The organism is Massilia sp. Se16.2.3 (assembly GCF_014171595.1).
Lineage (GTDB): Bacteria > Pseudomonadota > Gammaproteobacteria > Burkholderiales > Burkholderiaceae_D > Telluria.
The window spans coordinates 901,658-1,017,000 of record NZ_CP050451.1; the positions used below are offsets into that span (position 1 = coordinate 901,658).

At 64.6% G+C, this 115,343-nt stretch carries 96 protein-coding genes, 1 tRNA gene and 11 pseudogenes (2 of these 108 running past the window's edge); 62 read left to right on the top strand and 46 right to left on the bottom strand.

All coding sequences use genetic code 11. From position 1 onward, the window contains the following. From G4G31_RS04290 to G4G31_RS04320, 7 genes and pseudogenes are all read left to right on the top strand, one after another. A protein-coding gene (locus G4G31_RS04290; RefSeq protein ID WP_182990445.1) for a diiron oxygenase crosses the window boundary here: on the top strand, positions 1-747 show its 3' portion. It extends 225 nt beyond the left edge of the window; 747 of the gene's 972 nt are visible here — the last part of the coding sequence; its start codon lies off the left edge, out of view; the stop codon is at positions 745-747. Beyond that, positions 744-1,076 (top strand): SCP2 sterol-binding domain-containing protein, encoded by a 333-nt coding sequence (locus G4G31_RS04295; protein WP_182990446.1) that lies wholly within the window; start codon positions 744-746, stop codon positions 1,074-1,076. The genes G4G31_RS04290 and G4G31_RS04295 overlap by 4 nt, the downstream gene beginning before the upstream one ends. A gap of 25 nt (positions 1,077-1,101) precedes the next feature. Next, positions 1,102-1,539, top strand: coding sequence for a hypothetical protein (locus G4G31_RS04300; RefSeq protein ID WP_182990447.1), 438 nt, complete (start codon positions 1,102-1,104; stop codon positions 1,537-1,539). Further along, on the top strand, positions 1,536-2,249 hold the full coding sequence (locus G4G31_RS04305) for an ABC transporter ATP-binding protein (RefSeq protein WP_182990448.1): 714 nt from the start codon (positions 1,536-1,538) through the stop codon (positions 2,247-2,249). The genes G4G31_RS04300 and G4G31_RS04305 overlap by 4 nt, the downstream gene beginning before the upstream one ends. Beyond that, a pseudogene (locus tag G4G31_RS04310) lies at positions 2,246-3,647 on the top strand (ABC transporter permease). Before G4G31_RS04305 ends, G4G31_RS04310 begins: the two are co-directional and overlap by 4 nt. Positions 3,648-3,659: 12 nt before the next feature. Beyond that, positions 3,660-4,439: an outer membrane lipoprotein-sorting protein gene (locus G4G31_RS04315; protein ID WP_182990449.1), complete on the top strand. Its 780-nt coding sequence runs from the start codon at positions 3,660-3,662 to the stop codon at positions 4,437-4,439. 82 nt (positions 4,440-4,521) lie between these two features. Beyond that, on the top strand, positions 4,522-6,108 hold the full coding sequence (locus tag G4G31_RS04320; RefSeq protein ID WP_182990450.1) for a hypothetical protein: 1,587 nt from the start codon (positions 4,522-4,524) through the stop codon (positions 6,106-6,108). On the opposite strand, the gene G4G31_RS04325 is transcribed toward G4G31_RS04320, so the two are convergent. After that, positions 6,069-6,353, bottom strand: a complete 285-nt coding sequence (locus G4G31_RS04325; RefSeq protein WP_182990451.1) for a hypothetical protein — start codon at positions 6,351-6,353, stop codon at positions 6,069-6,071. The genes G4G31_RS04320 and G4G31_RS04325 overlap by 40 nt on opposite strands. Positions 6,354-6,441: 88 nt before the next feature. Here G4G31_RS04325 and G4G31_RS04330 point away from each other — a divergent pair. After that, positions 6,442-6,518 (top strand) — tRNA-Pro (locus tag G4G31_RS04330). A gap of 193 nt (positions 6,519-6,711) precedes the next feature. Here the strand turns inward: G4G31_RS04330 and G4G31_RS04335 are convergent. The 16 genes and pseudogenes from G4G31_RS04335 to G4G31_RS25180 form a co-directional block, all read right to left on the bottom strand. Further along, positions 6,712-7,632 carry a hydroxymethylglutaryl-CoA lyase gene (locus tag G4G31_RS04335; RefSeq protein ID WP_182990452.1) on the bottom strand — a complete coding sequence of 307 codons (921 nt, stop codon included), beginning with the start codon at positions 7,630-7,632 and terminating at the stop codon, positions 6,712-6,714. Between the two features lie 30 nt (positions 7,633-7,662). Further along, the gene (locus G4G31_RS04340; RefSeq protein WP_182990453.1) at positions 7,663-8,592 is read right to left on the bottom strand and encodes a glyoxylate/hydroxypyruvate reductase A; all 930 of its coding nucleotides are present in this window, start codon (positions 8,590-8,592) and stop codon (positions 7,663-7,665) included. After that, positions 8,592-10,632, bottom strand: a pseudogene (locus G4G31_RS04345) (biotin carboxylase N-terminal domain-containing protein). Before G4G31_RS04345 ends, G4G31_RS04340 begins: the two are co-directional and overlap by 1 nt. A gap of 87 nt (positions 10,633-10,719) precedes the next feature. Then, positions 10,720-11,753 (bottom strand): annotated as a pseudogene (bioB, locus tag G4G31_RS04350) (biotin synthase BioB). A 4-nt stretch (positions 11,754-11,757) separates the two neighbouring features. After that, positions 11,758-12,504: a dethiobiotin synthase gene (gene bioD, locus G4G31_RS04355; RefSeq protein WP_308622193.1), complete on the bottom strand. Its 747-nt coding sequence runs from the start codon at positions 12,502-12,504 to the stop codon at positions 11,758-11,760. Positions 12,505-12,592: 88 nt separating this feature from the next. After that, positions 12,593-13,771, bottom strand: a pseudogene (bioF, locus tag G4G31_RS04360) (8-amino-7-oxononanoate synthase). Positions 13,772-13,785: 14 nt separating this feature from the next. Next, positions 13,786-15,126 (bottom strand): adenosylmethionine--8-amino-7-oxononanoate transaminase, encoded by a 1,341-nt coding sequence (bioA, locus tag G4G31_RS04365; RefSeq protein WP_182990454.1) that lies wholly within the window; start codon positions 15,124-15,126, stop codon positions 13,786-13,788. A gap of 18 nt (positions 15,127-15,144) precedes the next feature. Continuing rightward, positions 15,145-15,930, bottom strand: a complete 786-nt coding sequence (locus G4G31_RS04370) for an enoyl-CoA hydratase/isomerase family protein (RefSeq protein WP_182991671.1) — start codon at positions 15,928-15,930, stop codon at positions 15,145-15,147. A gap of 19 nt (positions 15,931-15,949) precedes the next feature. Continuing rightward, positions 15,950-17,557 carry a carboxyl transferase domain-containing protein gene (locus tag G4G31_RS04375; RefSeq protein WP_182990455.1) on the bottom strand — a complete coding sequence of 536 codons (1,608 nt, stop codon included), beginning with the start codon at positions 17,555-17,557 and terminating at the stop codon, positions 15,950-15,952. Positions 17,558-17,599: 42 nt separating this feature from the next. Further along, entirely contained in the window at positions 17,600-18,061 is a 462-nt protein-coding gene (locus G4G31_RS04380) for a YchJ family protein (RefSeq protein WP_182990456.1), read from the bottom strand. Further along, entirely contained in the window at positions 17,950-20,256 is a 2,307-nt protein-coding gene (locus G4G31_RS04385; RefSeq protein WP_182990457.1) for an ATP-binding protein, read from the bottom strand. Before G4G31_RS04385 ends, G4G31_RS04380 begins: the two co-directional genes overlap by 112 nt. A 254-nt stretch (positions 20,257-20,510) precedes the next feature. Then, the gene (locus tag G4G31_RS04390; protein WP_182990458.1) at positions 20,511-21,566 is read right to left on the bottom strand and encodes an AI-2E family transporter; all 1,056 of its coding nucleotides are present in this window, start codon (positions 21,564-21,566) and stop codon (positions 20,511-20,513) included. Between the two features lie 95 nt (positions 21,567-21,661). Next, positions 21,662-22,540: an FAD-dependent oxidoreductase gene (locus G4G31_RS04395; protein ID WP_229425346.1), complete on the bottom strand. Its 879-nt coding sequence runs from the start codon at positions 22,538-22,540 to the stop codon at positions 21,662-21,664. A gap of 233 nt (positions 22,541-22,773) precedes the next feature. Continuing rightward, a pseudogene (locus G4G31_RS25170) lies at positions 22,774-22,932 on the bottom strand (FAD-dependent oxidoreductase); the annotation flags it as partial. 142 nt (positions 22,933-23,074) lie between these two features. Continuing rightward, a complete protein-coding gene (locus G4G31_RS25175) occupies positions 23,075-23,851 on the bottom strand; it encodes a serine hydrolase (protein WP_229425347.1) in 777 nt (258 codons plus the stop codon). After that, positions 23,779-24,354: a serine hydrolase gene (locus G4G31_RS25180; RefSeq protein WP_229425348.1), complete on the bottom strand. Its 576-nt coding sequence runs from the start codon at positions 24,352-24,354 to the stop codon at positions 23,779-23,781. The genes G4G31_RS25175 and G4G31_RS25180 overlap by 73 nt, the downstream gene beginning before the upstream one ends. A 234-nt stretch (positions 24,355-24,588) precedes the next feature. Between G4G31_RS25180 and G4G31_RS04405 the strand changes: the two are divergent. The 4 genes and pseudogenes from G4G31_RS04405 to G4G31_RS04420 all read left to right on the top strand — a co-directional run bounded on the left by G4G31_RS04405 (position 24,589) and on the right by G4G31_RS04420 (position 29,523). Next, a pseudogene (locus tag G4G31_RS04405) lies at positions 24,589-25,333 on the top strand (GntR family transcriptional regulator). Between the two features lie 121 nt (positions 25,334-25,454). Next, a pseudogene (locus G4G31_RS04410) lies at positions 25,455-26,335 on the top strand (N-acetylmuramic acid 6-phosphate etherase). 63 nt (positions 26,336-26,398) lie between these two features. Further along, positions 26,399-27,664 carry an MFS transporter gene (locus G4G31_RS04415; RefSeq protein ID WP_182990459.1) on the top strand — a complete coding sequence of 422 codons (1,266 nt, stop codon included), beginning with the start codon at positions 26,399-26,401 and terminating at the stop codon, positions 27,662-27,664. 248 nt (positions 27,665-27,912) lie between these two features. Beyond that, positions 27,913-29,523, top strand: a complete 1,611-nt coding sequence (locus G4G31_RS04420) for a glycoside hydrolase family 10 protein (RefSeq protein WP_229425349.1) — start codon at positions 27,913-27,915, stop codon at positions 29,521-29,523. Between the two features lie 16 nt (positions 29,524-29,539). On the opposite strand, the gene G4G31_RS28050 is transcribed toward G4G31_RS04420, so the two are convergent. Continuing rightward, the gene (locus G4G31_RS28050; protein ID WP_308622119.1) at positions 29,540-30,109 is read right to left on the bottom strand and encodes a hypothetical protein; all 570 of its coding nucleotides are present in this window, start codon (positions 30,107-30,109) and stop codon (positions 29,540-29,542) included. Here G4G31_RS28050 and G4G31_RS04430 point away from each other — a divergent pair. The 7 genes and pseudogenes from G4G31_RS04430 to G4G31_RS04455 all read left to right on the top strand — a co-directional run bounded on the left by G4G31_RS04430 (position 30,096) and on the right by G4G31_RS04455 (position 35,196). Further along, positions 30,096-30,728 carry a BadF/BadG/BcrA/BcrD ATPase family protein gene (locus G4G31_RS04430; RefSeq protein WP_308622121.1) on the top strand — a complete coding sequence of 211 codons (633 nt, stop codon included), beginning with the start codon at positions 30,096-30,098 and terminating at the stop codon, positions 30,726-30,728. The two genes, G4G31_RS28050 and G4G31_RS04430, sit on opposite strands and share 14 nt — an antisense overlap. A gap of 22 nt (positions 30,729-30,750) precedes the next feature. Beyond that, positions 30,751-31,521: pseudogene (locus tag G4G31_RS04435) on the top strand (N-acetylmuramoyl-L-alanine amidase); the annotation flags it as partial. 372 nt (positions 31,522-31,893) lie between these two features. Then, positions 31,894-32,235 (top strand): annotated as a pseudogene (locus tag G4G31_RS27420) (LysR family transcriptional regulator); the annotation flags it as partial. 61 nt (positions 32,236-32,296) lie between these two features. After that, positions 32,297-32,764 carry a LysR substrate-binding domain-containing protein gene (locus G4G31_RS27425; protein ID WP_267873653.1) on the top strand — a complete coding sequence of 156 codons (468 nt, stop codon included), beginning with the start codon at positions 32,297-32,299 and terminating at the stop codon, positions 32,762-32,764. After that, positions 32,761-33,402, top strand: coding sequence for a M15 family metallopeptidase (locus tag G4G31_RS04445; RefSeq protein WP_182990462.1), 642 nt, complete (start codon positions 32,761-32,763; stop codon positions 33,400-33,402). Before G4G31_RS27425 ends, G4G31_RS04445 begins: the two co-directional genes overlap by 4 nt. A gap of 684 nt (positions 33,403-34,086) precedes the next feature. Beyond that, a complete protein-coding gene (locus tag G4G31_RS04450; protein ID WP_210283924.1) occupies positions 34,087-34,380 on the top strand; it encodes a hypothetical protein in 294 nt (97 codons plus the stop codon). A gap of 288 nt (positions 34,381-34,668) precedes the next feature. Continuing rightward, positions 34,669-35,196 carry a PEP-CTERM sorting domain-containing protein gene (locus G4G31_RS04455; protein WP_182990464.1) on the top strand — a complete coding sequence of 176 codons (528 nt, stop codon included), beginning with the start codon at positions 34,669-34,671 and terminating at the stop codon, positions 35,194-35,196. Between the two features lie 147 nt (positions 35,197-35,343). On the opposite strand, the gene dacB is transcribed toward G4G31_RS04455, so the two are convergent. Beyond that, complete coding sequence (gene dacB / locus G4G31_RS04460; RefSeq protein WP_308622125.1) at positions 35,344-36,933, bottom strand: D-alanyl-D-alanine carboxypeptidase/D-alanyl-D-alanine-endopeptidase; 1,590 nt, start codon at positions 36,931-36,933, stop codon at positions 35,344-35,346. Continuing rightward, complete coding sequence (locus G4G31_RS04465) at positions 36,911-38,149, bottom strand: nucleoside recognition domain-containing protein (RefSeq protein ID WP_182990465.1); 1,239 nt, start codon at positions 38,147-38,149, stop codon at positions 36,911-36,913. Before G4G31_RS04465 ends, dacB begins: the two co-directional genes overlap by 23 nt. Positions 38,150-38,477: 328 nt before the next feature. Between G4G31_RS04465 and G4G31_RS04470 the strand changes: the two genes are divergently transcribed. From G4G31_RS04470 to G4G31_RS04480, 3 genes are all read left to right on the top strand, one after another. After that, positions 38,478-40,238, top strand: coding sequence for an ABC transporter substrate-binding protein (locus G4G31_RS04470; RefSeq protein ID WP_229425350.1), 1,761 nt, complete (start codon positions 38,478-38,480; stop codon positions 40,236-40,238). Positions 40,239-40,429: 191 nt separating this feature from the next. After that, entirely contained in the window at positions 40,430-43,201 is a 2,772-nt protein-coding gene (locus G4G31_RS04475) for a TonB-dependent receptor (protein ID WP_182990467.1), read from the top strand. 252 nt (positions 43,202-43,453) lie between these two features. Then, entirely contained in the window at positions 43,454-44,410 is a 957-nt protein-coding gene (locus G4G31_RS04480; protein WP_183107946.1) for an LD-carboxypeptidase, read from the top strand. 21 nt (positions 44,411-44,431) lie between these two features. Here the strand turns inward: G4G31_RS04480 and G4G31_RS04485 are convergent, their stop codons facing one another. From G4G31_RS04485 to G4G31_RS04525, 9 genes are all read right to left on the bottom strand, one after another. Further along, entirely contained in the window at positions 44,432-45,544 is a 1,113-nt protein-coding gene (locus G4G31_RS04485; protein WP_182990469.1) for an MORN repeat-containing protein, read from the bottom strand. A 1-nt stretch (position 45,545) separates the two neighbouring features. After that, positions 45,546-46,643: a hypothetical protein gene (locus G4G31_RS04490; RefSeq protein ID WP_182990470.1), complete on the bottom strand. Its 1,098-nt coding sequence runs from the start codon at positions 46,641-46,643 to the stop codon at positions 45,546-45,548. A gap of 87 nt (positions 46,644-46,730) precedes the next feature. After that, positions 46,731-47,060 carry a GNAT family N-acetyltransferase gene (locus G4G31_RS25185; protein WP_229425351.1) on the bottom strand — a complete coding sequence of 110 codons (330 nt, stop codon included), beginning with the start codon at positions 47,058-47,060 and terminating at the stop codon, positions 46,731-46,733. 325 nt (positions 47,061-47,385) lie between these two features. Next, complete coding sequence (locus tag G4G31_RS04500; RefSeq protein WP_182990471.1) at positions 47,386-48,513, bottom strand: acyl-CoA dehydrogenase family protein; 1,128 nt, start codon at positions 48,511-48,513, stop codon at positions 47,386-47,388. Positions 48,514-48,553: 40 nt separating this feature from the next. After that, on the bottom strand, positions 48,554-49,222 hold the full coding sequence (locus G4G31_RS04505; RefSeq protein ID WP_182990472.1) for an SDR family oxidoreductase: 669 nt from the start codon (positions 49,220-49,222) through the stop codon (positions 48,554-48,556). Positions 49,223-49,641: 419 nt separating this feature from the next. Then, complete coding sequence (locus G4G31_RS04510; protein ID WP_182990473.1) at positions 49,642-50,841, bottom strand: acetyl-CoA C-acyltransferase; 1,200 nt, start codon at positions 50,839-50,841, stop codon at positions 49,642-49,644. Beyond that, positions 50,838-52,673: a bifunctional isocitrate dehydrogenase kinase/phosphatase gene (aceK, locus tag G4G31_RS04515; protein ID WP_182990474.1), complete on the bottom strand. Its 1,836-nt coding sequence runs from the start codon at positions 52,671-52,673 to the stop codon at positions 50,838-50,840. The genes G4G31_RS04510 and aceK overlap by 4 nt, the downstream gene beginning before the upstream one ends. Before the next feature lie 173 nt (positions 52,674-52,846). Further along, positions 52,847-54,031 (bottom strand): isovaleryl-CoA dehydrogenase, encoded by a 1,185-nt coding sequence (locus tag G4G31_RS04520; RefSeq protein WP_182990475.1) that lies wholly within the window; start codon positions 54,029-54,031, stop codon positions 52,847-52,849. Between the two features lie 116 nt (positions 54,032-54,147). Then, positions 54,148-54,570, bottom strand: a complete 423-nt coding sequence (locus G4G31_RS04525) for a MerR family DNA-binding transcriptional regulator (RefSeq protein ID WP_182990476.1) — start codon at positions 54,568-54,570, stop codon at positions 54,148-54,150. 133 nt (positions 54,571-54,703) lie between these two features. Here G4G31_RS04525 and G4G31_RS04530 point away from each other — a divergent pair, with 133 nt between their 5' ends. The 3 genes from G4G31_RS04530 (at position 54,704) to G4G31_RS04540 (ending at position 56,761) form a co-directional block, all read left to right on the top strand. Beyond that, the gene (locus G4G31_RS04530) at positions 54,704-55,756 is read left to right on the top strand and encodes an MBL fold metallo-hydrolase (protein ID WP_182990477.1); all 1,053 of its coding nucleotides are present in this window, start codon (positions 54,704-54,706) and stop codon (positions 55,754-55,756) included. A 307-nt stretch (positions 55,757-56,063) separates the two neighbouring features. Further along, positions 56,064-56,477: a hypothetical protein gene (locus tag G4G31_RS04535; protein WP_182990478.1), complete on the top strand. Its 414-nt coding sequence runs from the start codon at positions 56,064-56,066 to the stop codon at positions 56,475-56,477. 107 nt (positions 56,478-56,584) lie between these two features. Beyond that, positions 56,585-56,761 (top strand): hypothetical protein, encoded by a 177-nt coding sequence (locus G4G31_RS04540; RefSeq protein ID WP_182991924.1) that lies wholly within the window; start codon positions 56,585-56,587, stop codon positions 56,759-56,761. Between the two features lie 161 nt (positions 56,762-56,922). Here G4G31_RS04540 and G4G31_RS04545 read toward each other — a convergent pair. Then, positions 56,923-57,539: pseudogene (locus G4G31_RS04545) on the bottom strand (UbiX family flavin prenyltransferase). Next, the gene (gene grxD, locus G4G31_RS04550; RefSeq protein WP_182990479.1) at positions 57,539-57,850 is read right to left on the bottom strand and encodes a Grx4 family monothiol glutaredoxin; all 312 of its coding nucleotides are present in this window, start codon (positions 57,848-57,850) and stop codon (positions 57,539-57,541) included. Before grxD ends, G4G31_RS04545 begins: the two are co-directional and overlap by 1 nt. 162 nt (positions 57,851-58,012) lie before the next feature. Here grxD and G4G31_RS04555 point away from each other — a divergent pair, with 162 nt between their 5' ends. Further along, a complete protein-coding gene (locus G4G31_RS04555) occupies positions 58,013-58,309 on the top strand; it encodes a hypothetical protein (protein ID WP_182990480.1) in 297 nt (98 codons plus the stop codon). Here the strand turns inward: G4G31_RS04555 and G4G31_RS04560 are convergent. Both G4G31_RS04560 and G4G31_RS04565 read right to left on the bottom strand, forming a co-directional pair. Then, on the bottom strand, positions 58,284-58,748 hold the full coding sequence (locus tag G4G31_RS04560) for a GNAT family N-acetyltransferase (protein WP_182990481.1): 465 nt from the start codon (positions 58,746-58,748) through the stop codon (positions 58,284-58,286). The two genes, G4G31_RS04555 and G4G31_RS04560, sit on opposite strands and share 26 nt — an antisense overlap. A 3-nt stretch (positions 58,749-58,751) precedes the next feature. Beyond that, on the bottom strand, positions 58,752-61,106 hold the full coding sequence (locus tag G4G31_RS04565; RefSeq protein WP_182990482.1) for a Tex family protein: 2,355 nt from the start codon (positions 61,104-61,106) through the stop codon (positions 58,752-58,754). 228 nt (positions 61,107-61,334) lie between these two features. Between G4G31_RS04565 and G4G31_RS04570 the strand changes: the two genes are divergently transcribed. The 32 genes and pseudogenes from G4G31_RS04570 (at position 61,335) to tatC (ending at position 91,751) form a co-directional block, all read left to right on the top strand. Continuing rightward, complete coding sequence (locus G4G31_RS04570) at positions 61,335-64,451, top strand: DEAD/DEAH box helicase (protein WP_182990483.1); 3,117 nt, start codon at positions 61,335-61,337, stop codon at positions 64,449-64,451. Between the two features lie 287 nt (positions 64,452-64,738). Then, complete coding sequence (locus G4G31_RS04575; RefSeq protein ID WP_229425352.1) at positions 64,739-65,542, top strand: histidine kinase dimerization/phospho-acceptor domain-containing protein; 804 nt, start codon at positions 64,739-64,741, stop codon at positions 65,540-65,542. Further along, positions 65,511-65,609, top strand: a pseudogene (locus G4G31_RS28850) (hypothetical protein); the annotation flags it as partial. The gene G4G31_RS04575 and the pseudogene G4G31_RS28850, both read left to right, overlap by 32 nt. Before the next feature lie 19 nt (positions 65,610-65,628). Beyond that, positions 65,629-65,943 (top strand): sensor histidine kinase KdpD, encoded by a 315-nt coding sequence (locus tag G4G31_RS25190; protein WP_229425353.1) that lies wholly within the window; start codon positions 65,629-65,631, stop codon positions 65,941-65,943. Beyond that, positions 65,940-66,620 (top strand): response regulator transcription factor, encoded by a 681-nt coding sequence (locus tag G4G31_RS04580; protein WP_182990484.1) that lies wholly within the window; start codon positions 65,940-65,942, stop codon positions 66,618-66,620. Before G4G31_RS25190 ends, G4G31_RS04580 begins: the two co-directional genes overlap by 4 nt. A gap of 244 nt (positions 66,621-66,864) precedes the next feature. Then, positions 66,865-67,569 carry a transposase gene (locus tag G4G31_RS04585; protein WP_182990485.1) on the top strand — a complete coding sequence of 235 codons (705 nt, stop codon included), beginning with the start codon at positions 66,865-66,867 and terminating at the stop codon, positions 67,567-67,569. Between the two features lie 303 nt (positions 67,570-67,872). Then, positions 67,873-72,594: a glutamate synthase-related protein gene (locus tag G4G31_RS04590; RefSeq protein WP_182991674.1), complete on the top strand. Its 4,722-nt coding sequence runs from the start codon at positions 67,873-67,875 to the stop codon at positions 72,592-72,594. Between the two features lie 117 nt (positions 72,595-72,711). After that, a complete protein-coding gene (locus G4G31_RS04595; RefSeq protein WP_182990486.1) occupies positions 72,712-74,175 on the top strand; it encodes a glutamate synthase subunit beta in 1,464 nt (487 codons plus the stop codon). Positions 74,176-74,454: 279 nt separating this feature from the next. Then, complete coding sequence (locus G4G31_RS04600; protein WP_182990487.1) at positions 74,455-75,258, top strand: ABC transporter ATP-binding protein; 804 nt, start codon at positions 74,455-74,457, stop codon at positions 75,256-75,258. After that, a complete protein-coding gene (gene mlaE, locus G4G31_RS04605; protein WP_182990488.1) occupies positions 75,255-76,037 on the top strand; it encodes a lipid asymmetry maintenance ABC transporter permease subunit MlaE in 783 nt (260 codons plus the stop codon). The genes G4G31_RS04600 and mlaE overlap by 4 nt, the downstream gene beginning before the upstream one ends. Before the next feature lie 47 nt (positions 76,038-76,084). Beyond that, positions 76,085-76,555: an outer membrane lipid asymmetry maintenance protein MlaD gene (gene mlaD, locus G4G31_RS04610; RefSeq protein ID WP_182990489.1), complete on the top strand. Its 471-nt coding sequence runs from the start codon at positions 76,085-76,087 to the stop codon at positions 76,553-76,555. Next, the gene (locus tag G4G31_RS04615) at positions 76,552-77,421 is read left to right on the top strand and encodes a VacJ family lipoprotein (RefSeq protein ID WP_182990490.1); all 870 of its coding nucleotides are present in this window, start codon (positions 76,552-76,554) and stop codon (positions 77,419-77,421) included. Before mlaD ends, G4G31_RS04615 begins: the two co-directional genes overlap by 4 nt. Before the next feature lie 75 nt (positions 77,422-77,496). After that, entirely contained in the window at positions 77,497-78,144 is a 648-nt protein-coding gene (locus G4G31_RS04620) for a phospholipid-binding protein MlaC (RefSeq protein ID WP_182990491.1), read from the top strand. Next, the gene (locus tag G4G31_RS04625) at positions 78,145-78,420 is read left to right on the top strand and encodes a lipid asymmetry maintenance protein MlaB (protein ID WP_182990492.1); all 276 of its coding nucleotides are present in this window, start codon (positions 78,145-78,147) and stop codon (positions 78,418-78,420) included. It abuts the gene before it with no gap. Between the two features lie 355 nt (positions 78,421-78,775). Continuing rightward, positions 78,776-79,708, top strand: a complete 933-nt coding sequence (locus tag G4G31_RS04630; RefSeq protein ID WP_182990493.1) for an ABC transporter ATP-binding protein — start codon at positions 78,776-78,778, stop codon at positions 79,706-79,708. A gap of 41 nt (positions 79,709-79,749) precedes the next feature. Then, positions 79,750-80,472: an ABC transporter permease gene (locus tag G4G31_RS04635; protein ID WP_229425689.1), complete on the top strand. Its 723-nt coding sequence runs from the start codon at positions 79,750-79,752 to the stop codon at positions 80,470-80,472. 45 nt (positions 80,473-80,517) lie between these two features. Next, positions 80,518-80,754 carry a BolA family protein gene (locus G4G31_RS04640; protein ID WP_182990495.1) on the top strand — a complete coding sequence of 79 codons (237 nt, stop codon included), beginning with the start codon at positions 80,518-80,520 and terminating at the stop codon, positions 80,752-80,754. Positions 80,755-80,756: 2 nt separating this feature from the next. After that, the gene (gene murA / locus G4G31_RS04645; protein WP_182990496.1) at positions 80,757-82,007 is read left to right on the top strand and encodes a UDP-N-acetylglucosamine 1-carboxyvinyltransferase; all 1,251 of its coding nucleotides are present in this window, start codon (positions 80,757-80,759) and stop codon (positions 82,005-82,007) included. Positions 82,008-82,014: 7 nt separating this feature from the next. Further along, positions 82,015-82,695, top strand: a complete 681-nt coding sequence (hisG, locus tag G4G31_RS04650; protein WP_182990497.1) for an ATP phosphoribosyltransferase — start codon at positions 82,015-82,017, stop codon at positions 82,693-82,695. Between the two features lie 3 nt (positions 82,696-82,698). Next, positions 82,699-84,030, top strand: a complete 1,332-nt coding sequence (gene hisD / locus G4G31_RS04655; RefSeq protein WP_182990498.1) for a histidinol dehydrogenase — start codon at positions 82,699-82,701, stop codon at positions 84,028-84,030. Beyond that, complete coding sequence (locus G4G31_RS04660; protein ID WP_182990499.1) at positions 84,027-84,923, top strand: site-specific DNA-methyltransferase; 897 nt, start codon at positions 84,027-84,029, stop codon at positions 84,921-84,923. The genes hisD and G4G31_RS04660 overlap by 4 nt, the downstream gene beginning before the upstream one ends. Further along, positions 84,920-86,020, top strand: coding sequence for a histidinol-phosphate transaminase (gene hisC / locus G4G31_RS04665; protein ID WP_182990500.1), 1,101 nt, complete (start codon positions 84,920-84,922; stop codon positions 86,018-86,020). The genes G4G31_RS04660 and hisC overlap by 4 nt, the downstream gene beginning before the upstream one ends. Before the next feature lie 18 nt (positions 86,021-86,038). Beyond that, the gene (gene hisB / locus G4G31_RS04670; protein ID WP_182990501.1) at positions 86,039-86,629 is read left to right on the top strand and encodes an imidazoleglycerol-phosphate dehydratase HisB; all 591 of its coding nucleotides are present in this window, start codon (positions 86,039-86,041) and stop codon (positions 86,627-86,629) included. A 16-nt stretch (positions 86,630-86,645) separates the two neighbouring features. Next, entirely contained in the window at positions 86,646-87,287 is a 642-nt protein-coding gene (gene hisH / locus G4G31_RS04675) for an imidazole glycerol phosphate synthase subunit HisH (RefSeq protein WP_182990502.1), read from the top strand. A gap of 40 nt (positions 87,288-87,327) precedes the next feature. Continuing rightward, positions 87,328-88,104 (top strand): 1-(5-phosphoribosyl)-5-[(5-phosphoribosylamino)methylideneamino]imidazole-4-carboxamide isomerase, encoded by a 777-nt coding sequence (gene hisA, locus G4G31_RS04680; RefSeq protein WP_182990503.1) that lies wholly within the window; start codon positions 87,328-87,330, stop codon positions 88,102-88,104. Positions 88,105-88,123: 19 nt separating this feature from the next. Beyond that, a complete protein-coding gene (gene hisF, locus G4G31_RS04685; protein ID WP_182990504.1) occupies positions 88,124-88,885 on the top strand; it encodes an imidazole glycerol phosphate synthase subunit HisF in 762 nt (253 codons plus the stop codon). A gap of 2 nt (positions 88,886-88,887) precedes the next feature. Beyond that, a complete protein-coding gene (gene hisI, locus G4G31_RS04690) occupies positions 88,888-89,322 on the top strand; it encodes a phosphoribosyl-AMP cyclohydrolase (RefSeq protein ID WP_182990505.1) in 435 nt (144 codons plus the stop codon). Continuing rightward, a complete protein-coding gene (locus G4G31_RS04695) occupies positions 89,319-89,660 on the top strand; it encodes a phosphoribosyl-ATP diphosphatase (RefSeq protein WP_182990506.1) in 342 nt (113 codons plus the stop codon). Before hisI ends, G4G31_RS04695 begins: the two co-directional genes overlap by 4 nt. 103 nt (positions 89,661-89,763) lie before the next feature. Beyond that, the gene (locus G4G31_RS04700) at positions 89,764-90,138 is read left to right on the top strand and encodes a histidine triad nucleotide-binding protein (RefSeq protein ID WP_182990507.1); all 375 of its coding nucleotides are present in this window, start codon (positions 89,764-89,766) and stop codon (positions 90,136-90,138) included. A 107-nt stretch (positions 90,139-90,245) separates the two neighbouring features. Continuing rightward, entirely contained in the window at positions 90,246-90,488 is a 243-nt protein-coding gene (gene tatA / locus G4G31_RS04705; RefSeq protein ID WP_182990508.1) for a Sec-independent protein translocase subunit TatA, read from the top strand. Between the two features lie 15 nt (positions 90,489-90,503). After that, complete coding sequence (gene tatB / locus G4G31_RS04710) at positions 90,504-90,995, top strand: Sec-independent protein translocase protein TatB (protein ID WP_182990509.1); 492 nt, start codon at positions 90,504-90,506, stop codon at positions 90,993-90,995. After that, positions 90,996-91,751 carry a twin-arginine translocase subunit TatC gene (tatC, locus tag G4G31_RS04715; RefSeq protein WP_182990510.1) on the top strand — a complete coding sequence of 252 codons (756 nt, stop codon included), beginning with the start codon at positions 90,996-90,998 and terminating at the stop codon, positions 91,749-91,751. Positions 91,752-91,822: 71 nt separating this feature from the next. On the opposite strand, the gene G4G31_RS04720 is transcribed toward tatC, so the two are convergent. Next, on the bottom strand, positions 91,823-92,083 hold the full coding sequence (locus G4G31_RS04720; RefSeq protein WP_229425354.1) for an antitoxin Xre/MbcA/ParS toxin-binding domain-containing protein: 261 nt from the start codon (positions 92,081-92,083) through the stop codon (positions 91,823-91,825). A gap of 220 nt (positions 92,084-92,303) precedes the next feature. On the opposite strand from G4G31_RS04720, the gene G4G31_RS04725 reads away from it, so the two are divergent. After that, entirely contained in the window at positions 92,304-94,628 is a 2,325-nt protein-coding gene (locus G4G31_RS04725; protein ID WP_229425355.1) for a TonB-dependent receptor, read from the top strand. Positions 94,629-94,749: 121 nt separating this feature from the next. Here the strand turns inward: G4G31_RS04725 and G4G31_RS04730 are convergent, their stop codons facing one another. From G4G31_RS04730 to G4G31_RS04780, 12 genes are all read right to left on the bottom strand, one after another. Further along, entirely contained in the window at positions 94,750-95,193 is a 444-nt protein-coding gene (locus G4G31_RS04730) for a DoxX family protein (RefSeq protein WP_182990511.1), read from the bottom strand. Between the two features lie 189 nt (positions 95,194-95,382). After that, complete coding sequence (locus G4G31_RS04735; protein ID WP_182990512.1) at positions 95,383-95,733, bottom strand: hypothetical protein; 351 nt, start codon at positions 95,731-95,733, stop codon at positions 95,383-95,385. 143 nt (positions 95,734-95,876) lie between these two features. Then, positions 95,877-96,143, bottom strand: a complete 267-nt coding sequence (locus tag G4G31_RS04740; RefSeq protein ID WP_182990513.1) for a hypothetical protein — start codon at positions 96,141-96,143, stop codon at positions 95,877-95,879. A gap of 121 nt (positions 96,144-96,264) precedes the next feature. Further along, on the bottom strand, positions 96,265-97,101 hold the full coding sequence (locus tag G4G31_RS04745; protein ID WP_182990514.1) for a hypothetical protein: 837 nt from the start codon (positions 97,099-97,101) through the stop codon (positions 96,265-96,267). A gap of 97 nt (positions 97,102-97,198) precedes the next feature. Further along, complete coding sequence (locus G4G31_RS04750) at positions 97,199-97,741, bottom strand: hypothetical protein (protein WP_182990515.1); 543 nt, start codon at positions 97,739-97,741, stop codon at positions 97,199-97,201. A 45-nt stretch (positions 97,742-97,786) separates the two neighbouring features. Beyond that, complete coding sequence (locus tag G4G31_RS04755; protein ID WP_182990516.1) at positions 97,787-98,671, bottom strand: DUF2167 domain-containing protein; 885 nt, start codon at positions 98,669-98,671, stop codon at positions 97,787-97,789. 237 nt (positions 98,672-98,908) lie between these two features. After that, a complete protein-coding gene (locus G4G31_RS04760) occupies positions 98,909-100,645 on the bottom strand; it encodes a PHB depolymerase family esterase (RefSeq protein WP_182990517.1) in 1,737 nt (578 codons plus the stop codon). A 561-nt stretch (positions 100,646-101,206) separates the two neighbouring features. Beyond that, on the bottom strand, positions 101,207-101,671 hold the full coding sequence (locus tag G4G31_RS04765) for a hypothetical protein (RefSeq protein ID WP_182990518.1): 465 nt from the start codon (positions 101,669-101,671) through the stop codon (positions 101,207-101,209). A 168-nt stretch (positions 101,672-101,839) separates the two neighbouring features. Beyond that, complete coding sequence (locus G4G31_RS04770; protein ID WP_182990519.1) at positions 101,840-103,810, bottom strand: DUF885 domain-containing protein; 1,971 nt, start codon at positions 103,808-103,810, stop codon at positions 101,840-101,842. Positions 103,811-104,189: 379 nt separating this feature from the next. Further along, complete coding sequence (locus G4G31_RS25195) at positions 104,190-106,502, bottom strand: DEAD/DEAH box helicase (RefSeq protein WP_229425356.1); 2,313 nt, start codon at positions 106,500-106,502, stop codon at positions 104,190-104,192. 1,144 nt (positions 106,503-107,646) lie between these two features. Further along, positions 107,647-108,321, bottom strand: coding sequence for a hypothetical protein (locus G4G31_RS25200; protein WP_229425357.1), 675 nt, complete (start codon positions 108,319-108,321; stop codon positions 107,647-107,649). Beyond that, positions 108,318-110,273: a S9 family peptidase gene (locus tag G4G31_RS04780; RefSeq protein ID WP_182990520.1), complete on the bottom strand. Its 1,956-nt coding sequence runs from the start codon at positions 110,271-110,273 to the stop codon at positions 108,318-108,320. Before G4G31_RS04780 ends, G4G31_RS25200 begins: the two co-directional genes overlap by 4 nt. A 250-nt stretch (positions 110,274-110,523) precedes the next feature. Between G4G31_RS04780 and hemE the strand changes: the two genes are divergently transcribed. The 3 genes from hemE to G4G31_RS04795 all read left to right on the top strand — a co-directional run. Further along, positions 110,524-111,609 carry a uroporphyrinogen decarboxylase gene (gene hemE, locus G4G31_RS04785; RefSeq protein ID WP_182990521.1) on the top strand — a complete coding sequence of 362 codons (1,086 nt, stop codon included), beginning with the start codon at positions 110,524-110,526 and terminating at the stop codon, positions 111,607-111,609. A gap of 565 nt (positions 111,610-112,174) precedes the next feature. After that, positions 112,175-114,184: a primosomal protein N' gene (locus tag G4G31_RS04790; RefSeq protein WP_182990522.1), complete on the top strand. Its 2,010-nt coding sequence runs from the start codon at positions 112,175-112,177 to the stop codon at positions 114,182-114,184. Positions 114,185-114,268: 84 nt separating this feature from the next. Beyond that, positions 114,269-115,343, top strand: the 5' portion of a protein-coding gene (locus G4G31_RS04795; RefSeq protein ID WP_182990523.1) for a dihydrolipoyl dehydrogenase. Its footprint extends 365 nt past the window's final position; the window shows 1,075 of its 1,440 coding nt (coding positions 1-1,075); it begins with the start codon at positions 114,269-114,271; its stop codon lies off the right edge, out of view.

Consider the following 115,343-nt stretch of genomic DNA (forward strand, 5'->3'; position numbering starts at 1 on the left):
ACGGTGTCGTGGTGGTCCGGCTTCATCGGCCTGGAAGGACTCGTCATCGAGTACTACATGCGCGTGGTGAACCGCGGGACGTTCGCGAAGCTGCCGCACATCGAAGAGTACATGAAGCACTTCATCAAGGAAGAGCTGATCCACACGCTGGTGTTCAAGAAGGCGATCGCCTACTTCGGCTCCGAAGTGTTCCCGATGCCCGAGTTCATGCGCAGCTTCTACGACGACAACGCCGGCACCGGGGAATACCCGCTGATGGCGGTGTACATGACGATGCTGATCGAATGGGTGGCCGACCTCTACCAGCAGCTCGACGTCGACGCCGACTACATCCACCCGCTTGCCAGCGCGGTCGTGCGCGAGCACTGGAAGGAAGAGGTACGCCACATCAAGTGGGGCCAGAACATGATCATCGGCCTGGCCGATACCGACCCCGAGTTCCAGCACGCGATCCGCGAATTCACGCCGATCTACATGCGCCAGCTGGTCGACCAGGGCGTCACCAATGTCGACTGCTTCAACCGCGTCGGCATGGCCCATCCGGCCTTCCAGGACCACGAGGCGCTGCTCGAGGCGGTGCTCTACAGCGAACACCGCAAGCGCCTGAACATCGAACTGTGCGTGCCGATGGTGCGCTACTTCGTCGCCGCCGGCATCTACGACGAGGCCTATCACGACCTGTGGGTGGAGCAGGGCTTCGGCACGGAACTCGACATCGTCCTCAACAAAAGGAGCCTCGCAGCATGAACAGCGCACGCCTGAACACCATCGACGAGGTCATCGCCTCCATGCCCCAGCGCTTCCAGCCGGAAGCGAGCCGCAAGCTGCAAGCCGATTTCCAGTGGCAGATCAGCGGCCCCGGCGGGCGCAACTTCTGCCTGCGCGTCAACGACGGCAGCCTGCAGGTCGTCGATGGCCTGGTGCCCGAACCGAGCGTCACCTTCTCGACCGACGACGTCACCTACCTGCGCCTGGTGAATGGCGACATCAAGGGCATGACCGCGATCCTGACCCGCAAGCTGACCATGCGCGGCAGTATCTACCTGGCCAGCAAGATGGACGTCATCTTCAAATAAGCCCCATTGCACGACAAGGAACACGATGCGTTTACGACATTTGCTGTACATGAGCGGCTCGGCGGCGCTGGTGCTGGTCGGCGCCGGCCATCTGGCCACCGCGCTGCTGGCGCCGGTCACCCCGGCCCAGCAGGCCATGATCGATTCGATGAAGGGTTTTGCCATCGCCATGCCGGGCACGGTGGCGAACCTGTACCAGTTCCACCAGGGCTTTTCGATCATGATGGGCGTGCTCCTGATGAGCTATGGCGCGGTCACGATGCTGTTCGTGAAGGCGGCCTCGATGGCGGCGGCGCTGCGCACCCCGGTGCTCGGCTTTAACATCCTGGTGGCGCTGGTGTCCCTGCTGTTGTCGATCCAGTTCTTCTTCGTGGTGCCGGTCGCGCTCACCGGCCTGGCCTGCGCCTGCTACGCGCTGGCCTGGCTGCTCGGCCTGGGTGCGCCCAAGGTGGTGCATCCATGAGCCACGCCGCCCATTGCGTCAGCCTCAGCGGCGTAAACAAGACCTATTACCTCGATACCGTGGGCGTGCCGGCGCTGCAGGACATCCACCTCGAGATCCGCCCCAACCGGTTTACCGTGCTGTCGGGCGCCTCGGGCAGCGGCAAGACCACCTTGCTGAACCTGATCGGCTGCATCGACCGTCCCGACAGCGGCGACATCGTCGTCGCCGGCGAGAGGGTAGCTGCGATGGACGACAACGCCCTGTCCGACTTCCGTGCGCGCCACATCGGCTTCGTGTTCCAGAACTTCAACCTGCTGCCGGTGCTGTCGGCCTATGAAAACGTCGAGTATCCGCTGCTGTTGACGGGCATGTCCGCAGCGCGCCGGCGCGAACGCGTGCGCAGCCTGCTCGACGCGGTCGGCCTGTCCGAACGCGGCAACAACCTGCCGGGCCAGCTCTCCGGCGGCCAGCGCCAGCGCGTCGCCATCGCACGGGCCCTGGCTGCCTCGCCCAAGCTGGTGCTGGCCGACGAGCCCACCGCTAACCTCGACAGCAACACCGGCGCCGCCATCATCGCCCTGATGCGCAGCATGCAGCGCGAGCACGCGGTGTCGTTCGTCTTTTCCTCCCACGATCCGCAGGTGCTGGCCGAAGCCGACGACGTCGTCACCATCCGCGACGGCCGCATCGCCGCGGTCGAACGGCTGGCCCTGAAAGGCGTCGCATGAAGACCCTGATCCTCGCCCTGCGCAACCTGATGCGCAACCGCCGCCGTTCTCTCACGACCTTGCTGGCCATGACCATCGGCGCCTGCGCCGTGCTGCTGTTCGGCGGCTACAGCACCAACATCAACTACGGCCTGCAGACGGATTACGTGCAGCGCAGCGGCCACCTGCAGATCCAGCACAAGGATTATTTTGTGTACGGCACCGGCAACCCGGCCGCCTATGGCATCGAGAACTACCAGCAGGTGATGGATGTGGTGCGGCGCGACCCGGTGCTCGCGCCCATGATCGAGGTGGTCACGCCGACCCTGCAGCTGGGCGGCATCGCAGGCAATTTCGCGGCGGGCGTGTCGCGCACCGTGCTGGGCGCCGGCGTGGTCGTCGACGACCAGAACCGCATGCGCGGGTGGAACGACTATGCGCTCGACTTCCGGCGCGAGCCGCTCGGCCTGACCGGTACCAGTCCTGAGGCGGCCGTCATCGGCACGGGCGTGGCGCGGGTACTGCAGCTGTGCGAGCCGCTGAAGGTCGGCCGCTGCGAGCAGACGGGCCAGACTCGTCCAGCCGCCGCGGCCGGGACGCCTTCCGACACCCCGTCCGACATCGCATCGCTGGCGGCACTGGAAGGGCCGGCGCCGAAGGCCGAGGGGCAGGCCCGCATCGAACTGCTGGCGGCGAACGCGCATGGTGCGCCCAACGTCGCCGCGCTGCAGGTGGTCAAAGCCGAAGACCAGGGCATCAAGGAACTCGACGACGTCCATGTCGCGCTGCACCTGGAGCAGGCCCAGCGCCTCGTGTACGGCAACGAGACCCCGCGTGCCACCGCCGTCATGGTGCAGCTCAAGCACACCAGCCAGATGCCGGCGGCCCAGGCACGCCTGCGCGAACTGCTGGAGACACACTTCAAGGGCCGCAATCTCGACATCCTGGAATTTGCCACCCTGAACCCCTTCTATGGCCAGGCCACCGACATGTTCGCCGCCATCTTCGGCTTCATCTCGCTGCTGATCGGCGCCATTGTCCTGTTCACCGTCGGCAACACGATGAGCATGGCGGTGGTCGAGCGGACCGTGGAAATCGGCACCCTGCGCGCCATCGGCCTGCGCCACAGCGGCATCCGTCGCCTGTTCGTGTGCGAAGGCGTGCTGCTCGGCTCGATCGGCGCCCTGGTCGGCGTGGTCGCGGCCCCTGGGCGCGGCCTGGCTGATCAACCACAGCGGCTTTACCCGGACGCCGCCGGGACGGGTCGAACCGATGCCGCTGCAACTGAGCGTCTGGGGCGAAACGCCGATGATCATCGGCACCGGCATCGGCCTGATGCTGGTGGCCACCCTGTCCGCCTGGCTGCCCGCGCACCGCGCTTCGCGCCTGAACATCGTCGACGCCCTGCGTCATGTTTGAGAAAGTCCCCGCATGAACTTGCCTACTCTGTTCACGGTGGCCGCCCTCCTGGGCGGCGCCGCCCTCACCGTCGCAGCCGCCGAAACGCCGTCTGCCCAGGCGATCCTGGCGGCCAGCGACAAGATCCGCAACCCGGAAAAATCGTTCAGCATGAACGCCACGCTGATCGAATACCGCGCCGGCAAGCAGACCGACAGCAATGTGCTGGCGGTGTATTCGAAGGCTGACCCGGCGAGCGGGCAGTTCAATAACCTGATCCGCTTCGTCACGCCGGCGCGCGATGCCAACAAGCTGATGCTCAAGAACGGCAACGATCTGTGGTTCTTCGACCCGTCCACCAGCGCCAGCGTACGCATCTCGCCGCAGCAGCGCCTGCTGGGCCAGGCGGCGAACGGCGACGTCGTCACGGTCAACCTGTCGAAGGATTACCAGGCGACGCTGGCCGGCGAAGAAGAAGTGGCCGACGGCGAAAAGAAGCCCCGTGCCAGCTACAAGCTGGACTTGCGCGCCGCCGCCCCGGACGTCACCTATGAACGCATCGAGATGTGGGTCGACAAGGCCAGCAGCCGGCCGATCAAGGCACGCTTCTATACGGCGAGTGGACGCCTGCTGAAAACCGCCTATTACCGCCACTACAAGGCCCAGCTGGGCCAGGAACGCCCGACCGAGACCGTCATCATCGACGGCCTCGATCCGGGCTGGGTGACAGTGATGCGCTTTGCCGACTATGCCTGGCGCGACATTCCCGACAGCTGGCTGCAGCGCGATTACCTGCCGCGCTTCCGGCCATAAGCCGCGATGAAACTGGTTTTCATGATGGCGGCCGCGCTGCTGGCCGGGCCGGCACATGCCGGTGCGCCGCCCGACACGCGCGATGACACCGACCTGGCGGCGCTGGCGCTGGCCGACGCCGCGCCCGATGAAAAAGGGCAAGGCCGGCGACTGGCAGGTCGCGCTGGAAGCTGCAGGGGTAGTTGCCGAACCCCGCGACGGCAGCGGCAGCTACAGCGACCGCCGCGCCACCGTCGACCTGCGCTTCGACAAGGTGGTGGCACCGGGCTGGCGCGTCGTCCTTGCCAACCGCCTCGACGTCTTCGGGCGCCGCACCGAGGCCGGGCACCACGCGGTCAATACGCTCAAGGAAGCCAGTATCAGCTGGCAGAACACACCCAACACCATCGTCGACCTTGGCCGCATCAACGTGCGCCAGGGCGTGGCCACCGGCTACAACCCGACCGATTATTTCAAGCGCAACGCGGTGCGCGCGATCACCTCGGCCGATCCCGACACGGTGCGCAAGAACCGGCTTGGCACGGTGATGCTGCGCGGGCAGGTATTGTGGGACAGCGGATCGCTGTCGGCCCTGTATTCGCCCAAGCTTGGCGACCGTCCCAGCGGCGCCCCATTCGCCTTCGACGCCGGCGCCACCAATGGCAGCGAACGCTGGCTGGTGAGCGCGAGCCAGAAGTTCGGAGCGCGCATCACGCCGCAATGGCTGCTGTTCAAGGAAGAGGGACGATCGCCGCAACTGGGCATGAATCTCAGTGCGCTGCTGAGCGACGCGGCCGTGCTCAATCTCGAATGGTCGGGCGGGCGCGCGCCGACCTGGGAAGCGGAGCTGTTCGGCGTGGCCGGACCCGCCCGCTACGCCAACAAGGCCGCTGCCGGCGTGACCTACACGACGCGCAGCAAGCTCTCGCTCACGCTGGAAGCCGAATACAACGGCTGGGCGCCCGACCGCGCGGGCTGGGACGCGCTGCGCGCCGGGTCCCTCGTCGACTACAGCCGCTACCGCACCCTGATGCGCGACCGGCTGGACCTGCCTACCCGGCGTGCGCTGTTCTTTTACGGTAGCTGGCAGGACGCCGGGCTCAGGCACCTCGACCTGACGCTGATGCGCCGCCATAACCTCGACGACCGCAGCGGCCTGGCCTGGCTGGAAGGGCGCTACCACTGGACGCACGCCGACCTGGCCCTGCAGTTCCAGTACAACGGCGGCCGTGAGCGCAGCGAATACGGCGTGCTGCCGGATCGGCGCCGCTGGCAGCTGGTGTCGACCTTTTTACTTCTGACGCGCTGGCGCGGCGCCTACCACTTGCAGCCGCTGTCCTTCTTGTCCGCCGGGATCAGGAGCGGGCCGAGCAAGCCGCCCGGCAGGCCATCCTTGCACAGGGGGCGCTTGGCCGCGCCGATCGCGCGCGCTGCCCGGCTTTCCGTCTCCAGCGGCTTTTTCCGGGAACTGGCCGATGGCCGTGCCTTCCTTGGCGGGATCTTTCATGTTGGCCAGCGAGCGTGCCATCTTGCGCGCCGCGTCGGGGTCGAAACGCGGCACATCGGTTGGCGCCTCGGTTGGCGATTCGGGAGCCTGCCGCACCGTGAACGCATCGGGCTGCGCCGGCGTAGGTACGGGATCGACCGCGATCACGGGACGCGGCCGTTGCGGCTGCGTACGCCGCGCTGAAGACGGAGCCGGCCGCGGGGCGGCGCTGCCTCGACCTGTGGCGCAGGCAGCGGCTGGGGAGGCGGCCGCAGGCGCACCGCGAGCGGACGCGCCGGCGCCGCGGGTTCGCCAGGTGGCGCGCTGCGCTGCAGGTTCAGCACGAGCAGGTGCAGCGCCAGCGAGACCGCGATCCCGGCCGCGATGCGTCGGTTCGACCAGTTGCTTTGTTCTTCGGGCGCGATGCCACTCCCTGCTGCCAGTTTCACAATGCTTTCATCCCCGACGTAAGAAAATTCCACAAAATGAAAACCCGACCTTGACCGGATGAGTCCCAGCCGCTATGATGCGTGTCTTCGGAGTGTAGCGCAGCCCGGTAGCGCACCTGGTTTGGGACCAGGGGGTCCAAGGTTCGAATCCTTGTACTCCGACCAGTATTAAGAGAAAAGCCGACAGCGAAAGTTGTCGGCTTTTTTCGTTTTCGCCTTTTTTTTCATGGACATTGCCGGTACGTAGGGTGGGCTCCGCCCACGCGGTGATCGTTATCGTCAAGATCATCGATCGCCGCGTTGGAACCGTTGGCGATCACCGCGTAGGCGGGGAACCCGCCTGCCCTACGATGCCGGTTCAACCCGCCCGTTTCGCCGCCAGCGCATTCCCCGCGCGGCTGGAACCCTTGCGTCCCAATACGCCTGAAATGAACTGGCCGGCATCGACCACCTGGTCGAGGTCGATTCCCGTCTCGATCCCGAGGCCATTCAACAGGTAGATCACGTCTTCGGTGGCGACGTTGCCGGTGGCGCCTTTCGCGTAGGGGCAACCGCCCAGGCCGGACACCGACGAGTGGAAGATCTGCACGCCCACTTCCAGGCTGGCGTAGATGTTCGCCAGCGCCTGGCCATAGGTGTCGTGGAAGTGGCCGGACAACTGCTGCAGCGGGAATTCACGGCTTGCCGCCAGCATCACTTCCTGCGTCTTGCGCGCGGTCGACACGCCGATGGTGTCGGCGATGTCGATCTCGTCGCAACCGAGGTCGCGCATGCGGCGCACCACGTCCGCCACGGATGCCAGGGGCACCTCGCCCTGGTAGGGGCAACCGAAGGCCGTGCTGATGCTGCCGCGCAGGCGCATGCCGTTCGCTTTCGCCGCCTTTGCCACCGGCTCGAAGCGGGCAATGGATTCGGCGATCGAGCAGTTGATGTTCTTTTGCGAGAAGGCTTCGGAGGCCGAGCCGAAGATCACGACTTCGTCGGCCCGGCTTGCCAGCGCCGCCTCGAAACCCTGCATGTTTGGGGTCAGCGCCGAATAGATCGTGCCGGGCTTGCGGGCGATCCCGGCCATCACCTCGGTGCTCGTTGCCATCTGCGGCACCCATTTCGGCGACACGAAGGAGGCGGCCTCGATATTGACGAAGCCGGCACGCGTGAGGCGGTCGACCAGTTCGATCTTGACCTGGGCGCTGATGGTGTCCTTCTCGTTCTGCAGGCCGTCGCGCGGACCGACTTCGACGATCTTGACCTTCTTCGGCAGGGTGGCTTGGCTGTTCATGTCGACTCCTCGGTATCGTTCAGTATCTGCTTAATATCCCAGTGCGCGGTCGACGATGTCCGCGACCGGCCGGCCCGCTTCGAACGCGGCGATTTTATCCACGATCTGCAGCACCGCTTCCTCGCGCAGCGTGACGGCGGAGATGTGCGGCGTGATCGTGATGCGCGGCTCGTCCCAGAACGGGTGCTGGGCCGGCAGCGGCTCGTTGCGGAACACGTCCAGCGTGGCGCCGGCGATGTGTTTCGCGCGGATCAGGGCCAGCAGGTCCGGCTCGGCCACCTGGGCGCCGCGCGCGACGTTGATCAGATACGCCCCCTGCGGCAGCGTTGCCAGGCGACGGCGGTCGAGCAGGTTGTTCGTTTCGCTCGTCAAGGGCAGCAGCGACACCAGCACCCGGGTGCCACGCAGGAAGTCGTCGAGCGCATCCAGGCCGGCATAGCAGGCGACTCCCGTCACTTCCTTGGGCGTGCGGCTCCAGACGCGCACCGGAAAACCAAAGGCGCGCAGCGCCTCCACCACCGGCAGGCCCAGTTTGCCGATGCCCATGACGCCCACCGTAAAATCTTCTTTGCGGTACACCGGCAGCGGCGACCACAGGCCGTGGCGGCGCTGCTCCTCGTATTCGTCGAAGCGGCGGAAGTAGCGCAGCAGTGCCCAGGTGACGTATTCCGCCATCTGCATCGCCATGCCGGCGTCGCCCAGGCGCACGATCGGCACGGCGGGCAGGGCGTCGCCGAATTTCAGCACCGCGTCCGCTCCCGCGCCCATCAGGAAGATCGCCTTCAGTCCTGCCAGCTGCGGCAGCAGGTTGGGCGAGGGGCTCCACAGCACGGCGTAATCGCAGGCGCCGAGCGTATCGCCTTCCTGCCAGCCGACGGTCTCGGCGCCGGGCAGGGCGCGCGCGAAATCCTCGGCCCAGGGACCGATCTGCCCATCACCACGGTACAGCAGGACGCGCATCAGGCAGCCTTGAAGGCCAGCAGCGGCGCGCCGTCGGCTACCTGGTCGCCCACCGCGTACAGCACCTCTTCCACCAGGCCGTCCCCAGGCGCGGCAATGGTGTGCTCCATCTTCATCGCTTCCATGATGACCAGCGGCGTACCCTTCTTGACTTCCTGGCCCGCCGCCACCATCACGGCGACGACCTTGCCCGGCATCGGCGCGGTCAGGCGGCCGCCGGCGGCCTCTGCCTCGCCGGCATGGGCCATCGGGTCGTTATAGGCAAGCGCGACATGCTCGCCCCCCGTGAATACATGGAACAAATCGCCGTCGCGGCGCACGGTGCCGTGCATGGATTGCTCGCCCAGGCGGATCGACAGCATGCTGCCCTCGCGGCCGTTGACCGTCAAGGGCTGCTTTCTGCCGTCGATGTCGAGCTCCCAGCCCTGCGGATGATAGGTCACGCCGACCTGGTAGGCGCCGCCTTCGAGGCTGGCAGCATGCTCGTCGGCGAAGGACAACTGGCGGCGGTAGTCGCCGTTCAGGCGCCAGCCTTGCGCCTGGCCCCACGGGTCGGCGGCATGGTTCGATGCGCGGCTCGAGCGCGCCTTTTCGGCCTCGATCAGCGCCACGGCGGCCAGGGCCAGCGCGCCGTGTGGCGCCGCTTTCGATGGCGGGAACAGGGTGGCGCCATTACGCTCGATCAGGCCGGTGTCCAGATCGGCCGTCGAGAAGGCCTCGCCTTCGACCAGGCGCTTCAGGAAGGCGATATTGGTGGCCAGGCCCACGATCTGGAATTCGGCGAGCGCCTGCGACAGCCGCGCCAGCGCTTGCGTGCGGTCGGCGCCCCAGACGATCAGTTTCGCAATCATCGGGTCGTAGAACGGAGAGATCGCATCGCCTTCGCGCACGCCCGAATCGATGCGCACGGCAGCCGGCGCCACGCCCGCCACGCCGCCCAGCTCGAAACTCACGGCGTTCGGCGTGTCCATGTGGCGCAGCGTGCCGATCGATGGAAGAAAACCTTTTTCCGGATTCTCGGCGTAGATGCGCGCCTCGATCGCATGGCCGTGGATGCCCAGTTCATGCTGCTTTTTCGGCAGCGGCTGGCCCGCGGCCACGCGCAGCTGCCATTCGACCAGATCGGTACCCGTGATCATTTCCGTCACCGGATGCTCGACCTGCAGGCGCGTGTTCATCTCCATGAAGTAGAACGAACCGTCCTGGTTGGCGATGAACTCCACCGTGCCGGCGCCGACATAGCCGACGGCGCGCGCCGCGGCCACGGCCGCTTCGCCCATCGCCGCGCGGCGGTCCTGCGCCATGCTAGGGGCCGGTGCTTCTTCCAGCACCTTCTGGTGACGGCGCTGCACCGAGCAGTCGCGCTCGTGCAGGTAGACGCAGTTGCCCGGGTGTCGGCAAACACCGGATTTCGATGTGGCGCGGGCGGATCAGGTATTTTTCGACCAGCACCTTGTCGTCGCCGAAGGAGCTGATCGCTTCGCGCTTGCAGGAGGCCAGCGCGGCGACGAAGTCCTCGCTGCGCTCGACCACGCGCATGCCCTTGCCGCCACCGCCGGCGCTGGCTTTGAGCAGCACCGGATAGCCGATGCGGTCGGCCTGGGCGTTAAGAAAAAGCGGATCCTGGTTGTCCCCGTGGTAGCCCGGCACCAGCGGCACGTTGGCGCCTTCCATCAGCTGCTTCGCCGCAGACTTCGAACCCATCGCGCGCATCGAGGAGCCCGGCGGGCCGATGAAGACGAGACCGGCGGCGGCAACGGCTTCCGCGAACTCGGCGTTCTCGGACAGGAAGCCGTAGCCCGGGTGGATCGCCTGGGCGCCGGTGGCTTTCGCTACTTCGATGATCTTCTCGCCGCGCAGGTAGCTTTCCTTGGCGGCGGCGGGGCCGATCAGCACGGCCTCATCGCAGACCGCAACGTGCTTCGATCCGGCGTCCGCTTCCGAATACACGGCGACGGTACGGATGCCCATGCGGCGCGCGGTGGCGGCGACACGGCAGGCGATTTCGCCACGGTTGGCGATCAGGATTTTGCTGAACATGCGTTGGTCTCGCTTTATCGTTTTTCGTGTTGGTGAAGAGGGGTTCAAGCGCTGCAAAGCGGCTCCGCAGCCGCTTTTGCTGGTCGCTCAGCAGCCGCAGGCTTCCTTCGGCGCCGACTCCAGCGTGGCCGAGCGGGTTTTCAGGCCCAGTTTCGCCAGCAGCGCGCGGTCGTCTTCCGCTTCCGGGTTGCCGGTGGTGAGCAGCTTGTCGCCATAGAAGATGGAATTGGCGCCTGCCATGAAGCACATCGCCTGCACCGCTTCGCCCAGCTGGCGGCGGCCGGCCGACAGGCGTACGCGCGCCTGCGGCATGGTGATGCGCGCCACGGCAATGGTACGCACGAATTCGAGCGGATCGAGCGGGTCGAGCCCGTGCAGCGGCGTGCCTTCGACCTGCACCAGGTGGTTCACGGGGACGGACTCGGATACGGGTTCAGGTTGGCCAGCTGGACCGGGAGGCCGGCGCGCTGCTCGCGCGTTTCTCCCATGCCGACGATGCCGCCGCAGCAGACCTTCAGGCCGGCCTGGCGCACGCGGCCCAGGGTATCGAGACGGTCCTGGTATTCGCGCGTCGAAATGACGTTGTTGTAGAAGTCCGGCGCGGTGTCGATGTTGTGGTTGTAGTAGTCCAGGCCCGCGTTTTTCAGCTGTTCGGCTTGTCCCTCTTCCAGCATGCCGAGGGTGGCGCAGGTTTCCATGCCGAGCGCTTTCACTTCGCGCACCATTTCCTCGACCTTGGCCATGTCGCGCTCCTTCGGGCTGCGCCAGGCGGCGCCCATGCAGAAGCGGGTGGCGCCGCTGGCTTTCGCCTGGCGCGCGGCGTCGAGCACGGTGTCGATGTCGAGGATTTTCTTGGCTTCGACGCCGGTGTCGTAGCGCGCTGCCTGCGGGCAGTAGCTGCAGTCTTCCTCGCAGCCGCCGGTTTTAATCGACAGCAGGGTCGCCAGTTCGACGTCGCCGTCGGGGAAGTGGGCGCGGTGCGCCTGCTGGGCGCGGAACATCAGTTCGTTGAACGGCAGTTCGAACAGGGCCATCACGTCGGCCAGCGGCCAGGTGGCGTTCGGACGCTCGGTGATCGGCGCGGTCGGGCGGTGCAGGGCGATGGTCTGGGGTGCGTTCATGAGGTCATTCCTTGGTAACGGGACCGCGCGTCGACGGCCAGCCCGGCAGTCCCGCGAGATCGATGAATCGGGCCGCGTTGGCGGCGCTAGCTTGTTCGAGGCGCGGCACGACTCCCAGCAGCGGGGCCGGGATTCGGGCAGACAGCGCCTCGATGTTCTCGTCGAAAAAGCGCATGTCGGGGTCGGCGGCATTGGCGACCCAGCCGGCCAGCACCAGGCCGCGCGCGACGATCGCCTCGACCGTGAGCAGCGCATGGCTGATGCAACCCAGGCGCATGCCGACGACCAGGATGACCGGCAAATTCAGCTGCGCGGCCAGGTCGGCGCTGTCGAAATCGTCGTTGAAGGGCACGCGGAAGCCGCCCACGCCTTCGACCACGACCGCGTCGGACGCGGCCAGGATCTCGGCATAGGCCGCGATGATCGGCACGGCGGTAATCGTCACGCCTTCGAGGGCGGCCGCGATATGGGGCGCGGCCGGCTCGCGCAGCATGAAGGGCGTCGTGATATTGGGCGGCAGGTGCACGTTACCGGCGGCCGCGAGCATGTCGGCGTCCTCGTTGTGGAGTTCACCGTCGCGCAGTTCGGCACCGGCGGCAACCGGCTTCATGCCGCAGGCACGGCGGCCGCGCTCGACCAGTTTATGCAGGATCGCGCTCGAGACCAGGGTCTTGCCGATCTCGGTATCGGTGCCGGTGACGAAACAGCAAAAGCGCGATGGCAGGCCTTCGGCGGCGAGCGCTGGTACCAGGACGGGACCGCCGTCACCGCCGGTTTCGTTTGCGCGAGCGGCAGCGCGGCCGTCTCGACCGGTTCCTGGGGTTCGTTCAAATTCTTCATCACGCTCCTTCCAGTTCGTTCAATGCGCCGGCCAGGCGCGCGACCTCGTCGTGGGTGTGCACGGCCGACAGCGTCACGCGCAGGCGTGCCGTATTGGCAGGCACCGTCGGCGGCCGGATCGCCGGCACCCACAGGCCGCGTCCGTACAGCGCGGCCGCCACCCGCAGGGCCTCGTCGTTGGCGCCGATGATGACCGGCTGGATCGCAGTGTTCGATGCCGGCCGCTGCCAGCGCCGCAGCGCCAGTTCGTTGCCGAGCTGCTCGACCAGCGAAGCCAGGTGCGCGCGCAATGCTGCACCCTCGTCGCTGGTGATGATGTCCAGGCTGGTGAGCAGCGCGTGCGCCAGCGCCGGCGGCGAGGCCGTCGTGTAGATGTAGGGGCGGGCGCGCTGCACCAGCAGTTCGATCACGCTCGCATGCGCGGCCACGAAGGCCCCGGACACGCCGGCGGCCTTGCCGAGGGTGCCCATGTAGACCAGCTGCGGCGAGCGCAGGCCGAGGTGTTCCAGCGCGCCGCGTCCCGGGCACCGAGCACGCCAAAGCCGTGGGCATCGTCCACCACCAGCCAGGCGCCGTAACGTTCGCACAGCGCCAGCAATTCGCGCAGGGGCGCCAGGTTGCCGTCCATGCTGAAGACGGAATCGGTGGCGACGATTTTTGTCGTGGCGCTGCTGGCGGCCAGCTGCGCCGCCAGGGCCGCGACGTCGCCATGGGGATAGATCGAGACTTGCGCACGTGCCAGGCGCGCACCGTCGATCAGCGAGGCGTGATTCAGCGCCTCCGAAAAAATGGTGGCATCGGCATCGGCACCGAGCGCGGTCAGCATCGCCAGGTTCGCCATGTAGCCGGTGCTGAAATAGAGCGCGCGGGCGTCCTCGATATGCGGGCTGGCCAGTTCGGCCAGGCGTTCCTCGAGGATGGCATGGGCGCGGCTATGGCCGCTGATGAGGTGCGAGGCGCCGCTGCCGGCGCCATACAGCTGGGCGCCTTCGCGCAGCGCTTCGGTCACGCGCGGATGCGCGGCCAGGCCCGGTAGTCGTTGCTGCAGAAGGCCAGCACGGCGCGCCCGTCGACCACCTGCAGCGGCGCGCAGCGGTGTCGGCCACCCGGCGCCTGCGCGTCAGGCTCTGCGCTTCCAGGTCCGCCAGCTTGCGCTGGACGCTGTCGATGAGGTTCATGGCCGGGCCCGCGCTCACTTTGCCATCACCGCGTCGAACACCGACTTGACGCGCACGCCGACCAGGTCGATTTCCTCTTCGCCGAGGATATAGGGCGGCATCAGGTAGACGGTGCGTCCGATCGGGCGCAGCAGCAGTTCGTTGTCCAGCGCCGCCGTGAAGAAGCGGCGCGCAAACGTGGCCGCGCGCGTGCTATCGGCCTCGATTGCGTCGAACGCGAAGATCATGCCGCGCTGGCGAAAGTGGTGCGCCGCCTCGTGCTCGGCCAGGGGCGCAAGCGCGATGGTGAGCTTGGTCGCCAGTTCGCGGTTGCGTGTGAGGACGTCGTCGTCGCGGAAGATCTGCAGCGTCGCCAGCGCGGCGCGGCAGGCCAGCGCGTTGCCGGTGTAGGAGTGCGAATGGAGGAAGCCGCGCGTGATGTCTTCGCTATAGAAGGCCTGGTAGATCTCGTCGGTGGTCAGTACCAGCGACAAGGGCAGGTAGCCGCCACTGATGCCTTTCGACAGGCACAGGAAGTCCGGCCAGATCGCCGCCTGCTCGCAGGCGAAGAAGGTGCCGGTACGGCCGCAGCCCACCGCGATTTCGTCGGCGATCAGGTGCACGTGGTGCTTGTCGCACAGCTCGCGCAGCAGTTCCAGGTACAAGGGGTCGTACATCGCCATGCCGGTCGCGCACTGCACCAGCGGCTCGACGATCATTGCCGCGATCTTGCTGCCGCGCTCCTCGAACAGGCGCTCGACATCCTTCAGTGCGCGGCGTGCCACGTCCTGGCTCGATTCGCCTTCAACGGCGTTGCGCGCGTCCGGGGACGCCACCACGTGCGAGGCGCGCAGCAGCGGGCCGTAGGCGTCCTTGAACAGCGGGACGTCGGTGACGGACAGGGCGCCGATGGTCTCGCCGTGGTAGCTGCCCTGCAGGCAGACGAATTCCTGCTTGTCGGGGTAGCCGGCGTTGCGCCAGGTATGAAAGCTCATCTTCATCGCGATCTCGACCGCCGAGGCGCCGTCGGAGGCGTAGAAGGCATGGCCGAGCGCATGCCCGGTGAGGGCGGCCAGCTGCTCCGACAGCTCGACCACCGGCTCGTGGGTAAAGCCGGCCAGCATCGCGTGCTCGAGTTTATCGAGCTGGTCTTTCAGGGCCGCGTTGATGCGCGGGTTGGCGTGGCCGAACAAATTCACCCACCACGAGCTGATGCCGTCGAGGTAGCGCCCGCCCTCGTGGTCGTATAGCCACGCGCCCTTGGCATGGCTGACCGCGATCAGCGGCACCTCTTCGTGGTGCTGCATTTGCGTGCACGGGTGCCAGACGCTGCGCAGGCTGCGGGCAATCCAGTCGGAGGAGGTCTGTTGCTTCAAAATGAATCCAATACTTCGTCAGTTCAGCCAGGACGGCTTGCGCTTGTCCAGGAAGGAGGCCACGCCCTCGCGTCCTTCGCTCGACGCGCGGATCGCCGCGATGCGCGCGGCCGTGTCCTGCAGCAGCGCATCGGTGACCGGCAGGTTCACCACTTCGCGCACCAGCTTTTTTGCTTCCACCACGGCGTTCGGGCTGTTCGTCACCAGCGCTTTCACGAGGGCGGCGACGGTCGTGTCGAGCGCATCCGGTTCCACCACCTCGTGCGCGAACCCCATGCGCGCAGCGCTTGCAGCGTCGAAACGCTCGGCCGTCAGGAAGTAGCGGCGCGCGGCCTGCTCGCCCATCGCCTTGATCACGTACGGCGAAATCGTCGCCGGGATCAGGCCCAGCTTGACTTCGGACAGGCAGAAGTTTACTCCAACGGCGGCCACCACGATGTCGCAGGCCGCCACCAGGCCCATGCCGCCGGCGTAGCAGTCGCCCTGCACCTTGGCCACCGTGGGTTTGGGGCACAGGTAAATCGTGCGCAGCATGTCGGCCAGGCGCGCGGCGTCGGCCAGGTTTTCCTCGTGCGAATAGCCGGCCATCTTCTTCATCCAGTTCAGGTCGGCGCCGGCGCAAAAGGCCGGGCCGTTCGCGGCCAGGACGATGGCGCGCACCAACTCATTCCTGCCGAGTTCGTCGAAGGCCAGTGCCAGCTCGGCGATGGCGGTCTCGTTGAAGGCGTTGCGCAGCTCCGGGCGGTTCAGGGTGACAGTCGCCACCTTGTCGGTGATCGCGATGGTGAGGGTCTGGTAATCCATGCTCATTGTTCTCTCGTCCTTACATCCGGAACACGCCGAACTTGGTCTCTTCGATCGGCGCGTTCAGCGCCGCCGAGAGACCCAGTCCCAGCACCATGCGGGTGTCGGCCGGATCGATCACGCCGTCGTCCCACAGGCGCGCGCTGGCGTAATAGGGGTGGCCCTGGTGCTCGTACTGTTCCTTGATCGGCTGCTTGAAGGCGGCTTCTTCTTCAGCGCTCCATTGGCCGCCCTTGCCCTCGATGCCGTCGCGTTTCACGGTGGCCAGCACCGATGCCGCCTGGTCGCCGCCCATCACGGAAATGCGCGCGTTCGGCCACATCCACAGGAAGCGCGGCGAGAAGGCGCGGCCGCACATGCCGTAGTTACCGGCACCAAACGAGCCGCCGATGATGACGGTGAACTTCGGCACCGAGGCGGTAGCGACAGCGGTCACCATCTTGGCGCCGTTGCGGGCGATGCCCTCGTTTTCGTACTTGCGGCCGACCATGAAACCGGTGATGTTCTGCAGGAAGACCAATGGAATCTTGCGCTGGCAGCACAGCTCGATGAAGTGGGTGCCCTTCAAGGCCGATTCGGAGAACAGGATGCCGTTGTTGGCGATGATGCCGACCTTGACGCCATAGATGTGGGCGAAGCCGCATACCAGGGTGGTGCCGTATCTCGCCTTGAATTCGTCGAATTCGCTGCCGTCGACCACGCGCGCGATGACTTCGCGCACATCGAAGGGTTTGCGGGTATCGACGGGAATGACGCCATACAGCTCTTGCGGCGGGTATGCCGGCTCCACGCTTTCGCGGGTCGCGCCCTGCACCAGTTTGGTGCGGTTCAGGTTCGAGACGATGGTACGGGCCAGCGACAGCGCGTGCAGGTCGTTCTGGGCCAGGTGGTCGACCACGCCGGACAGGCGGGTGTGGACGTCGCCGCCGCCCAGGTCTTCGGCGCTGACGACTTCGCCGGTCGCCGCTTTCACCAAGGGAGGGCCGCCGAGGAAAATCGTGCCTTGCTCCTTGACGATGATCGACTCGTCGCTCATGGCGGGAACATAGGCGCCGCCGGCCGTGCAGGAACCCATGACGACGGCGATCTGCGGGATGCCTTTTGCCGAGAGATTGGCCTGGTTATAGAAAATGCGGCCGAAATGGTCGCGGTCCGGGAAGACGTCATCCTGGTTCGGCAGGTTGGCGCCGCCCGAGTCGACGAGATAAATGCAGGGCAGGTTGTTCTGCTCGGCGATTTCCTGGGCACGCAGGTGTTTTTTGACCGTCATCGGGTAATAGGTGCCGCCCTTGACGGTGGCGTCGTTACAGACGATCACGCATTCCTGGCCGGCGACGCGGCCGATGCCGGTGATGATGCCGGCCGCTGGCGCCGCATTGTCGTACATGTCGTAGGCGGCCAGCTGCGAAAACTCGAGGAAGGGCGTACCCGGATCGAGCAGCATCTGCACGCGGTCGCGCGGCAGCAGCTTGCCGCGGGCGACGTGCTTGGCGCGCGCCGCTTCGCCGCCGCCTTCGGCGATTGCCGCCACTTTCGCACGTAGATCGTCGACGATGGCCTGCATGGCCGTCGCGTTCGCTTTGAAGTCTTCACTGCGCGGGTTGAGTTTGCTCTCGATGTGGGGCATTGCCGTCCTCTGTGTATGCGTACTCGGGTCTTGCTCGGGTTTTTATTCGGGGAAAGTGCCGTCCAGATAAAACCAGCGCGGCGTACCGCCGAGAATCGGATCGGCTTCGCGCAGGAAGCGGCTTACTTCGTGCAGCCGGTGGGCACGACCACCCACTTTGAAGCGGGCGACAAATTCCACCGTAGCCCGATCGCTGTCTCGATCGCTATCTGGATGATCCGGCAATTCTGCTTTACGTTGACGTAAACGTAAAGCAGATTTTATCTCAAGGCCGAGCCAGCGCAGCTTCTCGTCCTGATCGAGGATCGCGTCTTGCGGCCTGGTGCTCGGGTGCCAGGTGGCGCGCAGGTAGGCTTCGTTGCGCTGGGTATAGGCGGTATAGCGCGAGCGCATCAGCGCTTCGGCCGTGGGCGGCAGCGCCGTGCCTGCGATATAGGGACCGCAGCAGGCGGCAAGCGAGGCGCCGCCGCAAGGGCAGGCGCCGGAGGTCTGTGGTGTCGGCATGACGCGCGCAGGAACAGCTGCAGCGTATGGGCGGCGTCGAGGTTGTCGTCCACCAGCAGCACCTTCAGCGGTTTGACGGCGGCGCCGTGGCCCGAGGTTTGCGCCACGATCAAAGGCAGTTCCTGGGTGTGGCGCGGCAGGCGCACGGTGAAGGTGCTGCCCTTGCCCAGGCCCGGACTGGTCGCCTCTACCTTACCGCCGTGCAGTTCGACCAGGCTCTTGGCCAGCGCCAGGCCCAGGCCCAGTCCGCCCTGCGAGCGGTCGGGGGTGCGCTCGGCCTGGGTGAACAGGTCGAACACATGGGGCAGCAGGCTGGCATCGATGCCGATGCCGTTGTCCTGGATGCGGATGTGCACGAACTTGTCGTCGCGTTCGACCGTCAGCACGATGCGCCCGCCGCGCGGCGTGTACTTGGCCGCATTGTTGAGCAGGTTGGCCACTACCTGCACGAGGCGGTTCGGGTCGCCCATCACCTCCACGCCGGCATCGGCGGGCGCGATCACGAGGGCGTGTTCGCGCGCCTCGACCAGGGGGCGCGACTGCTCGACGGCGCTGTGCACGATGGCCGCGATGTCGACAGGAACGTTTTCCAGCTGGATCAGGCCACGGGTGACGCGCGAAATGTCGAGCAGGTCGTCGACCAGCGAGGTCATGTGTTTCACCTGCCGGCTGATGACTTCGCTGGAGCGGCGCACCCGGTCCTCGCTGGCGATGCCGATCTTCAGCAGTTCGGCGGCCGAGGCGATCGGCGCCAGCGGGTTGCGCAGTTCGTGGGCCAGCATGGCGAGGAATTCGTCCTTGCGCAGGTCCTGTTCTTTCAACGAACTGTAGAGGCGCGCGTTTTCGAAACCGTTCGCGGCGATCGAGGCCAGTTGCACCAGGATCGCTTCGTCCTGTTCGGTGAACTCGCCCTCGATCTTGTCCGATGCCTGGATCAGGCCGATATTTTTCCCCGTGCGGTCGATCAGCGGCACGGCCAGCCAGCCGCGCATGGCGGGGTGCTCGCCGGCATGGGCACCGAAGCCGCGCCAGGCCGGATGGGCTTCCAGTTCCTGCTGGGTCAGGCGCATGGCGCGGTTGGTGCGGCAGACCTCGGCATAGATGCCGGTGCCCTCGGTCGGCGCCCGATAGCCGCGGTAACTTGCATACTTGTCGGACAGCGAGACCGCGTTGATTGCCTGCGTCCGGTTGTCGCCCTCGGTCAGCGAGACCACCGCCTGGTGCACGCGCAGGATGGCGCGCACTTCCTCGACGAGGCCGTCGGCAATTTCCGTGCTCGACAGGGCGCTGCCCAGGGTGCGCGAGGCTTGCGCCACCTTGGCCAGCAGGGCCGAATGGTGCTGCTCGCGGCCAAGCCGCTCGGCCAGCTCGGCCTGGGCCATGACCATCTCGTGGATGTCCTTGTTGGCACCGATCCATTCGCGCACGCTGCCGTCGGTGTCGATGATCGGGATGCCCTTCACGGCGGTCCAGCGGTAGCTGCCGTCGGGCTGGCGCAGGCGGTATTCGGTCTCGAAGACGTCGCGCCGCGCGACGCAGTGGAGCCAGATGCGGCGGGTCTGTTCACGGTCGTCCGGATGCAGCGCGTCCAGCCAGCCGTACTCTTTCCACTCGTCGTAGGTCTGGCCGGTAAGGGCCCGCCACGTGGGCGAATCCTCGAGCACGCGGCCGTCCGCGGTAGTGGTCCAGACGGTCTGGGAAGTGGCCATCACGAGCGAGCGGAAACGCTCTTCGCGGATGCGCAGCGCCTGCTCGGCCTTGACGCGGTCGGTGATGTCCTCATGCATCAGCAAGACTTCGAGGATGCGCCCTGCGCTGTCCTTGATCGGGTGGGCACGCGCCGTCACCCAGCGCGCCCGCCCGCTGCCGCCAAGGGCGACGACGTCGTAGTGGTTCGCCGGGATGACGACCGATTCCCCGGCCATTGCCCGTTTCAGGTAGTCGGCGACCCCGTTGTCCAGCAACTGGGGATCGGTCAGGACGTTGTAGTCGGCGCTGTGGACGAGGTGCCAGAGTGCCGAGTCCCTGGGGATCTGCCACAGCTCTTCCCAGGCGCGGTTGACACGCAGGGTACGGCCATCGGGTGCCAGGATCTGGAAGCTGGTGGGCGCCTGCTCGAACAATTCCCGGAAGCGGGTGTCGGAACTGGGTTGCTGGTCGAGACCGGAGGGTGGCAGCGGAAGGTCGAGCGACATGTCGGGATCGTGTGGGCCGGGACCGTACGGAACAATAGGGTAGATGAACAGGATTGCTGCGGCTGAGCTGCTCGCGAGCCGCATCATGTCATAGTTTGATGTTCCCCGCAGGATTTATCCTTGCCCGCCGGCAGCAGCGGGAGGGAAGACCTGGAGCGCCTGACAAAACCTTCATGGCAAGGCGCAGCGGCGAAGACAGTACACCTGTACGGCGAGACGCTGCAACGCAGCTATGGAGTTTTTGTTGGGCGCTCTCATTGGTGAAACTCCTCGGCCGAGGCGAACAGGTCCCAGGAGGCGATGAACAGTGCCGCAATCAGGGGGCCGATCACGAAACCGTTCAGGCCGAACAGGGCCATGCCGCCGATGGTGGACAGGAGTACCAGGTAGTCCGGCATCTTCGTGTCCTTGCCCACCAGCAGCGGACGCAGCAGGTTGTCGACCAGGCCGATCACGATCACGCCGAAGGCAATCAGCACCACGCCCTGCCAGACCGCGCCCGTGACGAGGAAATACACCGCCACCGGCGCCCAGACGATGGCCGCGCCGACCGCCGGCAGCAGCGACAGGAAGGCCATCACCACCGCCCACAGGAGCGGCGCCTGCACATCCAGGAACCAGAAGATCAGTCCACCGAGCGCGCCCTGGGCCGCGGCGACAAGCACGTTGCCCTTGACGGTGGCACGGATGACGGTCGTGAAGTTATTGAACAGGCGCTGCTTGTAAAACTGGGTCAATGGAAAAGCCTGGCGGATGCGCCCGGCAATCGACTGGCCATCGCGCAGCAGGAAGAACAGCAAATACAGCATCACCGTCAGGCCGACCAGGAAGTCGAAGGTATTGCGGCCGATATTGACGGCCTGGCGCGCCGCCGTCTGGCTCAGCTGGGTGGCGCCTTCGGACAGTTTTTGCTGGAGAGAAGCGAAGTCGGTGACCTCGAAGCGTTCCAGCAGGCCAATGACCCAGTCGGGCAGGGCGCTGACGATGCGCTGGAAATAGGCACCGAAATCGATGTGGCCGGAACCGACCTGGGCGTAGATCGCCAGCGCCTGCTTGACGAGCGAGGCGCCGATCAGGGACATCGGCAGGATCACCATCACGATGATCGACAGCAGCGTGAGCAGGGCCGCCAGCGTCGGCTTGTGCCCGGTCTTGCGCAGCAGCCAGCGGTACAGCGGCGCGAACAGGATCGCCAGCACCACGCCCCAGAACACGGCGCCGGAATACGGCAGCAGGATCCAGCCGAAGGCGAGGGTGACGAGGGTCAGCAGTAACAGGAAGAATTTTTGCTGCAGGGTGAACTGGTTCATGGGCTCGGCGATCGTTGTGTCATTTCGACACCATCATAGTCGATCCGCCCAGCGGTGGCCGCAATTGCGGCATGTACCGCGCCGCGCGGCCGGCTTCAGCGCTGCAGCGCCAGCATGTCGAGCGCGAAGGGCGGCGCCTTTCCCAGCATCAGGTCGGTCAGTATGCGCGCGCTGCCGGCGGCGAAGGTAAAACCGAGGGGGCCGTGGCCGACGTTCAGCCACAGGTTCGACAGGGGAGAAGCGCCGATGATCGGGGCGCTGTTCGGGGTTGCCGGGCGCAGGCCGGCCCAGGCGGATACCTGGCTGTAGTCGGCCGCGTGCGGCATCGTTTCCTGTACCTGCCGGGTCAGGCTGCCAATGCGCTTCGGATTCAATCGCAGGTCTTCGCCCACCATGTCGACCATCGCCGCCACCCGCAACTTGTCGCCAATGCGCGCATACAGCACCTTGCGCTCGAAATCGGTCACGCTGATCTGCGGCGCGGTGTCGGTGGTGCGGATCGGCGCCGTCAGGCTGTAGCCTTTCAGCGGGTACAGGGGCAGCTTGACACCCAGGTGCGCGGCCAGGTGGCGGCTTTCGATGCCGGCCGCCAGCACGAAGGCATCGCCGCCGATGGCGCCGGCCGTCGTATCGAGGCCGACGACGCGCCCACCGGTGGCGGCAATATTGACTACCTCGGCCTGGATGAAGCCCCTGAAACGGGGATGTGCCCCGATGCGCGCGGCCAGCGCGGTGCAGAAGGCATGGCAGTCGGCCACCGCCTCGCCGGCGTTATGGATGCCCCCCGCGAGCAGGTGGCGCGCCGCGCCCGGGGCCGGTTCGCGTTCGGCGCATTCGGCCGCGCTCCAGATGGCGCCGCCATTGGCTTTACGGGCCGCCGCGTCGAACACCTTGGCCGAGCGGTACACCACCAGCTTGCCGGCGTCGCGCCAGGCAAAGTCGCTTGGGGAAACGATCGATCCCAGCTGCTGCATGCCGGTGCGCGACAGTTCTCCCAGTTCCAGCAGCTTGGCCGTGGTGCGGCGGTTGGCCGCGGCCGTGCACTGGCCGAGGAAGCGTGCCAGCCAGGTCCACTGGCGCAGGTCGAATTCGGGCCTGAAGCGCAGCGGGCCATGCTCTGGAACAGCCAGGCGACCGCCTTCAGCGGCACGCCGGCATCGGCCAGCGGCGACACATAGCGGTAGCTCAGCTGGCCGCCATTGCCATAGCTGGCGCCGCTGGCCACCTGGGCTGCGCGCTCGACCACGGTCACGCCGAAGCCCGCTTCGAGCAGCCACCAGGCCGAACTCAGGCCGACGACGCCGCCGCCGATGACGACCACCTGTTCCCTTGCTTGCGACATGTTTTGCTGGATTCCTCGCTGCATCCCGACACTTTATTGTTGTTGACCGACGTGGGTACCCGCACCAGGGAAGAGCTTAGGTGCAAGACCGTATCGCCCGCCAATGAAAGTGGCAGCCCACCTCATAACCGGCAGTCATGTGCGTTCTGCCGGCCATCCCCCTGCATCAGCCGGCAATGGCGTGACGAAACATGCTGCTCAAGATCTGCTCCTCGAAGCGCGCCAGTGCCGAATAGCGCCCTTGCTGCGTTTCCGGATCGGCCGAGGTGCCGCCGACGAGCACGATCAGGCCGTTGCGGCGCTCCCGGTCCAGCGCGAACACCGAGCGCAGGCCATAGGCGTCGCCGAGGTGGCCGACGGCGTCGAAACCTTCCACCAGGCGCCGCCCCGGTTCGTCCGGGAACTGGGCATTGCCCAGGCCCCAGACCTTGAAGAGGCCATGCAGGGTGTCGCCATTTTGCCCATCGGCGCGCCACCCGGGTGTGAACATGCGCTCGAGCGTGGCCGCCTGCAGGATGCGCTGGTTGCCATGGCGGCCGCCGTTCATCAGCATCAGCATCACGGTGCCGAGCTCGCGCGCCGAGATGCGCAGGCCGCCGGTCGGGCTGAACGGGGTCGCGTTCTCGCCGAGGACGTAGCGTTCGAGGCCAGGCGGGGGCGGTGGGGGACGAACAGCGTCGACCTGGGCGATCCAGGGACCATTCGCATCCCACACTTCGGTGTCGACGGTGCGCTTGCGATACAGGGTGGCAAGGTTACCGAGTGCCGCCGGCGCCAGTTCGGCCGGGTTGTAGCCGGCCTCCAGACCGAGCGGCGCCAGCAGCAGCTGCCGCATCAGGCGGTCGAAACGCGCGCCGGCCACGCGCTCCATCAGGGTGCCGATGATGCCCCAGCCGAGATTGCAATACGTGAAATAAGCGCCGGGCGCGGCCGCGTTGCCCACATGCGGCCCTCCCCATGCAGCGGGCCGCCAGGCATCAGGAAATCGCGCAGCGGGGTACCGGCCGGGAAGGAATAGCCGGCGTCGTCGCGCAACGAGGACGTGTGGGTCAGCAACTGGCGCAGGGTGATGGGGCGGTCGGGGAAGTGCGGGTTGCGCAGGCTGAAACCGAGCGCTTGGGAAACGTCCTCGTCCAGCTTGACCTTGCCCGCCTCGACCAGGCGCATCAGGCCCAACGTCGTCATCATTTTCGAAACCGAGGCGATGCGGTACAGGGTATCGGGCGTGGCGGGGGCATCGGCTTCGCCAGGCCCGCCGATGCGACGGCGGCCGAAGGCGCGCGCATACACCGGTTTGCCGGCGCGGATGGCCAGCACCGACAGGCTGGCCAGTTCGCATGCCGGGTCGGCGGCGATGGCGGCCAGCTCCGCGTCGAGCCGGGCGAAACCGCTGCGCTTGCCGGAGGCCGGCGCAGCCGCCAGCACCGGCCCCATTCCGCCCAGCAATGCAAGTCCGAGCAGTGCTCTCCTGCTTCCGTTCATCTGTCCCCCGAGTTGGCGCCCGCCTGGGCCGGTCGAGCATACGACGCGTTGCCCGCGCCTCCCAATGAAATGGCGTGAACGCGGCATAAGCTTTTGTTATGCTGCCGCGGCGGGCGCATCCGGACGATGCGCCTGCAACATTCTACGGTCGCAGCTGCCGGGCTGCCGTACACTTGGGCACAGCACCGCCACCAGAACATGAGTAAGCCAATGACCGACTTCAAGGTCGATGCCAACGACAATTCGCCGCTGTACATGCAGCTGGCGCGCAAATTGACCCAGGACGTGCGCGAGGGCCGCTACCAGGCCGACCAGGCGCTGCCTTCGGAGCGCACCCTGTCCGAGCAGCAGGGCGTCTCGCGCGTGACCGCCCGAAAAGCCATCGACCAGCTGGTCGAGCAGGGCCTGGTGGTGCGCCGCCGCGGTTCGGGCAACTATATTGCACCGCGTATCGAGCAGCCGTTGTCGAACCTGTCGAGCTTTTTCCGAGCAGTTGCAGCAGCGCGGCTATACCCCGAACTCGCACTGGCTGAAACGCGAGGTCGCCGCGGCCGACCCCGACGAGCAGCTGGCGCTGGGCCTGTCGCCGGGCGCGCGGGTGGCGCGTCTGGCCCGCCTGCGCCTGGCCGACGAGGTCGTCATGGCCTATGAAACGAGCGTCATTCCCGCCAGCGTGCTGCCGCGACCGCAGGAAGTGGCCCATTCGCTGTATGCCTACCTGGACGGCAGCGGCCAGATGCCGGTGCGCGCCCTGCAGCACATCCGCGCCATGAATGCATCAAAAGAACTCGCTGCGCGCCTGGGCGTGCCGGAAGGGCAGGCAGTACTATTCATTACCCGCGTCGGCTATCTGGAATCGGGGGTGGCCGTCGAACTGACGCATTCTTATTGCCGCAGCGATTACTACGATTTCGTGGCCGAGCTGCGCCGCGCTCCGGGCTGAAGTCAACGAGCAGGCGCCGCATAACTTTTCGGAATAATGACGGGCCTTCCTTTCATGGAAGATGTTAGTCAATTGGTATTACACTGGTTTTGTCAATCATTCCGTTAGAACCATTTCCGCCATGCTGAAGACCGAAACCCCAGCCCAGGACCACGCCCTGCTCGACCAGTACCCGACCGTGGAGCTGGTCAATGCGCTGGTGGACGATCAGCGCACTGCGGCCGATGCGGTGCGCGTCGCCGCCCCCGCCTGGCCGCCGCCGTCACGGCCGCGCTGCCGCGCATGGAGGCGGGCGGGCGCCTGGTGTATGTCGGTGCCGGCACCTCTGGCCGCCTCGACCTGCTCGACAGCGTGGAACTGTATCCGACCTTTTCCTGGCCGCACGAGCGAGCCGTCGCCCTGCTGGCCGGCGGCAACGAGGCGATGTTCGTTGCCGTCGAGGGCGCGGAAGACGACCTGGAGCAGGGCGCGGCCGACCTGTGCGCGGCCGGCGTGAATGCCGATGACGTGGTGCTGCTGATCGCCGCTTCCGGCGCCACGCCCTATGTATTGGGTGCCCTGCGCGCCGCGCGTGAACTCGGCGCCCTGACGATCGGCTTTGCCAACAATGTCGACGCCCCGGTGGCGAACGAGGCCGAGATCGGCGTGACGCTCGACACTGGCCCGGAAATCATTTCCGGCAGTACCCGCCTGAAAGCGGGCACGGCGCAAAAAATTGCCTTGAACACTTTTTCGAGCGCCTTGATGGTGCGTTTGAACAAGGTTTATGGCAACCTGATGGTAGACTTGAAGGCGACCAACGCCAAGCTGGTGCAGCGTGCGATCCGCCTCACGGCCTTCGCTACCGGTGCCGACGAGGCCGCTGCCCGCGCGGTGCTGGAAGAATGCGATTTCCACGTCAAGACCGCGATCGTGGCCTTGTCCAGACAAACAGGTGTCGAGCAGGCAAAAGCCTTGCTGGAAGCGACGCACGGCAGCGTACGCCTCGCCCTGGCCGGTTAAAACGGGCCATGGCCGGTTTGCCGTTGGCCTGATTCGCCGCGCTTGCCCGATCACGAAAGCCTTATGCAAACGTCTCAAGCAAAAACTCCCTGGCTGTGGGTGCCCTCGCTGTATTTTGCCCAGGCCATTCCCTATGTCGTGGCGATGAGCCTGGCCACGGTCATGTACAACGACCTGGGTGTCTCGAATACCGAGATGGCCTTCTATACCAGCCTGCTCTACCTGCCCTGGGTCATCAAGCCGCTGTGGTCGCCGATCGTCGACATGCTCGGCACCAAGCGCCGCTGGACCATCCTGCTGCAGGCCGTGGTGGCCGCTTCCCTGCTGGGGCTCGGTTTCGCGCTGAACCTGCCCTCCTTCTTCATGATCAGCCTGGCGGTGATGTGGGTGATGGCCTTCAGCTCGGCCACGCACGACATCTCGGCCGACGGCTTCTATATGCTCGGCTTGCGCCAGAAGGACCAGGCGGCCTTCGTCGGCGTGCGCAGCACTTTCTATCGACTGGCAACGATCGTCGGCGGCGGCCAGATCCCGATCCTGGCGGGGTTGTTGACGGGGTATCTCGGCAGCAAGCACCAGGCCTGGTCGATTTCCTTCTTCGTGCTTGCCGCCATCTTCACCGCCGCCTGCATCTGGCACGCCTTCGTGCTGCCGCGCCCCGACAGCGATCACGCGATCAAGCGTGGCGCCAACCCGCTCGGCGATTTCTTCGGCACCTTCGTCGCCTTTTTCCGCAAGCGGGACATCTGGTTGATCGTCGGTTTCATTTTGACTTTCCGCCTCGGTGAAGCCCAACTGCTGAAACTCGTGGCACCGTTCATGAAGGACTCTCTCGCCAAGGGCGGCCTCGGGCTCTCCACCACCCAGTACGGCCTGGCATATGGCACCGTCGGCATCATTGCGCTGACCATCGGCGGCCTGGCCGGCGGCTATTTGATCTCCCGTATCGGCCTGAAGCGCGCACTCTGGCTGATGGTGCTGGCGGTGCACTTGCCGGACCTGGTCTTCGTCTACCTGTCGCAGGCGCAGCCGCAGAATTTCTACGTCATCTGCGCCTTCCTCACCGTCGAGCAGTTCGGCTACGGCTTCGGTTTCACCGCCATGATGCTGTACATGATCATGGTGTCCGATGGCGAGCACAAGACGGCGCACTACGCGATCTGCACCGGCCTGATGGCGCTGGGCATGATGGTGCCGGGCATGTGGAGCGGTGCCTTGCAGGAATATCTCGGCTATAAAAACTTCTTCATCTGGACCTGCCTGGCGACGATTCCCGCCTTCGTCATGGCGGGGTTGGTGAAAATCGATCCGGAGTTCGGCAAGAAGTAAGCATCCGGCCCGGGCCGCGGCGCCCTTGCCGGTCAAGCCCGTGGGGGCCTTCGTATTGTGCGCGGATGAGCGCCGCGCATTGCTGGTATTCTCCGCATTCTTCCGGCTGCCTGGCGTGAACCGCATGTCCGCCTGTGCACGCCGGCAGCGCCCGTTCACGATCGATGGCATGGATGTGCTGGCCCGGGTCGTGTGCTGCCGGAAGTAGTTTGTCAACGTATAAAAGATCAGGGAATCGAGGAGCGGTAGTGGGAGCAGATTTGAAGAAACGGGCGTTCACGCTGGCGGCCCTGGCGGGGATGTTGGGCGCGGGAGGCTTCCTGGCCAGTTGCTCGACGCCGCAGCAAAAAGGGGCAACGACGGCCAGCGGTACCATCGTCGCCAGCGGCCCCCTGCCGCCGGCCGCGCCGCGCGAATTCCGCGCCGCACGGGTGTCGACGGTGGCGAACATCGACTGGCCAAGCCGGCAGAACCTGAATGCGGCCCAGCAGCAGGCCGAGGCGATCGCCATCCTCGAGCGCGCCAGGGCGATGCGCCTGAACGCGATCGTGCTGCAGGTGCGCCCCTCGGCCGACGCCATCTATGCCTCCAAGATCGAACCCTGGTCGGAATACCTGACTGGCGCCCAGGGCCAGGCGCCGCAGCCCTGGTACGACCCGCTGAAATTCTGGGTGACCGAGGCGCATGCGCGCGGCCTGGAACTGCACGCCTGGTTCAATCCCTACCGCGCACGCCACGATGGCGCCCGCTCGCCGGCCGCGCCGAACCACATCACCCGCTCGAATCCGGCCGCCGTGAAACGCTACGGCAAGTACATGTGGATGGACCCGGGAGAAGAAGCGGCATCGAAGCAGACGCTCGACGTCATCCTCGACGTGGTGCGCCGCTACGACATCGACGGCGTCCACATCGACGATTATTTTTATCCTTACCCGATCGAGGCGACGCCGAACGGCGCCGGCAACGAGGCCGCGCTGGAGGGCAAGGCGGGCGCGAAGGAGCTCGACTTCCCGGACACCCCGGCCTGGGAGCGCTACCTCGCCAAAGGCGGCAAGCTCGACCGCGCGTCCTGGCGGCGCCAGAACGTCAATACACTCATCGAGGACATGTACCAGGGCATCCACCGCGAAAAGAGCTGGGTGCGCTTCGGCATCAGCCCCTTCGGCCTGGGCCGTCCGGACCGGCGCCCGCCCGGCATCCATGGCTTCTCGCAGTACGATAAATTGTATGCCGATGCCGAATTGTGGCTGCAGAAGGGCTGGCTCGACTACCTGTCGCCCCAGCTCTACTGGCCGCGTGCACAGCCGGCGCAGGCCTATGACGTGCTGCTCGACTACTGGATCAGCCAGAACCCGCAGGGCCGTCACATCTGGCCGGGCCTGTTCACCAGCCGCATTGGCGCCGCGACCAAGGAATATCAACCGCAGGAAATCCTCGACCAGATCGGGGCAACCCGTGCACGGCCCCAGGCAGGCGGTCACGTACACTTCAGCATGGTGGCCTTGATGCAGAACCGCAAGGGCATCACCGACCAGCTGCGCAATGGGTCCTACGCGACGCCGGCGCTGGTGCCGGCCACGCCCTGGCTGGGCAACGCCAAGCCCGGCCTGCCCAAAGTGAAGGCAACGCGGGCGGCCAAGGGCATCGAGCTGACGTTTGCGGCCGGCAAGGCGAATGCCTTGTATGCCGTGTGGGCGCGCCATGGCGGCGAGTGGACCTTCGAGGTCGTGCCGGCGTCGAAGGTCGAGTGGACCCTGCGCGACGATGCCCGGCTGGGGGCGCCGGACGCCGTGTTCGTCGGCGCCGTCGACCGCCTCGGGATCGAAGGCGACCGGGTGCAGGTGTGGGGCAAGGCGTAGGGAAGCGCTGATCTATTCACGGCGGCGTCTCGGCCACGACAAAATGCGCCCTGCGGCGTTGCAAATCCTCGCGATACCACGCGGTATCGCTGCGGTTTGCGCCTTGCACGGCACATTTTTCGTGACCGATTCCGTCCAGCCGGAATAAATCAGTGCTTCCCAAGGCCTTGGGCGTCCAGCCATCGCATAACCTGCATTCATGCAATAACGGCAAGCATTCATTCGCAATGCATGCCGACAGGACGTAGACTTGTTCCAAATGACTTCTTTTCCTGATTCCGGCATCGGCCTGGGCATCGATGCCGGCGGCACCCAGACCCGCTGGGCGCTCGCCGGTGCCGGTGGCGCCATCCTTGGCGAAGGTACCGTTGCCGACCTGTCCGCCCTGCAGATGGCCACGCATGAAGGCCGGGCGCGCGTGCATGCCACGTTTACCGGGCTGGCGCAGGCGGTACTGGCGGTGGCGCAACCGCTTCGCGTGCGTGCCGGCCTGACCGGGTTCGGCGGCGATGGCGAACAATTGCAGGCCTGGCTGGCCGCGTTGCTGGGCATCGAGCCCCGCGGCGGTAGCGATGTGCAACGACATCGAGATCGCCTACCGCGCCAGTTTCGAACCCGGCAAAGGCTACCCGGTCTATGCCGGGACCGGATCGATCGGCGCCTTTATCGATGCCGCCGGCGCTTTTCATCGCGCCGGCGGGCGCGGGGTAGTGCTCGACGATGGCGGCGGCGGCTTCTGGATTGCCCGCGAAGCACTGCGCGCCATCTGGCGCCGCGAAGACGGGTGCCCGGGCAGCTGGGAAACGTCGCCCATGGCACGTGCCGTGTTCGATTACGTCGGCGGTGCCGACTGGGCGTATTCGCGCCAGTTCATCTATGGCCAGGAACGCGGAGAAATCGGCAAGCTGGCCGTGGTCGTGGCCGCCAGCGCCGGGCAGGACCCGGTCGCCGACGCCATCCTGACGGAGGCCGGCCGTGAACTGGCACGCCTGGCACAAGCCCTGATTGCGCGCTTCGGGCCGCGTCCGGTGGTCCTGTCGGGACGCGCCGCCGAGCTGCATCCGATCATCGCTGCCAGCATGCGCGCGAGTCTGCCGGCCGCCACCATCACCCAGCGCGCCACCCGTGCCCACCATGCCGCCGCGCGCCTGGCTGCGGCCGATGCCGCGCAGGGCGCTACCGCTGCGGCAGCGGGCGCCACCTGATCAATCAATCAACGGACAACTGATGAAAAACCTAGCAGCCACCCTCCTGATCGCCTTGCTGGCCGGTTGTACCACTACCGGACCGAATGTTGTCGACAAAACCTTTAACGCCAAGGGCCAGGCCAGCCGCGTGCGCTTCCTGGTGCTGCATTACACGGTGTCTGACAAGCCGGCCTCGCTGAAGATCCTGACCGAGCAGCAGGTGAGTGCTCACTATCTGCTGACCGACGACCCCACGCCGAAGATCTTCGGCCTGGTCGATGAGAGCCGCGCCGCCTACCACGCCGGCAACTCGAGCTGGAAAGGCTTTACACAGCTCAACAACAGCTCGATCGGCATCGAAATCGTCAATCCCGGCTGGCAGGACACCCCGAACGGGCGCGTGTATGCACCCTTCCCGCAGTCGCAGATCGACGCCCTGATCCCGCTGGTGAAAGACATCGTCGCGCGTCACAAGATCGCCCCGGAAAACGTGCTCGGCCACAGCGACATCGCCCCGCTGCGCAAGCAGGATCCGGGACCGATGTTCCCCTGGTACCAGCTGGCGCAAGCCGGGCTGGTGGTCTGGCCGGACGCCAACCGCGTCGCCGCCGTGCGCCAGGTGTTCGACATCCAGGCGCCGGACGCGGCCTGGTTCCAGAAAAAACTGGCCAGCCACGGCTTTTCGCTGACCCAGAGCGGCGTGTTCGACGAACCGACCCGCACCGTGATCGCCGCCTTCCAGATGAAGTATCGCCCGGCCAATATTGCCGGCGAACCGGATGCGGAAACGGCCGCCATGCTGGAAGTATTGACGACCCCGACCAATGCGCCGCTGCCGCCGGTGCCGCCGCCACCGGTGCCGGTATTCCGTCCGGCTCAGCCGGAGGGCAGCCTGCCCGTGGACCCGGGCGTGCCGCCGGTACCGCCGGTACCGACAACGCCTGCCGTGCCGCCGCTGCCCCAGGTACCTGGCTTGCCGGCCGTGCCACCCGTGTCGCCGCTCCCGGCCACGCCCGCCGTGCCGGTGCCGCCGGTGCCGGCGCCGCTCCCGGCGGGCGCACGATGACCATCGCTGCGTTTCCTGTTTCCCTGTATCCTTCGGCCAGTTCGCGCCTTGCGCGGGCGGTCTTGTCGAAGGATTGAAGCAATGCGCCTGCGCCACATCGAAGTTTTCCACGCCATCATGCAGGTCGGCACCATCAGCGGTGCCGCCCAGGTTCTCCACATCTCCCAGCCGGCCGTCACGAAAGTGCTGCAGCACGCCGAGCTGCAACTGGGCATGCCGCTGTTCGAGCGTGTACGCGGCAAGCTGTATCCGAAACCGGAAGCGCACCTGCTGTTCGCCGAGGCCGAAAAATTGCACCGCAACCTGCAAGGCATCCAGCGCCTGGCCGCCAGCCTCAAGGGCCGCGCCGTCGAGACCGTGCGCCTGGTGTCGACGCCGACACTGGCGATCAGCGTGCTGCCGCAGGCGATGACGGCCTGGCGCCGCCGTTTCGCCCAGACCCGCTGCGAACTGGCGACGTATCACACCAGCGAGATCGTCAACGCCTTGCGCCTGGGCGAAGCCGACCTGGCCCCTGTCGTTGCAGGACCCGCGCCACCCCGGCATCGTCGCCGAACCGATCGCGCAAGGGCAATTGACCGTCATGGCGCCCGTTGGTACCTGGAGCGACGCCGAGTGCGCGCAGCCGCTCGATGCCGCCGGCCTCACGGGCGAACTGATCGGCCTGGCCGACAACGATCCGCTCGGCGAAATGGTGCTCGCTTCCTGCGAGGCGCAGGGCATCACACCCGTCTTCCACACCGTGGTGCAGACCTACCAGATCGCCCGCTCGCTGGTCGAGGCCGGTGCCGGCACGGCCGTGCTCGACCCGTTCACGGCGGCGTCGGCAAACGCCGCCAAGGTGCAATGCCGGATCTGGGCGCCGGCCATGCCGGTGCAGCTCTACCTGCTGACCGCCAGCCACGCGCCGCTCTCGCACGGCGCGCGCGAACTGGCCAACTGCATCGGCGCCACCGCGCGTGCCTGTCTTGAACGAGGATGTCAATGAGTCAGTCGAGCCCGGGCCAGTCCTTGCCCGGCCTGAGCCTTGCCAGCGAAGACATCGCCGGCAGCCCGGAATTTCGCCACCTGTCTTCGATCGCGGGCATCGCGGTCGACCTGCGTTACGCCGGACCCAACAACTTCGTCGGACGCGACCTGTACTCCCCCTTCGACTGCGCCTGGCTGCACCGCGACGCCGCCGCCGCGCTGGAAACGGCGGTGGCCTGGCTGACCGTCCAGGCGCCCGGCCATACACTGCTCGTGCTTGACGCCCTGCGCCCGCAGCGCGTGCAGCAGCAATTGTGGGATGCGCTGGAGGGGACGGGCCTGCAGATGTACCTGGCCAATCCGGCGCGCGGCTCGATCCACTCCTACGGGATGGCGCTGGACGTCACCATTCTCGATCCGCACGGCGCCGAGCTCGACATGGGCACCGGCTTCGACGACATGACGGATGTGTCGCATCCGGCGCGGGAAGAAGCATTCCTGGCCAGCGGCCAGCTTCATGCATCCCACGTGGCCAACCGCCGCTTGCTGCGCGGCGCCATGCTCGCTGCCGGCTTTTCGGGCATCACCACCGAATGGTGGCATTTCGACTGCGGCGACCGCGAACGCGTGCGCGCTACCTTCCGCCGCGTCCTGTAGCGGTTCCTTGCTTCCAGCCTGCGGGCTGGGCCGATGTCCGGATGCCGCCTTGCGCGCCAATTCGGTCCTCCGTTTTGGTTCCCATCGGGTGCCCGCGCACACTTGAGTTGTCTCAGCCTTTGGCAGGCCCGCACCGGGACAATCTCCTTATCGACGAGAGGTTGATGGTGAGGCTGGACGTGCAGCCCCGTTTCCTCTCGCGCAATGGCTTGGAGCGCCAGGCACCATCTTCGGCAAGGCAACCCGTCGACGTCCGCATGCGACCACGACGCGGTGATCTCTTGCGACGATAGGTTTGCCCGGCGTTCCCATTCCCCAACGGACAGGAGAGGTGCGCAATGAAACGTTTGATGATGGCCGCGGTCGTGGGCTCGGCCCTGGCAGGGTGTGCCACGGGCGGCGGCGAGCTGTTCGCCGCGCGCGACACGACGGTGGAATACGTACGGGTGTTCGACATCAAGACCGGGGCGCCGGGTCCGGCGGTGGTGCGCGCCGCCAGCGAAGGCATCAGCCGCAACATCGGGAACGCCGCCCTCGCCACGCCCCTGCCCGACACGGCCGAGCTGCAGGAACAGCCGGGACCGCTTCAAGCTGGCCGAAACACCCGGTACGGCGCTCGGGCCGAGCTGCGACGGCGCCAGCTGGACGGCGAAAGCGCGGCCGGAAGTGCGCGGCGGACAAGACGTGCAGATCGTCGCCTGTCTGTTCCCGTACAAGCTTGGCTACCAGCTCGACATGTACGCCGCTTTTGTGAAGAAGGAAGGCGGCTGGCTTGCGTGGCCCCGTCGCGCCGTCGGCAAGATCATGGGCACGCCCGAGAAATACGTCGAGAAAACCATGCTCGACGTCGTACGCAGCATCCGCGAAACCACCAGGGGACAGGTGGCACTGGTCGAAGCGCGGCCCGAGGTCGCGGGTGCGCCCTGGCTGGAACCGATCGGCAGCGCGCCACGGACGAGCGACGCTGCCAAGCCTTAGCGTGCGCGGATCCGCTCCCGTCCACAGCCCGTGCCCGGGGCGCGGACCGCGGCGCCGCGTCTTACCCGCCCCGGGTTTTCCGCGGCGACCAGGCAGGTCTGTGCCGCGTCGGTAAAATTTACAGCGCGAAATTAACCAGATGTATAACTAGAGAAGGATCAACAGCTTACACGGCTGGCACGACAATTGCTGAGCTGGTTGCGCAGCACCTGCACATGCTTTGCAAATAAGCAGGACATGCATTGCACATACATGCACATAACGCGCATCAGCAAACTAGGGGAAACCATGAAGATCCAACGCATCCTGAAGCAATTGTTCGTTGCCGGCGCCCTGGTCGCCGGCGTCAGCCAGGCGCAAGCCGGCGTGATGACTTTTTCGGACCTGGTCGATTTCGAGAATTATTCGGAAGCGGGCATGGACATGTACTCGTCGGATGTCTGGAACTGGCCGGAAGCGCAGATGGCCCACATCGACTTCGGCGAGGCCGGTTTCGTCCTGAACAGCGGCGCGCAGTTCAACCTGAACAGCATCGACCTGCTGGCCGACGGCGGTGGCGGTACGGCGCGCTTCTCGGCCTACCTGGACGGCGAACTGCTGGGCTGGATCGACGTGGCGACAGCCGGCACCTACGCCTTCGGCAACCTGTTCCAGGGCATCGACGAGCTGCGCGTATCCGTCATCGACAACCACTTCAGCTTCGATAACCTCGTCTTCAACGAAGACGGCAGTACGGACGTGCCGGAACCGACGAGTGTCGCCCTGCTGGGCATGGGCATGCTGGCCCTGGCGGCACGCCGCCGCAAGCAGGCCTGAGTGTATTCCCGCCAGGCCTGAGCGGTCGTTACGGCCCGGCCGGGCAGGTTGCAGGCCGGTCCCGTTGACCAGGAGGGCCTCATCCGACAAGAGTTGCTCCCCCGTCACGCACCAGCGGGACGCCAGTGCACGGCCGGCCTGCGGCGCTCAGCGTGCGCTGGCGGCTACCGGCATGGCGGCCGGGGCGATGCCAGGCTGCGCCGACGCCGGCGCCGGCAATGGCGGCTGGCCGCCCGAGCGCGCTACCCAGTCGACCAGCGCATCGACCACGGCGCGCCCGCGGCCTTCTCCGGCGAATTCGTCGTTCACGAAGGCCACCACCACGTTCTGCACGCCCGTTGCGTCCGGCACATACCCGGCCAGCGCCACCACGTTGCGCAGCGTACCGGTTTTCAGGCGGGCGCGACCGGCGGCCGGGCTGCCGTTCAGGCGCCGGCGCATGGTGCCGTCCGTTGCTGCGATCGGTATGCTGGCCAGGAATTCCGGTGCCCAGTTGCTGCGCAGGCCAGCGCGCAGCAACTGTCCCATTTGTAGCGGGCTGATGCGCTCGATGCGCGACAGGCCGGAGCCGTTTTCGATCACGAAGCCGCTGTCGTCGATGCCGTGTCCGCGCATCCAGTTGCGGATGGCCATATCGGCGCGGGCATAGGTAGTCTGGGGCGCCTGCGTCAGTGGATCCGCCAGCGGCGGCAGCGGCCGGCTCCCCAGGACCGGGTCCGATGCCAAAGCCCCCATGGAGAGGAAGAGGGTACGCGCCAGTGCGTTGTCCGAGGGTTTGTTCGTGTCGCGCACGACTTCCGGCAGCGCGCGCGCCCTGTGTTCGGCCAGCAGGCGCGCATCCTGCGGCGTACTGCCAGGGAGCGTCCTGCCGCTCAGCTTGCCGCCAAGCTGTTTCCACTTCAGGCGGAACAGGCCGTCGATATAGTCGTCGCGGTCGAGAACGTTGATGCTGTTAGTCCGCGCACAGTTCTTCGGATAGGTGCCGTTCAGCACGACCTTGATCTTGCCATCGCTGCCAGGTACGGCTTCGGGCAGCTTCCAGCCTTCTTCCCAGCGGGCGCAGTCGGCGTCGATCAGGCGCATGTTCGAACTGATCGTCACCCCCGCCAGCGCCGGCTGCATGTCCAGCTGCAAGCGCGTGCTGGTCGAACGCATGTCGATCTGCAGCATGTTCTTGTTGATCAGGAGCGCATCGGGAATGACGTTGTAATACGCCTCGGGTGACTCGTCGAAGGGCGGCAGGCCGACATCAACTCGCGCCGGATTGAACAGCGTGCGGTCGAGCACCAGGTTGCCCTCGATGCGGCGGATACCGGCATTGTGCAGGGCGCGCAGCATGCCTTCCAGCACCTCGCCGGACAGGTCGGCGTCGGCGCCGCCGCGCAGCACCAGGTCGCCCTTTAATATCCCGTTGTTCAGGTCGCCGTTCGTCAGCAGCTCGGTACGCCCGCGAAAGACCGGGCCCAGGTGCTCGAGGCCGACCAGGGTCGTCACCAGTTTCATGGTCGAGGCCGGCTGCATGGGGCGCTCGGCCAGGTGTGCGAGCACGGTCTGGTCGCCGCGCAACACCAGCAGGCTCACCGCGTCGGACGCCAGGCCCTGCTCCGCCAGCACCCGCGCGACCGGTTCCGGCAACTGGGCGGCAGCCGGCAGGCAGGCGGCGAGGGCGGCGGCAGGACGGCAACATGAACGAAGTGGCGGCGCATGCAGGTCCTTAACCGAAGAAGAGGTAGGCAACGAAGATGGCGGCGACCACGCCCGCGAAGTCGGCAAACAGGCCGCAGGAGATCGCGTAGCGGGTCTTGCGGATGCCTACCGAGCCGAAGTACAGGGCGACGATATAGAAGGTGGTGTCGGCCGAGCCCTGGAAGATGCAGGCGAGACGGCCGACGAACGAATCCGGGCCGTAGGTCGTCATGGTGTCGATCATCAACGCGCGCGAGCCGCTGCCCGAGAGCGGCTTCATCAGCGCGGTCGGCAGCGCCGGGATGAAATCGGTGTTCATGCCCAGCTGGACGAATAACCACTCGAAACCGCGCACGACGAAGTCGAGCACGCCGGCGTTGCGCACCACGCCGATCGCCACCAGCATGCCGACCAGGTAGGGAATGATGGTGAGCGAGGTCTGGATGCCGCCCTTCGCGCCTTCGATGAACGCTTCATAGACGTTGACGCGCTTCTTCAGGGCGCCGACCATGAAGGTCACGATGATGGTGAACAGGACCAGGTTGGCGGTCACATTCGATACCAGCTGAATCTGGTCCTTGGTCAAATAGTTGCTGAAGTAATAGATCAGGCCCCCAATCGCTGCCGTCATCGCCGCGATCCAGCCGCCCAGCACCGGATCGAACAGGTTGATGCGCTGGCGGATGCCGACGATCATGATGCCGGCCATGGTGGCCACATAGGTCGCGATCAGGCAGGGGATGAAGATATCGGCGGGATTGGCCGCGCCCAGGATCGCCCGTTGCGCCATGATCGCCAGCGGAATCAGGGTCAGGCCCGAGGTGTGCAGCACCAGGAACATGATCTGGGCGTTACTTGCCTCGTCCTTGTTCTGGTTCAGGGTTTGCAGGCTTTCCATCGCCTTCAGGCCAAAGGGCGTGGCGGCGTTGTCCAGGCCGAGCAGGTTGGCCGAGAAGTTCATCACCATGTGGCCGTTGGCCGGGTGGTCCTTGGGCACTTCCGGAAAAATGCGGGAGAAGAAGGGAGCGATGATGCGTGCCAGCACGTTGATGGCGCCGGCCTTTTCGCCGATGTTCATGATGCCAAGCCAGAGCGTCATGACGCCGGCCAGCGGCAGGGCGATGTCCATCACCGCCGTCTTGGCCGACGAGAAGGTGCCGTCGACGATGCGCTTGAAGATTTCCGTGTCGCCGAGGAACAGCCATTGTCCGAGAGCGGCGACGAAGCTGACGAGGAAGAAACCAGTCCAGATGTAATTGAGAGCCATGAGTCAGTCCAAATGCGGGCGCATTGCCCCGGGCAGTGCCGCTGGGGGATGCCAGGGCGCTTGCCACGCGTTGTATGGCCGCCTGATCCGCCGATAGCGCGCGATCATTGCAGCTTTCCTGCGCACGATTGTGCAGCGGAGAGTATAGGCGCAGAGCAAGCTGCAAGGATGAAAGAATGCAGTTGCGCCATGCGGAAAAGTTATGTGTGCCGGGTTGCGTTTGCTGTCGTGCCTTGTCGCGCATATGATACGCAAGGCCCAACCACGACCTCCACACATGAGACTTTGCACGGCCTGCTCTTCCTTGTTGCTTGCACTTGGCGCGCTGATGCCGTCCTTGCCATGCACCGCGCAGGCGGCTGGGGGAGCAGGCGCGGACACGGGTACGCCGAAAGTGCTGCACATCTTCCTGTCCACCAGCGAAACCGGCCTCGATCCGGCGGTGGCGTCCGATAATGCCACCCTGTCGCTGCTGGAAAACCTGTTCGACCCGCTGCTGCGCTACGACTACCTGGCGCGCCCGGCTCGGCTGCGCGGCAATACGGCGACCGCCCTGCCCGAGGTCAGCGCCGACGGCCGCACCTACACCTTTCGCATCCGTCCCGGTATCTATTTCACACCTGACCCGGCTTTTAAAGCGAGCAAGCGCGAGATGACGGCGGCAGACTATGTATATAGCCTGAAACGCCTGTACGACCCGGCGCTGAAATCGCCCTGGTTGTATATGTTCGACGGCAAGATCGAAGGCGACGCGGTATTGAAGCGCCGCTTCGATGTCGACGCCGACGTACCCGGCCTGCAGGCGCCGGACCGCTACACGCTGCGCATCCGCTTGGCGGCGCCCGACAACAATTTCCTGTTTTATATGGCAACGCCCGCCTCAGGCGTGGTCGCGCGCGAAGTCATCGAAGCGTATCCCGGCCAGGCCGGCAACCATCCGGTCGGCACCGGTCCCTTCATGGTCGGCGACTGGAAGCGCAGCGACCGCATCGTGCTGCTGGCCAACCCCGCCTCGACGGCCGTGTTCCACGCGCAGCCGGGGACGAATCCGGAAGACCGCGCGATTGCGGCCGCCCTGGAGGGCAAGCGCCTGCCGCGGGTCGACCGGGTAGAGGTCAAGATCGCCGAGGAATTCCAGGGCCGCATGCTCGGTTTCCTGAACGGCGAATACGATTACCTGGAGCAGGTGCCGGAATCGATGACGGACATGGTCATTCGCAATGGCCAGCTCAAACCCGAGTTGGCCGCACGCGGCATGCAGCTGTCGCGTTTCCCCGTGCTACAGACCTATTACATGTGGATGAACATGAACGATCCGGTGCTGGGCGGCTACAGTCGCGACCGGATCGCCCTGCGCCGCGCGATCGCGCTGGCCTACAACAGTGCCGAGGACATCGCGCTATTGAAGAAGGGCTTTGCCATCAAGGCCGAGTCGCCGCTGCCGCCGAATGTGCTCGGCTACGATCCGCACTACCGCAGTCCCGTCCCCTACGACCCGGCGCTGGCGAACGCCCTGCTCGACCGCCACGGGTATGGCAAGCGCGACGCCGAGGGCTTTCGGCGCGCACCGAACGGGCAGCCGCTGACGCTGACCATGCACAGCGAAGCGACCGTAGGCGGGCGCCTGCGCGACGAACTGTGGAGAAAATGCCTGAATTCCATCGGACTGCGCGTGGTGTTCAAGTCCGACAAGAAGACGGAGATCATCAAGGCCTCGCGCCTGGGCCAGGTGACGATGTTCGAAAGTAACTGGATCGCGGATTTCCCAGACGGCGACAATTTTTACCAGCTGCTGTACGGCCCCAATGCCGGCCGCGCCAACTACGCGCGCTTCAACTTGCCCGCCTATAACGAACGCTATGAAGCGGCGCGCCAGCTCCGGGACGGCCCTGCACGCCAGAAGCTGTATGGCGAAATGAACCAGCTGATCCACGCCTATAACCCCTGGGTACCGCTGACCCATGTGCTGTCGGCCGATCTGCGGCACCCGTGGCTAAAAAACTACAAGCGCCATCCAGTGGAATTCACCAACTGGCGCTACCTGGACATCGATGTTGCGCAAAGGGCACGCTCGACCCGGCAGCCTTGATAGAAAGTGTGAGTTTTCCCTCTATTAACATTCCCGGAAGTTATACTTCCCGCCGGTTATTTCATTGGATGGCGCCACACCCCGCGCGTACTCTCGAAACGAACCATGCCGTCATGACATGGCGGACCCAACAAGCGACGCACCGCCGCATTATCCACAGATCAAGATCGCGACACCTTAGGAGAGACCGCGTGAAGTTAAAGAAGCTAGCACATCTGATTGCCCTGATCGGGGCAGTAAGCCCGGCAGTCGCACAGGAGCTGCAACAGAACACCCCGATGGCGCGCGTCGAGGTGACCGGCAGCAGCATCAAGCGCATTGCCAGGGAAGGCGCGCTGCCGGTGCAGGTGATCACCTTCGACCAGATCCAGAAGCAGGGCATCACGACCACTGAAGAGCTGGTGCGGACGATTTCGGCCAACGGTACCGGTGCCGACAACATGACCTCCGGTAATAACGTCTTCGGCGCCGATGCCGACCGCGTCAGCGGCGGCGCCTCGTTCGCTTCGCTGCGCGGCCTCGGCCCGAACAGCACGCTGGTGCTGCTCAACGGCCGCCGCATCGCCACCCACGGCGGCAGCGGCAAGGCGGTCGACCTGAATTCGATCCCGCTCTCCGCGATTGCCCGCGTCGAGATCCTCAAGGATGGCGCCTCCGCGATCTACGGTACCGATGCGGTTGGCGGCGTCGTCAACTTCATCCTGCGCACCAATTACCGGGGCATCGAAGCGTCGGCCACCGTCAACGCCACCGAAGCCGGCGGCGGCACTACCCGCCGTGCCACCCTGCTGGCCGGTCATGGCGACCTGGACAAAGACCGCTTCAACGTCATGGCGGCGGTCACGGTCGACAAGAACGACATGCTGCACTCGCACCAGCGCGGCTTCGCCAACGGCTTCCAGCCGCAGCGCGGCCTGTCGCCGGACACCACCGGCACGCCGTTCGCGAACCAGCTCAGTGGCGCGGGCACGGCGCTGGGCGCGAACTTCACGGTACCGGGCGACGCCACCAAATACCTGCAGGCCAACCTGCTGAGCTTCCAGAACAAGTGCGACACGATTCCCTACATGTCGCAATACCAGAGCCAGCTCTGGCCGGACGTCACGCCGGTGACGCGCACGCGCTTCTCCTGCGCCTATGACTACGGCGCCGACTACGTCATGATGCCGCCGGCCGAGCGCGCCAACGCGATCGCCCGCGGTTCCTTCCAGATCGCGCCGGGCCATCGCCTGTTCGTCGAAGGCATGGCCTCGCGCTCGCAGGTGACGTCGATCCTGACGCCAATGCAGATCTCGGCCTCGCTGGCCAACGGCGCCGTCTACCCTGTCGGCGGCCCGTACTACCAGGACCTGTCGCAATACGTCGCCACCTTCGATAGAACGAAGCCGATCGCCTACAAGTGGCGCGCCGTCGATTTCGGCAACCGCGAGATGGACAACACCACCGACAGCGCACGCCTGCTGGTCGGCCTCGAGGGCACCGTCGACAAGTGGGACTACAAGCTCGGCCTGTCGCGCGCGATCAGCAAGACGCAAACCACGCTGACGAACGGCTATGCCTACACCACGCCGATGTACCAGGCGCTGGGCACCGGCAAGATCAATCCCTGGCTCGCTCCCGGCCAGACCCAGACCGCCGAGGCGATGGCGCTGATCGAGTCGACCAAGTTCCGTGGCGACCTGCAGCACGGCCGCACCTCGCTGACCCAGCTCGACGGTTCCGTGTCGGGCGAAGTGTTCAACCTGCCGGCCGGCGCCGCCGCCGCTGCCGTCGGTTTCGACCTGCGCCGCGAAGGCTATGGCTATGGCCAGGATGCCGACGCCACGGTCGTCTGGCAGGCGCCGGGCAACGCCGCCCTGCAGGAAGCCACGCGCGACGTCAAGGCCGTGTATGCCGAGCTGATCCTGCCGGTATTCAAAAACCTGGAAGTCCAGCTGGCCGTGCGCCGCGACGACTACAGCGTGATCGGCGCGACCACCAATCCGAAGGTCGCCTTCCGCTTCCAGCCGGCGAGCTGGCTGCTCTTCCGCGGTTCGGCCAACAAGGGCTTCCTGGCGCCGAGCTTCACCCAGCTGTATTCGGCCTCCCTCGACGGCGAACTGCCGAACGGGACGATCGATCCGGTCGGCTGCCCGCTGAACCCGGGGAACCCCGACTACTGCGCCATCGCGCGCCTCGACTTCAAGGCCGGCGGCAATTCGTCGCTGCGTCCGGAGACCTCGAAGCAGGGTACGCTGGGTGTGGTGGTCGAGCCGGTCAAGGGCTTCTCGGCTTCGCTCGACTACTGGATGATCAACACCCAGGACAAGATCCTGAACCGCACCCCACAGGTCATCCTCGCGAACCAGCCCGCGCTGGCGGAAAACGTGATCCGCAACCCGGCCAACGGCGCCAACATCGGCACCATCGAGTACGTGCGTTCGGGCTGGATCAATGCCGGTGGCGCCAAGACGCGCGGGCTTGACCTCGGCCTGCGTGCCGACGGCAAGTGGACCGACGTGAAGTGGAGCGCCGCCCTGGACGGTACCTGGACCCAGAGCTTCAAGTTCGCCGAGATCGCCGGCCAGCCGTACAAGGAATACGTTGGCCAGTTCTACACGCGCGACCTGTACCTGCGCTGGAAGCACAGCGCGACGCTGACGGCCACCCGCGGGGACTGGAGCGCCATGCTGAGCAACTACTTCGCCAGCGGCTACAAGGACCAGGTACCGAACGGCGGCAAGGGCACGCCGCCGGCTGGCTTCGATCCGGACGTGTCGAGCTATACCCGCTTCGGCCTGTCGACGACCTACACCGGCTTCAAGAACACGTCGATCACTTTCGGCATCCAGAACCTGTTCGACCGCGACCCGCCGTTCACGGCGCACAACGTCGACGAAGTCGTCGGTGCCGGCTGGGATCCGCGCGTGGCCGATCCACGCGGCCGTTCGTACTCGCTGACGCTGAAGTACACCTTCCTCTGATCGCAGGAGGCGATAAGCTGCAGGCAGGGCGAACACGCGCCTGGCCTGCAGCTTTTTTCATTTCCGATTCCCGCCACCACGCCATCGATGCCCACGTTCCGCAGCCCGCCTCCGCAGGGTGAACCTCTTCTCGGCGAAGCGCTGGGCAGGCGCGCGTTTTGCGCCCGCCTGGCGGCGCTGGCGCTGGCGGGCAGCTGCGCGCCAGCCCTGGCCGCGCCGCGCAGGGCTGGACGTCGCACAACGCACCACGCCATGACAACCCTGATCAAACCCCCACGCCTGCGCCAGGGAGACGGCGTCGCCCTGATCGCGCCCGGCGGCTACGCCACCGACAAGCTGATCGCCAAGGCCCGCGCGAATATCGAGCAACTGGGACTGCGCGTGCACGAAGGCGCGCACCTGCGCGAGGTGTACGGCAACTATGGCGGCACCGTCGAACAGCGCCTGGCGGACCTGCACGCCGCTTTCGCGAACCCCGACGTGAAGATGATCTGGCCGATCCGCGGCGGCTCCGGCTGCATCTCGCTGCTGGCGCACCTCGATTACGCGCTGATCCGTGCTAACCCGAAAATCCTGTTGGGCTACTCCGACATCACGGCGCTGCACCTGGCCATCCTGAGGCATGCGGGCCTGGTGAGCTTCCACGGGCCGGTGGCCTCGTCCACGCTGAGCGACTACACGCGCGAGCACATGCTGGCGGTGCTGTCCGATCCGCAGCCGAGCTACACGATTCCGATGGCACTGGAAAACAGCCGGCGCGCCCTGGAAAAACCCCATTTCGGCCTGCACACCGTGCACGGCGGCGTGGCGACCGGCCCCCTCGTGGGCGGCAACCTGAGCCTGGTGGCGGCGCTGGCCGGCACGCCCTATGCGGCCGATTTCAAGGACAGCATCCTGTTCCTGGAAGAGGTCAACGAGGCGCCCTACCGGATCGACCGCTGGATGACTCAGCTCGACCTGTCCGGCGGCTTGTCAAAAGCGGCGGCGCTGATGGTGGGCATCTGCGACGACTGCGGCCCGGAGCATGAAGAGATTTCGCTGACGCTGGAACAGACGCTCGACCTCCACCTGCAGCCGCTGGCGATTCCCGCCGTGACCGGCTATTCGATCGGGCATATCCGCGACCAGTTCACGGTCCCGATGGGTATCCGCGCCACGCTCGATACGGAGCGGCAGACGTTGACGTTGCTGGAAGCGGCCGTCAGCTGACCGGCGTCACGCTGCGGCGCGTCAGCGGAACATGGGAGGCCGAACGTCGTCAATGGTGTCTACCACCGTAAAACTGTAATAGGTTGCATACGCCATCTCACAGGGCGCCCCCCGGCACATGGCAGGTTTGTACTCATCGAGCATCATCACGCTGGCGATATACTTGACCAGTTTTTCCCCGTCTTCCTGGTCTTCCAGGGTCGGTTTGCGCAAGACCATCGCCTGCTTTGCCTTGCCGTCCGCGCCGACGATGATGCGAATTAACAGGTCACCTACCGCGTTGCCCGCGGAGTGATTGAGCTTGTGAACCGCTTCGAATACCTTGCGCGTCCCATTGCGTGGATAAGGTGGGTCGTCACCCTGTTCAAGCGCGGGGTATTGAATACGGACCCTGTTGCGCTGTCCTTCGGTTAGGGCTTCCCAGGTCGCGTCAACCGGGGTGGGTCCCGTCACCGGGTATGCCCCTGGCTTAGTAGTGCTGAAATAGGGAGTAGAGTCGATTACCGGCGCCGGAATTCCGGCGGGACGGCCATCTTCGAACTGACCATCGAACTTGCGATTGCTTCCGGCAAAGGTCATGATCCCACGTCCATGCGGCTTGTCGTCTTTCCACTGGCCGGCGTAGCTGCCGCCGAGGCTATAGGTCGCCTCGCCCCAGCCGTTGAGCTGGCCGTTCTTCCACTCGCCCTTGAACTCGGAGCGGTCGTAGCGCACCAGGATCCCTTTACCTTCATACTTGTTGTCGATCACGTCGCCTTCGTACTGGTTGCCGTTCACGAATTCGATATAGCCGTTCCCATGCGGCTTGCCGCGGCGCAGTGTGCCGGTATAGGTATAACTTACGGTCTTCAGCTCGCCTTCGCCCTGCAGCTCGCCACGCAGCAGGCTGCCTTTCAATGCATAGCGGCGGCCTTTCTCGTCCTTCCATTCCAGCGTGCCCGTGCCGCTGGCGAAACCGTCCTTGCACATCCCGTTCCAGTCAACCCGGTTCTCGCGCGGAGCCGGCTCCAGCGGGGCAATCTGGCAATCGTCGGTACCGGCATGACCGGCAAGGCGCGCCGGCGCAGCCAGTGCCTCCGGCATCGCGGCAAGGCCAAGCAGCAGGGGCAGGATAGCCGTCTTCATCATGGCCATATCAGTCCTTGTGGAAGTTGAAGGGCACGCGCGGCAGCGTGCCGAAATGGATCGCCATTTCGTAGGCCATCTCGCAGGGTTCGCCCTGACAGCGCGCGGGTTTGTACTTGTCGAGCATGAGCAGGCTCGCGTAGGCCTCCGCCAGTTCCTTGTTCGGGTGGCCGTTCCCGCCCTCGGGGATCTGGTACACGGCCGCGCTCCTGGCCTTGCCGTCCTTGCCGACCAGGACATGGATGCGCAGCATGCCATCGGCACTGTCCAGGTTGCTTGACGCCTTCTGGAAAGCTTTCATGACTTCTTCCGGGCCCTTGCTCGGGTAGGGCGGATCGTCACCGGCCGCGAGCGTGGTGTAGGGGTAGCGCGCCGTGTTCTTTTGCGCCTCGGTCAAGCTGTCCCAGGCGGCGTCGTGCTGGCCGCCATAGGTCGTGCTGCTCGAACTCCAGCGCGTGGGAGTGGCGAGCGTGCGTTTGGTGTCGTCGAATTCGCGCGGACCCTGGCCCGCCACATAGCCATAGGCAAACCGGCCTTCGTACTGGCGGCCACTGCCGGCATACACGATCTTGCCCTTGCCGTGGAAGCGGTTGTCTTCCCATGTGCCGCTGTAGCTGCCGCCCAGCGTGAAGGTCTCTTCGCCCCAGCCTTCGCGTACGCCGTTCTTCCATTCGCCCGTGTAGCGCGAACGGTCGGCACTGATGAAGATGCCCTTGCCTTCGCGCTTGCCGTTCACTACACCGCCTTCGTACATGCCTTCGCCGCCGGCATACTTGAAGAAACCTTCGCCATGCGGCACGCCCCTACGGACCGTGCCGGCGTAGTCGTATTCTCTGGTCTTGAGCTCGGCCTCGCCGCTGACTTCGCCACGCTCGAGCGTGGCCGCAAGCGTGACCGGCTTGCCGGCAGCATCGCGCCACTTGAGCACGCCCTTGCCCTGGGCGTGGCCGTTGGTGCAGGCACCGTTCCAGCGCAGCTCGGCGCCGGCGGGAACGGTATCGAGCGCGCCGATGCGGCAATCGGCCTTGCCAAGGGGAGCCGGCGGTTCGGCGGCGAGTACGCCCTGGGCCAGCAGTGAAGTGGTGAGAAGGAGGAGAAGTCTAGGCATGCGGACACCGGGAATAGTTTCAACTACCAAGAATCTACCATGTCATCTTGATAATCAGAAACTATTTTCCGAGCCAGTCGCGGTGGCTCAGAGCTTGCGCGTCATGTACACATACCCGTGCTGCTCGCCATCGATGCGATACAGGTCCGGCAGCTCTCCGGCGAAGACGAAACCGCAGCGCTCATACAGCCGGCGCGCCGGGGCGTTCTGCGACAGCACTTCCAGGTCGACCCAGTCGATGGTCTCCTGCGCGCGCGCCCAGTCGAGCGCAGCGGCCATCAGGTGCTCGCCAAGACCCCGGCGGCGCCAGTCGCGGTGCACGCCCATGCCGAGCAGGCAGCGGTGGCTGGCGGCGCGCTCGGGGCGGGCGCGCAGGTCGACGTGGCCGGCAATGGTGCCGTCCGGCGCCAGCGCCATCCAGGCGCGGCGCCAGCCGGGCGCGCCGACCGCGGCGCCCAGGCCGATGGCAAAAGGCGCCCCGTTTATCGAGCGGAAAGCGCGAGTCGGCGCGCGCCATCGGCTGGAACAGGGGCGTGCTGTCGCGGCCGTTGTCCTGCAGGTGGTCGTCCAGGTAGAGGAACAGCGCCGGGAGGTCGGCTTCCCTGACCTCGCGGATGGCGGGCATGAACTGGTCGCCCATGTCAGCGCAGCAGGAACAGCAGGCTCGCCAGCAGCAGGCCGCCGCTGACGGTGCCGGCAAAGGCGAAGCCGAGGAGGACCAGATTGCGCTTGCGCCGTTCGTTCACAGCGCGCGCGCGATCAGGATCTTCTGGATGTCGCTGGTGCCTTCATAGATCTGGCACACGCGCACGTCGCGGTAGATGCGCTCGATCGGGAAATCGGCCACGTAGCCATAGCCGCCGAAGACCTGCATCGCGTTCGACACCACGCGCTCGGCCATCTCGGAGGCGAACAGCTTGGCCATTGCCGCTTCCTTCAGGCAGGGCAGTCCCGCATCCTTCATCGAGGCCGCATGCAGGATCAGCTGGCGCGCCGCTTCGATCTGCATCGCCATCTCCGACAGGCGGAACTGCACCGACTGGTGCTCGAAGATCGCCTTGCCGAAGCTTTCCCGCTCCTTTGCATAGCCAAGCGCCGCCTCGAAGGCTGCACGCGCCATGCCGACCGACTGCGAGGCGATGCCGATGCGTCCGCCCTCCAGGCCGGACAGGGCGATCTTGTAGCCCATGCCTTCTTCGCCGATCAGGTTTTCGACAGGCACGCGGCAATTCTCGAAGACGATCTGCGCCGTGTCGGAAGAGTGCTGGCCCATCTTCTGTTCCAGGCCGGCGACGATGTAGCCCGGGGTATCGGTCGGCACCCAGAAGGCGCTGATGCCTTTTTTACCCGCCGCCCTGTCGGTGACGGCCATGACGATGGCCACATCGCCGTATTTGCCGCTGGTGATGAACTGCTTGGTGCCGTTGATGATGTAGTGGTCGCCATCGCGGACCGCCGTGGTGCGCAGGGCGGCGGCGTCGCTGCCGGTATGCGGTTCGGTCAGGGCAAAGGCGCCGAGCAGTTCGCCTTGCGCGAGGGGACGCAACCAGCGCTGCTTCTGTTCTTCGTTCGCGTACATCATCGCGATCGAGCAGACCGGGCAGTTGTTGACCGAGATGATGGTCGAGGTGCCGCCGTCGCCGGCCGCGATCTCTTCCAGCACCAGCGCCAGCGACACGTAGTCGAGACCGGCCCCGCCATATTGTTCCGGCACCGCCACGCCAAAGGCGCCCAGTCCTGCCAGCTCCTTCAGTTCGGCCTTCGGAAAATAGTGTTCCTTGTCCCAACGGGCGGCGTTGGGCGCCAGGCGCTCCTGGGCATAGCTGCGCAGGGCGTCGCGGATCATCTGGTGTTCTTCGGTCAGGATCATGGTGTCTCGTTGAGGTGTTATTCAGCTTGTCGTTCGCGGCTTACCAGGGAATCGGGCTGCCGTCGTGGTTCAGGAAAGTGCCGTTCGCTTGCGGGCCGGCGTTTGCCAGCAGGGAGCGCAGGTCGCGCACGCTCTGCTCGACCGGCACCGGGGCGCTCGCGCCGCCCATGTCGGTCTGGACCCAGCCGGGGTGGAAGGCGATGCAGGTGGCGCCTTGCGGGCCATAGGTGAGCGCGGTGTCGCGCAGCACCGAGTTCAGGGCCGCCTTGCTGGCGCGGTAGAGCGAACCGTTGCCGCTCGTGCGCGCGCCGATCGAGGCCATGACGGAGGACAGCACGCCGAGCTTGCCGCGGGTGGCGGCCACCAGCGGCGCGACGACCGGCAGCAGGCGCATCGCCGCCAGCACGTTCGTGTGCATCACGGCGTCGAATTCATCCTGGGTGGGGAAGCCGTCGTGGCGCGGGCCGTACAGGCCGGCGACCAGCCAGGCGGTGTCGATCTTTTCGTCGTCGAGCTTCCAGCCGAGGCCAGCGATGGCATCGGCATCGGTGACGTCGAGTTGATGTGGCTCGGCGCCGAGCGCGGCCAGTTCGTCCAGGTCCTGCGCCTTGCGTGCGGTGGCGATCACGCGCCAGCCATCAAGCCGGTATTGGCGCGCCAGCTCGTGGCCGATGCCTCGCGAGGCGCCGATGATGAGGGCAGTTGGCAAGATCGTTTGCTCCGGTTTGCTTTGCAGTTTGCGACGGTACGACCGCGTGGGCATGAATGCCCACCCTACGTTACGCCGCGGTCTCGATTCTTTTCACGCGACGGTTGCGCATCGTAGGGTGGGCATTCATGCCCATGCGGTACAAATTACGCCAGGTGGGCGCGCCATCGAAGCCACTGGCTTCAATGGCCCCACGCGGTACAAATTACGCCAGGTGGGCGCGCCATCGAAGCCACTGGCTTCAATGGCCCCACGCGGTACAAATTACGCCAGGTGGGCGCGCCATCGAAGCCACTGGCTTCAATGGCCCCACGCGGTACAAATTACGCCAGGTGGGCGCGCCATCGAAGCCACTGGCTTCAATGGCCCCACGCGGTACAAGGTCTCCGAGTCGAAGACACCCCGGAGACCGCTACAACTTACACCATCTCGATCGCCATCGCCGTCGCTTCACCGCCGCCGATGCACAGCGATGCCACGCCGCGCTTGCCGCCGGTCTTCTTCAGCGCGCCGAGCAGGGTGACGATGATGCGCGCGCCGGAAGCGCCGATCGGGTGGCCGAGGGCGCAGGCGCCGCCGTGGATGTTCACCTTCTCGTGCGGGATCTCGAGGTCGCGCATGGCCGCCATCGGCACGGCGGCAAAGGCCTCGTTGATCTCGAACAGGTCGACATCGCCCGGCATCCAGCCGGTCTTCTTGAACAGCTTGTGCATCGCGCCGATCGGGGCGGTCGTGAACAGGTTCGGTTCCTGGGCGTGGGTGGCGTGGCCGATGACGCGGGCGATCGGAGTCAGGCCCAGTTCCTTGGCCTTCGATTCGCGCATCATGACCAGGGCCGCGGCGCCGTCATTGATCGACGAGGACGAGGCGGCCGTGACGGTGCCTTCCTTCTTGAATGCGGGCTTCAGGGACGGGATCTTGTCGATCTTCGCCTTCATCGGACCTTCATCCTTTTCGACCAGCAGTTCGCCGGTACGGGTGGCCACGCTGACCGGCGCGATTTCCCAGTCGAAGGAGCCGTCGCTGTTGGCGGCCTGGGCGCGTTTCACCGAGGTGATGGCGAAGTTGTCCTGGTCTTCGCGCGAGAACTGGTACGTCGCCACGCATTCTTCTGCGAAGGTACCCATCGAACGGCCTTCGCCGGTCTTTTCGTTGCGCGAATAGGCATCTTCCAGGCCGTCGTACATCATGTGGTCGAACATCGGCGCGTGGCCGATGCGGTAGCCGCCGCGGGCTTTCGGGATCAGGTAAGGAGCGTTGGTCATCGACTCCATGCCGCCGGCGACGACGATGTCGGCGCTGCCGGCCACCAGCTGGTCATGCGCGAAGATCGCGGCCTGCATGGCAGAGCCGCACATTTTCGACAGGGTGACGGCGCCGGTCGACAGCGGCAGGCCGGCCTTGATCAGGGCCTGGCGCGCCGGGGCCTGGCCTTGTCCCGCCATCAGGCAGTTACCGAAGTAGACGTGTTCGACCGACTGGGCATCGACGCCGGCGCGTTCGACCGCGGCCTTGATCGCTACCGCGCCGAGGTCGCTCGCGGACTTCGAGGAAAAATCGCCCTGGAAGGCGCCCATCGGGGTACGGGCGGCGCCAACGATAACGACTGGATCATTCATTGCAAGGTCTCCAAAGAGGATGGCGCCGCTTCGAAGGCGGGCGCCGGGGTGGTATGCGCGGTATGCGTGGCGTGATGAAAACGGATCTGCTGCGGGTAGGGGAAGATGTCCTGCACTTCGCCCCCCAGGATGCGGTCCTTGTGCGCTTGCCAATAGGCGCGCGTCAGGAGTTCCGCATGGTGCTTCATAAAGTAGTGCCGGATCTTCGGATTTCCAAGTAGAAAACGTCCGAATTGTTCCGGAAAGACGTCGTGCTTGCCGATCGGGTACCAGGGTTCGGACGCCATTTCGTCTTCCTCGTTGCGCGCTTCGGGAATGTCGCGGAAGACGCAATCGGTGAGGTATTCGATTTCGTCGTAGTCGTAGAACACGACGCGGTTCTGGCGCGTCACGCCGAAATTTTTATACAGCATATCGCCGGGAAAAATATTCGCGGCGACCAGGTCGCGGATGGCGTTGCCGTATTCGCGGATGCCATGCTCGAGCATGGCCTCGTCGCCCGCTTTTTCCGCATTCGTGAGAAAAATATTCAGCGGCACCATGCGCCGCTCGATGTACAGGTGCTTGATGATGATGCGTTCGCCCTCGATCTCGACCAGCGAAGGGCAATGGTGCTGCAGTTCGGCCAGCAATTCCTCGCTGAAGCGCGCCAGCGGAAAGGCGACATCGGAATATTCCAGCGTATCGGCCATACGTCCGACGCGGTCGTGGTGTTTCACGAGCAGGTATTTTTCCTTGACCTGGGCGCGGGTCGTCTCTTTCGGCGCCGGATAGAAATCCTTGATCACCTTGAAGACATAGGGGAAAGAGGGCAATTCGAAGACCAGCATCACCAGGCCGCGAATGCCGGGCGCGCTCTGGAAACGGTCGGAACTGTGCTTCAAATGCTGCAGGTAATCGCGGTAGAACAGCGTCTTGCCCTGCTTTTGCAGGCCCAGCACGGTATAGATTTCGCTGCGCGGTTTACGCGGCAGCAGGTTGCGCAGGAATTGCACATAGGCCGAGGGCACTTCCATGTCGACCAAAAAATAGGCGCGCGTGAACGAAAACAGCACGGCGATCTGTTCCACCTCGGTGAGCACGGTATCGAGCACGAGTTCGCCGCGGCGCTTGTGCAGGATCGGGATCACGAAAGGATATTCGCGTGCGCCATTCACGGCACGACCGACGACATAGGCGCCCTTGTTGCGGAAGAAGAGGCTCGATAGCACCTGGAACTGCAGGTTCGGCTCGGCCCGATCCAGGCCGAATTTCTCGACCATGCGCGCGGCGACTAAACCGATATCGCGCTCGAGTGCGGCAAACGGGCGATCGAGCTGGAAATTCGTGACGATGCGGCGCAGGGCGAAATGCAGGCCGTCCGCCGCCGGGTAATACACGCGGTAGGTCGGCAGCAATTCGTCGGTTTCGATGTACTCGGTGGAGATCACCGGGCGCACGAAGATGTAATCGTTATGGTAATAGCTGCGGTGCAGAATCTTGCAGCTGACCGAATTGAAGAAGGTTTCCGCCAGTTCCGGCTGCTTGTGGCCGGACAGCAGGCCAATATAGTGCAGCTTGATCTCGCGCCAGACGCCTTCGTGCAATTCTTCCGGCACGTATTCGGCTTCGAGGGCTTGCACGGCTTCCTTGACGCGCTCGTCGTAGTAATCGATGCGGGCACGGGCGGCAGCCTGGGCGGTTGGCCAGTCGCCGCGCTCGAAATGACGCCGCGCCGCCTGGCTGGCCGCGCGGAACAGGCGGTAATGCTTGTCGAAGCCATCGAGAATGGTGCGCGCGACGTCGAAGGCTATCTGGGACGATAGCAGCTTGGGGAACGCAACTTGTGTCATCGTTCGTCTCGCGCGGTGTCTGGTGGAGCGGCTATTTTATTGCATCGTAGGGTAGGAGGCTCTGCCGCCTACGCGTTCAACGACAAGGTGCTAAACGGCGACGTGGTGTGCATCCGCTGTTTGAACGCGTAGGCGGGAGGACCCGCCTACCCTACGATGCGCGACCGTTCAGCTTACGCCGTCTCGCCAAACAGCTCGCGGCCGATCAGCATGCGGCGGATTTCGCTGGTGCCCGCGCCGATTTCGTAGAGCTTCGCATCGCGCCAGAGACGACCGACCGGATACTCGTTGATATAACCATTGCCGCCCAGGGTCTGGATGGCTTCGCCCGCCATCCAGGTGGCCTTTTCGGCGCTGTACAAAATCGCGCCGGCGGCATCCTTGCGCAGGGCACGCACGGCAGCGGCGTTGTCGGCGCGGTCGCAGGCCTGGCCGACGGCGTACACATAGGCGCGGCAAGCCATCATGGTCGAATACATGTCGGCGATCTTGCCTTGCATGAGCTGGAATTCGCCGATCGCCTGGCCGAACTGTTTACGTTCGTGAATATAGGGAACGACCACATCCATGCAGGCCGACATGATGCCGAGTGGGCCACCGGACAGCACGGTGCGCTCGAAATCGAGGCCCGACATCAGCACGTTGACGCCCTTGCCGACGCCGCCCAGCACGTTTTCGACCGGCACTTCGCAATCCTGGAACACCAGTTCGCCCGTGTGCGAGCCGCGCATGCCGAGTTTGTCGAGCTTTTGCGCGATCGAGAAACCTTTGAAACCTTTTTCGATCAGGAAGGCGGTCATGCCGCGCGGGCCGGCTTCCAGGTCGGTTTTGGCATAGACGACCAGGGTGTCGGCGTCCGGACCGTTGGTGATCCACATCTTGGTGCCGTTCAGGACGTAATGGTCGCCCTTCAGGTCGGCGCGCAGTTTCATGCTGACGACGTCGGAACCGGCGTTTGGCTCGGACATGGCCAGGGCACCGACGTGCTCGCCCGAGATCAGTTTTGGCAGGTATTTGCGCTTTTGCTCTTCGCTGCCGTTGCGCTTGATCTGGTTGACGCACAGGTTCGAGTGGGCGCCGTAGGACAGGCCGACCGACGCCGAGGCGCGCGAGATTTCTTCCATCGCGACGATGTGGGCCAGGTAGCCCATGTTGGCGCCGCCGTATTCCTCGCTGACGGTGATGCCGAGCAGGCCGAGTTCGCCCATTTTCTTCCACAGGTCCATCGGGAACTGGTCGCTGCGGTCGATTTCGGCAGCGCGTGGCGCGATTTCGCTTGCTGCAAACTGTTGGACTGCTTCGCGCAGCGCGGCGATGTCTTCGCCATGGTCAAAGGTCAAGCCTGGAAGATGCAGCATGTCGTCGTCCTCTCGGTGAACGGGTTAGCAATTTTGAACCTGGTTATCATACTCGCGTGTGACGTTAACGTAAACGTCAAGTAAAGGCGGGGGCAGGGCGCCCTCGGCCGAGCCGATCAGGCGGCTTTGCTGGCGCCGGTCGGCCGGTTGTCCGCCGCGTTCTCGGCCAGCAGCCGGCGGCATTCTTCCTCGTGTGCGGCAATTTCTTCCAGGGCCATCTCGATGTCGGCGCGCTGCTGTTCAAGGGTTTCGCGCTGGTGCGCCAGCACGCCGAGAAAACGGTCGATCTGGGCGGTGGTATCTTTCGGCGACTCGTACATGTCGACGATACTCTTGATTTCCGACAGAGTCAGGCCCAGGCGCTTGCCGCGCAGCGTCAGTTTCAGGCGGGTGCGGTCGCGCGGGGTGTAGACACGGTTGCGTCCGCCGACGCCTTCGCGGCTGGGACTGAGGAGTCCCTGGTCTTCGTAGAAGCGGATGGCGCGCGCGGTGATGTCGAATTCGCGTGCCAGTTCGGCGATGGTGTAGGTCGTGGCCATGAAAGTGCGGGTGAAAGTGGCAGAGCGCGGAATCGCTTAGAATCCCGATTCGGGCCGGTTGCGTTTCCGTTTACGTCAACGTCAACTCCATTGTAGCGCGCCCGACCCATCACGAATACGAAAGATTGTCATCATGAACCCGCTCGAGTCCCAGCTGGCCTATCCCTTCGGCGACGAACTGCCCACGCCCGGCACGGTGCGCATGGTCGCGCCCGGACTGGGCTGGCTGCGCATGCCGCTGCCCTTCGCGCTCGACCACATCAACCTGTGGCTGCTGGACGACGAGCGCGAGGGCCGCGCCGGCTGGAGCGTCGTCGATACCGGCGTCGCCACCGATCCCACCCGCGCCGCCTGGGAACAAATCTTCACAGGGACGATGGCGGACAAGCCAGTGCTGCGCCTGTTCGCAACCCACTGCCACCCGGACCACGTTGGCCTCTCGGGCTGGCTGTGCGAGCGTTTCGCGGCGCCGTTCTGGACGACGGCCGGCGAGTTCGGCTTCGCCCGCATGATGGCGGCCGCCTTGCCGGGCGTCGATGGCCCCTCGGCCATTCCCCATTTCGAGCGCCACGGCCTGACCGACCCGCTCATGCTCGAACAGATGCGCAGCCGCCGCAATTATTATCCCTCGCTGGTGCCGAGCGTGCCGGAAGCCTATACCCGCCTGCAGGATGGCCAGCAGCTCCGGATCGGGCAGGCCGGCTGGCGCGTGATTACCGGTTTCGGCCATTCGCCGGAACATGCGGCCCTGTATTCGGACGCGTTGAAGGTCTTGATTTCAGGCGATATGGTGCTGCCGCGCATTTCGACGAATGTGTCCGTGTTTGCCGTCGAACCGGAGGGCAATCCGCTGCAGCAATATCTCGACTCGCTGGACAAATTCGCCGGCCTGCCGGAAGACACATTGGTGCTGCCTTCGCACGGGCGGCCTTTCCGCGGCCTGCACACCCGCATCGCGCAGCTGCGCCAGCACCACGTGGCGCGCCTGGCCGAGGTACTCGAAGCCTGCCGCACGCCGCACAGCGCGGTGGACATCGTACCGATCATGTTCCGCCGCCAGCTCGACGCACACCAGCTCAGCTTTGCACTGGGCGAGGCACTCGCGCACCTGCACAAACTTTGGAATGATGGTATGTTGGAGCGAGTAACCGGTGCCGATGGCGTTTTACGTTTCCAACTAATCTGATTGATCACTGATCAACTGATCTTAAACCAGCCAGAGCCGGATTCCGTGGGTGTCCCAGCCCACTCCGGCCTCGACTAGACCGCGATTTGCCCACACGCGTATCTATCGTGCGACAAATGTTGTTTCCTATTAGATACAATTCAGATACATTCATGCTGACTAGAAATTTTGTGGCATGATCGCGAGTTCCGCGAAAAATCTCTTCAATCTCCACTTCTTTGTTAAGTAACGCTCGGCCCGATGTCACACAAATGGTCTTAACGGCTATGCAACTGACATTTATGGTCGAGCATGAAATAGTGCCATCATGAACTCCACGAACGAACGGGAGAGCTTTAGCGAGCGTCTCCAGCAGGCGCTGAAGAACGCCCATTACTCACCGGACAGCCCGACCCGCCTTGCGCGCGAATTCAATATTCGCTTCGAAGGCCGTCCGATCACGGTCCACGCTGCCCGCAAATGGCTGGTGGGCGAAGCCATTCCGACCCAGGAAAAGCTGCGCATGATTGCGCAATGGCTGGGTGTGCCGGCTGATTGGCTGCGCTTCGGCGGCCCGGAAAACCCGGGTGCCCAGGCCGACAGCGGCGGCGGCGCGCGCTTCGAATCGGCCGACGTCAAGCTGATCGCCGATCTGCAGCGCCTGGACGAGCACCATCGCCAGCTGGCACGCGAATTCATCCGCATGCTGGTACGGGTCAACCACCAGGCAACGACGAAGTAAGCCGGTTCCTTCCCTACTATTGCTTTTTCGCTTACAAATTTTCCTCCGAATCAGGCAGTACAAACGCCTGTGACTGGCGCATAATCAATTCGTCACAGCAGAGGATCGTGCCGCCAATGAAAAGCAACTACATGAATACCGCCCAGCTGAAGGAACTCATGACCGCGCCGCCGATGACGGCTGCGCGCCATGCCGAGGTGATGCGCAAACGTATCGCCCAACGCAGGATGCTGGAGGAAGCAAGGGAGTTGAAGAAGGCCGAAAGCGACTACCTGAAGCGTTAAGCGTTGAGGTGGGCGCTGGCGCGGCAAGTCGCTGGTTTGCCGTCTGGCGTATCCGTGTGCCTGGTTGGCGCCGGGGTGGTATCCGGTCGAGCCGCCGGTCCGGTATCGAACCGGGCTGAGGAGACCGGCTGCCGATGTGGCAGGGTGGTTCCAGTTGTCCGTCAGTTGCCGCTGTCGGCAGCCCCGCGTATGCCCGACCAGCGCGGCGCTTCGCCGTTTTCGAACCCGAGCAGGTCGAGCACGCGGTCGATGCTATGGTCGACCAGCTCATCGATGCTGGCCGGACGGTGATAAAAGCTGGGCAGGGGCGGAAACACGATGCCGCCCATTTCGGTGACGGCCGTCATATTGCGCAGGTGCGCGAGGTTGAGCGGCGTTTCGCGCACCATCAGGATCAGGCGCCGGCGTTCCTTCAGGATCACGTCGGCCGCGCGTGCGACCAGGTTGTCCGCCAGCCCATGGGCCACGGCGGCCAGGGTCTTCATCGAGCAGGGCGCGATCACCATGCCGTCGGTCTGGAATGAACCGCTGGCAATCGTCGCGCCAATTTCACGGTGTTTATGCACGACGTGGGCCAGCGCTTCGACCTCGCGCCGTGCCATGCCCACTTCCTGGTGCAGGGTCAATGCCGCCGCGTCGGACACCACCGGTGGCTCTCGACGCCGGGCAGGGCGCCCAGCCGCTGCAGCAGCCGCACGCCATAGACCGCGCCGGTCGCGCCGGTGATGCCGACGACAATACGGCGGCCGGCGTCCCGGCGGGGTCGGGTGCTGCTCATTACTTCTTGAACATTGCCTGCAGTTCGCCGGATTCGTACATCTCATTCATGATGTCGGAACCGCCGATGAACTCGCCGTTCACGTAGAGCTGCGGGATGGTCGGCCAGTTCGAGAAGTCCTTGATGCCCTGGCGCACTTCCGGATCGTCCAGCACGTTGACGGTGGCGATGTTGTCGACGCCGCAAGCTTTCAGGATCTGGATGGCGCGGCCCGAGAAGCCGCACTGCGGGAACTGGGCGGTGCCCTTCATGAACAGCACGACCGGGGTGTTGGTCACGGTGTCTTTGATCCAGGTTTGTACGTCGCTCATGTGAGTATGCCTTCGGTGAGAAATGGAATGGATGGCGCCATTCTATAAGAAATCGCCCGCGCCGGTGCGGCGCCAGGGTCCGCCGCCGCGGGGCAATTGCGGTATGATCGCCCCCGCTTTCCCTTTCCGCTTTTCCTCTTCCCGTACCGCTCGGAGTCATTCATGCAACAAGCCCCCCGTACCGCGCCTTCCGCGGGTTTCAATCTCCTGCTGGGCGTGCTGCTGGGCGCCCTCGGCGTGTTCCACCTGGCGACCGGCGCCCAAGGCGATGGCCTTGGCGGCATCCTGAAAGGGCTGGCGCTGCTGGCCTATGCCCTCGTGCTGGTACGCGACGCCCTGCACATCAGGAAAACCGGCCAGCCCGCCATGCCGCGCCGGCGCCTGAACACGATCGGCCTGGCTTGCCTCGCGCTGTATTTCGTTGGCGTGCTGGTCAAGAATGGTCCGGCAATGATGTAGGCTTGCCCAGGCAAACCGCATCTTCGCGGCCGACATAGCGCCCGTAATGCGGGATGACGCGGTAGCCGTGGCGTTCATAAAAAGCCACCGCGCGCAGGTTCACGCGGCGCGTCTCCAGCCAGATCTCGCGGTAACCGAAAGCCCGTGCCTGCGTTTCCAGCGCGGCCAGCAGCTGGCGGCCGGCGCCGCTGCCGGGCTGCGCATACATGCGCTTGATCTCGGCAACGTCGGCATCGAGCGGACGCAGGGCGCCGCAGCCGAGCGCCGTGCCTGACGCGTCGCGCGCCAGCAGGAACACGGCACGCGGCATGCGCACGTCGCCGGCATCGAAGGATGCCGCTCCGCTGTCGCCGCAGATCGCGGCCAGCGCCGCATCGAGCGCCGCGATGAGCGCCCGGGCCTCCAGGCTGTCCGGATCGGCGGGCGCGCAGGCGAGCATGGCTTACTTCTTCAGCTTGGCAAACGCCGCCGCCATCGCGCCGCTGCTCGGCGCCGGCGCCTCCCGTTCCTGGCGCCCGTGCTGGGCCACGCGCTTGCGGTCCTCGCGGTCGCCGCGCTGCTGCGGCTGCGCGCCCGGCTGCGGCGCCGCGTCCGACAGGCGCATGGTCAGCGCGATGCGTTTTCTCTTCGGGTCGACTTCCAGCACTTTGACTTTCACGACCTGGCCCGCCTTGACCACCGTGTGCGGATCCTTGACGAAGGTGTTCGACAGCGCCGAGATGTGCACCAGGCCATCCTGGTGCACGCCGATATCGACGAAGGCGCCGAAGGCGGCCACGTTGGTGACCACGCCTTCGAGGATCATGTCCGGACGCAGGTCCGAAATGGCTTCCACGCCTTCCTTGAAGGTGGCGGTGGTGAACTCGGGCCGCGGGTCGCGCCCCGGCTTTTCCAGTTCCTTCAGGATGTCGCTCACGGTCGGCACGCCGAATGTCTCGTCCGCATATTTGGCCGGATTCAGGGTCTTGATCAGGGAAGTGTCGCCAATGACCGCCTTCATGTCGCGCTTGACGTCGGCCAGGATCTTTTCCACCACCGGGTAGGACTCAGGGTGAACCGCCGAGGCGTCGAGCGGATTTTCGCCGCCCACCACGCGCAGGAAGCCCGCCGCCTGCTCGAAGGTTTTATCTCCCAGGCGCGGTACCTTCTTGAGGGCTGCGCGCGAGGGGAAGGCGCCCTTCATGTCGCGGTAGCTGACGATGCTCTGGGCCACGCTGGAAGACAGGCCGGAGACGCGCGCCAGCAGCGGTGCCGAGGCCGTGTTCACGTCCACGCCCACCGCGTTCACGCAATCCTCGACGACGGCGTCGAGCGAGCGCGCCAATTGCGTTTGCGAGACGTCGTGCTGGTACTGGCCGACGCCGATCGATTTCGGGTCGATTTTCACCAGTTCCGCCAGCGGATCCTGCAGGCGCCGGGCAATCGACACCGCGCCGCGGATCGAGACGTCCAGATCCGGCAGTTCGCGCGACGCGAATTCCGAGGCCGAGTACACCGAGGCGCCCGCTTCGGAAACGACGATCTTCGTGAGCTTGAGTTCGGGTCTCGCCTTGATCAGGTCTTGCGCCAGTTTATCCGTCTCGCGCGAAGCGGTGCCGTTGCCGATCGAGATCAGCGACACATTGTGTTTGGCCGCCAGCTGGCCCAGCACGTGCAAGGAACCATCCCAGTCGTTCCGCGGCTGGTGCGGGTAGATCGTCGCGGTGTCGACCACCTTGCCGGTGGCATCCACCACGGCGACCTTCACGCCCGTGCGCAGGCCGGGATCGAGGCCCATGGTCGCGCGCTGGCCGGCCGGTGCCGCCAGCAGCAGGGATTTCAAATTGCGCGCAAACACCTGGATGGCATCGAGTTCGGCCTTTTCGCGCAGGGCGCCCATCAATTCCGTCTCGATGTACATGAAGCTTTTCACGCGCCAAGTCCAGCGCGCGGTGTCGAGCAGCCATTTGTCGGCCGGACGCCCGCCCGCGCTAATGCCGAAGCGCGCGGCGATGCGGCCTTCGCAGGGGTTCAGGGGCGCGTCCCACTTTGGCTTTTCCGCCTCGCTGTCCAGGCGCAGGGTGACGTCGAGGATGCCTTCGCGGCGTCCGCGCATCAGCGCCAGCGCCCGGTGCGAAGGGATGTTCGCCAGCGGCTCGGAATAATCGAAATAGTCGGCGAACTTCTCGCCTTCGTCCTGCTTGCCCTCGACGACTTTCGAGTCGACCACGCCATGCTCCTGCACGTATTCGCGCAGCGACTGCAGCAGGGTCGCGTCTTCGGCGAAACGCTCCATCAGGATCTGGCGCGCGCCGTCCAGGGCTGCCTTGGTGTCCGGTACGCCCGGATTGTTGACGCCGTCGGCATTCGTGAACGCCTCGCGCAGGTATTGCGCCGCCAGCGTTTCCGGGTTGAGCGTCGGGTCGGCCAGCAGCGCGTCGGCCAGCGGAGACAAGCCCGCTTCGACCGCGATCTGCGCCTTGGTGCGGCGCTTCTGTTTATAGGGCAGGTATAAATCTTCCAGGCGTGTCTTGTCCTCGGCCAGTGCGATCGCTTCGAGCAATGCCGGCGTCATCTTGTTCTGTTCGGTGATCGATTCGATGATCGCGGCGCGCCGGTCTTCCAGCTCGCGCAGGTAGCGCAGGCGCTCTTCCAGCAGGCGCAACTGGATGTCGTCGAGGCCGCCCGTGGCTTCCTTGCGGTAGCGCGCGATGAAGGGAACGGTGGCGCCTTCATCCAGCAGGGCGATGGCGGCGGCCACTTGCGCCGGCTTGGCGGCGAGCTCAATGGCGAGACGTTGTTCGATGGTAGGCAGCATGGGACAGCAATCCGTGGTGAGCGTGAGTCAGGCGGGCAATGATACGCAAACCGGCGCAATGCGCCAGTCTTGACAGCCACCCCTGAACATGCACCCATGCATCGTGGATGTGGTGAAATTTCATGCAGTAAAGATTTCTCGGCTACGTGCGATTCCGAACAAAACTGAAGTGCCCGTATGAGAGATAATGTCGTTTGTTGTTTTTTTTCATACAGACTCCAGAGACCCATGCACACAGTTGATTCCCCACGCGAACACGCGAGCGATGCCCCGGCACCGCGCGCGACGCCGGCACGCGCCCCTGCACTGCCCGCACCGGTGGCGACCTGGCTGCAACGGGTGGAGGCGGCTGCCCATCCGCAACCGAAGCTGACCATCGAAGTTGCCGATCCGAAGGCCACCCAGTACAAATTTGTGTACGTGATGGCGCCCACCAGTGGCGGTCGCCACGTCGCTGTCTGCCTGTGCAAGGCCAGGTTGCGCCCAAATGGCGAGGTGGCGGCGGCCAGCCCGGTCAACGAAGTGTTTTCGCTGCTGTCGGCACCGCCGGCCTATCTGGAGGGTGAAGACGAAGACCTGGTGCGTTTCTTCATCGCCATGCGCAGCGGTTCCTCGCAGAGCACCAGCGCCACCGAGCCGAAGGGCAAGGTTGGCGCCATCCTGCTCGAGATGCTGCTCGCGCAAGGAAAATTGTTGTGGGCGAACTCCTGGTCCGATATGGCCAATGGCCTCGTGTACCCGTTGCAGGCCGGGCCGACCCGGCAAGCCAACCTTGCTTGGCGCGACGAAGGCCGCGCGGTCAAGCTCGGCTGGTCGGTGGAGCCGGCCAATGGCGCCAATCACCCCGGCGCCGACCTGATCGACTACATGCTGCCGACCGATCCGCCCTGGTACATCGACAACCTGTCCTGCGGGCCCTTGTCCCTGAACCGTGGCGGCGTCGACATTTCCCTGGCCGAGCTGCAAGCCCTGGTGGCCCAAGCGCCTGTCCTCACCGGCAACGACAAGAAACGCGTCTCGCAATTGCTGCTGGCCCATGGCCTGCAAGCCTTGATGCCCTTGCCGCAGCCGCTGACCCAGCGCCTGCGCGACGACGTGCTGCCGCAGCCTTTCCTGATGCTCGATGCGGTGGCCCTGGCCGACAGCGGCAGCCAGCGCTGGCACGATTTCGCCGTGCTTTCGTTCGATTACGACGGCCAGCGGGTGTCTTTCGATCCGGCCCAGCGCGTGGTGCGCCAGATCGGCGACGTCACCGAAATCATCGAACGCCATGCCGCCGCGGAGGCGCAGGCGCTCGAGAAACTGACTGAACTCGGCTTCCGCAAGCCCGCCACCGCGCCCCTGAACGGTGTGGCTGGCGCCTTGCAGCTCGACAGCCAGGCGCACTGGCTGCGCTTTGCCGAAAACGACCTCGATGCCTTGCTCGATGCCGGCTGGCACCTGCAGAAATCGAACAAATACCGCTACGACGTGGTGCCGGTCGAGGACTGGTATGCCGAGATCGACGAACCCGAGGAAGCGGGCAAAGCCTGGTTCGAACTGGAACTGGGGATCATCGTCAATCGCCAGCGCGTGCCGCTGCTGCCGGTGCTGGTGCAACTCATCCGCAACGCGCCGCTCGAATTCGACCCGGCCGTGCTGGCCGCGCACGGCGAAACCGACCAGATGCTGGCTACGCTGCCGGAAGGCCTGCGCGTCGCCCTGCCGTGGGCGCGCGTGAAACCGATCCTGGCCACGCTGGGCGAACTGTATTTCAACGACAAGATCAAGAACCGCGTACGCCTGTCGACGCTCGACGCCAGCCGCCTGGAAGAACTGGCGCGCAGCGTCGAATTGCGCTGGTCCGGCGGCGAGCAACTGCGCGAAACCGGCCGCAAGCTGAGCCAGTTCGGCTCGGTGAAGAAGGTCGCTGCGCCCGCCGGCCTGCAGGCTACCCTGCGCGACTACCAGCTCGACGGCCTGTCGTGGATGCAGTTCCTGCGCGAATACGACCTGGCCGGCATCCTTGCCGACGACATGGGTCTCGGCAAAACCGTGCAGACGCTCGCCCATATCCTGACGGAAAAGGAAGCGGGCCGCCTGACGCACCCGGCTCTCGTCATCGCGCCGACCAGCCTGATGACCAACTGGCAGGAGGAAGCCGCCCGCTTCGCGCCGAGCCTGCGCGTATTGCTGCTGCAGGGCAAGGAACGGATGGACCTGTTCGACCAGATTGAACAAAGCGACATCGTGCTGACCACCTACGCGCTGCTGCCCCGCGACGAGGAAAAGCTGCGCGAGCACCATTACCACCTGGTGATCCTGGACGAATCGCACTACATCAAGAACACCCGCTCGAAGGCGGCGCAGACGGCCGGCTCGCTCAGTGCCAACCACCGCCTGTGCCTGACCGGCACGCCGCTGGAAAACCACCTGGGCGAATTGTGGTCGCAGTTCCATTTCCTGCTGCCGGGCCTGCTGGGCGAAGAAAAAGCCTTCAATACCCAGTTCCGCCACCCGATCGAGCGCCAGGACGACCCGGTGCGCCGCACCCTGTTGAATCGCCGCATTCGCCCCTTCCTGCTGCGTCGCACGAAAGACAATGTGGCCAAGGAATTGCCGGAGAAAACGGAAATGGTGCGCCGCGTGGAACTCACCGGCCCCCAGCGCGACCTGTACGAAACCGTGCGCCTGGCAATGGACAAGAAGGTGCGCGAGGAAATCGACCGCAAGGGCGTGGCGCGCAGCCAGATCGTCATTCTCGAAGCCTTGCTGAAACTGCGGCAAGTCTGCTGCGACCCGCGCCTGGTGAAAACCATGCCTTCCAAAAAGAACACGGCCGCGATATCCGCCAAGCTGACCGACCTGATGCAGATGGTTGACGATTTGCTGGAAGAAGGCCGCAAGATTCTTGTCTTCTCGCAGTTCACCAGCATGCTGGCGCTGATCGAGGAAGAACTGGCTGCGCGTGGCATCCGCTATGCCCTCCTCACCGGCGAAACGCGCGACCGTTCGGCGCAGGTGGCTGCCTTCCAGCAGGGTGCGGTGCCTATTTTCCTGATCAGCCTGAAAGCGGGCGGCGTCGGCCTGAACTTGACGGCCGCCGACACCGTCATCCACTACGACCCGTGGTGGAACCCGGCGGCGGAAAACCAGGCGACCGACCGTGCCTGGCGCATCGGCCAGGACAAGCCGGTGTTCGTCTATAAACTGATCGCGAAAGGCACGCTGGAAGAAAAAATCCAGCAGCTGCAGCAGAAAAAGTCGGAACTGGCGCAGTCGATCCTGGCCGAAGGCGAGTCGCAGAAGATGGCGCTCACCCAGGAAGACCTGCAAGCGATCTTCGCCCCGCTCGACGAGCAGTAGGCCACACGCGACGCAGTGCCCCGGCCGCCCGCCACGCCACCTTTTTCCCGGCCTTGTTGGCTGTTCCGGGACAGAAGGCGGCTGGCGGGCGGCGTGCATTTCGGGGCGCCGGATGGGTCCCGGCACGCTGCCATTTAACAACGTTTAACGTTTTGTAGTAATGTTCAATTTTAAGTAAATAATATTGCTGCAACGCCTGCCTATACAAAAAGCCGTTGCCAGCGATATACTCGTTGGCTGCAAGCATCCTGGGTAAGCCAGGTTTCCACATTTTTGGAAGGTATTGGATGAACCGCAGTGCCAGCATCGACTGTTCCGGCAATGCCGGTCCGCAACTGGCCGAGCAGTTCCGCGTCATCGCCGAGCTCGGCGGCGACATCGCCTTCAGCATCGATTGCGCCAGCGGTGAATTGCGCTACGTCAGCCCTGCGATCGAACAACTGCTCGGATACACCCCTGCCGAAGTCATCGCCGGCTTCATGCCGGACGCCCGTGGTCCGCTTGCCGGGCTGGTCGCCGGCTTGCCGGAACGGATGCGCCGCCTGCGTGCCGGCGACCGCAGCCGTTTGCGCCTGGTGCGCCAGACCGAGCTGCGCGGTCCGCACGGCTATCCGGTGCCGGTGGAGATCATCTCGTCGCTGCTGTGCGGCGATGACGGCGAACCGTCGGCCCTCGTCGGCCTGGTGCGCGACCTGTCGCCACGGCGCCTGCGCGAAGCCGAGCAGAAGCGCTTTGCCAGCATGCTCAACCACGAGTTCCGCACGCCGCTCTCGACCATCGACGGAGCGATCCAGCGCCTTGAGGCGACCGCGACCCATGCCGACGAATCCACCCGTGCCCGCTACCGCAAGATTGCCCTCGCCACCGATCGCCTGATCGCCATGCTCGACGACTATCTGTCGCCCGAGCGCATGGCAAGTATCGGCGCCGAGCGCCAGCCGACCTCGCTGGCACCAGGCGTGCTGCTGGAAGAAGGTGCGGCCCGGTGCGCGCCGCCGGACGCGTCGCCAGCATCCACACCGGGAACTGCCGGCCGCGCTGCGTTGCGAGCCGGAAGGCTTGCGCCTGGTTCTGAAGGTCCTGGTCGATAATGCGATTGCGTATTCGCCGCCGCTATCGACCGTCACCCTGTCCGGCCGCCTGGCCGCCAGCGGCATCGAACTGGCGGTGCGCGACCATGGCCCGGGCGTGCCGCCGGGCGAAGCCGAGCGCGTGTTCGAAAAAGTTCTACCGCGGCAGCAACGCCGCCGGGTTGCCCGGCAGCGGGCTTGGCCTGTACATGGCGCGCTCGGTGGTCGAAGTCCATGGCGGCGTGCTCAGCCTCGTCAGCCCGCCGGGCGGCGGCGCCGAGTTCCGCATCTGGTTGCCGGTGGCGGCGTCCAGCCTCGCCGGCGCCAGGCAGCTTGCGCGGCAACAGCCGAGCAGTGATAATCCCGTGCGACCTGTCATTACGGACAGGGAAGCCAACACGAAGAACATGGCCACTCCATGACGCAGATACTGATTGTTGAAGACAATGGCGACTACGCCGGCGACATGGCCGAGTTCCTCCGCGAACTCGACCACGAAGTCACCATCGCCACGTCTGCCGGCGAAATGTGGGCCGCGCTGACCCGCACGCCGGCCGCCGTCGTCGTGCTCGACCTCGGCCTGCCGGATGAAGACGGTTTTACCGTGATTCCGCGCATGCGCCAGCTGTATCCCGAAATCGGTTTACTGGTACTGACCGGACGTGTCGCCTTCGATAACCGCATTCTCGGCTTGCAGCTGGGGGCCGATCACTATCTCACCAAGCCGATCAAGTTCCCCGAACTGGCCGCCCACATCGAGGCGCTGGGCCGGCGCGTGCGTCCGAGCGAACCGGCCCCGGCGCCCATCAAATGGACCTTGCGCGTGAGCGCGCGCCAGCTGGAACTGACCGGCAAGGTGATCGACCTGACCGAAAAGGAATTCAATTTCCTGCACCTGCTGACCATCAACACCCGCCCGGTTCCGCGCGCGACGATCGTCGCCGGCATGGGCGGCGACGACCCGGACGCCAGCCGCCGCGTCGACATGCTGGTGTATCGCCTGCGCAAGAAGGCGCGTACCGTGCTGGGCGAAGATTTGCCGCTGCGCAGTGCGTATGGAGAAGGGTATAGCTTGTCGGCGGGGTTTACGCTGGCGTAGTTGCTTTGCAGTTGTAGGGTGGGCTCTCGAGCCCACGCGGTATAGGACTATTGCATGCGAGGGACTTGGCAACCACCCCGATGCGCGAACGTTGGACAGCGTGGGCACGAGTGCCTCGCCGGCCGCGCCCACCCTACAAAATCGGGACAGAGTCGTATCTGATCCCGGGCCGTGCCAAATCAATTGGGGACACAGCCGCACGAGCGCGCTAGAATAGGCAAATCCGCCTATATCGATCCTCATCATGGCCCGCCAACCTCGCCTCATCCTCCCGAAACAGCCCCACCATATCGTCCAGCGCGGCAATAACTCACAGGCCGTGTTCCGCGAACCCGAGGATTACGAACGTTTTCTCGGCTGGCTGAAGGAAGCGGCGAAGTTCTACCGCGTCGCCATCCACGCCTATGCCCTGCTGCCGAACCACGTGCACCTGCTGGCCACGCCCGACGACGAGGCAGGTCTGGCGGCCATGATGCAAAAGCTCGGCCGCTTCTATGTTCCCTGGTTCAATAACAAATACGCCCGCACCGGCGGCCTGTTCGAAGGCCGTTTCCGTACCGCCGTGGTCGATACCGACCGTCATTTCCTGATGTGTAGCCGTTTTATCGAGCTGGCGCCGGTGCGCGAAGGCGAGGTGGCCGACCCGGCCTTTCACGCCTGGTCGAGCTATGCGCATCACGCCGGGCTGCGTCCAAGCGAGGTCGTTACGGACCACGCCCTGTTCTGGAGACTGGGCAATACGCCCTTCCAGCGCGAAGCAGCCTATATCGACCTGGTCGGGCAGGGCATTGCCGCGGACGAGCTGGAACAGATCGCCGGCGCCGTGCGCAAGGGCCAGCCGCTCGGCTCGCACGCCTTCAAACTCGAGCTCGAGCGCAAGAGCGGGCGCCGCATCCTGCCCGCCAAGCGTGGACGACCCTTCAAGGTCCAGCCGCCGCTCTCCCTGTAAAGATCACTGCCGCGCTGCAGCGCAGCGCGTAGCGTCCGCCCGCATCTGCCGTCCGCCAGTTCAGCACAGGGGAAACGACGAAAAAGCGGGCTCGCAATTTCCTGCCGCCGAGCTCCGCCAAAAATGAATTTTCGCTGTCGAGAGGGCGTCTGTTTCGCTGCTTTCCGACCTGTCCCCAATTGGATGTTCACGATCCAAGTCAGCAGTTAATTCTACTCCGACCCCTATTGTTGTTCTTGCCGTCTCTGTTGCGTTGCACTATTCTCGGCTTTCAACCCCTGAAAAAGCTGTGGAGAGATGCGCATGATTGCCCAAGGTTTATACGATCCCGCCAATGAACACGACGCCTGTGGTGTCGGCTTCATCGCCCATATCAAGGGCAACAAAAGCCATTCCATCATCGACCAGGGTTTATTGATCCTGAAAAACCTGGACCACCGCGGTGCCGTCGGCGCCGATCCGCTGATGGGCGACGGTGCCGGCATCCTGATCCAGATTCCCGACGAATACTTCCGCGACGAGATGGCAAAGCAGGGCGTGGAGCTGCCGCCGCCCGGCGAATACGGCGTCGGCATGGTGTTCCTGCCGAAGGAACACGCCTCGCGCATCGCCTGCGAACAGGAAATCGAACGCGCCGTGCGCATCGAGGGCCAGGTCGTGCTCGGCTGGCGCAACGTGCCGGTCGACGACAGCATGCCGATGTCGCCGCGCGTGCGCGCCAAGGAACCGGTGATCCGCCAGATTTTCATCGGCCGCGGCCCCGACATCATGGTGACCGATGCGCTGGAACGGAAGCTGTACGTGATCCGCAAGTCCTCCGGCCACGCGATTCAGGCGCTGAAACTCCTGCACGGCAAGGAATTCTTCGTGCCCTCGATGTCGGCGCGCACGATCGTCTATAAAGGCCTGCTGCTGGCCGACCAGGTTGGCGTCTATTACAAGGATCTGCAGGATCCGCGCTGTGTCTCGGCCCTGGCACTGGTGCACCAGCGTTTTTCGACGAACACTTTTCCGGAATGGCCGCTGGCCCACCCCTACCGCCTGATCGCGCATAACGGCGAGATCAACACCGTCAAGGGCAATTTCAACTGGACCCGCGCGCGCGAAGGGATGATGAAGTCCGCCGTGCTCGGCGACGACCTGCATAAACTCTTCCCGCTGATTTACGAAGGCCAGTCCGATACCGCCTGCTTCGACAATGCGCTCGAATTGCTGGTCATGGCCGGTTATCCGATCGCCCAGGCGATGATGATCATGATTCCCGAAGCCTGGGAAAACCATACGTCCATGGACGACAACCGCAAGGCATTCTATGAATACCATGCGGCGATGATGGAGCCCTGGGACGGCCCGGCCGCGATGGCATTTACCGACGGGCGCCATATTGGCGGCACGCTGGACCGCAACGGCCTGCGTCCGGCGCGCTATGTCGTCACCGAAGACGACCTGGTCATCATGGCGTCCGAATCGGGCGTGTTGCCGATTCCGGAATCGCGCATCGTCAAGAAATGGCGTCTGCAGCCAGGGAAAATGTTCCTGATCGACCTCGAAGCGGGCCGCATCATCGACGATAAGGAATTGAAAGACACCTATTCCAACGCCAAGCCGTATAAAGCCTGGATCAAGTCGGTGCGCATCAAGCTCGGCGAAATCAAGCTGTCCGAGTCGCAGTTGGCGCAGGGCCGGGTAAAAGACCAGCCGGCACAGGGCGACAAGGCCGCCATTTCGCTGCTCGACCGCCAGCAGGCCTTCGGTTATACACAGGAAGACCTGAAATTCCTGATGGCGCCGATGGCGGTACTGGCCGAAGAGGCAACCGGTTCGATGGGCAACGATTCGCCCCTGGCCGTGATGTCGAACAAGCTCAAACCTTTGTATAACTACTTTAAACAGTTGTTTGCACAGGTAACGAATCCGCCGATCGACCCGATCCGCGAAAGCATGGTGATGTCGCTGGTCTCCTTCATCGGACCAAAGCCAAATTTGCTCGACACGAACAACGTCAACCCGCCGATGCGCCTGGAAGTGTCGCAGCCGGTGCTCGGTTTCGACGACATGGCGCGCCTGCGCGCGATCAGCCTGCACACCGGTGGCAAATTCAAATCCTACGAACTGAATATCTGCTACCCGACCGCCTGGGGCAAAGAGGGTATCGAAGCCTCGCTCGCCTCGCTGTGCGCGGAAGCGGTCGACGCCGTGAAATCCGGCCACAACATCCTGATCGTGTCTGACCGCGCACTGTCCGGCGAACGGGTCGCGATTCCCGCGCTGCTGGCCACCTCCACCATCCACCAGCACCTGGTGGCACGCGGCCTGCGCGCCTCGACCGGCCTGGTGGTGGAAACCGGTTCGGCGCGCGAAACCCACCATTTCGCGCTGCTGGCAGGGTATGGCGCCGAAGCCGTGCACCCCTATCTGGCGCTGGAAACCCTGGTCGACCTGGCCCAGCACCTGCCGCACCCGATGGAGCCAGCCACCGCGACCTATAACTACACCAAGGCGATCGGCAAGGGCTTGCTGAAGGTGATGTCGAAAATGGGTATCTCGACTTATATGTCGTATTGCGGCGCGCAGATTTTCGAAGCCGTCGGCCTGAACAAGTCGCTGGTCGACAAATACTTCCGCGGCACTTCGTCCACCGTCGAGGGCATTGGCCTGTTTGAAGTGGCGGAAGAAGCGCTGCGCCTGCACCAGCTGGCCTTCGGTAACGATCCACTGCTGGCCCATGCCCTCGACACCGGCGGCGAATACGCCTTCCGCGTGCGCGGCGAAGACCATATGTGGACGCCGGACGCGATCGCGAAACTGCAGCATTCGACGCGTGCCAACAATTTCAGCACCTATAAGGAATATGCCCAGCTGATCAACGACCAGAGCCGCCGCCACCTGACGCTGCGCGGCCTGTTCGAATTCAGGATCGATCCGAGCAAAGCGATTCCCCTCGGTGAAGTCGAGCCGGCGAAGGAAATCGTCAAGCGTTTCGTGACCGGCGCGATGTCGCTCGGTTCGATTTCGACGGAAGCGCACGCGACGCTGGCAATCGCCATGAACCGCATCGGCGGCAAGAGCAATACGGGCGAGGGCGGCGAAGATCCGCGCCGCTACCTGAACGAATTCAAGGGCATCAAGATCAGCAAGGGCGAGACCCTGGCTTCGGTATTGGGATCGGATCGCGTCGCGGTGGACATTCCTCTGGAAGACGGCGATTCGCTGCGCTCGAAAATCAAGCAGGTAGCATCGGGCCGTTTCGGCGTGACCGCCGAATACCTGAACGCGGCCGATCAAATCCAGATCAAGATGGCGCAGGGTGCGAAACCGGGCGAAGGCGGCCAGCTGCCGGGCCACAAAGTATCGGAATACATCGCGTCCTTGCGTTTCTCGGTACCGGGTGTCGGCCTGATCTCTCCGCCGCCGCACCACGATATTTATTCGATCGAAGACCTGGCGCAGCTGATCCACGATCTGAAAAATGCGAATCCGAACGCCTCGATTTCCGTGAAGCTGGTGTCGGAAGTGGGCATCGGTACCGTGGCCGCGGGCGTGTCGAAGGCCAAGGCCGACCACGTGGTGGTGGCCGGTCACGACGGCGGCACGGGCGCTTCGCCGCTGTCGTCGGTGAAGCATGCCGGCACGCCATGGGAGCTGGGTCTTGCCGAGACGCAGCAAACCCTGGTGCTGAACGGCTTGCGCAGCCGCATCCGCGTGCAGGCCGACGGACAAATGAAGACGGGGCGCGATGTGGTGATTGCCGCCATGCTGGGCGCCGACGAGATCGGTTTTGCGACGGCGCCGCTGGTGGTGGAAGGCTGCATCATGATGCGCAAGTGCCACCTGAACACTTGCCCGGTCGGCGTCGCCACGCAAGACCCAGTGTTGCGCGCGAAGTTCCAGGGGAAACCGGAACACGTGGTGAATTACTTCTTCTTTGTCGCCGAAGAGGCGCGCCAGTTGATGGCGCAGCTGGGCATCCGCACCTATGAGGAACTGATCGGCCGCGCCGACCTGCTCGACAAATCGCAGGCGATCGGCCACTGGAAGGCGCAGGGTCTGGATTTCAGCAACATCTTCTACCAGCCGAAGAGCGATGCGCCACATAACCTGTTCCACAGCGACGCCCAGGACCACGGCCTCGACCGCGCGCTCGACCATAAGCTGATCGCGCAGGCCAAGGCGGCGCTGGAGAAGGGCGAACGCGTCTCCTTCATTTCGCCGGTGAAAAACGTGAACCGCACGGTGGGTACCATGCTCTCGGGTGAGGTGGCCAAGCGCTACGGTCATGCCGGGCTGCCCGACGACACCATCCACATCCAGCTGCAGGGTACGGCCGGGCAATCGGCGGCGGCCTTCCTGGCGGCCGGCATCACGCTCGACCTGGTGGGAGAGGGTAATGACTACGTCGCCAAGGGCTTGTCGGGCGGGCGCGTGATCGTGCGTCCGAACACCGAGTTCCGCGGCTGGGCGGTGGACAACATCATCGTCGGCAACACCGTGCTGTACGGCGCGATTTCCGGCGAAGCCTTCATCAATGGCGTGGCCGGCGAACGCTTCGCCGTGCGCAATTCGGGCGCCACGGCCGTCGTCGAGGGCCTGGGTGACCATGGCTGCGAGTACATGACTGGCGGCACCGTGGTCGTGCTGGGCGAAACCGGGCGCAATTTCGCAGCGGGCATGTCCGGCGGCGTCGCCTATGTCTACGATCCGAAGGACGAGTTCGCCGGCCGCTGCAACACGACCATGGTCAACCTCGAGCGTGTGGCGTCGACCAAGGAACAGTCGGATGTGTCGAGCTGGCACAGCGCCACCCGCAACGGCGCACGCGAATCGGACGAAGCGATCCTGCGCCGCCTGATCGAGCGTCACTTCAAGTACACGGGCAGCACCCGCGCACGCAACCTGCTCGACGACTGGGCCAACAGCCGCGGCAAGTTCGTCAAGGTCTTCCCGACCGACTACAAGCGCGCGCTGGAAGAAATGCACAACAGCAGCATGGAAGAAGCGAACGACAAGGTCGAGCTCGCGGCGTAAACGTATGCGCATACCGTAGGGTGGGCGGCTTTGCCGCCCACGCGTTCAACGATCGCATGCTGTACTGCGCAAATGATAAAACCGGTTTATTCCGGCATCGCATCAAAGGATAACAACGTGGGCAAAATCACCGGCTTCATGGAATTCGCGCGTCAGGAAGAAGATCACCTCGACCCTGGCGCACGCCTCAAGAACTACAAGGAATTCGTCATCACCCTGACCGATGCGCAGGCCAAGGTGCAGGGCGCGCGCTGCATGGATTGCGGCATCCCCTTTTGCAACACGGGCTGCCCGGTCAACAACATGATCCCGGACTGGAACGACCTGGTCTACCACAGCAACTACGCGGCCGCGGTCGAGAACCTGCACTCGACGAATAATTTCCCGGAATTCACGGGACGCGTCTGCCCGGCCCCCTGCGAGGCGGCTTGCACGCTCAACATCAACAATGAACCGGTCGGCATCAAGTCGATCGAGCGCAAGATCGCCGATGCCGGCTGGGAACGCGGCCTCATCACGGCGCAGCCGGCTGCCGTAAAAACAGGCAAGACGGTGGCGGTCGTCGGCTCCGGTCCTGCCGGCCTGGCCGCCGCCCAGCAACTGGCGCGCGCCGGCCACGCCGTGACGGTATTCGAGAAGAGCGACCGCATCGGCGGCCTGCTGCGCTACGGCATCCCCGACTTCAAGATGGAAAAGGACCTGATCGACCGCCGCATCGCCCAAATGCAGGAAGAGGGCGTGACCTTCCGCACCAGCGTCCTGATCGGCAAGGATTTCCCCGCCAGCGTCAGCAACATGGCACGCGACACCATCTTCCCGGAAGACCTGCATAAGGACTTCGACGCCGTCGTCATGGCTGGCGGCGCCGAGCAGCCGCGCGACTTGCCGGTACCCGGGCGCGAACTGAAGGGCGTGCATTTCGCGATGGATTTCCTGCCGCAGCAGAACCGCGTGAATGCCGGCGATAAATTGAAAGACCAGTTGAAAGCGGCCGGCAAGCACGTGGTCGTGATTGGCGGCGGCGATACCGGTTCGGACTGCGTCGGCACCTCGAACCGCCATGGCGCCGCTTCCGTCACCCAGTTCGAACTGATGCCGCAGCCGCCGGAACTCGAAAACAAGCCGCTGGTCTGGCCTTACTGGCCAACGCGCCTGCGCACCTCGTCCTCGCACGAGGAAGGCTGCGAGCGCGACTGGGCAGTGGCCACCAAGCGCTTCGAGGGCAGGAACGGCAAGGTGGAAAAGCTGATCGCCTGCCGCGTCGAGTGGAAGGACGGCAAGATGATTGAAGTTCCCGGCAGCGAATTCGAAATGAAAGCCGACCTGGTGCTATTGGCCATGGGATTCGTGTCGCCGGTACAGCAGGTGCTGGACGCCTTTGGCGTGCAGAAGGATGCGCGCGGCAATGCGCGGGCGCCGGTCGAAGGCGAGACGGCGTACCAGACCTCGGTGCCGAAGGTGTTCGTTGCCGGCGACATGCGCCGCGGCCAGTCGCTGGTGGTGTGGGCAATCCGCGAAGGACGCCAGTGCGCCCGCGCCGTCGACGAATTCCTGATGGGCACGTCGGTGCTGCCGCGCTGACATGCCGTGCTCGGCTGCGCATCGGGAACCCTGGCCCCATGCGCAGCGCCTGTCAATACACTGATGTTGTAAGGAAATGTTAGCTTGCGTCAACGAAATGCAAGCTTGACAAATATGCATATCTCAACAAAAACAGTGACTTACGGCACGAAATATCTGACTTTTCGGTTAGTAGTGTTGTAGGCATACGTCGGAGGGCTGGCGGAAACGGGGGTGCGCCAAGCAGGGATTGCCGTTTCTGCACTACAATACGGGATTCCCCAAATCCGAATAGCCCCAGTGCCTAACCTTGTAGAAATACGTGATCTCGAGTTCGCCTATGGTGATCGCAAGATCCTGTCGAACCTGCGCATGGACTTCCCGCGCGGCAAACTCATTGCCGTCATGGGCGGCTCCGGTTGCGGCAAGACGACGGTGCTGCGCCTGATTGGCGGACAGATCCGTCCGCAACGTGGCGCAGTGCGGGTCGGCGGCGAGGTCGTTCACGAGCTGCGCACCGAAGGCCTGTACCGGCTGCGTCGCCGCATGGGCATGCTGTTCCAGTTCGGCGCCCTGTTCACTGACCTGACCATCTTCGACAACGTCGCCTTCCCGCTGCGCGAGCACACCGATTTGCCGGAAGAACTGATCCGCGACCTGGTGCTGATGAAGCTCAACGCGGTGGGACTGCGCAATGCCCATAAGCTGAAACCGGGCGAAATCTCCGGCGGCATGGCCCGCCGCGTCGCCGTCGCGCGCGCCATCGCGCTCGATCCGGAACTGATCATGTACGACGAACCCTTCGCCGGCCTCGATCCGATCTCGATGGGTGTGACCGCTAACCTGATCCGCAACCTGAACGATGCGCTCGGTTCCACGTCCATCCTCGTCTCGCACGACGTCAACGAAACCTTCGCCATTGCCGACTACGTTTATTTCATGTCCGCAGGCAAGATCGTGGCCGAAGGCACGCCGGCCGAACTGCGCGTCTCGCAAGACCCGTACGTAAAACAGTTCGTCAATGCCGAGCCCGACGGTCCGGTGCCCTTCCACTATCCAGGTAAATCGCTGGCCGACGACCTGGGCCTGGGAGCGAAGCGATGATCGTCCGTATCATGGAAGCGTCCGGCCGCACCGCGCGCGAAGCCATCGAAAGCCTCGGCTTTGCCACGCGCGCCTTTTTCACCCTGCTGCGGTTTTCGCCGGGCGCGTTTCGCCGTCCGTCGCTGATTTCCGAGCAAATCCACTTCATCGGCAATTACTCGCTGCTCATCACCATCGTCTCCGGCCTGTTCGTCGGCATGGTGCTGGGCCTGCAGGGCTATTACACCTTGACCCAGTTCGGCGCCGAGCAGAAACTCGGCCAGGTGGTGGCGCTGAGCCTGGTACGCGAACTCGGCCCGGTCGTGACGGCGCTGCTGTTCGCAGGCCGCGCCGGCACCTCGCTCACGGCCGAGATCGGCCTGATGAAGGCAGGCGAACAGCTGTCGGCCATGGAAATGATGGCCGTCAATCCGGTGCAGCGCGTGCTGGCACCGCGTTTCTGGGGTGGCGTCATCGCCATGCCGGTGCTGGCGGCCGTGTTCTCGGCGGTCGGCATCATCGGCGGCTACCTGGTCGGCGTGAAGCTGCTCGGCCTGGACCAGGGCGCATTCTGGTCGCAGATGCAGGCTGGCGTCGATGTCGGCAAAGACGTGATTTCGAGCATCATCAAGAGCTTCGTGTTCGGCATCGCCGTCACCTTCACCGCGCTGTTCCAGGGTTACCAGGTCAAGCCCACCCCCGCCGACGTGGCGCGTGCGACGACCCGCACCGTCGTGATCGCATCGCTGATGGTGCTGGGGCTGGACTTCGTCATGACCGCACTGATGTTTAATCACTAACTGTTTCGTTTGGCCGCGCACAGACGGCCGGATTATTAGGAAATACTATGCACCGTAAAATCATCGACGTCTGGGTCGGCCTGTTTGTCCTGCTGGGCGCTGCCGCCGTGCTGTTCCTCGCCCTCCAGGCCGGCAACATGAGCACGCTGTCGTTCACCAAGACCTATGCCATCGTCGGCAAGTTCGACAACATCGGCGGCCTCAAGCCGCAGGCGCCTGTCAAGAGCGCCGGTGTCGTGGTGGGTCGCGTGGGCGAGATTTCGTTCGACGATAAGAGTTATCAGGCGCTGGTGCGCCTCGACATGGACCAAAGCTACAACTTCCCGAAAGACTCGTCGCTCAAGATCCTGACGGCGGGCCTGCTGGGCGAGCAATACATCGGCATCGAACCGGGCGGCGACACCAAGAACCTCGTCGACGGCGATCGAATCAACCGTACGCAATCGGCCACCGTGCTGGAAGACCTGATCAATCAGTTCATCTACAGCAAGGCCGCCGAAGGAAAGGAAGGCGAATGAACAGCAATAACATGAACACGCCGCGCTGGCGTGGCCTGGCCCTGGCGCTTGCCGCCGGCGCCCTGCTGGCCGGTTGCGCGAGCCCGAACAACCCGCGCGATCCGCTGGAAAAATTCAACCGCGCGACCTTTGCTTTTAACGACACGGTCGACCGCGTCGCCCTGAAGCCGGCCGCGACCGCCTACAAGAAAGTGCTGCCGGGTTTCGTGCAAACGGGCGTGGGCAATTTCTTCGGTAACTTGTCGGATGCCTGGAGTGGTGTCAACAACCTGCTGCAAGGCAAGGGCGAAGCGGGCATGACCGATTTGACCCGCTTTACGCTCAATTCCACCTTCGGCATCGCCGGCATCCTCGATATCGCCTCGGAAGCCGGGTTGCAAAAACACAATGAAGACTTCGGCCAGACGCTGGGCGTATGGGGTGTTCCTTCCGGTCCCTACTTGATGTTGCCATTGTTGGGCCCATCTACCATCCGTGATACCGCTGCATTGCCGGCAGACATGTGGGCCGATCCCTGGTCGCACAAGACGCCGGTGAACTGGCGCAATGTCGGCACCGGCGTGCGTGCGGTCGACCAGCGCGCATCCGTGCTCGAGGCATCGAACCTGTTCGAGGAAGCCGCCCTCGACCGTTACGAATTCATCCGCGACGGTTACCTGCAGCGCCGCGAAAGCCGGGTATTCGACGGGGACAGCGAGCGTGCGGACGAGGCGAAGGACGCCAGGGACGCCACGCAGGCCGGGGACGACGACGCGGCTGCCGACGCCGCCGACGCCGCCAAGGCGGCGGCGTCAGACTCGCCGGCATCGAATACCCAGGTGACGCCCGAGCCGGCCTCGACCGAGACCGAAACGCAGCGCAAGTAATGTTGTAGGAAGCCCGTGCATCGCATAACGCGCGCCCGGCTTCACCCCGCAACCGACCAGAAAAGAGAGATCCCAATGAAACCAATCGCCCACCTCATCGCCACCGCAGCAACCGTCGCATTCGCCACCAGCGTGATCGCCGCCCCGGCCCCGGCCACCAATGAAGCCCCGGACGTGCTCGTCAAGCGCATCAGCGCCGACGTCATCGACACCGTCAAGGCCGACAAGGATATCCAGTCCGGCAACCGCAACAAGATCATGGAACTGGTCAACTCGAAGATCCTGCCGTATGTCGACGCCGAAAAGATGACGGCGCAGGCCGCCGGCCGCTTCTGGCGCCAGGCCACCCCGGACCAGCAAAAGCGCCTGTCGGAAGAATTCCGCACGCTGCTGGTCTACACCTATTCCGGCGCGCTGTCGCAGATCAAGAACGAAACCATCGAGTTCAAGCCGATGCGCGCCAGCGCCGAAGACACCGACGTCGAGGTGCGCTCGCAGGTGAACGTCACCCGCGGCGAGCCGATCACGCTGAACTACCGCCTGGCCAAGGGTGCACAAGGCTGGAAGATCTATGACATCAACGTGCTGGGCGCCTGGCTGGTCGAGACCTACAAGGGTACCTTTGCCGCCGAGATCAACAAATCCGGCGTCGACGGCCTGATCACCAAACTGGCCGACCGCAACAAGCAGCTGGCCAGCAAGCCGCTGAAAGCACCGAAGTAAATGGCCGAAGCAAACCCCATGCTCTCGCTCGACGCCCTGACCTTCCAGACCGCGAACGCGGCGCTGGAGCAGGGCTACGCGGCCATCACCGCCGGCGAAACCGTGTTCGACCTGGGCGGCGTGCGCCAGGCCGACTCGTCCGGCGTGGCCCTGCTGCTGGCCTGGCAGCGCCACGCGCGTGCCGCCGGACGCAAGCTCACCTTCATCAATGTGCCGGCGAATATCGATGCGCTGACGCAGCTGTATGGGTTGGACGGGGTGCTCGAGCGGGCGTGAGGTTTACGCATGGCGCTGACGCGATGATTTTCGTAGGGTGGGCACCCTGTGCCCACGCGTAAAATTTGCGCACCTGCGACGCGTCACCTGGGAGCAAGTCCGATAACGCTTATTCCCTGCTGCGTAAGTTATCGGTCCGCATTTGGCACTGAATTCGCGGAGCAAACATTTCCACTGCCGCGAACGTTTTCGATGACACTGCTTTACGAGTGGGCACGGGGTGCCCACCCTACGTCTCCACGCCCCAGTAACGGTCGGGGCACCTCCAGCCTCTTGCATTCCTGATTTCCCCTATAATGGGTCGTTTCCCCGCTCGGCCCTTGCGCGCCTGTCGCCGCGGCCACCCCGAACAAGAATGACAGCGATCCAGATAAACAGCGTCGAGAAAAGCTACAAGGGCTTCCAGGCCCTGAAGGGCGTTTCCCTGACGATCGAACAGGGCGAGTTCTTCGGCCTGCTCGGGCCGAACGGCGCCGGCAAGACCACCCTGATCTCCACCATCGCCGGCCTGATCCGGCCCGATGTCGGCAGCGTGACCATCCACGGCCACGACGTCGTCACCGATTTCCGCGAAGCGCGCAGGAAACTCGGCGTGGTGCCGCAGGAACTGGTGTTCGACCCCTTCTTCACGGTGCGCGAGACGCTGCGCCTGCAGTCGGGCTACTTCGGCATCAAGAACAATGACAAGTGGATCGACGAGGTCATGGACAACCTCGACCTCACGAACAAGGCCGACGTCAATATGCGCGCGCTCTCGGGCGGCATGAAGCGGCGCGTGCTCGTGGCGCAAGCCCTGGTCCATAAACCGCCCGTGATCGTGCTCGACGAGCCGACCGCCGGCGTCGACGTCGAACTGCGCCAGACCCTGTGGAAGTTCATCGCGCGCCTGAACCGCGAAGGGCACACCGTGGTGCTGACCACCCATTATCTGGAAGAAGCGCAGGCCATGTGCCAGCGCGTGGCGATGCTCAAGCTCGGCCAGGTCGTCGCGCTCGACAGCATGAGCGCACTGCTGCGCCGCGTGTCGGGCTCGCAGCTGATCGTGCACCTGAAAAGCGGAGAATTGCCGCCGGAGCTGCGCCACCTGGTCTCGCACGACGAGCATGGCAACGGTACTGGCAACAAATACAGCCTGCGCGTGAACGACTATTCCGAAGTCGAGCCGATCCTCGCGCGCCTGCGCACGAGCGGCGCCGTCGTCGACGAAATGCAGCTGCAGCAGGCCGACCTGGAAGACATCTTCCTGCAGATCGTCGGCGACGGCCAAGCCGGAAAGGGCGCACTGTGAATTTCATTTCCACTGGTTTCCGCACCCTGTTCTACAAGGAGATGCTGCGTTTCTGGAAGGTCGCTACGCAAACCATCGCCGCGCCCATCCTCACCGCCATGCTGTATCTGCTGATCTTCGGCCACGTGCTCGAGGGCCGCGTCGAGGTGTATAAAGGCGTGAGCTACACCGCCTTCCTGATTCCGGGCCTGGTCATGATGAGCGTGCTGCAGAACGCCTTCGCCAACGCGTCCTCGTCGCTGATCCAGTCGAAGATCACCGGCAACCTGGTGTTCATCCTGCTGCCGCCGCTGTCGCACTGGGAAATCCTGTCGGCCTATGTGCTCGCGGCCGTCGTGCGCGGCGTCGCCGTCGGTGCCGGCGTGTTCGCCATTACCGCCTGGTTCGCGCACCTCTCCTTTGCCCAGCCATTGTGGATCATCGTGTTCGCGCTGCTGGGCGCAGCCATTCTTGGCACGCTGGGCGTCATTGCCGGCATCTGGGCCGATAAATTCGACCAGCTGGCCGCGTTCCAGAATTTCCTGATCATGCCCGCCACCTTCCTGGCCGGTGTGTTCTATTCGATCCACTCGCTGCCGGCCTTCTGGCAGGCGGTCTCGCATTTCAATCCGTTCTTTTATATGATTGACGGGTTCCGCTACGGCTTCTTCGGCGAGTCCGATGTTTTGCCGTGGACCAGCCTCGCCGTCGTCTCCGTATTCTTCGCCGTGCTGGCGGCGGTAGCGATCAACCTGCTCCAGCGCGGCTACAAGCTGCGCCACTGAACGTATAGCACCCGACAAGCATCACACAGATAACTAGGAATTAACGTGGCGACCACTCCCGAACTGATCCACAGCTACATCAGCAATGGCCTCGAATGCACCCACCTGCAGGTGGAAGGCGACGGCCAGCATTTCACTGCCCTGATCGTGTCGCCCGCCTTTGCCGGCAAGCGTCCGATCCAGCGCCACCAGCTGGTGTACGCGGCCCTCGGCGACCGCATGCGCGAGGAAATCCACGCGCTGTCGATGAAAACCCTGACGCCTGAAGAATACGGAGGCTAAGCATGGACAAACTGCAGATCGTGGGCGGCAAACGCCTCAATGGCGAGATCGCCGTCTCGGGCGCGAAGAATGCGGCCTTGCCTATCCTGTGCGCGGGCCTGCTCACCGCCGGCGACGTCGAGCTTTCCAACGTGCCGCGCCTGCACGACGTGAAAACCATCCTCAAGCTGCTCGAGCAGACCGGTTTGAAGGTGACCCAGGACGACGAGAACGTCACCCTGAACGGCGCGAACATCACCAGCCTGGAAGCACCCTACGAGCTGGTCAAAACCATGCGCGCGTCGATCCTGGTCCTGGGGCCGCTGCTGGCGCGCTTCGGCGAAGCCAAGGTCTCGCTGCCGGGCGGCTGCGCGATCGGTTCGCGTCCGGTCGACCAGCACATCAAGGGCCTGCGCCAGATGGGCGCCGAGATCACGATCGAAGGCGGCTACATCCATGCGAAAGCCAAAAAGCTCAAGGGTGCGCGCATCCTGACGGACATGATCACCGTCACCGGCACCGAGAACCTGCTGATGGCCGCGACCCTGGCCGAAGGCGAGACGATACTGGAAAACGCCGCGCGCGAGCCGGAAGTGACGGATCTCGCGAACCTGCTGGTGGCGATGGGCGCGAAGATCGAGGGCATCGGCACCGACCGCCTGGTGATCCAGGGCGTGGCCGAGCTGCATGGCGCCAAGCACGCCGTGATTTCCGACCGCATCGAAGCGGCCACTTTCCTGTGCGCCGTGGCGGCGACCGGTGGCGACATCCTGCTGACCAACACCCGCACCGACATTTTCGATGTCGCGCTGGGTAAGCTGCGCGAAGTCGGCCTGCAGCTCGACATCAAGCAGAACACCATCCGCGCCCGCATGGATGCGCGCCCGCAGCCGGTATCCTTCCGCACCACCGAATACCCGGGCTTCCCGACCGACATGCAGGCGCAGTTCATGGCTGTGAACACCATCGCAGCGGGCCCCAGCCAGGTGACCGAAACGATTTTCGAGAACCGCTTCATGCACGTGCAGGAGATGAACCGCCTGGGCGCATCGATTGCCACCGAAGGCAATACCGCCTTCATCAAGGGCGTCGAGCGCCTGGTAGGCGCACCGGTCATGGCCACCGACCTGCGCGCCTCGGCTTCGCTGGTCATTGCCGGCATGGCCGCCGAAGGCACGACCCTGATCGACCGCATCTATCACCTCGACCGCGGCTACGACCGCATGGAAGTGAAGTTGTCGAAGGTCGGCGCCGACATCGTGCGCATCAAATAAGGTGCTTATGGGCATTGCAACGCAATCGAGCGACCAGGGCCTGATCCTGGCGCTCTCGAAAGGCCGGATTTTTGAGGACACGCTGCCGCTGCTCGAAGCGGCAGGCATCACCGTCACGGAAAATCCGGAAACCTCGCGCAAACTCATCCTGGCAACCAACGACCCGGCCGTGCGCGTGCTGATCGTGCGCGCCACCGACGTGCCGACCTATGTGCAGCACGGCGCGGCCGACTTCGGCGTGGCCGGCAAGGACGTGCTGCTCGAGCATGGCGGCGAGGGCCTGTACCAGCCGGTCGACCTGAACATCGCCTGCTGCCGCATGTCGGTGGCGGTCAATGCCGGTTTCGACTACGAAACCGCCGTGCGCCAGGGCGCGCGCCTGCGCGTGGCGACCAAGTTCGTCAACACGGCGCGCCAGCACTTCGCCAGCAAAGGCGTGCACGTCGACCTGATCAAACTGTACGGCTCGATGGAGCTGGCGCCCCTGGTCGGCCTGTCGGACGCGATCGTCGACGTCGTCTCCACCGGCGGCACCCTGCGCGCCAACAACCTGGTCGAAGTCGAGAAGATCATGGAGATCTCCTCGCGCCTGGTCGTGAACCAGGCCGCGCTGAAACTCAAGCGCGAGCGCCTGCAACCCATCATCGAAGCATTCGAACGAGCTTCCAAACGAACGCAACAAGGCTGAGCCATGGCTGTCCAGATCCGCACACTCGATTCCACCGCAGCGAACTTCAAGGAGGAGCTGCATGCGCTGCTCGCCTTCGAGGCCGCCACCGACGATGCGATCGAGTCCGCGGTAGCGCAGATCCTGCGCGACGTGAAAACGCGCGGCGACGCTGCGGTGCTGGAGTACACCAACCGCTTCGACCGCGTGAACGCGTCGGGCATGGCCGCTTTCGACCTGAGCCAGGACGAGCTGCAGGTGGCACTGGACTCGCTGCCGGACGCCCAGCGCGCCGCGCTGCAAACGGCCGCCGAACGCATCCGCGCCTTCCACGAACGCCAGAAGCAGGAACTGAACGGTTTTACCTACACCGAGCAGGATGGCACGCTGCTCGGCCAGCGCGTGACGCCCCTGGACCGCGTCGGCATCTATGTCCCCGGCGGGAAAGCCGCCTATCCCTCGTCGGTGCTGATGAACGCCATTCCCGCCAAGGTGGCGGGCGTGAAGGACATCGTGATGGTGGTGCCAACCCCGGATGGCGTGAAAAACGCGATGGTACTGGCCGCCGCCGCGATTGCCGGGGTCACGCGCGTGATCACCATCGGCGGCGCCCAGGCAGTCGGCGCGCTGGCCTATGGTACCGAGACAATCCCCGCGGTCGACAAGATCGTCGGCCCCGGCAACGCCTATGTGGCCGCCGCCAAGCGCCGCGTGTTCGGCACGGTCGGCATCGACATGATCGCCGGACCGTCCGAGATCCTGGTGCTGTGCGACGGCACCACCGACCCGGACTGGGTGGCGATGGACCTGTTTTCGCAGGCCGAACACGACGAACTGGCCCAGGCCATCCTGCTGTGCCCCGACGCCGGCTACATCGCCCGGGTCCATGCGAGCATCGACAAGCTGCTGCCCACGATGCCGCGCGCCGCGACGATCTCGACCTCGCTCACCGACCGTGGCGCGCTCGTCAAGGTGCGCGACATGGAAGAGGCCTGCGCGATTGCCAACGACATCGCCGCCGAGCACCTGGAAATCTCGGCCGAGAACCCGCAGCATTGGGCCGAGCAGATCCGCCATGCCGGCGCCATGTTCCTCGGCCGTTTCTCGTCCGAATCGCTCGGCGATTATTGCTGCGGCCCGAACCACGTGCTGCCGACTTCGCGCACGACGCGTTTTTCTTCGCCGCTGGGCGTGTACGACTTCCAGAAACGCTCGTCGATCATCCAGGTGAGCGAAGCGGGTGCCCAGACCCTTGGAAAAGTGGCGGCCGAACTGGCCTATGGCGAAGGCTTGCAGGCGCACGCACGTAGTGCGGAATTAAGGCTGCAACCCGTCCCCCTGAAACAAGCATCATGACGGACTGGGTCGACCAGGTCTTCTGCGAGGATGCGCTGTCCGGGCTGGCGCGCATCCCTGATGCCTCGGTCGACCTGATCCTGACCGACCCGCCCTACAATCTCGGCAAGGACTACGGCAACGCCTCCGACCAGCAAAGCGTCGAGGCCTATCTCGCCTGGACCGAGGAGTGGATCGCCGCGGCGCTGCCCAAGCTGAAACCCAACGGCAGCCTGTACATCTTCCTGACCTGGCGTTTCGCGCCCGAGATCTTCGTCATGTTGAAAAAGCGCATGACGATGATGAACGAGATCATCTGGGACCGGCGCGTGCCCTCGATGGGCGGCAGCGTGCGCAGCTTCTCGTCGGTGCACGACACCATCGGTTTTTTCGTGAACCGCAAGGATTACTATTTCGACCTCGACGCGGTGCGCATCCCCTACGACGAGGCGACCAAGAAGGCGCGCTCGCGCTCGATTTTTGTGGGCGCCAAGTGGCTCGAAGTGGGCTACAACCCGAAGGACGTCTGGAGCGTGTCGCGCCTGCACCGCGAGCATCCGGAACGCGCCGACCATCCGACCCAGAAGCCGCTCGAGATCATCGAGCGCATGATCAAGGCCTCCTGCCCGGCGGGCGGCGTCGTGCTCGACCCCTTCATGGGCAGCGGCACCACGGCGCTGGCGGCCAAGCGCCTGGGGCGCCGGTTCGCGGGCTTCGAACTCAATCCCGCGTATTGCGAGATCATCGAAGCACGCCTGGCCGCGCCGGAACTGCCGCTCACCATCAAACAGCGCAAGAGCATCGCCCGCGCAGCCAAGGCGGCCGTCAATCGCCTCATTGAGCCAGCCACTGAGCCAGCCACTGAGCCGGCCACTGAGCCCGCCATCGACCCCGCCACCGAGGAACAAGCATGAGCTTCATCGACAACCTGATCGCCAACGTCATCCGCGCCGACATCCGTTCGATGGGCGCCTATGCGGTGCCCGATGCGAGCGGCTTCATCAAGCTCGACGCGATGGAAAACCCGTACGAACTCCCGGACGCGCTGCGTGCGGAACTGGGCCGGCGCCTGGCCGACGCGGTGCTGAACCGCTACCCGCTCGGCTCCTACGCGACGCTGAAAGAAAAGGTCCGCGCCACGCTGGGCGTACCGGCGGGCTACGACGTCCTGCTCGGCAATGGTTCGGATGAGCTGATCCAGATCATCGCCACCACGGTGGCCAACCAGGAGCGCCGCGCGTCCATCCTGGCGCCGGTACCGGCCTTCGTCATGTATTCCCGCTCGGCCCAGTTTGCCGGCGCAGACTTCGTCGGCGTGAAGCTCAATAAAGACTTCTCGCTCGACATGGAAGCGATGCTGGCGGCGATTGCCCTGCACCAGCCGGCTGTCGTGTTCCTGGCCTATCCGAACAACCCGACCGGCAACCTGTTCGCCGTCGAGGACATCGAAGCGATCCTGCACGCGGTGGGCGAGAACGGCATGGTCGTGGTTGACGAAGCCTATCAACCGTTCGCGCGCGCGACCTTCATGGACCGCCTCGGCGAATTCGAGAACCTGATCGTGATGCGCACGGTGTCGAAGCTGGGCCTGGCCGGTATCCGCCTCGGCTACATGGCGGCCGCACCAGGCCTGCTGGCCGAATTCGAGAAGGTGCGCCCGCCCTACAACGTCAACGTGCTGACCCAGGTGGCGGCCGAGTTCGTGCTCGAGCATGTGGACGTGCTCGACGCCCAGGCCGAGCGCATCAATGCCGAGCGCGAGCGCCTGGCGAGCGAACTGGCGGCGCTGCCTGGAGTCGAAGTATTTCCGTCGGCAGCGAATTTCATCTCGCTGCGCGTACCCGATGCGGCTGCCGTCTGCGAGAAACTCCTCAACGAGAAGGTGCTGATCAAAAATTTGAGTAAAATGCACGGGATGCTGGCCAATTGCATCCGCGTGACGGTCAGTACGCCGGAAGAAAATTCCGCATTCCTTGACGGCCTGCGGGCAGCCTTGCAGCCCGACACCTGACTTCACGAGCACCCTTTCATGACCCGCACCGCAGACATCACCCGCGACACCAACGAGACGCAGATCCGCGTCGCGCTCAATCTCGACGGTACCGGCCGCCAGAAGCTCAACACCGGCGTGCCTTTTCTGGACCACATGCTCGACCAGATTGCCCGCCACGGGATGATCGACCTGGAAGTCGAGGCCGTGGGTGACCTGCACATCGATGCCCACCATACGGTCGAGGACACCGGCATCACACTGGGCATGGCCATTGCCAAGGCGGTCGGCGACAAGAAGGGCATGACGCGCTACGGCCATTCGTATGTGCCGCTGGACGAAGCGCTCTCGCGCGTGGTCATCGATTTCTCCGGCCGTCCCGGCCTGGAAATGCACATTCCCTGGACGCGCGCGATGATCGGTAGCTTCGACGTGGACCTGACCGGTGAATTCTTCCGCGGTTTCGTCAACCACGCCGGCGTGACCCTGCACATCGATAACCTGCGCGGCGTGAACGCGCACCACCAGTGCGAAACCGTCTTCAAGGCGTTCGGGCGCGCGCTGCGCATGGCGACCACGCTCGACGAGCGCGCCGCCGGCATCATCCCTTCGACCAAAGGCAGCCTGTAAAGGGATTGACGAAGCGATGACAAACAAGATCGTGGTGATCGATGGCCTGGGCAACCTGCGTTCGGTAGCGCAGGCGCTGCGCGCAGCCGCGCCCGAGGCTGACATCCTGGTGTCGAACACGGCCGCCGATATCGATGTGGCCGACCGCATCGTGCTGCCGGGACAGGGCGCGATGCGCGATTGCATGCGCAGCCTGCGCGAGTCCGGTGCCGAGGAAGCGCTGCTGCGCGCGATGAAGACCCGCCCGATCATGGGCGTGTGCGTCGGCGAGCAGATGCTGTTCGACGCGAGCGAAGAAAACGAGGGCACGCCGGGCCTGGGCATCCTGCCGGGGAAAGTCGTGCGCTTCCAGCTCGATGGCAAGCTGCAGGCGGACGGCTCGCGCTTCAAGGTACCGCAGATGGGCTGGAACCGCGTGCGCCAGACGCGCGCCCACCCGCTCTGGGACGGCGTCGAGGACGGCAGCTATTTCTACTTCGTGCACAGCTATTACGTCGCCCCGGAAGTGGCGACCGACACCATCGGCGAAGCCGACTACGGCGGGCCGTACACCTGCGCGGTGGCGCGCGATAACATCGTCGCCACCCAGTTCCACCCTGAAAAGAGCGCGGCCGCCGGCCTGCGCCTGTATGCGAATTTCATCCACTGGAATCCTTGATCTCCACGCCCACTTTTTCGTCACCTAACTCACTACGACCATGCTGCTGATCCCCGCCATCGACCTGAAAGACGGTCACTGCGTTCGCCTGAAACAGGGCGATATGGACCTCGCCACCGTCTTCTCCGAAGACCCCGCCGAAATGGCCCTGCATTGGCTCAAGAAAGGCGCGCGCCGCCTGCACCTGGTCGACCTGAACGGCGCCTTTGCGGGTAAACCAAAGAACGAAGCGGCGATCAAGGCTATCCTGAAAACGGTGCAGGCCTACGCGCTCGAGAACGACATCGAAGAGATCCCCGTGCAGCTGGGCGGCGGCATCCGCGACCTCGATACCATCGAGCGCTACCTCGACGACGGCATCAGCTACATCATCGTCGGCACCGCCGCCGTGAAGAACCCGGGCTTCCTGCACGACGCCTGCGGCGCCTTCCCCGGCGCGATCATCGTCGGCCTGGACGCGAAAGACGGGAAAGTGGCCACCGACGGCTGGAGCAAGATGAGCGGCCACGAGGTCATCGACCTGGCCCAGAAATTCGAGGGTTATGGCGTCGAATCGATTGTCTACACCGACATCGGCCGCGACGGCATGATGGGCGGCGTGAACATCGAAGCGACCGTGCGCCTGGCGCAAGCCGTGCGCATTCCGGTCATCGCCTCCGGCGGCCTGCACAACCTGGCCGACGTCGAAGCGCTGTGCGCGGTACAGGACGAAGGCATCGAGGGCGTCATTTGCGGCCGCTCGATCTACGAAGGCACGCTCGACCTGGAAACGGCGCAGGCACGCGCCGACGAACTGACCGAGGGCGAGGAAGCCTGAGGCTTTCAATCGAATACTTATGCTGGCAAAACGCATCATCCCCTGCCTGGACGTGACCGGCGGGCGCGTCGTCAAGGGCGTCAATTTCACCGAGCTGCGCGATGCCGGCGACCCGGTCGAGATCGCGCGCCGCTATGACGGCCAGGGCGCCGACGAAATCACCTTCCTCGACATCACGGCGTCGAGCGACGGGCGCGACCTGATCCTGCCGATCATCGAAGCGGTGGCCTCCACCGTCTTCATTCCCTTGACGGTCGGCGGCGGCGTGCGCAAGGTCGAAGACGTGCGCCGTCTGCTCAATGCCGGTGCCGACAAGGTCAGCATGAACACCTCGGCCGTGCAGAACCCGCAGCTGGTGCGCGAAGCCTCGGACAAGCACGGCTCGCAGTGTATCGTCGTCGCCATCGACGCCAAGCAGGTCGCGCCTGGTCAATGGGAAGTGTTCACCCACGGCGGCCGCAATGCCACCGGCATGGATGCGGTGGAGTGGGCGACGACGCTGGAAAAGCTGGGCGCGGGCGAACTGCTCTTGACCAGCATGGACCGCGATGGCACCAAGTCCGGTTTCGATCTGGGCCTGACGCGCGCCGTGTCGGATGCGGTCGGCATTCCGGTGATCGCCTCGGGCGGCGTCGGCGGCTTGCAGGACCTGGCCGACGGCATCTTGCGGGGCCATGCCGATGCCGTGCTGGCGGCCTCGATTTTCCACTACGGGCAGCACACGGTCGGTGAAGCGAAACGCTTCATGGCCGAACGCGGCATCCCGATGCGCCTGGCCTGACTATGCCGAACACGATCACAACCAGCGCCGCGGCGAATGCCAGGTGGCTCAAAAAAGTCCGTTGGGACGAGAACGGCCTGGTGCCAGTCATCGCCCAGGAAGCCTCCACGGGCGACATCTTGATGTTCGCCTGGATGAACCGCGACGCCCTGGCGCGCACCGTGGAACTCGGCGAAGCCGTCTACTGGAGCCGCTCGCGCAGGAAACTCTGGCACAAGGGCGAAGAATCCGGCCACACCCAGAAGGTGCTGGAAATGCGCCTCGATTGCGACGAGGACGTGGTGCTCCTGAAAATCGAGCAGGCCGGCGGCATCGCCTGCCACACCGGGCGCCACTCCTGCTTCTTCCAGAAATTCGATGGCGAAGAGTGGCAGGCGGTCGAGCCCGTGCTGCAGGATCCGGAAACGATTTACTCGAACACGAAGAAGACCCCATGAGCACCACCCTCGCGCGCCTGGCGCAGACGATCGAATCGCGCAAGCTTGAAAACGGTGGCGACCCGGCCACCTCGTATGTGGCAAAACTGTTCGCCAGGGGCGACGACGCGATCCTGAAAAAGATCGGCGAGGAAGCCACCGAGACCGTGATGGCCGCCAAGGATGCGCGCGTCTCCGGGAACCCTGCTGGCCTGCTCTATGAAGTGGCGGACCTGTGGTTCCACTCGATGGTGCTGCTGGCAAAATTCGACTTGCATCCGCAGCAGGTGCTGGACGAACTGGCACGGCGCGAAGGCCTGTCCGGACTGGAAGAAAAGGCGGCGCGCAAAGACGCGTAAGCTGTGCGATCGTCATCGCAGCGTCACCGTTCGCATGTAAGATGGATCGGATTGCCCGGCGCAGATAGCAGCACTTGCCGCAGCAACACAGACTGGAGACAACATGGATAACTGTATTTTCTGCAAGATCGTCGCCAAGCAGATTCCGGCCGCCGTCGTCTTCGAAGACGAGGACGTACTCGCCTTCAAGGACATCAACCCGGCCGCGCCGGTGCATTTGCTGGTCATTCCAAAGCAGCACGTGAGCACGCTGTCGGACGTGACGCCCGAGCACACGGCGGTGCTGGGCAAGATGCTGGCGCTGGCGCCGAAACTGGCGGCCGAGCACGGCGTGGGCGTGACGATCGACGCCGATGGCAAGCCCAGCGGCGGCTTCAAGACCCTGATCAACAGCGGTCCGAACGGCGGCCAGGAGGTGTACCACTTGCACTTGCACATGTATGGCGGCCAGCGCCCCTGGCGCGGCCTGGGTACCTGATACGTAGCTGCAACTTTTGAAGCTGCCGCGGTCGTCCCGCATGGCTTATACTGGTGCGGTACGCTTCAATGATCGAAGGGCGCCCTGCGCCCGCTGAGGAGAAAATGATGGGTTCGATGAGCATTTGGCACTGGGTAATCGTGCTGGTCGTGGTGGTGCTGCTGTTCGGTACCAAGAAGCTGGGCAATGTCGGTTCCGACATCGGCAAGGCCGTGAAAGGCTTCAAGGACGGCGTCAAGGGCGAGGAAGACAAGACGGTCGTCAATCCTGGCACGACGGCCCAGCCGCCCCAGCAAGTGGCGGACAAATCGACGATCGACGTCGAGACCCGCGAAAAGCACCGCTCGTAATCCGGCCGTCGCTCCATGATCGACCTGGGACTGTCGAAGATTGCCATCATCGGCGTGGTGGCATTGATCGTGATCGGCCCTGAAAAGCTGCCGAAGGTGGCGCGCATGGCCGGTACCTTGTACGGCCGCGCCCAGCGCTACCTGCACGACGTCAAATCCGAAGTCAGCCGCTCGATCGAGCTCGACGAACTGCGCAACCTGCAAAAGGAAGTGCACGAGAGCGCCGACGAGTTCCGTGCCGACGTCGAATACCATTTTTCGAACGCCGCCAAGGAAGTCGAGTCGGCCTGGCATGGCGACATCCAGCCCTCGATTGCGCCACCCAGCGCCACGGTCGATAACCTCGAACGCAAGGCCAAGGACTTCCGGCGCAAGAAGCTGGTGCGTTCGTCCGCCATTCCCGCCTGGTACAAGCACCGCCACGGCGGCAAGACCCGGGTGCTGTCGGGCGCCGCGCGCGTGCGCAAGTTCCGCCCGGGCGTCAAATCCAATTCTTCCTTTTTCTAAATGAGCGACGAAGCACCGGTCGAAGAAACCTTCATTTCCCACCTCGTCGAGCTGCGCGACCGCCTGGTCAAGGCCATCATCGGCGTGGCGGCGGTGTGCATCGTGCTGATGATCTGGCCGGGGCCGAAGGAGGTGTACGACTACCTGGCCGCGCCCATGCTGGAGTCGCTGCCGACCGGCGCCAAGATGATCGCCACCGGCGTCATCTCGCCCTTCCTGGTGCCGATGAAGGTGACCTTGATGTTCTCCCTCATCGTGGCGCTGCCCTGGGTGTTCTACCAGCTGTGGGCATTTGTCGCGCCTGGTCTGTATGCGCACGAGAAGCGCCTGGTGCTGCCGCTGGTGATCTCGTCCTCGCTGCTGTTCATTGCCGGCGTCGCCTTCTGCTATTTCTTCGTCTTCAAGCGCGTCTTCCACTTCATCGCCACTTTCTCGCCCTCATCGATTGCGGTCATGCCCGACATCGAGAACTACCTCGATTTCGTGATGTCGATGTGCCTGGCTTTCGGCGCCACCTTCGAGGTGCCGATCGTCGTCGTGATCCTGGTGCGCATGGGCATCGTCAGCATCGCGAAGCTGAAGGAGATCCGCCCCTACATCATCGTCGGCGCCTTCGTCATCGCCGCCATCGTCACGCCGCCGGACGTGGTGAGCCAGCTGGCACTGGCCATTCCGATGTGGCTGCTGTTCGAACTGGGCTTGCTGGTGGCGCCGCTGTTCGTGCGCATGACCCAGGCACCGGAAGAGGCGGCCTGACGCCGGCGGGCCAAAAAGGAAAACCGGGCACGCCCGGTTTTTTTTCGTCCCCGATCGGCTAAAGCCGGCGCCTAACGCGCGCCCGGCTTTAGCTTGCCGACATGCTCGAGCAATTCCTGCGTGCGGCCCTCGTTCACCAGCACGGCCGGCGTCTGCCCGCCCAGCGGCGCCAGCGGCGCATTCATCCAGGCATCGGCGGCATCGTCGCTTCCGAGCACCCCACGGGCGGCATGCATCACCGTGTAATAGGCCTGCGCCTTGCGCGATTGCGCTTCGAAGCGCGCCCGCAATGCGTCCATCGAGGTACTGCTGATCGGTTCGTCTTTGCTCATGAAATTCCACAGTCGTTTGGTGCCTAGCGCATTCCGGGATGATACCGGAACGGTTGTCAGTGGAGGACATCCTCTAAGTGCAAAAAAGCATCATATATTCGCTTTTGTATATACATCCATATCTAATTGATATAATTAGCGGTTCGCAATTAGCAGAAAATCAATAGCTATCTGCTGCCTGCCTGTCAATCGCCCGTTTGCTCACTAGCCAAGGAACAGTATGAAAGATTCCCGATCCGCCCTGTCGCTGCCCCGTTGCCGCACCCTGATGTTCATGGCGATTGCCGCTGCCTTCCCGATGGGCGCCGCGCTGGCGCAGGAAGCGGCCGCGGCCCAGGAAACCCCTGCGGCCCAGGAAACCCCTGCGGGCCAGGAAAACGCCCAGGGCGGCCAGCGCCTCGACGTCGTGATCGTGACGGCCCAGCGCCGCGCCGAGAACATCAAGGACGTGCCGATGGCGATCACCACCCTCAGCGGCGACAAGCTCGAGTCGATCTCGGCCGGCGGCGTGGACATCCGCTTCCTGGCCGGCCGTTCGCCGAGTCTGAACGTGGAATCGGATTACGGCCGTTCCTTCCCGCGCTTCTACATCCGTGGCCAGGGCAATACCGATTTCGACCTGAACGCCTCGCAGCCGGTCGGCCTGGTGGTCGACGACATCGTCCAGGAAAGCCCGATGCTCAAGGGCTTCCCGGTGTTCGACACCGAGCAGGTGGAAGTGCTGCGCGGCCCGCAGGGCACGCTGTTCGGCCGTAACTCGCCGGCCGGCGTCGTCAAGTTCGATTCCGTCAAGCCGGTGCTCAAGCAAACCGAAGGTTATGCCAGCGCCGGCTTCGGCAACTACGGTGCCTTCAATGCCGAGGGCGCGTACAACCTGCCGATGGGCGACACGGTCGCCGCGCGCCTGTCGCTGCAGAGCCAGAACCGCGACAACCGCGTGCACAATCCGCGTCCGACCGGTACCCGCGAACTCGAAGGCTACAGCGATAACGCGGCCCGTTTCCAGGTGCTGGTCCAGCCGAGCAAGCAGTTCTCGGCCCTGTTCAACGTCCACGCCCGTGACCTCGACAGCAACGCCACCCTGTTCCGCGCGAACATCATCAAGCAGGGGACCAACGAACTGGTCGACGGCTTCGACTACGACAGCTACCCGACCGACGGCGTCAACAAGCAGACCTTGCGCACCAAGGGCGCCAACATGCGCCTGCGCTGGAACCTCGACGGCGTGACCCTGCATTCGATCACCGGCTACGAGTCGGCCGACTTCTACAGCCGCGCCGACGTCGATGGCGGCTACGGCGCCGTGTACGCGCAGCCGATGGGCCCTGGCTTCATCCCCTTCGTCGTCGAGACGGCCGACCTGCTGCCGAAGCACAAGCAGCTGACCCAGGAATTGCGCGCCGAGTCCAACTCGTCGGGCCCGCTGCAGTGGATCGGCGGCCTGTTCTACTTCAAGGAAGACATCCAGATCGACAGCATCAGCTTCGATTCGCTGGCACCTGGTAACCCGCAAAACCCGTTCTACGCGACGCAGAACCAGGACACCAAATCGTGGGCGGCCTTCGGTTCGCTGAACTACACGGTGTCGGACAAGCTGAAACTGCGCGCCGGCCTGCGCTACACCAGCGACAAGAAGGAATTCTCGGCCAAGCGCGTCGAAGCGACGACAGCCGGCCCGTTCGGCATCGACAGCGATTCGAACAATGTCAGCTGGGACGTCAGCGGCACTTATGCACTCAACAAGGACACCAACCTGTTCGCCCGCGTGGCCACCGGCTACCGCGCGCCGAGCATGCAGGGCCGCCTGAACGGCCTGGGTGACCGTCCGTCCTTCGCCGACGCCGAAAAGGCGCTGAGCTACGAGGCCGGCATCAAGCAGGAACTGTTCGACCGCCGCGCGCGCGTCTCGGCCAGCGTGTTCCAGTACCGTGTAAAAGACAAGCAGCTCACCGCCGGCAGCGGCGTGGTCAACATGAACCAGCTGATCAACGCCGACAAGGTCACTGGCCAGGGCGTCGAGCTCGACTTCCAGGCCGTGCTGAGCGACACCCTGCGCATGAGCCTGGGCGGCAGCTACAACGATACCGAGATCCAGGATGGCTCGCTGTTCGTCCAGCAGTGCGGCAACTTCGCCAACACGGCCGGCGTCGCCGGCTGCACCGTGACCGACCCGGCCGGTCCTTTCCCGGGCACCGTGCGCATCGACGGCAACCCGATGCCGCGCGCACCGAAGTGGCAGGCGAACTTCACGCTGCGCTACAGCGTGCCGCTGGGCGATGGCGACTTCTTCGCCTACACCGACTGGGCCTACCGCAGCACCTACAACATGTTCCTGTACGAAGCGAAGGAATACAAGGCCAAGTCGCTGCTCGAAGGCGGCCTGCGCCTGGGCTACAAGTGGGGTGACGGCAAATATGAAGTGGCCGCCTTCGCACGCAACATCACCAATGAGGTGCAGGTCGTCGGCGCCATCGACTTCGACAACCTGACCGGCATCCTGAACGAACCGCGCACGCTGGGCGCGCAGTTCAAGGTCAACTTCTGATTCGGCGTGGGTGCAAACGTCCGCGGCGTTCAAGCGGACGATAAAAAAGCCGGCTCCCTTGGGGCCGGCTTTTTGTTTTCTGCCGATACCACAGGGGCAAGCGGCCAAGCCAGGTTGGCGCTTATCCGGCCACGGTATTCCTACCTGCGCCGGTGCCGCGGCGCGGCCAGTAGGTCCACAGCACGCCGCCGAGGCAGGCCAGCAGGATGAAGGGCCATTCCATGCCGCCGGTGCCGCCGCCGACCACGAACCAGCCATTCGGATAATGGAAATGCACCAGCCCGAAGCCGACCACGACCATGTGGCCGATGCAAGCCGGTACGACCCAGCGGTTCGCCAGCAGCGCGAGGCTGCAAACCGTTTGCAGGACGAGCACGGTCCACGCGAGGACCAGCCCGAAAGGATAGCCCAGCGACCCGAGATAGCTGCCGAAACCAGCGATGTCCGCGTAATGGGCGAAGCCGTGCAGCGGATGCATCAGGATGATCAGCGCTACCCCGATGCGGACGATGTCGATTCCCTGGGCTGGGCGATGCTTCGGTGTGTCGACGGGCGAGTACGGCATCTGGCCTCCTTGTAAATACGGCAAGTATGGCACAGGACAGGTTGTGTAGAACATTGGACTTGCCGGCATCAGGCCTGGCAATCAAGCAGGGACATTGCCTTTCACGGAACCGTATCGTTGAACCCATTTCTCAATGTCGGACCTGCCCACGGTCTCCCGTCGCCATCTGCCTATCCGCCCAAGGACACGCTAGACAATCTGGAGTAAGCCAAACAAGACCGGCGCCAACGCAAAACCAAGCAAGTAACGGCTCGGCAGATGTGCTGGACGGGGAATGAACGACAGGACGATCCCGCCAATGAGAATGGCCACGTACGCGCCAAAGCCCATCACCCAGCTGGCACTCGCCATATTGCCGGGCGCCGGCTCGGTCAACTGGGGGTAGGCAAGATAGGCCAGCACAAGGATGGCCGGTGTGAGCGCTCCCAGGACAACGACAGCCTTGTGCCGCATGTAACCGGCGATAACGCACAGCAGGATCATGGCAGTGGTACCGACCTCGAACAGCGCGGCGGCGACCGTGAACTGGGAATCTGACATGGTGTCCGTATGGTGGGGTTGGGTGAACGGAGCTCTTCGCGGATTGTGGACGCATCGTAGCGTCCGTTTTGGGCCCAGAGCAGACCTGGACGAGCTATCTCTGAATTCAGGCACCACTTTTAGGGGAGTTCACGCTGGAGTGGTCAGCGTTTTTGCGCAGTCGATGGAATGGAAGGGTCGGGCTGATCCGGCAGGCTGCGCTCGCCGTCCGCGACACCACGTGCGAACGCTTCGCCAACGGCACCCATCGACATGGGACCGACTTCGCGCTGGGCGCGGCGCTGGTCCAGGTAGAACTCGATATACATTCCCTTCGACGGACCCTCCGGCAGGCGCCGGATGCGCCCGCGCAGGTATCCCAGGCGATACGCTGCATCGACAAGTGCACTTCCTGCTTGACTCTCATCCATGTGTACGTTCCGTCTCAATGCGGTCATTACGTGCGCTCAGCGTGCGCCAATCATCCTGGCCCCATGCAGCGGATTGCTGAGGCCGTGTCTGAATGTCAGGCCTGACCCCGATTTTCGAATTTCAATTCGCTCCGCTTATGCTGGCCAGTGACGTCAACTTCTTCTCGGCCTTCTTGTCACCCTGAGCGGCCGCCTGCTTGAGCAGCTTCATGGCGGCAGCCACATCCCCGGGTTGTTTGCGCTCCAGCCGGATGATAGCGGCGTTATAGGCTGCCACTGGATTATTCAGCGCAGCACTCTCTTCGTACGATTCCAGTGCGCTTTCAGGACAAAGCATGAAGATTTCCTTCGCGGCAGCTACCTGCAACAAGCCGGCGGCATCACGGGTTTCCTTGAATCTGGCTTCCAGATCGATTGCCCAGCCGGCTACCAGCGAGGCCATCACATCCTCATTTTTGCCCACCCAGTAAGGGCCGCTGAGACGGGCAGTAAACGCCTGGTGCGTTGTGCGCAGCGCGCCGTTCTGCGATATCCACACAAACCCATCCTGGCCGGTAACAGGTTTTCCACCGAGTGCCGCCGACAGTTTCTGCGCCAAGGACCTGGAGCCAGGGGCAGGTGCAGCATCGCTCCAGGACGCGACGAGATCGACGCGCTTGAAATTGCTACCTTGCTGACTCACCATGGCCGCTACCTCATCAATGTCGAGGATGCGGTAGTCCTGATCATATAAATGCCATGGACTGCTATGGCTAGCGATGGAAAGCACTTCAGGCCCGTCGTCAGGGACTGCACGCATGTATTCTTGCAGAACTTCATCCGCGCGCCTGCACTGGCCGCTCGCAGGGTCGCACTGTTTAACGTTGACGGCTCCCTGCAATGGAATCGCAGTAGAGCAGGCGGCCTGCGCGTTGCAGCAGGAAGCAACAGCAAACAGAAATGCGGCGAGTTTCATCATCGGGATTTCATGTCGTATTTGGAGGGTCGCTCCGAATGTCTTTGGTCAGATGACCTAACGCAGGTTCTGCCCGAAGTGCACTCGAAGCTTGGGATGGTCAATCGACGCTGTTCTGATCTTGTTTTCCCATCGCCGCGCTAGTTGGGATTTCGCGAGGCAGAGTAGCGTCGACACATGACGCCATGCGCGGCGTCGGTTTGATCTTGTCGCCCAGTTGCCGGACCAGTTCGGATTCAGCGATGTCCAGTTTTTGCCTGATGAGCTTTTGTGCCGCGCCGTATTGCTCAAGCCCGTAGTCGTCGCCTACGTTCACATGCATCAAATGGACCCCGCACGGATTGCAGGTGCGGCTCGCGCCTAGGTCAAAGGCGATGTCGAGTTTTCCGTCGTTTCTTTCCGCAAACCCTGGCAGCGCGAATTTGAAATGCATTTCGATATGATTGCGAAAGCGATTTTCGTTCACATACTGGAAGCCAGCCTGGTGATACGCCGCACGATACACGGCCAGCAGGGACTTGGGCGCTATCTCGACAATGGGGCGCTCGGGCGTCACGGGTCGGCATGCAAGCGCATCGGACACGATGGCAGTATTGGCGACCAAGAGCAGGACATACGCCCGTAATGCAATCTTGCTCGTCATGGTAGGTCTTCCTGAAAATTTCATTCGCATGGCGCGCATGCAGGTTTATGCCTTCCCGCGCCTGAAGAACTTGCCGATCGCGGCCAGCAGGCCGAAGGCGGCGATGGCGATGATCTTGGCGAATTTCAGGGCGAAGGCGCCGATGACGGCGAACAGGCCAAGCTTCTTGGCGGCGACGCCCGTTACCAGCGCGGCGATGCCGTATTCGGCCACCTTGTCGGTGGAGGCATTGAAGTCCGCATAGGTCTTGCCGGGATTGAAGCTGGTGCGCGCGAGCAGGGCCTGGGCGAAGGGTTTGTTCGCTTCCAGCGAATCGAAGCCGGACACCAGGTTCATCGACAGGTAGCCTTCGCGGCCCAGCACATAGGTATTGTAGTTGGCGCCGTGTTCCTCGTTCGACGCGCCCTTGTCCTTGCTTTCGATGGCCCAGACCAGGCGGTGCGAGGCCTTGTCGTAGACCGGTTTCTGGCTCCAGCCGACGATCTCCATTTCCGGCATGCCGCGCGCCTGGCGCTCCTTGTTGCCCTCTTCGGTGCCTTCCCTGATGCTGGAGAGGAGTTCGTCCGCCTTCCAGTCGGCCGCTTCGTCGTCCTTGATATAGCCGGCGTCGATGTAGCGCGGCACCACGAAGCTGTTGCTGTCGGGCGGGACGATGATGCCCAGGCGCGAGGCATCCTCGCCATTGCCCATCGCCTTCATCAGCCCGTTTGCCTGCGGCTGGGGGATGAAGGCATACCCTGCGGGCAGTTTCAGGCTGGCCTGCTTGCCCAGGGCGATCTCGGCCGGTCCGGTCTTCGCCACCGCCTTGGCAGCCGCGATGGCCGCGTTCATCTCGGCTTCCTGGTCGATCTTGCCTGTTTGTGCACCGGCGCTCGTGGCGGCAAGGAGGAGGGCGGCGCAGGCCGTGCGTGCAAACCGGGCAGTGTTCATGACGTTCCTGTTGGATGGCCGGCCGCGCCGGCGGTGGTGATCGAATGAGGGTGAACGCAGGACGGTGCAGGCGTCTGCTTGTATTTTAAGCGGCGTGGAACTGGCAAATACTCACCAATTGTTGCTCATCTGAAAATATGCATGCGGCGGCCTGACGCTGGGGCGGCGCCATCGCCAGAGGGACAGCCATAAAAAAACCGGGGCCGCAGCCCCGGCAAGACTTGCACCTGACGGGATTTACGGGCAGTTGCCGATGACGTAGTAACCGGGCGCGGTCTGCGCCAGCGTGGTCGTATAGAAGGTGTTGTTCAGGCCCATGTTCTGGTTCGAGCCGTTCGCCAGTGCATAGCCGCCGCTCGCATGCGCGCGACCGGCCGTCACGTGGGCATAGTTACTGGACGTGGTTGCGGTGCAGCTGCCCGTAGTGCTGGCGGTGACGCTGGCCGAACGTGCGCTTTCCACGCCGCCGTTGCCGAGCGCGGACACCTGGTAGCTGTAGCCCGTGGAGGCGGCCAGGCCGGTATCGGTGTAGCCGGTCGCCGTCACGGCCGCGCCATTGACCTTGCTGCCGTTGCGGTAAACGTTGTAGCCAACGGCGCCGTTCGAAGCGTTCCAGGTCAAGCTGATGCTGCTGGCGCTGCGCGCGCTGATTGCCAGGCCAGCGGGCGCCTGCAGGGCGGGTGCGCTGCCGACCAGGAACTGGCTGATGCTGCAGGCGTTCGAGGTCAAGCCGGTGCTGCTGTCGGTGGCCGTGACGCTGCCGCTGTAATAGCCGTCGGCGCGTCCCGCATACGCCTTGCTGAAGCTGGCGCCGCTGCCGGCGGCGGCGTCGTTCACCGGCGTCGGCCCGTTCAGCACCACCTTGTAGCTGCCGATGGTGCCGCTGCCCGCCGCGCCATTGACTGTCACGGTCGACCCGGACACGCTGGCGCTGCACGAGGCCATGGTTGGCGGCGCCACGCGGGCCACGCGCAGGTTGTTCCTGAACCAGAAATCCATCACGAAGGACGGGTAGTTGACCTTGGTCGCATCCACGTAGTTGCCGTTCTGGCCGCCAGTGCCGGCGGGCCAGGCGTGGCCCATGCCGGTGACCGTGATTTCCGAGGTGCGCACTTTACCGTTTGCATCCGTATAGGGAATGTTGCTGCCGCCGGTGGGCACGCTCACGGCCGCGCCTTTGGTGTAGCTGCCGCCGTAGGCGATGCGCATCGCGGCCGCGTCGAGGGGACCATAGCCCTGCGCCACCGTATAGTCGTTGGTTCCCCAGATGACGCCGGCGATCTGGCTGCCGAACTGGGACGCATTGGTGCCGGCCAGGTTCCTGCAATTGTTGGCGGCCGTGGTGGCCGTGTAGCCGGAGGGGACCATGCCGATCTGCGAGGTCGACACGCCAGGCGGCGGACCGGCATTGATGCCCAGGCCCGCGAACACGTCCGGCGCCAGGCAGCCCATCACCATGGTCTGGGCGCCGCCCGAGGACAATCCGGTGACGTACACCTGTTTCGGGTCGATCGCGTACTGCGGGTTGCTCAAGAAACGGTTGATCAGGTCGAGCAGCACGCCCGAGTGGCCGGTGCTGCGGCTGTGCGTCGATTTCGCCCAGTCCCAGCAGTGCACACCATAGACATTGCCGGTCGCATTCGGCGCCAGGATCACGGCGCCGTACTGGTCGGCGGCCGCTTTCCAGTTGTAGCCCCTGTCGCTGCTGCCGTCGATGACGTCGCCGGCGGCGGTCTGCGAGCAGCCGTGCAGCACCAGCACCAGCGCGCGCTTGCCGCCCAATGCCGGCGCGGTGGCCGGCCAGTAGTAGTAACCGGTGAGGGCGCCGCCGTTGACGGTGTCGCTCGCCCAGGTCTGGTTGCCGGACCAGGTGCCGGGACCTGCTTGAACCTGGGCCTGGGCGATGGCCCAGGGGGCGAGTGCGGCGAGCAGCACCGCCTGGCGCGCGGTCCTGTTGAAAAAGCTGAATGTCATGGAAGCCTCCGTTGCGTGAAGCACGTTGAAGAGCCGGGCGTAAGGACGTGACGAGGCCACTCGGATCGCGCCGGATCGGTGAGACAAAAAGAGAAGGGGAAGCAGCGCGAACAGCGCTAGGAGGTGGGCGAGGGAAGGGTTTTCATTGATGGTCTCCGCATGTAGATATAGTTTTGTTGTGGCGACGTGAAGTCGCCAAACTTATTCTAGGCTTCGACGAAACGCCCACAAGCGGCGCACAGGCACGCCGTTTGTGCGCTTTTGCACAGCGCGCGGAGCAGGACGGAAGCGGCGTGACTTAGAGCCTATCCCGGTAGTCCGGGGAAAGCTGGTGGCGATGCATGGCAAGCGCGGGCAAGGCGCGAGGAGGCCGCATGGCTGGCCATGCAACGACGAGCAACGCAGCACGCGTTTGTCAGGCGCGCCAGCAGCGACTCCGGACTACCGGGATAGGCTCTTAGAGCGCCTAACAAAACCTTCAGAGCAAGGCGCAGCCGCGAAGACAGTACGCCTGTACGGCGAGCGGGTGCAACGCAGCTATGGAGGTTTTGTTAGGCCCACTTAGGCCGTCTGTCCGCCGAGGAGGCGCCAGACCCCATAGAAAACCAGCGCGCCGACCAGGCCGTGGCAGCCGAAGCGCAGGATCTCTTCGCCGTAGCTGAGCCAGGCATAGGTCGTGGGCTGGCCCGCGATATAGGTGTCGACATACACGCCGTGCCAGTTGTGCCCGTCCGAGTAGTCGCCGAGCGGGCGCGGCCAGAAGAGGGCTGCCACCGGAAGCGCGCCCGCCAGCAGGCCGGCCAGGGCCAGCGATGGCCAGCTTAGCCAATCAAGCTTGCGCATCACCAGGAAGATGGGTACACCGCCAACGAGGACCACCGCAGCGGCGACGGCAATGGTCATGACGGCGAATGCGCCGATGAAGTTCGGCTGGGACTGCGCAGCGGACAAGGCATCGGGGTGGAGGGCGGCGAACACCAGTGGCTGAACCAGGGCGGCGGCGATGGCGGCGACAATGATACGCATGGGCTTCTCGGGTCGGGGCGCTGCGGCGGCAAGCTTGCCGGACCATGGCCAGCGCAGGCGGATTGGAATGCGCCAGTGTAGGTCGATATTGATGAGTTGGCAACATCTTTGCAGGCATAAAAAAACCGGGACACAGTGTCCCGGTTGTCATGTGCGGCGCCTGCCGGCTTAATTGCGCATCAGCTCCGCGATCACTTTCACCGGCGCATTGCCGTAGCTGAGGAACTGGTCGTGGAAGGCCTTCTGGTTGAAGCGCTCGCCCAACGCCTGCTTGCGCTGCTCGCGCAGTTCCATGATCTCGGCGTAGCCACTGAAGTAGCTGGTCAGCTGCACCGACGAGAGCTGCACGCGGCGCCATTTTTCGGTCGCTTCCTGGCGCGTCTGGAAGGCCTGGCGGGTCAGCAGGTCCAGGGCCTCCTCGCGTTCCATGCCGTTCACGTGTACCGAGTAGTCGAGGATGGTGTTGGTCACGCTGCGCAGGTTCCACTTCGAATACATCAGCCACATCTCGGGCGCGTTGCCGCCGTAGCCCGATTCCAGCATCATGCGCTCGCCGTACACGGCCCAGCCCTCGACCATCGCGCCATTGCCGAACAGGGACTTGATCAGCGAAGGCGAACGATTGGCGTGCACCAGCTGGGCGTAATGGCCAGGGATGGCTTCATGGATGTTCAGGATCTGCAGGATCCACTCGTTGTATTCGCGCAGGCTGCTTTCGGCCTGCTCGTTCGACAGGCCGTCGAGCGGCGTGACGTTGTACCAGGTCTTGTCCTTCGAACGGTAAGGACCGGGCGCATCGATGCTGGCGCCGGCCACGCCGCGCTGGTACATCGGCGTCTCGCGCACTTCGAGGGGTTTGCTCGGATCCAGCGTGAGCAGGTCGTTCTTGACGACCCAGTCCTGCAGTTGCGGGATTTGACGGCGGATCTCGGGGAAGAAGTTTTCGCGCGCGACGTGGCGGCTGGAGAGCCGGTCGATCAGCATGCCGATCTTCTGGAAGCGGTCGTTCGGCTTCTTCGTGTCGGCCATGTAGCGCGGCCACAGTTCGTCCGAGATCGCGTTCATGCGGGTGAGCAGTTCCTCGCGCGCGGCCAGCGCTTTGCGGTAGGTCTGCTCGGCGCTGCTGGCCGACTGGATCTCGAGCGCGAACTTCTGTTCATACAGCGCCTTGCCGATCCTGAACGAGCGCGCCTGGCCGTTGGCCGCCTGCGTCTTTTCCAGGTTGGTCAGGAAGTCGACGTAGTTCAGCACCGCGGCGCCGGCATTGGCAACGCGCTGGGCGAAGATCGTTTTTTCCTGCGTGTTCAGCGTCGATTCCGCCGCAGCCTGGCCGATATCAGCCAGCACCACCAGCGTGCCCGGCGCCTGTGCAATGGCGAGCTGGGTGTGTTCGCGCGTCGGGTTGACGATGCTCGCCTGCGCCGCCTGGTAATAGGCCGGCACGTTGGCCAGGCGCTTGAGGAGGGTGCGCAGGCGCTGGGGCTTGGCCGCGTACTCGGTGGTCAGGATCAGGTCGAGCGGCTGGGCGATGTTGTACAGCGCCGGATTCCATTCGAATTCGCCGAAGGTGGTCAGGCGCCAGCGGTCGTTCTCGAGTTTATTGATCAGGAGGGCGATGTCGGTGCGCTGGCGCGGCGACATCTGGCGCTGGTCGAGCTTGCGGAATTTTTCCAGCCATTCTTCGGCAAAGGCGAGCTTTTTCGCGCGCGTGGAGGCATCAGGAATGGTCAGCGTGGCAGCGGCGTCGAATTTGCCGACGGCGATGCCGCCTTCCGGGTCGACGCGCCAGAGCGCGGTCAGGAACTGCATCGACAGGCTGTCGGCGCGGCGGTCGAGGCGTTTTTCGCCCGACGCCGGCGCCGTGCTCGCGACGGTTTCGCGGCTCGGGGCGGCGACTGCGGCGGTGACCGCGACGGCTGCTGCGCCGGTTGCGGCAGCTTTACCCTTCTTCGATGTGCTCTTCTTCGAGGTGCCCTTGGCAGCGGCCGGCGCGCTGCGCTTGGCAGAGGCCTTGGATTTCACGACCTTCGCCGCCTTCGGTTTGGCGGTTTTCGTCGCGGTCTTGGCAAGTGCGGCGCTGGCGGGCGCCAGTGCCAGGCTGGCAAGCATGACTGCCAGCGCGAGTTTCGTCTTCATCATCTTCATCGGCCCTGTGAAATGGAGTTCAAGGCGCCGCCCAATACAGGCCAGCGCGCCAGAGTAGCACCATTCGCCTTCCCTGCGGGAGGCTGAAACAATACGTCACGTCGGGGGCCTCGGCAAACCTACTGCGCGTTGCACTGTCGGCCTGCGATGCTCGCTGTACTCGCGTACAGCTGCGCGTCTCGGCCAACATTGCTGCCGCTCGCTACGGTTTTCCGAGGCCCCCGTTGCTGGTCGGCCCGCACTTCTAGCGGGAGACCACGGTTTTGTGGCCGCGGCATGTGCGCCGCCGCGTCACCCGATATGGATGAATCGGCCACAAAGGCGGCATGATCACATGGATTGCCCGACAATGCCAGAAGCGGGGCTGTTCGCGTCAGCTATTGAAACCCTGCCGCAGCATCGCCAGCATGTCGCCGGGCGACAGGCGCGCGGCCAGGTCGCCGCCTTCGAGCAGGCTGTCGGCAAGGTCGCGCTTGTGGTGGTGCAGGTCGACGATGCCTTCCTCGATCGTATGGCGCGCCACCAGCCGGTAGATGGTAACTGGACGCTGCTGGCCCATGCGGTGGGCGCGGTCCGAGGCCTGGTCTTCCACGGCCGGGTTCCACCACGGGTCCATGTGGATCACGTAGTCGGCGGCGGTCAGGTTGATGCCGACGCCGCCCGCCTTCAGGCTGATGAGGAAAAGGTCTCCCTCTCCGGCCTGGAAAGCGTCGACGCGTTTTTTCCGTTCCTGCATCGAGGTCGAACCATCGAGGTACTGGTATTTGATGCCACGCGCGTCGAGGTGCTTGCGTATCAACGACAAGTGATCCACGAACTGGCTGAACACCAGCGCCTTGTGGCGGTTCTCGAGCAGATCGTCCGCCAGGCGCGCGAATGCGGCCAGCTTGCTGCTGCCGATGCCGAGACCCGGCGCAACCAGTTCCGGATTGCAGACGGCGCGGCGCAGCCGCATCATCTCGGCCAGGATGGCAATCGACTTCTGGCTTTGCGGTGCTTCCAGCGAGGCCAGCTTATCGAGCGCCTCGCGCCGCAGCGATTCGTACAGCGCTGTTTCTTCCGGCGTGAGTTCGACCGGCAGCACGATCTCGGTACGCGGCGGCAGCTCGGTGAGCACCTGGCTCTTGGTGCGGCGCAGGATGAAGGGCTGCGTCAGGCGGCGCAGGCGCGCACGGGCCGCGCTCTCGGCCCGCTTGTCCTGGGCTTTTTCGATCGGCCCGGCAAAGCGCAGCTGGAACTGGTCGGCCGTGCCGAGCAGGCCCGGGTTGATGAACCTGAACAGGTTCCACAACTCGCCCAGGTGGTTTTCCAGCGGCGTGCCGGTGGCCACCATGCGGAAGTCGCCCTGCAGCGCCATCACCGCAGCTGAACGGCGCGTGTGCGCATTCTTGAAGGCTTGCGCTTCGTCCATCACGATCGTGTGCCAGCGCTTTTTCGCAAACAGCGGCGCTTCCAGCTGCAGCAGGCCATAGCTGGCGACCACCACGTCGAAGGGACCGGCGTCCGCGATGGCGGCGGCACGCTCGCCGGGCCCGAACAGGGTGACGTTCAAGGTCGGCGCAAAGCGCGCGGCTTCCGCGATCCAGTTGGTGCACACCGAGGTCGGTGCCACCACCAGGGTAGGGCCGTCCGGAGCGCGCAGCAGGATCAGGGCCAGCGCCTGCAGCGTTTTACCGAGGCCCATGTCGTCGGCCAGGCAGGCGCCCACGCCCCAGTGGGCCAGGCGTGCCAGCCATGCGAAACCTTCGCGCTGGTAGTCGCGCAGTTCGGCCTGCAGCGTGGACGGCAGCTGCGGCTCGTAGTGGGCGTTGTCCGCCATCTTTTTCAGGTGCGCGCGCCAGCCCTTGTCGGCTTCGACGCCACCGGCTTCCAGCGCCAGCTCTTCCAGTACAAAACTGGCCAGCGGATGCACACGCAGCGCCTCGTCGTTCGCGTCCGTGTAGGCGGCGAGATCGGTCAGGCGCCGGTGCAGTTCGTTCGTCAGCGCCACGAACTGGTTGTCCCCCAGGGCGACGAAGCGGCCTTCGCTATGTCGAACCTTGTCGAGCAGCGAGCGCAGGTCGAGGATGCGGCCTTCGTCCAGCACGACTTCGCCGTCGGCCGCGAACCAGTCCTTGTCGCGCTTGATATTCAGGCGTACGGATTTCGACGTCACCTTCTTGCTGACGCGGAAAGGCTCGCCTTCCGGCCAGGCGATGACGACCGCGTTCGGGTCGAGCTCCTGCAATTCGCTCACCAGTTCCAGGCATTGCATCGGCTGACCGAGCAGCCACTCGTCGTGTTCCTGCTCGGCGAATTCGAGCGCGCGGCAGGCGGCGACCAGCTGGCGTTCGGCCTCGCGCTCGGCGTTGAGAATGCGTCTGGCCTCGGTGCGCACGCCATTGACGTCGGCAATGACACGTTCGGCACCGCTGCCGGGCGCGTAATACGCACCGGTGTCCGGTAGCGGCCGCACCAGGATGCGCAGGCGCAGGCCCCGGTTATAAGGCAGCAGGTGCAGGTGCAGGCGCGCGTCGGCATCGATGCGCTCGATGTCGGCGGCGCTGGCGCCGATGTCCGACTGCACCGTGACGATCGAGGAGATCGCGCCGATCGCCTGCAGCACGCGCACCTCGGCTTCCAGCGGCACCTGCAAGCCGTCGCCGACGATGGCGCCGATGCGGCGGTGCTCGTCGCGGATGCGCACCACGCGCAGGCGCGTCGGCGTCTCGCGCGTGACGACGACGTCGCCGACGCCCCGCGCACCGGCGGACGCAGCGAGATCGTCACCTGTCCCTGCGCGGCCTTCACCAGCAGTTCGGGTTCGCCCGGCAGCAGTTCGACGCGGGTACCGGGCGCGTCGAACCAGAACAGCAGCGGATGGCCGATCAGGGCCGCTAAAGCCTTGTCGAGGTCGATTTCGTAGCGCAGGCCGCTGCTGTAGTACTGGCGCGCCGCGCCGATGCTCGATACCACCAGCAGGTCCTGCGCGGTGAGGAAGTCGAGCGTGGCGGCTTCGTCGAGCAGGCGTTTCAGGCCTACCGGCCGGCCGCGGCTCCAGGCGCCTTGCGCATCGCGCTTCTGCTCGCGCGGCTCGATTTCCTGTACGCCCAGGTGCGGGTCGTAGCGGATCAGCCAGACCAGGCGCGATTCCTTCACCACTTCGACATTGGTCGCCGGCTGCAGGTTGATCAGCGCGTTCAGCTGGCGCTCCCAGGGCTGCTCGCGCTCGAACCAGAGCGTCATGTCGGTGTAGCGGCCTTGCTGGCGCAGCGAAATCGCGCGCTGTTCGTGCTTGACGCCGCCCAGCTGCCCCAGCAGGCTGGCGAATTGGGCGCTAAGGAAGTCGAAGCCGGCGCTTTCCGCCAGCGCCAGCGCTTCTTCCAGCTGGGCGCGGCGGCTGGACAGTTGCGGCATGCCCAGCCACCAGTGCAGCAGGGCGCGGAACAGCACCGGCTGCAGGGCCGTTTCCCAGTTGCGCGAGGGGAGCACCTCGGCATCGACCGTGCCGCCACGGATCTGGCGCAGCATCGACAGTTGCTGGTAGACGGCCGTGTCGTGGCTTTGCACGGCGCGCGTGGCGCTGTCGAGATAACTTTCCGCCGCCTTCTGGTACTTGCTTTCCGTGCGCCGCAGCAGGGCCGCCACGTACAAGTGGCCGCCGATGCCGCCGAACACGGCCTTTCGCTTGCCGGTCTCGCGCCGCAGCAGCTTTAATGCAGCATCGAAACCGGCCAGCGCGGCATCGACGTCGTCGCGGAGCAGCAGCAGCAGGCTGCGGTAGAACAGCGCGCTCGAATCGTCCAGGTCCACCAGCAGGCTTGCCGCCTCGTCGAGGCGCCCACACAGGATCAGGTGCTCGGCCAGTGCCGCGCGCAATGCCATCGACGGCGCGCTGCCCGCGGCATGGTCGAGGGCATGGGCGCGAATTGCCGGCGCGCTGGCAGGTTCGCGCTGGACATGGTCGACCAGGATAGCCAGCACGTCATCGCGCAGGGCCGGGTTGATGCGTTCGATGAGGCCCGGCTCGAAGGGACGCGCGCAGATGTCGACCAGCGGATGCAGGTAGGCCGCTTCATGGCAGCGCAGGCAGGCCGCCAGCAGCGGCGCCACCGTCTTCGGGCCGTCGCCGCCGACCAGGGCCATGCGCAAGAGCGCCACCCCTGGCGGTAGCTGCGCAGCACCGGGTTGCCTTGCCAGTCGCGCCGCAAGAGGGTGGTGCTGTCGTAGACCTCGCGCAGCTCATTGAAGCGGCCAGTGCGCAGCAGGTAATCGATGGCCGGCCAGGCCACGCCGGGTGCATTGACGCTGCCGCGCGCGGCCACCTCAGTCGCCAGGCCCAGCGTGCGCAGCTGCGCCAGGTCGCCGACCAGCGCGCCTTCGTTTTCGTAGGCACCGAGCGGCTCGAGGTGCTCGCGCAGGCGCGTGAATCCGAACGGCTCTCCCGCCAGCGCCAGCAAGCCGAGGATCAGTTTCTGGCGCGTGCTGGTGGCGGCGAAGGCCTCGTGCAGTGCGGCTTCGGTCATGCAGCCAGGTTCTCGATCTCCAGCGCAGGCAGGCCGGGTGGCAGGGCAATGCCGAACACGCGCAGGTAGAAGGCCAGTTCCGCTTCCAGGGTGCGCACGACGCTATCAAGCTTGCGAAAGCCGTGGCCTTCGCCTTCGAGCGTGATGTACGCCACCGGCACGCCGCGTGCGCGCAGGGCGTCGACCATCGTTTCCGACTGCTGCGGCGGCACCACCTTGTCGTCCAGGCCCTGGAAGAAGATCATCGGACGGTTGAGGGCATCGGTATGGTGGATCGGCGAACGCGCGCGGTAGATCGCATCGGCCTGGGCTTTCGGCGCAATCAGGTATTCGTTGTAGTGCGACTCGAATTTGTGGGAGTCGGCATCCAGCCCGGCCAGGTCCGACACACCGTAATAGCTGGCGCCGGCCTTGAAGACGTCGTGGAAGGTGAGGGCCGACAGGGTCGTGAGTCCGCCGGCGCTGCTGCCGCGGATCAGCAGGCGCTCGGGGTCGACCAGGCCTTGCTGCGCCAGGTGGCGCGCGCCGGCCACGCAGTCCTCCACGTCGATCACGCCCCACTGGCCCTTCAGCAGGTCACGGTAGGCGCGCCCGAAACCGGTGCTGCCGCCGTAGTTTACGTCGAGCACGGCGAAGCCGCGGCTGGTCCAGAACTGGGTGGCCAGCTTCAGGGTGCTGGTGGCCATGCCGGTGGGGCCGCCGTGGCCGATGACGATCAATGGCGGCAGTTCGCCGTCCACCGCCTGGAAATCGGCATTCGCCGGCGGATAATAGAAAGCATAGGCGCTGCGGCCCTTCGCGCTCGGGTAGCGGATGCTGTGCGGGACCGACAGGTAGCCCGGCTCCGGCAGCTCCGCGATCGAGCGCGCCAGCACGGTACGCGCACCGGTAATCGGGTCGATCAGGGCGATTTCGACGGGAAGCGTCGGCGAGCCGGCCAGCACTGCCACCGCGGTGGGAGACACGCGCAGTTCGCGGATTTCCTCGTAGGGGGTGTCGATGGGCGTGAGGCTGCAGTCACGCGTGGACAGGCGTGCCAGGCGGCTGACGCCGTCCTCGATATAGGTGCAGACGATCTCGTCTTCCGAGCGGAAGCCGTACATCGAATTGCCGAAGCTCCAGTGCGGCCCGCCGAATTCGGCCTCGCGCGAACACAGCGGGTGCACCACGCCCCCTTCGAAGCGGTACAGGTTCCACCAGCCGCTGCGGTCGGAAACGAAGTAGAGCAGGCCGTCGGGCGACCACTCGGGCTGGCAGATCGATTCTTCCAGGCCGCCCGCGATCAGGCGGCCGTTGACCAGGCTGCCGTCGTCGGCGAAATCGGCCACCCAGAGTTCGGTGCCCTGCCAGGGCATGCGCGGGTGGTCCCAGCACAGCCAGGCCAGCTGGCGGCCATCGGGAGACAGGCGCGGCGCCGCATAGAAATCGTTGCCCTCGACGAGGATGGTCTCGGCGCCATCGAAGCCGACCGCGCAAATCGTATTGACGGGATAAGCCTCGCCGGCCAGGTGGTCTTCGCGTACCGCCACCAGGCGGTGTCGAGCCCGGTCGGGCACGAAGTCGGCGTAGCGCACCTGCTCCTCGCGCGTGAGCATGACGGGTGTGCCGTCGCCCTCGACCGCATATAGATGGTTGTCGGCAAAGTGCGAGAACCAGACCGTGCCGCCATCGGCCGCATAGGCGCCGCCGCCGTACTCGTGCACGCGGCTGCGCACGTTGAAGGGCGCCGGCGTCGGTTCGCCAACGGCGCTGGTGGCGGCAGCAGCATTGATGCGCAGGCGCTGCAGCGTGGTGCGGCCCGCTTCGCTGGCGCGTCCTGCCAGCCATAACACGTGCTCCCCGTCGAGCGCGATCTGCGACAGCGGAATGGCACCGGCCGCGACGACGGCGGCGCTGATCGGGGAAGTCCAGGTGCCGCAGGGGGCGGCCTGCTTGCTTGTCGGCTCGGTCATGGCGCGGGATTCGAAAATAGGGAGAACCACATTATAAGAGCGCAGGGTAGGGAGGGCGACGCGCCACGTGGAGCGTGTGAAAGAATGGTCAGGACAAGGCGCATCGTCGAAGACAGTACAAAGGTACGGCGAGACCATGCAACGCCGTCATGGCCATTTTTTCACACGCTCGTGCGCTGCGTCCGCGGGGCTCCCGCCATGCGCGGAGAATGCGATAATAGCCGTCCTCCGACGCCACCCATTGTCAGCCATGCCACAATTTGCCCCGCTCAAGAACGATACTTTCCTGCGCGCGCTGCTGCGCCAGCCGACCGACTACACCCCGGTGTGGCTGATGCGGCAGGCCGGGCGCTACCTGCCGGAATACCGCGCCACGCGCGCGCGCGCCGGTTCGTTCCTGGGCCTGGCGAAGAACCCGGACTATGCGACCGAGGTGACCCTGCAGCCGCTCGACCGCTATCCGCTGGACGCGTCGATCCTGTTCTCGGACATCCTGACCGTGCCCGATGCAATGGGTCTCGGCTTGTATTTCGCCGACGGCGAAGGACCGAAGTTCGAGCGTCCGCTGCGCAGCGAAGCCGAGGTCATGGCGCTGCAGGTACCGGATATGGCGTCGCTCGACTATGTCTTCAAGGCCGTCACGCAGATCCGCACCGAGATCAACGGCCGCGTGCCCCTGATCGGCTTTTCCGGCAGCCCGTGGACGCTGGCCTGCTACATGGTCGAGGGGCAGGGCTCGCGCGAATTCCACACGATCAAGAAGATGCTGTACGCGCGTCCGGACCTGATGCACCGCATCCTCGACATCAATGCCACGGCGGTCACGCAGTACCTGAACGCGCAGATCGACGCCGGCGCCCAGGCTGTCATGATTTTCGACTCCTGGGGCGGTGCCCTGGCCGATGGCGCCTACCAGGAATTCTCGCTGCGCTACATGGAGAAAGTCGTCAGCGGGCTGCAGCGCGAGAAGGATGGCGTGCGCATTCCGGCGATCGTCTTCACCAAGGGCGGCGGCATCTGGCTGGACGAGATGGCGAACATCGGCGCCGACGCGCTGGGCCTGGACTGGACCGTCAACCTGGGCCATGCGCGTGCGCTGGTGGGCGACCGCGTCGCGCTGCAGGGCAATCTCGACCCGGCCATCCTGTTCGCTTCCCCCGAGCAGATTCGTGCGGAGGTGGAACGTTCGCTCACGGCCTACGGGACGCCTGCCGCCGGGGCCGGCCATGTCTTCAACCTGGGACACGGCATTTCACAATTTACGCCGCCCGAATCGGTCAGCGCCATGGTGGAAGCAGTGCACAACTTCAGCCGCGCGCAACGTACCACTCGCTAGCCGGGCCGGTTTGCGGGGGCGATGTCTTTATGACACCACACATCGCTTCGCAGCGCAGCAAAATCACACTTGTTCACAAGTTTTAAAAATGCAGGCTTTGAACCTGTGGACATGTCAGGCGCAACCTTGATTATTCTAAGTGGTTGAAATTGCTGGGTTTTATGCTTCAGTTCGCTGAAGAATGCGCTTCCGGAAGCAGATTTTTCGTAACAGAAATCATAGCTGTGCCAGCCTTGTTCACAAAGTTATCAACAGCATGCGCCACTCATCAATAAAAAGTGCTGCGTTTACGGGCACTTACGCTATGCAGTGCAGATACTTGTTTAATTGGACATGCGTTTCGCGCATTTACTAGAAGAAAAATCGAAGTTATACACAATCGTTGCGTCAGAGGAAGTAGGTTGCTGTGGACTACTTTAGTTCTTGTAAGTGTTTGAAATTAAAGCGCTAATTGCGACATGAGTTTCGCTGATGCCGCCAAGGTTTGACTTAACGTAAACTTCTCCACTGGTCAAGTACAGCGCTTTCCACAAAGTTTTCCACAGGCTCTTTAGCAAGGTCGACATTGGCGTACTGCATTTTACAAATCGCGATCGATACGCCGCTCAACAGCGTGTTCGATTACGGCTGGCCTTATGAAGGCGCAGCGCCGCAGGTCGGCCAGCTGGTCCTGGTCAGTTTCGGACGCCGCGAAATCGTCGGCCTGATCGTTGCCATCGCCACCGAAAGCACGGTCCCGCCCGACAAGCTGAAGAACGCGATCGCCGTGCGCGACCAGTTGTCTCCCTTGTCCAGCCGATGGATCGCCCTTGCCGCTTTCGCCGCCGATTACTACCAGCGTCCGCTCGGCGAAGTGGCGCTGCCGGGGCTGCCGAAAAACCTGCGCGTGCCGACAACCGTCGCGCTCGACCGCGCGCTGAAAAAGCTTGCCAAGAGCGCAAACGCGGGCGACCCGGCCCCTTGCGGCATGCCGGCCTTGAATCGCGAGCAGCAGACGGCGGCCGATGCCATCGGCGGTGCCCGGGGTTTCACGCCGATCCTGCTGTACGGCGTTACCGGCAGCGGCAAGACCGAGGTGTATCTGCAGGCCTGCGCCCAGGTGCTGGCGCGCGACCCGCAAGCGCAGATCCTGATCCTGGTCCCGGAGATCAACCTCACGCCTCAACTGGAAGGCAATATCCGCGCGCGCTTCCCGGGCCTGATGCTGGCGACCCTGCACAGCAGCCTGTCCGAAGGCGAACGCATGCTGCACTGGCTGGCGGCGCACCAGGGCCAGGCGCGCATCGTGCTCGGTACCCGGCTGGCGATCCTCGCGTCCCTGCCGCACCTGCAGCTGATCGTCATCGACGAGGAGCACGACCCGTCCTATAAACAGCAGGAGGGGCTGCGTTATTCGGCGCGCGACCTGGCCGTGTGGCGCGCGCGCCAGCTCGCCATTCCCATCGTGCTCGGTTCGGCCACGCCCTCGCTGGAAAGCTGGCACCATGCCCAGACGGGACGTTACGACCTTTTACCGCTGCGCGAACGCGCCGTGCGCGACGCCGTGCTGCCGAGCGTGCGCCTGATCGACATGGAGCGCGACAAGCCGAAGGAAGGCCTGACCGGCGGCCTGCTGGCGGCACTGAGGCAGCGCCTGGAGCGTGGCGAACAATCGCTGCTGTTCCTGAACCGGCGCGGCTATGCGCCGGTGATCACCTGCGAAGCCTGCGGCTGGATCAGCAACTGCACCCGCTGCACCTCGTTCATGGTGCTGCACAAGCCCGAACACCGGCTGCGCTGCCACCACTGCAGCCTGGAGCTGCGCATCCCGCGCCATTGCCCGACCTGCGGCAACGTCGACCTGCAGCCGCTCGGGCGCGGCACCCAGCGCTTCGAAGAAAACCTGACCGCGATGTTTCCCGACGCGCGCATCCTGCGCATCGATGCCGACTCCACCCGCAAGAAGGGCAGCGCCCAGGAAGCTTTCGATACCGTGCACCGCGGCGAGGTCGATATCCTGATCGGCACGCAGATGGTCGCCAAGGGGCACGACTTCAAGAAGCTGACCCTGGTCGGCATCCTCAATCCGGACACGGCCCTGTTCTCGCAGGACTACCGGGCCAGCGAACGCCTCTTCGCGCAGCTGATGCAGGTGGCGGGCCGCGCCGGCCGGGCCGGCCTGGCCTCCGAGGTCCTGATCCAGACCCGCTACGCGGCCCACCCGCTGTATTCGGCCGTGGTGCGCCACGACTACGAGCGCTTCGCCATGAACCTGCTGGAAGAGCGCCACCAGGCCGCGCTGCCGCCCTACATGTACCAGGCGCTGCTGCGTGCCGAGGCGCCGGAACTGGCCACCGCCATCGCTTTTCTTGAAGAGGCGCGCGGCATCCTGCCCGTCGATCCCGAATCGATCACGCTGAACGACCCGATCCCGATGACGATGACGCGCGTGCACAATGTCGACCGCGCCCAGTTGCTGGTGGAATCGAATTCGCGCCCGGCGCTGCAGGGCTACCTGAAGGAGTGGCTGCACCTGCTGCGGGCGATGAAGACGCGCGTGCGCTGGTCGCTCGAGGTTGATCCGCTGGACATCTGAGCGCGCCCGCCCAGTCTCGGGCCACCGCTGTGAAACTGGCAAAATAGGCGTATCGTCATGGCGGCACAGCAAACGGAGTACAAGATGAAAAAACTACAGGTCGACGTGGCCGTCATCGGCACCGGCACCGCCGGCATGTCCGCCTACCGCGCCGCGCACGCGCAAGGCGCGCGCACCGTCGTCATCGAGGGCGGCCCGTACGGCACCACCTGCGCCCGCGTCGGCTGCATGCCGAGCAAACTCCTGATCGCGGCGGCAGACGCCGCCCATACCCTCGACGTGGCGCCGGGCTTCGGCGTGCATCCGGGCGAAAAACGCATCGACGGTCGCGCCGTGATGGAGCGGGTGCGGCGCGAACGCGACCGTTTTGTGGGCTTCGTGCTCGAGAGCGTCGAGAGTTTTCCGGAAAGCGACCGCATTCGCGGCCACGCCCGCTTTACAAGCCCGCATACGCTCCAGGTGGACGAGCACACCGAGATCGAGGCGGCCAGCTTCGTGATTGCCACCGGTTCGACGCCGGTCGTGCTGCCGCAGTTGCAGGACGTCGGCCCCGGCATCGTCACCAGCGACGACGTCTTTTATTGGGACGATCTGCCGCGTTCGGTGGCGGTGATCGGCACCGGCGTGATCGGCCTGGAACTGGGCCAGGCACTGACCCGCCTTGGCGTGCGCGTGCGCATCTTCGCGCGCGGCGGCAGCGTCGCCCACCTGAGCGATCCGGAAGTACTGCACGCGGCCACCCGCACTTTGACCCAGGAACTCGATCTGCAATTCCAGACCGAAGTCGTGCGCGCCGAGCAGCAGGGAGAACAGGTGCTGCTCACCACGCGCGACGCGCTTGGCAAGGAAACAAGTGAATCCTTCCAGTACGTACTGCTGGCAACCGGACGCAGCCCGAACGTCAAGGACCTGGGACTGGAAGAGACGGGACTGGCGCTGCAGGCAAATGGCGTGCCGGAATTCGACAGCCGCACCATGCAGTGCGGGAGCAGCCACATCTTCATTGCTGGCGACGCCAACAACGAACTGCCCCTGCTGGCCGAAGCGGCCGACCACGGCAAGATCGCCGGAGAAAACGCCGGCCGCTATCCGGACGTGCGCCCCGGCCTGCGCCGCACCCCGCTGGCGATCGCCTTTACGGAACCGAACATCGCCACGC

Excerpts from the sequence above, each read along its gene's own strand:
- G4G31_RS04295 (WP_182990446.1), top strand. The coding sequence starts at position 744 with ATGAACAGCGCACGCCTGAACACCATCGACGAGGTCATCGCCTCCATG.
- G4G31_RS04300 (WP_182990447.1), top strand. The coding sequence starts at position 1,102 with ATGCGTTTACGACATTTGCTGTACATGAGCGGCTCGGCGGCGCTGGTG.
- G4G31_RS04305 (WP_182990448.1), top strand. The coding sequence starts at position 1,536 with ATGAGCCACGCCGCCCATTGCGTCAGCCTCAGCGGCGTAAACAAGACC.
- G4G31_RS04315 (WP_182990449.1), top strand. The coding sequence starts at position 3,660 with ATGAACTTGCCTACTCTGTTCACGGTGGCCGCCCTCCTGGGCGGCGCC.
- G4G31_RS04320 (WP_182990450.1), top strand. The coding sequence starts at position 4,522 with ATGACACCGACCTGGCGGCGCTGGCGCTGGCCGACGCCGCGCCCGATG.
- G4G31_RS04335 (WP_182990452.1), bottom strand. The coding sequence starts at position 7,632 with ATGAACAGCCAAGCCACCCTGCCGAAGAAGGTCAAGATCGTCGAAGTC.
- G4G31_RS04340 (WP_182990453.1), bottom strand. The coding sequence starts at position 8,592 with ATGCGCGTCCTGCTGTACCGTGGTGATGGGCAGATCGGTCCCTGGGCC.
- G4G31_RS04370 (WP_182991671.1), bottom strand. The coding sequence starts at position 15,930 with ATGGATTACCAGACCCTCACCATCGCGATCACCGACAAGGTGGCGACT.
- G4G31_RS04375 (WP_182990455.1), bottom strand. The coding sequence starts at position 17,557 with ATGCCCCACATCGAGAGCAAACTCAACCCGCGCAGTGAAGACTTCAAA.
- G4G31_RS04380 (WP_182990456.1), bottom strand. The coding sequence starts at position 18,061 with ATGCCGACACCACAGACCTCCGGCGCCTGCCCTTGCGGCGGCGCCTCG.
- G4G31_RS04385 (WP_182990457.1), bottom strand. The coding sequence starts at position 20,256 with ATGTCGCTCGACCTTCCGCTGCCACCCTCCGGTCTCGACCAGCAACCC.
- G4G31_RS04390 (WP_182990458.1), bottom strand. The coding sequence starts at position 21,566 with ATGAACCAGTTCACCCTGCAGCAAAAATTCTTCCTGTTACTGCTGACC.
- G4G31_RS04395 (WP_229425346.1), bottom strand. The coding sequence starts at position 22,540 with ATGCAGCAGCTGGGATCGATCGTTTCCCCAAGCGACTTTGCCTGGCGC.
- G4G31_RS04415 (WP_182990459.1), top strand. The coding sequence starts at position 26,399 with ATGCAAACGTCTCAAGCAAAAACTCCCTGGCTGTGGGTGCCCTCGCTG.
- G4G31_RS04430 (WP_308622121.1), top strand. The coding sequence starts at position 30,096 with ATGTGCAACGACATCGAGATCGCCTACCGCGCCAGTTTCGAACCCGGC.
- G4G31_RS28050 (WP_308622119.1), bottom strand. The coding sequence starts at position 30,109 with ATGTCGTTGCACATCGCTACCGCCGCGGGGCTCGATGCCCAGCAACGC.
- G4G31_RS04445 (WP_182990462.1), top strand. The coding sequence starts at position 32,761 with ATGAGTCAGTCGAGCCCGGGCCAGTCCTTGCCCGGCCTGAGCCTTGCC.
- G4G31_RS04455 (WP_182990464.1), top strand. The coding sequence starts at position 34,669 with ATGAAGATCCAACGCATCCTGAAGCAATTGTTCGTTGCCGGCGCCCTG.
- G4G31_RS04465 (WP_182990465.1), bottom strand. The coding sequence starts at position 38,149 with ATGGCTCTCAATTACATCTGGACTGGTTTCTTCCTCGTCAGCTTCGTC.
- G4G31_RS04470 (WP_229425350.1), top strand. The coding sequence starts at position 38,478 with ATGCCGTCCTTGCCATGCACCGCGCAGGCGGCTGGGGGAGCAGGCGCG.
- G4G31_RS04480 (WP_183107946.1), top strand. The coding sequence starts at position 43,454 with ATGACAACCCTGATCAAACCCCCACGCCTGCGCCAGGGAGACGGCGTC.
- G4G31_RS04485 (WP_182990469.1), bottom strand. The coding sequence starts at position 45,544 with ATGGCCATGATGAAGACGGCTATCCTGCCCCTGCTGCTTGGCCTTGCC.
- G4G31_RS04490 (WP_182990470.1), bottom strand. The coding sequence starts at position 46,643 with ATGCCTAGACTTCTCCTCCTTCTCACCACTTCACTGCTGGCCCAGGGC.
- G4G31_RS25185 (WP_229425351.1), bottom strand. The coding sequence starts at position 47,060 with ATGGCGCTGGCGCCGGACGGCACCATTGCCGGCCACGTCGACCTGCGC.
- G4G31_RS04500 (WP_182990471.1), bottom strand. The coding sequence starts at position 48,513 with ATGATCCTGACCGAAGAACACCAGATGATCCGCGACGCCCTGCGCAGC.
- G4G31_RS04510 (WP_182990473.1), bottom strand. The coding sequence starts at position 50,841 with ATGAATGATCCAGTCGTTATCGTTGGCGCCGCCCGTACCCCGATGGGC.
- aceK (WP_182990474.1), bottom strand. The coding sequence starts at position 52,673 with ATGACACAAGTTGCGTTCCCCAAGCTGCTATCGTCCCAGATAGCCTTC.
- G4G31_RS04520 (WP_182990475.1), bottom strand. The coding sequence starts at position 54,031 with ATGCTGCATCTTCCAGGCTTGACCTTTGACCATGGCGAAGACATCGCC.
- G4G31_RS04525 (WP_182990476.1), bottom strand. The coding sequence starts at position 54,570 with ATGGCCACGACCTACACCATCGCCGAACTGGCACGCGAATTCGACATC.
- G4G31_RS04530 (WP_182990477.1), top strand. The coding sequence starts at position 54,704 with ATGAACCCGCTCGAGTCCCAGCTGGCCTATCCCTTCGGCGACGAACTG.
- G4G31_RS04535 (WP_182990478.1), top strand. The coding sequence starts at position 56,064 with ATGAACTCCACGAACGAACGGGAGAGCTTTAGCGAGCGTCTCCAGCAG.
- grxD (WP_182990479.1), bottom strand. The coding sequence starts at position 57,850 with ATGAGCGACGTACAAACCTGGATCAAAGACACCGTGACCAACACCCCG.
- G4G31_RS04555 (WP_182990480.1), top strand. The coding sequence starts at position 58,013 with ATGCAACAAGCCCCCCGTACCGCGCCTTCCGCGGGTTTCAATCTCCTG.
- G4G31_RS04560 (WP_182990481.1), bottom strand. The coding sequence starts at position 58,748 with ATGCTCGCCTGCGCGCCCGCCGATCCGGACAGCCTGGAGGCCCGGGCG.
- G4G31_RS04565 (WP_182990482.1), bottom strand. The coding sequence starts at position 61,106 with ATGCTGCCTACCATCGAACAACGTCTCGCCATTGAGCTCGCCGCCAAG.
- G4G31_RS04570 (WP_182990483.1), top strand. The coding sequence starts at position 61,335 with ATGCACACAGTTGATTCCCCACGCGAACACGCGAGCGATGCCCCGGCA.
- G4G31_RS04575 (WP_229425352.1), top strand. The coding sequence starts at position 64,739 with ATGAACCGCAGTGCCAGCATCGACTGTTCCGGCAATGCCGGTCCGCAA.
- G4G31_RS25190 (WP_229425353.1), top strand. The coding sequence starts at position 65,629 with ATGGCCCGGGCGTGCCGCCGGGCGAAGCCGAGCGCGTGTTCGAAAAAG.
- G4G31_RS04580 (WP_182990484.1), top strand. The coding sequence starts at position 65,940 with ATGACGCAGATACTGATTGTTGAAGACAATGGCGACTACGCCGGCGAC.
- G4G31_RS04585 (WP_182990485.1), top strand. The coding sequence starts at position 66,865 with ATGGCCCGCCAACCTCGCCTCATCCTCCCGAAACAGCCCCACCATATC.
- G4G31_RS04590 (WP_182991674.1), top strand. The coding sequence starts at position 67,873 with ATGATTGCCCAAGGTTTATACGATCCCGCCAATGAACACGACGCCTGT.
- mlaE (WP_182990488.1), top strand. The coding sequence starts at position 75,255 with ATGATCGTCCGTATCATGGAAGCGTCCGGCCGCACCGCGCGCGAAGCC.
- mlaD (WP_182990489.1), top strand. The coding sequence starts at position 76,085 with ATGCACCGTAAAATCATCGACGTCTGGGTCGGCCTGTTTGTCCTGCTG.
- G4G31_RS04615 (WP_182990490.1), top strand. The coding sequence starts at position 76,552 with ATGAACAGCAATAACATGAACACGCCGCGCTGGCGTGGCCTGGCCCTG.
- G4G31_RS04620 (WP_182990491.1), top strand. The coding sequence starts at position 77,497 with ATGAAACCAATCGCCCACCTCATCGCCACCGCAGCAACCGTCGCATTC.
- G4G31_RS04625 (WP_182990492.1), top strand. The coding sequence starts at position 78,145 with ATGGCCGAAGCAAACCCCATGCTCTCGCTCGACGCCCTGACCTTCCAG.
- G4G31_RS04630 (WP_182990493.1), top strand. The coding sequence starts at position 78,776 with ATGACAGCGATCCAGATAAACAGCGTCGAGAAAAGCTACAAGGGCTTC.
- G4G31_RS04635 (WP_229425689.1), top strand. The coding sequence starts at position 79,750 with ATGCTGCGTTTCTGGAAGGTCGCTACGCAAACCATCGCCGCGCCCATC.
- murA (WP_182990496.1), top strand. The coding sequence starts at position 80,757 with ATGGACAAACTGCAGATCGTGGGCGGCAAACGCCTCAATGGCGAGATC.
- hisG (WP_182990497.1), top strand. The coding sequence starts at position 82,015 with ATGGGCATTGCAACGCAATCGAGCGACCAGGGCCTGATCCTGGCGCTC.
- hisD (WP_182990498.1), top strand. The coding sequence starts at position 82,699 with ATGGCTGTCCAGATCCGCACACTCGATTCCACCGCAGCGAACTTCAAG.
- G4G31_RS04660 (WP_182990499.1), top strand. The coding sequence starts at position 84,027 with ATGACGGACTGGGTCGACCAGGTCTTCTGCGAGGATGCGCTGTCCGGG.
- hisC (WP_182990500.1), top strand. The coding sequence starts at position 84,920 with ATGAGCTTCATCGACAACCTGATCGCCAACGTCATCCGCGCCGACATC.
- hisB (WP_182990501.1), top strand. The coding sequence starts at position 86,039 with ATGACCCGCACCGCAGACATCACCCGCGACACCAACGAGACGCAGATC.
- hisH (WP_182990502.1), top strand. The coding sequence starts at position 86,646 with ATGACAAACAAGATCGTGGTGATCGATGGCCTGGGCAACCTGCGTTCG.
- hisA (WP_182990503.1), top strand. The coding sequence starts at position 87,328 with ATGCTGCTGATCCCCGCCATCGACCTGAAAGACGGTCACTGCGTTCGC.
- hisF (WP_182990504.1), top strand. The coding sequence starts at position 88,124 with ATGCTGGCAAAACGCATCATCCCCTGCCTGGACGTGACCGGCGGGCGC.
- hisI (WP_182990505.1), top strand. The coding sequence starts at position 88,888 with ATGCCGAACACGATCACAACCAGCGCCGCGGCGAATGCCAGGTGGCTC.
- G4G31_RS04695 (WP_182990506.1), top strand. The coding sequence starts at position 89,319 with ATGAGCACCACCCTCGCGCGCCTGGCGCAGACGATCGAATCGCGCAAG.
- G4G31_RS04700 (WP_182990507.1), top strand. The coding sequence starts at position 89,764 with ATGGATAACTGTATTTTCTGCAAGATCGTCGCCAAGCAGATTCCGGCC.
- tatA (WP_182990508.1), top strand. The coding sequence starts at position 90,246 with ATGGGTTCGATGAGCATTTGGCACTGGGTAATCGTGCTGGTCGTGGTG.
- tatB (WP_182990509.1), top strand. The coding sequence starts at position 90,504 with ATGATCGACCTGGGACTGTCGAAGATTGCCATCATCGGCGTGGTGGCA.
- tatC (WP_182990510.1), top strand. The coding sequence starts at position 90,996 with ATGAGCGACGAAGCACCGGTCGAAGAAACCTTCATTTCCCACCTCGTC.
- G4G31_RS04720 (WP_229425354.1), bottom strand. The coding sequence starts at position 92,083 with ATGAGCAAAGACGAACCGATCAGCAGTACCTCGATGGACGCATTGCGG.
- G4G31_RS04725 (WP_229425355.1), top strand. The coding sequence starts at position 92,304 with ATGAAAGATTCCCGATCCGCCCTGTCGCTGCCCCGTTGCCGCACCCTG.
- G4G31_RS04730 (WP_182990511.1), bottom strand. The coding sequence starts at position 95,193 with ATGCCGTACTCGCCCGTCGACACACCGAAGCATCGCCCAGCCCAGGGA.
- G4G31_RS04735 (WP_182990512.1), bottom strand. The coding sequence starts at position 95,733 with ATGTCAGATTCCCAGTTCACGGTCGCCGCCGCGCTGTTCGAGGTCGGT.
- G4G31_RS04740 (WP_182990513.1), bottom strand. The coding sequence starts at position 96,143 with ATGGATGAGAGTCAAGCAGGAAGTGCACTTGTCGATGCAGCGTATCGC.
- G4G31_RS04745 (WP_182990514.1), bottom strand. The coding sequence starts at position 97,101 with ATGATGAAACTCGCCGCATTTCTGTTTGCTGTTGCTTCCTGCTGCAAC.
- G4G31_RS04750 (WP_182990515.1), bottom strand. The coding sequence starts at position 97,741 with ATGACGAGCAAGATTGCATTACGGGCGTATGTCCTGCTCTTGGTCGCC.
- G4G31_RS04755 (WP_182990516.1), bottom strand. The coding sequence starts at position 98,671 with ATGAACACTGCCCGGTTTGCACGCACGGCCTGCGCCGCCCTCCTCCTT.
- G4G31_RS04760 (WP_182990517.1), bottom strand. The coding sequence starts at position 100,645 with ATGACATTCAGCTTTTTCAACAGGACCGCGCGCCAGGCGGTGCTGCTC.
- G4G31_RS04765 (WP_182990518.1), bottom strand. The coding sequence starts at position 101,671 with ATGCGTATCATTGTCGCCGCCATCGCCGCCGCCCTGGTTCAGCCACTG.
- G4G31_RS04770 (WP_182990519.1), bottom strand. The coding sequence starts at position 103,810 with ATGATGAAGACGAAACTCGCGCTGGCAGTCATGCTTGCCAGCCTGGCA.
- G4G31_RS25200 (WP_229425357.1), bottom strand. The coding sequence starts at position 108,321 with ATGACCGAAGCCGCACTGCACGAGGCCTTCGCCGCCACCAGCACGCGC.
- G4G31_RS04780 (WP_182990520.1), bottom strand. The coding sequence starts at position 110,273 with ATGACCGAGCCGACAAGCAAGCAGGCCGCCCCCTGCGGCACCTGGACT.
- hemE (WP_182990521.1), top strand. The coding sequence starts at position 110,524 with ATGCCACAATTTGCCCCGCTCAAGAACGATACTTTCCTGCGCGCGCTG.